Source organism: Mesorhizobium sp. SEMIA396, from assembly GCF_024518615.1.
GTDB lineage: Bacteria > Pseudomonadota > Alphaproteobacteria > Rhizobiales > Rhizobiaceae > Mesorhizobium.
Window position 1 is genome coordinate 1 of record NZ_JANIFC010000015.1, and the last position, 115,343, is coordinate 115,343.

Annotated in this window: 102 protein-coding genes, 1 tRNA gene and 1 pseudogene (1 of these 104 running past the window's edge); 56 read left to right on the plus strand and 48 right to left on the minus strand. The window is 63.0% G+C overall.

From position 1 onward, the window contains the following. Window positions 1-620 (plus strand): NAD(P)(+) transhydrogenase (Re/Si-specific) subunit beta (locus NP503_RS28740; protein ID WP_164767434.1); only part of this gene is annotated, 620 nt, incomplete at its 5' end. A 77-nt stretch (window positions 621-697) separates the two neighbouring features. Here the strand turns inward: NP503_RS28740 and NP503_RS28745 are convergent. The 4 genes from NP503_RS28745 to NP503_RS28760 all read right to left on the minus strand — a co-directional run bounded on the left by NP503_RS28745 (window position 698) and on the right by NP503_RS28760 (window position 7,760). Further along, window positions 698-1,615: a hypothetical protein gene (locus NP503_RS28745; RefSeq protein ID WP_127272751.1), complete on the minus strand. Its 918-nt coding sequence runs from the start codon at window positions 1,613-1,615 to the stop codon at window positions 698-700. A 232-nt stretch (window positions 1,616-1,847) separates the two neighbouring features. Further along, window positions 1,848-4,319, minus strand: a complete 2,472-nt coding sequence (gene gyrB / locus NP503_RS28750) for a DNA topoisomerase (ATP-hydrolyzing) subunit B (protein WP_127273497.1) — start codon at window positions 4,317-4,319, stop codon at window positions 1,848-1,850. A gap of 161 nt (window positions 4,320-4,480) precedes the next feature. After that, complete coding sequence (locus NP503_RS28755; protein ID WP_127328184.1) at window positions 4,481-7,099, minus strand: caspase domain-containing protein; 2,619 nt, start codon at window positions 7,097-7,099, stop codon at window positions 4,481-4,483. Between the two features lie 91 nt (window positions 7,100-7,190). Continuing rightward, on the minus strand, window positions 7,191-7,760 hold the full coding sequence (locus NP503_RS28760) for an NADPH-dependent FMN reductase (RefSeq protein WP_127271840.1): 570 nt from the start codon (window positions 7,758-7,760) through the stop codon (window positions 7,191-7,193). 205 nt (window positions 7,761-7,965) lie between these two features. On the opposite strand from NP503_RS28760, the gene NP503_RS28765 reads away from it, so the two are divergent. Continuing rightward, entirely contained in the window at window positions 7,966-9,339 is a 1,374-nt protein-coding gene (locus NP503_RS28765) for a cytochrome P450 (RefSeq protein ID WP_127270315.1), read from the plus strand. A 27-nt stretch (window positions 9,340-9,366) separates the two neighbouring features. Here NP503_RS28765 and NP503_RS28770 read toward each other — a convergent pair whose 3' ends face one another. The 8 genes from NP503_RS28770 to NP503_RS28805 form a co-directional block, all read right to left on the minus strand. Further along, a complete protein-coding gene (locus tag NP503_RS28770) occupies window positions 9,367-10,344 on the minus strand; it encodes a complex I NDUFA9 subunit family protein (protein ID WP_127270317.1) in 978 nt (325 codons plus the stop codon). Between the two features lie 93 nt (window positions 10,345-10,437). Beyond that, window positions 10,438-10,890: a DoxX family protein gene (locus NP503_RS28775; protein ID WP_127270318.1), complete on the minus strand. Its 453-nt coding sequence runs from the start codon at window positions 10,888-10,890 to the stop codon at window positions 10,438-10,440. A 196-nt stretch (window positions 10,891-11,086) separates the two neighbouring features. After that, window positions 11,087-11,368, minus strand: coding sequence for a hypothetical protein (locus NP503_RS28780; protein ID WP_127270320.1), 282 nt, complete (start codon window positions 11,366-11,368; stop codon window positions 11,087-11,089). A gap of 240 nt (window positions 11,369-11,608) precedes the next feature. Continuing rightward, window positions 11,609-12,610 carry an Ldh family oxidoreductase gene (locus tag NP503_RS28785; protein ID WP_164749058.1) on the minus strand — a complete coding sequence of 334 codons (1,002 nt, stop codon included), beginning with the start codon at window positions 12,608-12,610 and terminating at the stop codon, window positions 11,609-11,611. 148 nt (window positions 12,611-12,758) lie between these two features. Then, the gene (locus NP503_RS28790) at window positions 12,759-13,568 is read right to left on the minus strand and encodes an ABC transporter permease (protein ID WP_027039831.1); all 810 of its coding nucleotides are present in this window, start codon (window positions 13,566-13,568) and stop codon (window positions 12,759-12,761) included. Then, window positions 13,568-14,233: an ABC transporter permease gene (locus NP503_RS28795; protein WP_164749059.1), complete on the minus strand. Its 666-nt coding sequence runs from the start codon at window positions 14,231-14,233 to the stop codon at window positions 13,568-13,570. The genes NP503_RS28790 and NP503_RS28795 overlap by 1 nt, the downstream gene beginning before the upstream one ends. Window positions 14,234-14,437: 204 nt before the next feature. After that, window positions 14,438-15,238: a transporter substrate-binding domain-containing protein gene (locus NP503_RS28800; RefSeq protein ID WP_023811511.1), complete on the minus strand. Its 801-nt coding sequence runs from the start codon at window positions 15,236-15,238 to the stop codon at window positions 14,438-14,440. A gap of 54 nt (window positions 15,239-15,292) precedes the next feature. Beyond that, window positions 15,293-16,108 (minus strand): ABC transporter ATP-binding protein, encoded by an 816-nt coding sequence (locus NP503_RS28805; protein ID WP_127268708.1) that lies wholly within the window; start codon window positions 16,106-16,108, stop codon window positions 15,293-15,295. 213 nt (window positions 16,109-16,321) lie between these two features. Here NP503_RS28805 and NP503_RS28810 point away from each other — a divergent pair, with 213 nt between their 5' ends. From NP503_RS28810 to NP503_RS28825, 4 genes are all read left to right on the plus strand, one after another. After that, on the plus strand, window positions 16,322-17,194 hold the full coding sequence (locus NP503_RS28810; protein WP_127268707.1) for a dimethylarginine dimethylaminohydrolase family protein: 873 nt from the start codon (window positions 16,322-16,324) through the stop codon (window positions 17,192-17,194). After that, window positions 17,191-17,838 (plus strand): TetR family transcriptional regulator C-terminal domain-containing protein, encoded by a 648-nt coding sequence (locus NP503_RS28815; RefSeq protein ID WP_236383290.1) that lies wholly within the window; start codon window positions 17,191-17,193, stop codon window positions 17,836-17,838. Before NP503_RS28810 ends, NP503_RS28815 begins: the two co-directional genes overlap by 4 nt. Beyond that, window positions 17,835-19,412 carry a 5-guanidino-2-oxopentanoate decarboxylase gene (locus NP503_RS28820; RefSeq protein WP_127272414.1) on the plus strand — a complete coding sequence of 526 codons (1,578 nt, stop codon included), beginning with the start codon at window positions 17,835-17,837 and terminating at the stop codon, window positions 19,410-19,412. Before NP503_RS28815 ends, NP503_RS28820 begins: the two co-directional genes overlap by 4 nt. 185 nt (window positions 19,413-19,597) lie before the next feature. Then, entirely contained in the window at window positions 19,598-20,305 is a 708-nt protein-coding gene (locus tag NP503_RS28825; protein WP_236383291.1) for an SDR family NAD(P)-dependent oxidoreductase, read from the plus strand. A 104-nt stretch (window positions 20,306-20,409) separates the two neighbouring features. Here NP503_RS28825 and rpsA read toward each other — a convergent pair whose 3' ends face one another. The 4 genes from rpsA to aroA form a co-directional block, all read right to left on the minus strand. Beyond that, a complete protein-coding gene (rpsA, locus tag NP503_RS28830) occupies window positions 20,410-22,107 on the minus strand; it encodes a 30S ribosomal protein S1 (protein WP_013528183.1) in 1,698 nt (565 codons plus the stop codon). A 208-nt stretch (window positions 22,108-22,315) separates the two neighbouring features. After that, complete coding sequence (gene cmk, locus NP503_RS28835; protein WP_127269104.1) at window positions 22,316-22,957, minus strand: (d)CMP kinase; 642 nt, start codon at window positions 22,955-22,957, stop codon at window positions 22,316-22,318. Between the two features lie 151 nt (window positions 22,958-23,108). Continuing rightward, window positions 23,109-23,915, minus strand: coding sequence for a hypothetical protein (locus NP503_RS28840; protein ID WP_127269105.1), 807 nt, complete (start codon window positions 23,913-23,915; stop codon window positions 23,109-23,111). Window positions 23,916-23,925: 10 nt separating this feature from the next. After that, window positions 23,926-25,287, minus strand: coding sequence for a 3-phosphoshikimate 1-carboxyvinyltransferase (gene aroA, locus NP503_RS28845; protein ID WP_127272415.1), 1,362 nt, complete (start codon window positions 25,285-25,287; stop codon window positions 23,926-23,928). A 206-nt stretch (window positions 25,288-25,493) separates the two neighbouring features. Between aroA and NP503_RS28850 the strand changes: the two genes are divergently transcribed. Continuing rightward, the gene (locus NP503_RS28850; RefSeq protein WP_013528180.1) at window positions 25,494-25,883 is read left to right on the plus strand and encodes a TIGR02300 family protein; all 390 of its coding nucleotides are present in this window, start codon (window positions 25,494-25,496) and stop codon (window positions 25,881-25,883) included. Between the two features lie 172 nt (window positions 25,884-26,055). After that, window positions 26,056-26,131, plus strand: a tRNA-Ala gene (locus NP503_RS28855). A gap of 190 nt (window positions 26,132-26,321) precedes the next feature. Here NP503_RS28855 and dgoD read toward each other — a convergent pair. Then, window positions 26,322-27,470 carry a galactonate dehydratase gene (gene dgoD / locus NP503_RS28860; RefSeq protein WP_127267760.1) on the minus strand — a complete coding sequence of 383 codons (1,149 nt, stop codon included), beginning with the start codon at window positions 27,468-27,470 and terminating at the stop codon, window positions 26,322-26,324. Window positions 27,471-27,478: 8 nt separating this feature from the next. After that, window positions 27,479-28,225, minus strand: a complete 747-nt coding sequence (locus NP503_RS28865; protein WP_127267761.1) for a FadR/GntR family transcriptional regulator — start codon at window positions 28,223-28,225, stop codon at window positions 27,479-27,481. Between the two features lie 200 nt (window positions 28,226-28,425). On the opposite strand from NP503_RS28865, the gene NP503_RS28870 reads away from it, so the two are divergent. From NP503_RS28870 to NP503_RS28900, 7 genes are all read left to right on the plus strand, one after another. Next, a complete protein-coding gene (locus NP503_RS28870; protein WP_027039820.1) occupies window positions 28,426-29,415 on the plus strand; it encodes an arabinose ABC transporter substrate-binding protein in 990 nt (329 codons plus the stop codon). A 68-nt stretch (window positions 29,416-29,483) separates the two neighbouring features. Continuing rightward, window positions 29,484-30,995: an L-arabinose ABC transporter ATP-binding protein AraG gene (araG, locus tag NP503_RS28875; protein WP_127267762.1), complete on the plus strand. Its 1,512-nt coding sequence runs from the start codon at window positions 29,484-29,486 to the stop codon at window positions 30,993-30,995. An 11-nt stretch (window positions 30,996-31,006) separates the two neighbouring features. Continuing rightward, window positions 31,007-31,957: an L-arabinose ABC transporter permease AraH gene (gene araH, locus NP503_RS28880; protein ID WP_127272533.1), complete on the plus strand. Its 951-nt coding sequence runs from the start codon at window positions 31,007-31,009 to the stop codon at window positions 31,955-31,957. A 15-nt stretch (window positions 31,958-31,972) separates the two neighbouring features. Then, complete coding sequence (locus NP503_RS28885) at window positions 31,973-32,749, plus strand: SDR family oxidoreductase (RefSeq protein WP_127267764.1); 777 nt, start codon at window positions 31,973-31,975, stop codon at window positions 32,747-32,749. Between the two features lie 14 nt (window positions 32,750-32,763). Continuing rightward, window positions 32,764-34,476: an IlvD/Edd family dehydratase gene (locus tag NP503_RS28890; protein WP_127267765.1), complete on the plus strand. Its 1,713-nt coding sequence runs from the start codon at window positions 32,764-32,766 to the stop codon at window positions 34,474-34,476. Window positions 34,477-34,483: 7 nt separating this feature from the next. Further along, window positions 34,484-34,654 carry a hypothetical protein gene (locus tag NP503_RS28895; protein ID WP_245456791.1) on the plus strand — a complete coding sequence of 57 codons (171 nt, stop codon included), beginning with the start codon at window positions 34,484-34,486 and terminating at the stop codon, window positions 34,652-34,654. Further along, window positions 34,655-35,389, plus strand: coding sequence for a dihydrodipicolinate synthase family protein (locus NP503_RS28900; RefSeq protein WP_256755018.1), 735 nt, complete (start codon window positions 34,655-34,657; stop codon window positions 35,387-35,389). A gap of 14 nt (window positions 35,390-35,403) precedes the next feature. Here NP503_RS28900 and NP503_RS28905 read toward each other — a convergent pair whose 3' ends face one another. The 4 genes from NP503_RS28905 to NP503_RS28920 form a co-directional block, all read right to left on the minus strand. Beyond that, a complete protein-coding gene (locus NP503_RS28905; RefSeq protein ID WP_127271930.1) occupies window positions 35,404-36,150 on the minus strand; it encodes an SDR family NAD(P)-dependent oxidoreductase in 747 nt (248 codons plus the stop codon). 68 nt (window positions 36,151-36,218) lie between these two features. Further along, complete coding sequence (locus NP503_RS28910) at window positions 36,219-37,730, minus strand: UxaA family hydrolase (protein WP_127269481.1); 1,512 nt, start codon at window positions 37,728-37,730, stop codon at window positions 36,219-36,221. 235 nt (window positions 37,731-37,965) lie between these two features. Continuing rightward, window positions 37,966-38,295 carry an L-rhamnose mutarotase gene (locus tag NP503_RS28915; protein ID WP_127269482.1) on the minus strand — a complete coding sequence of 110 codons (330 nt, stop codon included), beginning with the start codon at window positions 38,293-38,295 and terminating at the stop codon, window positions 37,966-37,968. A gap of 19 nt (window positions 38,296-38,314) precedes the next feature. Then, on the minus strand, window positions 38,315-38,989 hold the full coding sequence (locus NP503_RS28920; protein ID WP_127269483.1) for a GntR family transcriptional regulator: 675 nt from the start codon (window positions 38,987-38,989) through the stop codon (window positions 38,315-38,317). A gap of 339 nt (window positions 38,990-39,328) precedes the next feature. On the opposite strand from NP503_RS28920, the gene NP503_RS28925 reads away from it, so the two are divergent. The 15 genes from NP503_RS28925 to NP503_RS28995 all read left to right on the plus strand — a co-directional run bounded on the left by NP503_RS28925 (window position 39,329) and on the right by NP503_RS28995 (window position 55,703). Beyond that, window positions 39,329-40,831 (plus strand): sugar ABC transporter ATP-binding protein, encoded by a 1,503-nt coding sequence (locus NP503_RS28925; protein WP_127269484.1) that lies wholly within the window; start codon window positions 39,329-39,331, stop codon window positions 40,829-40,831. Continuing rightward, window positions 40,828-41,826, plus strand: a complete 999-nt coding sequence (locus NP503_RS28930) for an ABC transporter permease (RefSeq protein ID WP_236383297.1) — start codon at window positions 40,828-40,830, stop codon at window positions 41,824-41,826. Before NP503_RS28925 ends, NP503_RS28930 begins: the two co-directional genes overlap by 4 nt. Beyond that, window positions 41,826-42,821 (plus strand): ABC transporter permease, encoded by a 996-nt coding sequence (locus NP503_RS28935; protein ID WP_127269515.1) that lies wholly within the window; start codon window positions 41,826-41,828, stop codon window positions 42,819-42,821. The genes NP503_RS28930 and NP503_RS28935 overlap by 1 nt, the downstream gene beginning before the upstream one ends. A gap of 14 nt (window positions 42,822-42,835) precedes the next feature. Continuing rightward, entirely contained in the window at window positions 42,836-43,774 is a 939-nt protein-coding gene (locus tag NP503_RS28940; RefSeq protein ID WP_127269514.1) for a sugar ABC transporter substrate-binding protein, read from the plus strand. Between the two features lie 238 nt (window positions 43,775-44,012). Beyond that, window positions 44,013-45,185: an FMNH2-dependent alkanesulfonate monooxygenase gene (gene ssuD / locus NP503_RS28945; RefSeq protein ID WP_127269513.1), complete on the plus strand. Its 1,173-nt coding sequence runs from the start codon at window positions 44,013-44,015 to the stop codon at window positions 45,183-45,185. Further along, the gene (locus NP503_RS28950) at window positions 45,182-46,642 is read left to right on the plus strand and encodes an FAD/NAD(P)-binding protein (protein ID WP_127271922.1); all 1,461 of its coding nucleotides are present in this window, start codon (window positions 45,182-45,184) and stop codon (window positions 46,640-46,642) included. Before ssuD ends, NP503_RS28950 begins: the two co-directional genes overlap by 4 nt. 166 nt (window positions 46,643-46,808) lie before the next feature. Beyond that, window positions 46,809-47,912, plus strand: a complete 1,104-nt coding sequence (sfnG, locus tag NP503_RS28955; RefSeq protein WP_127270760.1) for a dimethylsulfone monooxygenase SfnG — start codon at window positions 46,809-46,811, stop codon at window positions 47,910-47,912. A 112-nt stretch (window positions 47,913-48,024) separates the two neighbouring features. Beyond that, complete coding sequence (locus tag NP503_RS28960; RefSeq protein WP_127270762.1) at window positions 48,025-48,960, plus strand: ABC transporter ATP-binding protein; 936 nt, start codon at window positions 48,025-48,027, stop codon at window positions 48,958-48,960. After that, complete coding sequence (locus NP503_RS28965; protein WP_127271920.1) at window positions 48,957-49,856, plus strand: branched-chain amino acid ABC transporter permease; 900 nt, start codon at window positions 48,957-48,959, stop codon at window positions 49,854-49,856. Before NP503_RS28960 ends, NP503_RS28965 begins: the two co-directional genes overlap by 4 nt. A 3-nt stretch (window positions 49,857-49,859) precedes the next feature. Next, complete coding sequence (locus tag NP503_RS28970) at window positions 49,860-50,900, plus strand: branched-chain amino acid ABC transporter permease (RefSeq protein WP_127271918.1); 1,041 nt, start codon at window positions 49,860-49,862, stop codon at window positions 50,898-50,900. Between the two features lie 82 nt (window positions 50,901-50,982). After that, window positions 50,983-52,320 (plus strand): ABC transporter substrate-binding protein, encoded by a 1,338-nt coding sequence (locus NP503_RS28975; RefSeq protein ID WP_127269594.1) that lies wholly within the window; start codon window positions 50,983-50,985, stop codon window positions 52,318-52,320. A 79-nt stretch (window positions 52,321-52,399) separates the two neighbouring features. Further along, entirely contained in the window at window positions 52,400-53,206 is an 807-nt protein-coding gene (locus NP503_RS28980) for an ABC transporter ATP-binding protein (RefSeq protein WP_127269595.1), read from the plus strand. A 24-nt stretch (window positions 53,207-53,230) separates the two neighbouring features. Then, entirely contained in the window at window positions 53,231-54,478 is a 1,248-nt protein-coding gene (locus NP503_RS28985) for an SfnB family sulfur acquisition oxidoreductase (RefSeq protein ID WP_127269596.1), read from the plus strand. Between the two features lie 65 nt (window positions 54,479-54,543). Beyond that, window positions 54,544-55,104, plus strand: coding sequence for an FMN reductase (gene msuE, locus NP503_RS28990; protein ID WP_127271915.1), 561 nt, complete (start codon window positions 54,544-54,546; stop codon window positions 55,102-55,104). A gap of 113 nt (window positions 55,105-55,217) precedes the next feature. Next, window positions 55,218-55,703: a hypothetical protein gene (locus NP503_RS28995; protein ID WP_127271656.1), complete on the plus strand. Its 486-nt coding sequence runs from the start codon at window positions 55,218-55,220 to the stop codon at window positions 55,701-55,703. 20 nt (window positions 55,704-55,723) lie between these two features. On the opposite strand, the gene NP503_RS29000 is transcribed toward NP503_RS28995, so the two are convergent. From NP503_RS29000 to NP503_RS29025, 6 genes are all read right to left on the minus strand, one after another. Next, window positions 55,724-56,263: a hypothetical protein gene (locus NP503_RS29000; RefSeq protein WP_127271658.1), complete on the minus strand. Its 540-nt coding sequence runs from the start codon at window positions 56,261-56,263 to the stop codon at window positions 55,724-55,726. Next, window positions 56,256-59,138: a sarcosine oxidase subunit alpha family protein gene (locus tag NP503_RS29005; RefSeq protein ID WP_127272030.1), complete on the minus strand. Its 2,883-nt coding sequence runs from the start codon at window positions 59,136-59,138 to the stop codon at window positions 56,256-56,258. The genes NP503_RS29000 and NP503_RS29005 overlap by 8 nt, the downstream gene beginning before the upstream one ends. After that, window positions 59,135-59,401 (minus strand): sarcosine oxidase subunit delta, encoded by a 267-nt coding sequence (locus NP503_RS29010; RefSeq protein ID WP_127272032.1) that lies wholly within the window; start codon window positions 59,399-59,401, stop codon window positions 59,135-59,137. Before NP503_RS29010 ends, NP503_RS29005 begins: the two co-directional genes overlap by 4 nt. 9 nt (window positions 59,402-59,410) lie before the next feature. Beyond that, window positions 59,411-60,664 (minus strand): sarcosine oxidase subunit beta, encoded by a 1,254-nt coding sequence (locus tag NP503_RS29015; RefSeq protein WP_127266942.1) that lies wholly within the window; start codon window positions 60,662-60,664, stop codon window positions 59,411-59,413. Between the two features lie 82 nt (window positions 60,665-60,746). Beyond that, entirely contained in the window at window positions 60,747-63,158 is a 2,412-nt protein-coding gene (locus NP503_RS29020) for an FAD-dependent oxidoreductase (RefSeq protein WP_127266941.1), read from the minus strand. 212 nt (window positions 63,159-63,370) lie between these two features. After that, window positions 63,371-64,030: a TetR/AcrR family transcriptional regulator gene (locus NP503_RS29025; RefSeq protein ID WP_164748900.1), complete on the minus strand. Its 660-nt coding sequence runs from the start codon at window positions 64,028-64,030 to the stop codon at window positions 63,371-63,373. 269 nt (window positions 64,031-64,299) lie between these two features. Here NP503_RS29025 and NP503_RS29030 point away from each other — a divergent pair, with 269 nt between their 5' ends. The 3 genes from NP503_RS29030 to NP503_RS29040 all read left to right on the plus strand — a co-directional run bounded on the left by NP503_RS29030 (window position 64,300) and on the right by NP503_RS29040 (window position 67,607). Then, complete coding sequence (locus tag NP503_RS29030; RefSeq protein ID WP_127266939.1) at window positions 64,300-65,739, plus strand: aldehyde dehydrogenase family protein; 1,440 nt, start codon at window positions 64,300-64,302, stop codon at window positions 65,737-65,739. Between the two features lie 92 nt (window positions 65,740-65,831). Next, window positions 65,832-66,407: a DUF1349 domain-containing protein gene (locus NP503_RS29035; protein ID WP_127266938.1), complete on the plus strand. Its 576-nt coding sequence runs from the start codon at window positions 65,832-65,834 to the stop codon at window positions 66,405-66,407. Window positions 66,408-66,629: 222 nt separating this feature from the next. Further along, complete coding sequence (locus NP503_RS29040; RefSeq protein WP_127266937.1) at window positions 66,630-67,607, plus strand: hypothetical protein; 978 nt, start codon at window positions 66,630-66,632, stop codon at window positions 67,605-67,607. Between the two features lie 97 nt (window positions 67,608-67,704). On the opposite strand, the gene NP503_RS29045 is transcribed toward NP503_RS29040, so the two are convergent. From NP503_RS29045 to NP503_RS29065, 5 genes are all read right to left on the minus strand, one after another. Beyond that, window positions 67,705-68,871 carry a glycosyltransferase family 4 protein gene (locus tag NP503_RS29045; RefSeq protein ID WP_236383298.1) on the minus strand — a complete coding sequence of 389 codons (1,167 nt, stop codon included), beginning with the start codon at window positions 68,869-68,871 and terminating at the stop codon, window positions 67,705-67,707. Window positions 68,872-69,105: 234 nt separating this feature from the next. Further along, window positions 69,106-70,638 carry a mercuric reductase gene (locus NP503_RS29050; protein WP_127266935.1) on the minus strand — a complete coding sequence of 511 codons (1,533 nt, stop codon included), beginning with the start codon at window positions 70,636-70,638 and terminating at the stop codon, window positions 69,106-69,108. Continuing rightward, window positions 70,628-71,977: a glucoamylase family protein gene (locus NP503_RS29055; protein ID WP_127266934.1), complete on the minus strand. Its 1,350-nt coding sequence runs from the start codon at window positions 71,975-71,977 to the stop codon at window positions 70,628-70,630. The genes NP503_RS29050 and NP503_RS29055 overlap by 11 nt, the downstream gene beginning before the upstream one ends. Window positions 71,978-72,189: 212 nt before the next feature. Continuing rightward, window positions 72,190-72,942, minus strand: a complete 753-nt coding sequence (locus tag NP503_RS29060) for an SDR family NAD(P)-dependent oxidoreductase (RefSeq protein ID WP_127266933.1) — start codon at window positions 72,940-72,942, stop codon at window positions 72,190-72,192. A 132-nt stretch (window positions 72,943-73,074) separates the two neighbouring features. Beyond that, window positions 73,075-73,884, minus strand: a complete 810-nt coding sequence (locus NP503_RS29065) for an IclR family transcriptional regulator (RefSeq protein ID WP_127266932.1) — start codon at window positions 73,882-73,884, stop codon at window positions 73,075-73,077. A 184-nt stretch (window positions 73,885-74,068) separates the two neighbouring features. Here NP503_RS29065 and NP503_RS29070 point away from each other — a divergent pair, with 184 nt between their 5' ends. Genes NP503_RS29070 through NP503_RS29090 form a run of 5 tightly spaced genes read left to right on the plus strand, consistent with a single transcriptional unit; the run spans window position 74,069 to window position 79,339 of the window. Then, window positions 74,069-75,082 carry an ABC transporter permease gene (locus NP503_RS29070; protein ID WP_023811560.1) on the plus strand — a complete coding sequence of 338 codons (1,014 nt, stop codon included), beginning with the start codon at window positions 74,069-74,071 and terminating at the stop codon, window positions 75,080-75,082. Next, window positions 75,082-75,924, plus strand: a complete 843-nt coding sequence (locus NP503_RS29075) for an ABC transporter permease (RefSeq protein ID WP_127276927.1) — start codon at window positions 75,082-75,084, stop codon at window positions 75,922-75,924. The genes NP503_RS29070 and NP503_RS29075 overlap by 1 nt, the downstream gene beginning before the upstream one ends. A gap of 3 nt (window positions 75,925-75,927) precedes the next feature. After that, complete coding sequence (locus tag NP503_RS29080) at window positions 75,928-77,004, plus strand: ABC transporter ATP-binding protein (protein ID WP_127271705.1); 1,077 nt, start codon at window positions 75,928-75,930, stop codon at window positions 77,002-77,004. Then, the gene (locus tag NP503_RS29085; protein WP_127272704.1) at window positions 77,001-78,032 is read left to right on the plus strand and encodes an ABC transporter ATP-binding protein; all 1,032 of its coding nucleotides are present in this window, start codon (window positions 77,001-77,003) and stop codon (window positions 78,030-78,032) included. Before NP503_RS29080 ends, NP503_RS29085 begins: the two co-directional genes overlap by 4 nt. Before the next feature lie 35 nt (window positions 78,033-78,067). Next, the gene (locus NP503_RS29090; protein WP_127272705.1) at window positions 78,068-79,339 is read left to right on the plus strand and encodes a CaiB/BaiF CoA-transferase family protein; all 1,272 of its coding nucleotides are present in this window, start codon (window positions 78,068-78,070) and stop codon (window positions 79,337-79,339) included. A 104-nt stretch (window positions 79,340-79,443) separates the two neighbouring features. On the opposite strand, the gene NP503_RS29095 is transcribed toward NP503_RS29090, so the two are convergent. Next, window positions 79,444-80,082 carry a class II aldolase/adducin family protein gene (locus NP503_RS29095; RefSeq protein WP_127272706.1) on the minus strand — a complete coding sequence of 213 codons (639 nt, stop codon included), beginning with the start codon at window positions 80,080-80,082 and terminating at the stop codon, window positions 79,444-79,446. Continuing rightward, complete coding sequence (gene otnK, locus NP503_RS29100; RefSeq protein WP_127273327.1) at window positions 80,082-81,455, minus strand: 3-oxo-tetronate kinase; 1,374 nt, start codon at window positions 81,453-81,455, stop codon at window positions 80,082-80,084. Before otnK ends, NP503_RS29095 begins: the two co-directional genes overlap by 1 nt. A gap of 146 nt (window positions 81,456-81,601) precedes the next feature. Here otnK and NP503_RS29105 point away from each other — a divergent pair, with 146 nt between their 5' ends. Beyond that, complete coding sequence (locus NP503_RS29105) at window positions 81,602-82,339, plus strand: GntR family transcriptional regulator (RefSeq protein ID WP_127267755.1); 738 nt, start codon at window positions 81,602-81,604, stop codon at window positions 82,337-82,339. A gap of 33 nt (window positions 82,340-82,372) precedes the next feature. Here the strand turns inward: NP503_RS29105 and NP503_RS29110 are convergent, their stop codons facing one another. The 3 genes from NP503_RS29110 to NP503_RS29120 form a co-directional block, all read right to left on the minus strand. Further along, complete coding sequence (locus tag NP503_RS29110) at window positions 82,373-83,602, minus strand: aminotransferase class III-fold pyridoxal phosphate-dependent enzyme (RefSeq protein WP_127267756.1); 1,230 nt, start codon at window positions 83,600-83,602, stop codon at window positions 82,373-82,375. 119 nt (window positions 83,603-83,721) lie between these two features. Beyond that, window positions 83,722-85,284 (minus strand): ABC transporter substrate-binding protein, encoded by a 1,563-nt coding sequence (locus NP503_RS29115; protein ID WP_164749072.1) that lies wholly within the window; start codon window positions 85,282-85,284, stop codon window positions 83,722-83,724. Between the two features lie 84 nt (window positions 85,285-85,368). After that, the gene (locus NP503_RS29120) at window positions 85,369-87,543 is read right to left on the minus strand and encodes a thiamine pyrophosphate-dependent enzyme (protein ID WP_127267758.1); all 2,175 of its coding nucleotides are present in this window, start codon (window positions 87,541-87,543) and stop codon (window positions 85,369-85,371) included. Between the two features lie 278 nt (window positions 87,544-87,821). Between NP503_RS29120 and NP503_RS29125 the strand changes: the two genes are divergently transcribed. The 3 genes and pseudogenes from NP503_RS29125 to NP503_RS33470 all read left to right on the plus strand — a co-directional run bounded on the left by NP503_RS29125 (window position 87,822) and on the right by NP503_RS33470 (window position 88,400). Next, window positions 87,822-88,103, plus strand: a complete 282-nt coding sequence (locus NP503_RS29125) for a type II toxin-antitoxin system ParD family antitoxin (protein WP_023811572.1) — start codon at window positions 87,822-87,824, stop codon at window positions 88,101-88,103. Continuing rightward, window positions 88,100-88,240: pseudogene (locus NP503_RS33465) on the plus strand (type II toxin-antitoxin system RelE/ParE family toxin); the annotation flags it as partial. The gene NP503_RS29125 and the pseudogene NP503_RS33465, both read left to right, overlap by 4 nt. 25 nt (window positions 88,241-88,265) lie before the next feature. Continuing rightward, on the plus strand, window positions 88,266-88,400 hold the full coding sequence (locus NP503_RS33470; protein WP_306663811.1) for a hypothetical protein: 135 nt from the start codon (window positions 88,266-88,268) through the stop codon (window positions 88,398-88,400). 45 nt (window positions 88,401-88,445) lie between these two features. On the opposite strand, the gene NP503_RS29135 is transcribed toward NP503_RS33470, so the two are convergent. Beyond that, window positions 88,446-89,225, minus strand: coding sequence for a LuxR C-terminal-related transcriptional regulator (locus NP503_RS29135; RefSeq protein ID WP_127267759.1), 780 nt, complete (start codon window positions 89,223-89,225; stop codon window positions 88,446-88,448). 112 nt (window positions 89,226-89,337) lie between these two features. On the opposite strand from NP503_RS29135, the gene NP503_RS29140 reads away from it, so the two are divergent. From NP503_RS29140 to NP503_RS29160, 5 genes are all read left to right on the plus strand, one after another. Beyond that, window positions 89,338-91,497 (plus strand): hydantoinase/oxoprolinase family protein, encoded by a 2,160-nt coding sequence (locus NP503_RS29140; protein WP_127270869.1) that lies wholly within the window; start codon window positions 89,338-89,340, stop codon window positions 91,495-91,497. 13 nt (window positions 91,498-91,510) lie between these two features. Further along, window positions 91,511-93,715 carry a hydantoinase B/oxoprolinase family protein gene (locus NP503_RS29145; protein ID WP_127269095.1) on the plus strand — a complete coding sequence of 735 codons (2,205 nt, stop codon included), beginning with the start codon at window positions 91,511-91,513 and terminating at the stop codon, window positions 93,713-93,715. Then, entirely contained in the window at window positions 93,712-94,206 is a 495-nt protein-coding gene (locus NP503_RS29150; protein ID WP_127269096.1) for an acetone carboxylase subunit gamma, read from the plus strand. The genes NP503_RS29145 and NP503_RS29150 overlap by 4 nt, the downstream gene beginning before the upstream one ends. A gap of 88 nt (window positions 94,207-94,294) precedes the next feature. Further along, entirely contained in the window at window positions 94,295-95,122 is an 828-nt protein-coding gene (locus NP503_RS29155; protein ID WP_127269097.1) for an SDR family NAD(P)-dependent oxidoreductase, read from the plus strand. Window positions 95,123-95,306: 184 nt separating this feature from the next. Beyond that, window positions 95,307-96,620 carry an O-antigen ligase gene (locus NP503_RS29160; protein WP_127270875.1) on the plus strand — a complete coding sequence of 438 codons (1,314 nt, stop codon included), beginning with the start codon at window positions 95,307-95,309 and terminating at the stop codon, window positions 96,618-96,620. 189 nt (window positions 96,621-96,809) lie between these two features. Here the strand turns inward: NP503_RS29160 and NP503_RS29165 are convergent, their stop codons facing one another. Next, window positions 96,810-98,075, minus strand: coding sequence for a polysaccharide biosynthesis/export family protein (locus NP503_RS29165; protein ID WP_164748995.1), 1,266 nt, complete (start codon window positions 98,073-98,075; stop codon window positions 96,810-96,812). Window positions 98,076-98,175: 100 nt separating this feature from the next. Next, window positions 98,176-98,853, minus strand: a complete 678-nt coding sequence (locus NP503_RS29170) for a sugar transferase (protein WP_023811581.1) — start codon at window positions 98,851-98,853, stop codon at window positions 98,176-98,178. Between the two features lie 601 nt (window positions 98,854-99,454). On the opposite strand from NP503_RS29170, the gene NP503_RS29175 reads away from it, so the two are divergent. Further along, complete coding sequence (locus NP503_RS29175; RefSeq protein ID WP_023811582.1) at window positions 99,455-99,730, plus strand: hypothetical protein; 276 nt, start codon at window positions 99,455-99,457, stop codon at window positions 99,728-99,730. Window positions 99,731-99,827: 97 nt separating this feature from the next. On the opposite strand, the gene NP503_RS29180 is transcribed toward NP503_RS29175, so the two are convergent. The 6 genes from NP503_RS29180 to NP503_RS29205 form a co-directional block, all read right to left on the minus strand. After that, window positions 99,828-101,672: an ABC transporter ATP-binding protein gene (locus NP503_RS29180; protein WP_127267627.1), complete on the minus strand. Its 1,845-nt coding sequence runs from the start codon at window positions 101,670-101,672 to the stop codon at window positions 99,828-99,830. Between the two features lie 8 nt (window positions 101,673-101,680). Beyond that, entirely contained in the window at window positions 101,681-102,667 is a 987-nt protein-coding gene (locus NP503_RS29185; protein ID WP_127267626.1) for a serine kinase, read from the minus strand. Continuing rightward, window positions 102,664-104,586: a lasso peptide isopeptide bond-forming cyclase gene (locus NP503_RS29190; RefSeq protein ID WP_127267625.1), complete on the minus strand. Its 1,923-nt coding sequence runs from the start codon at window positions 104,584-104,586 to the stop codon at window positions 102,664-102,666. The genes NP503_RS29185 and NP503_RS29190 overlap by 4 nt, the downstream gene beginning before the upstream one ends. After that, window positions 104,583-105,146, minus strand: a complete 564-nt coding sequence (locus NP503_RS29195) for a lasso peptide biosynthesis B2 protein (RefSeq protein WP_127267624.1) — start codon at window positions 105,144-105,146, stop codon at window positions 104,583-104,585. Before NP503_RS29195 ends, NP503_RS29190 begins: the two co-directional genes overlap by 4 nt. Further along, complete coding sequence (locus NP503_RS29200; RefSeq protein ID WP_127267623.1) at window positions 105,130-105,444, minus strand: PqqD family protein; 315 nt, start codon at window positions 105,442-105,444, stop codon at window positions 105,130-105,132. Before NP503_RS29200 ends, NP503_RS29195 begins: the two co-directional genes overlap by 17 nt. A gap of 137 nt (window positions 105,445-105,581) precedes the next feature. Further along, on the minus strand, window positions 105,582-105,734 hold the full coding sequence (locus tag NP503_RS29205; protein WP_013891488.1) for a lasso peptide: 153 nt from the start codon (window positions 105,732-105,734) through the stop codon (window positions 105,582-105,584). A 514-nt stretch (window positions 105,735-106,248) separates the two neighbouring features. On the opposite strand from NP503_RS29205, the gene NP503_RS29210 reads away from it, so the two are divergent. The 8 genes from NP503_RS29210 to NP503_RS29245 all read left to right on the plus strand — a co-directional run bounded on the left by NP503_RS29210 (window position 106,249) and on the right by NP503_RS29245 (window position 114,744). Continuing rightward, entirely contained in the window at window positions 106,249-107,379 is a 1,131-nt protein-coding gene (locus NP503_RS29210) for a nucleotidyltransferase family protein (RefSeq protein WP_127267622.1), read from the plus strand. A gap of 95 nt (window positions 107,380-107,474) precedes the next feature. Further along, window positions 107,475-108,497, plus strand: a complete 1,023-nt coding sequence (locus NP503_RS29215; RefSeq protein WP_127267660.1) for a glycosyltransferase — start codon at window positions 107,475-107,477, stop codon at window positions 108,495-108,497. Window positions 108,498-108,787: 290 nt separating this feature from the next. After that, the gene (locus NP503_RS29220) at window positions 108,788-109,186 is read left to right on the plus strand and encodes a hypothetical protein (protein WP_127267659.1); all 399 of its coding nucleotides are present in this window, start codon (window positions 108,788-108,790) and stop codon (window positions 109,184-109,186) included. Window positions 109,187-109,335: 149 nt separating this feature from the next. After that, window positions 109,336-110,193, plus strand: a complete 858-nt coding sequence (locus NP503_RS29225) for a family 16 glycosylhydrolase (protein WP_127267658.1) — start codon at window positions 109,336-109,338, stop codon at window positions 110,191-110,193. Window positions 110,194-110,260: 67 nt separating this feature from the next. Beyond that, window positions 110,261-111,592: a UDP-glucose/GDP-mannose dehydrogenase family protein gene (locus NP503_RS29230; protein ID WP_127267657.1), complete on the plus strand. Its 1,332-nt coding sequence runs from the start codon at window positions 110,261-110,263 to the stop codon at window positions 111,590-111,592. A 92-nt stretch (window positions 111,593-111,684) separates the two neighbouring features. After that, window positions 111,685-113,127, plus strand: a complete 1,443-nt coding sequence (locus NP503_RS29235) for a GMC oxidoreductase (protein WP_127267656.1) — start codon at window positions 111,685-111,687, stop codon at window positions 113,125-113,127. A 13-nt stretch (window positions 113,128-113,140) separates the two neighbouring features. Further along, window positions 113,141-113,590 carry a hypothetical protein gene (locus NP503_RS29240; RefSeq protein WP_127267655.1) on the plus strand — a complete coding sequence of 150 codons (450 nt, stop codon included), beginning with the start codon at window positions 113,141-113,143 and terminating at the stop codon, window positions 113,588-113,590. Window positions 113,591-113,664: 74 nt separating this feature from the next. Then, window positions 113,665-114,744, plus strand: coding sequence for a glycosyltransferase (locus tag NP503_RS29245; RefSeq protein ID WP_127267654.1), 1,080 nt, complete (start codon window positions 113,665-113,667; stop codon window positions 114,742-114,744). 18 nt (window positions 114,745-114,762) lie between these two features. Here NP503_RS29245 and NP503_RS29250 read toward each other — a convergent pair whose 3' ends face one another. Continuing rightward, window positions 114,763-115,343 carry the 3' portion of a phosphoribosyltransferase family protein gene (locus NP503_RS29250; RefSeq protein ID WP_127267653.1) on the minus strand. The gene runs 442 nt beyond the window's last position, so only the last 581 of its 1,023 coding nucleotides appear in the window; its start codon lies off the right edge, out of view; the stop codon is at window positions 114,763-114,765.

Consider the following 115,343-nt stretch of genomic DNA (forward strand, 5'->3'; position numbering starts at 1 on the left):
TGTGCAAGGGCATGAACCGAAGCTTCATCTCGGTCATTCTCGGCGGCTTCGGCGGCGAGACGGCAGCGGCCGCCGATGACGGCATCGAACGCACGGTCAAGCAGGGTTCCGCCGACGATGCCGCCTACCTGATGATGAACGCCCAGAAAGTCATCATCGTGCCGGGCTACGGCATGGCGGTTGCCCAGGCGCAGCATGCGCTGCGCGAAATGGCCGACAAGCTCAAGGCCAATGGCGTCGACGTCAAATATGCCATCCACCCGGTCGCCGGCCGCATGCCCGGCCACATGAACGTGCTGCTCGCCGAAGCCAATGTGCCCTACGACGAAGTGTTCGAACTCGAGGACATCAACTCCGAATTCGCGCAGGCCGACGTTGCCTATGTCATCGGCGCAAACGACGTCACCAACCCGTCCGCGCGCGACGACAAGTCGTCGCCGATCTACGGCATGCCGATCCTCGATGTCGACAAGGCCCGCACCTGCCTGTTCGTCAAGCGCTCGCTCGGCTCCGGCTATGCCGGCATCGACAACACGCTGTTCTACAAGGACGGCACCATGATGCTGCTCGGCGACGCCAAGAAGATGACCGAGGAAATCGTCAAGGCCATGGATCACTGATTTCGCCACGGCGCGACTGACCCAAACACAAAAGCCCGGCGCAAGGCCGGGCTTTTGCTTTTCAATGCTGAGCCGCTTCAGCGGCTGGTGAGAAAAACCGCTTCCTCATCGTCGCGCTGCCTGCCCCCAAGGGCCGCGGCAGCACTGGCGATGAAGGCGCCGATGGCCAGCGACAGCGCACCAAGGAGCGCAAAGGTAGCGCCAGCCTTCCTGGCGGTGTCGGCAGCCTCCTGCGCCTTGACCTTGGCGTCCTGAGCCCTGGCGATGATCGCATCCACCCGCGCCTTGGCATCTGCTTCCGAAAGACCGGTGCGAGCGGCGACGAGTTGCGACAGATAGGCCTTGTCGTCTGCCGAAACCTCGCCTGCCGCCGCACCGGCGATTAGGATGCGCGAGGCCTGCCCGGTCGCGGCGGTATCGCTGTCCGGATTGGCGGCAGCCAGCCTGCCCGGATCGGCCGGACGGAACAGTGAATCCACAAGGTAGGATGTCGCATTGTCGACCGATGCGCTGCCGGCATTGGCCGAAGCCCCCGCCGATGCACCCATGGCAGCGCCAGATGCGACGGTGGACACCGCTTGCACGCCTGAACCGATCGCTGCGGAAAGGGCGGAGCCAAGCACGCCGACGACGAGCAAAGTGGCCAGCGCCCAGGCAAGAAAGCCGTGTGCGGTGTCCCGGAAATAGACCTCATCGGTGTGGATGCCGACCCATTTGGTGCGCAGCCGCCCGGCAAGATAGCCTCCGACACCAGAGGACAGCCATTGCACGATGACAAGCCAGACGGCGGTGGACGCCGCGAAAGTGGTGACAGATGCGCCGGATCCCGACCATGGCGACACCATGGTCAATCCCAGCCCCGAACCGAGCAGCATGAGGATGAAGGTCAACGTCGAAGCCGCGAAGGCACCGGCGATGATCGGTCCCCAACTGACGGCGGTGGAGGAGGATTCTGTTGAAGTGGAAACGTCGACAGCCGATAGGGTGGACTGCATGGAAGCCCCCTACCGTACGAACAGCATGATCAGAATGATGATCGGGATCGGAATACCGAGCAACCAGAGCAAAATGCCGCGTCCCATGAAGGCCTCCTGTAAGAAATTGTGATCGATGTTGTCACAATGTCCCGCAGGGACTTCCGTTCCGGGGCGTTGTAAAATGATTCTGTTGCCGCCGGTGGAACAATTGGCGCGCCGCAGCGCGCCAATTCAGAATTTAACGTCCGGATCAGATATCCAGATTGGCGACCGACAGCGCGTTGTCCTGGATGAACTCGCGCCTGGGTTCGACCTCGTCGCCCATCAGCCTCGAAAATAGTGAATCCGCGTCGGTCGCGTCATTGACCTTGACCTGCAGCAGCGAGCGCACATTCGGGTCAAGCGTGGTTTCCCACAGCTGTTCGGCGTTCATCTCGCCGAGACCCTTGTAGCGCTGCATTGTCAGGCCCTTGCGGCCGGTCGCAAAGACCGCATTGAGCATCGCCAAGGGCCCCGAAATCGTTTCGGAGACATCCTTGCGGCGCAGCACCGGCGGCGACCCGTAGACCTCGCTGAGGCGCTGTGCGTAGCGGTCGAGCTGGCGTGCGTCGGCCGAATTGATCAGCGCCAGGTCGAGATGCGCGTATTCCTTGACGCTGCGCACCGTGCGCTCGAACACATAGCCGCCGACACCCTCGTTTGAGGTCGACATGCGGCCCGTCCAGCCGCGCTCGGTGTCCTCGGCAATGATGTCGAGGCGTTTTGCAATCCGCTCCGCCATGTCGTTGGCTCGGCCGAGATCGGTGAACACGTCCGGGTTGAGCCCGCCGGCGATCGCCGCCTGCTCGACCACGCCTCTGTTGTAGCGCGTGTGCAGGCCGTTGATCAGCTGGCGCACCGCCAGTGCGTCGTCGATGGCTCCGCGCAGGTCCTGTCCGATGCGAACCTCGCCCGAGCCGAGCGTAAGCGATGCTTCCTCCAGTCCCGAGCCGATCAGGAACTCCTCGAACGCGCTCTCGTCCTTGATGTATTGCGAGCTCTTGCCGCGCGTCACCTTGTAGAGCGGCGGCTGGGCGATGTAGAGATGGCCGCGCTCGATCAGCTCCGGCATCTGCCGGAAGAAGAAGGTCAGCAGCAAGGTTCTGATATGGGCGCCGTCGACGTCGGCGTCGGTCATCAGGATGATCTTGTGGTAGCGCAGCTTGTCGGCGTTGAACTCGTCCTTGCCGATCGAGGTGCCGAGCGCCGTGATCAGCGTGCCGATCATGTCGGAGCCGAGCATGCGGTCGAAGCGCGCCCGCTCGACATTGAGGATCTTGCCGCGCAACGGCAGGATCGCCTGGTTCTGGCGCGAACGCCCACCTTTGGCCGAGCCGCCGGCGGAGTCACCCTCGACGATGAAGATTTCGGACTTCGCCGGGTCGCGTTCCTGGCAGTCGGCCAGTTTGCCGGGCAGGGAAGTGACGCCGAGCGAGCTCTTGCGGGTGATATCGCGCGCCTTGCGCGCCGCTTCACGCGCCGCCGCGGCCTGGATCACCTTGTCGACGACCACCTTGCCTTCGCTCGGATGTTCTTCCAGCCAGGTGCCGAGCGCTTCGTTGACCAGGCCTTCGACGACAGGACGGACTTCCGACGAGACCAGCTTGTCCTTGGTCTGCGAGGAGAATTTCGGATCTGGAACCTTGACCGACAGCACCGCCGTCAGGCCTTCGCGGCAATCGTCGCCGATCAGCGAGACCTTTTCCTTCTTGGTCAGGCCGGAGGATTCGCCATAGCCGGTGATCTGGCGCGTCAGCGCGCCGCGAAAGCCGGCCAGATGCGTGCCGCCATCGCGCTGAGGGATGTTGTTGGTGAAGGCCAGCACGTTCTCGTGGTAGCTGTCGTTCCACCACATCGCCACTTCGACGGTGATCCCATCGCGCTCCGCCCGGATGGCGATCGGCTTGTCGATCAGCGGTTTCTTGACCCGATCGAGATATTTGACGAATTCCTCGAGGCCTCCATCATAGTGCAGTTCATGGCGCACGACGTCGGCGTGACGGGCATCGGTCAAAATGATGCGCACGCCGGAATTGAGGAAGGCAAGCTCGCGCAGCCGGTGTTCCAGCGTGCCAAAGTCGAATTCGACCATGGTGAAGGTCTCGGCCGACGGGAAGAAGGTGATCTGGCTGCCGCTGCGGCCCTCATAGGTGCCCGGCTGCTTGTCCTGCTCATAGCTGCCGGTCGCCTTCAGCGGCGCGTCGGCATTGCCATGCGTGAAACTCATCTCGAAGATCTGGCCGTTGCGGCGGATTTTCAGCTTCAGCCACGCCGACAGCGCGTTGACCACCGAGACGCCGACGCCATGCAGGCCGCCCGAGACCTTGTAGGAATTCTGGTCGAACTTGCCGCCGGCATGCAGCTGCGTCATGATCACTTCGGCCGCCGAAATGCCTTCTCCGGTGTGGATATCGGTCGGAATTCCGCGGCCATTGTCGATCACGGTGACCGAACCATCGGGGTTGAGCGTCACGGTGACGAGATCGGCGTGACCGGCCAGCGCCTCGTCGATGGCGTTGTCGACCACTTCATAGACCATGTGATGCAGGCCCGAACCGTCGTCGGTATCGCCGATATACATTCCGGGGCGTTTGCGGACAGCATCCAACCCCTTCAAAACCTTGATGGAATCGGCGCCGTATTCGGCTTCAGCGCCGTTGTTGTTATCGATCTGATCGCTCATGAAAACCTGTTGTCTGGATGCCGCTTGCACGGCGCGAAAAACCCGCTCCGAATCGCGCCTCTGATATGCACTAGATATAGGCGCAAAAGGCGGTTTTTCCAAGGTTTGCAGGCATTTCACGGGGAATGAGCCGGCTGTCCATGGCAGCCTCCCGTCAGGCCCTATTTCACTTTGGCCAGCCGGTCCCTGAGAAACTTGATCATGAACTTGTATCGCGGCGCCAGCCGCCCGCTGCGGTCGAGCTCCAGCGTCATGTCCAGCGCCTGCGAAAGCACCGTCTTGGGGTTCTTGGCGACCTGAGCGTAGTCGATCATGGCAACCACCAGGTCGCGCTGCCAGGTGGCGTTGTTTGGGTCGGACCGGGCGAGCTTCTGGCGGATGTCGAGACTGTCCTGGAAAGCCTGCCGCGCGCCTTTGACGTCGCGCTGCTTGGCCTTGAGCATGCCGATCTCGGACAGGGTGATCGACAGGTCGCGTTGCCAGTCGGCATTGGCAGGGTCGAGCTTGGCCAGCCGGTCGGCGATAGCGAAACTGTCTGTATAGGCCTTGAGCGCTCCGGCGCGGTCGCCCTGAATCGCCAGAATGCCGGCGACCTTTTCCAGGCTGACCGAAAGGTCACGTTGCCAGTCGGCGTTGGCAGGGTCACTGGCCGCCAGCATGCGGGCTATAGAGAGGGCTTGCCTATAGGCGGCGAGGGCTGCCGGCCAGTCCTCTTGATCGCTCAGCGCATTGCCCATCTTTGCGTTGCCGACAGACAGGTCGCGCTTCAACTCACTGTTGTCGGGGTCGCGGCCCGCTAATTGTTCGACGATCGCATGGCCCGCTTTATAGGACGCGAGTGCGCCCGCCGCATCGCCGCGCTCGCGCTTGAGGTCGCCGATCGTATCATGGCTGACCGACACATCGCGCTGCCGTTCGGCATCCTGCGGCTTCTTTTCGGCCAATGCCAATCGGATATTCAGGCTCTCCTCGTAGGCCATCTGGGCGTTGTCCAACTGGCCGGCGGTACGCGCCAGTGCACCGATCTCGTCATAGCTGATGGTCAGGTCGCGCTGCAGTTCGGCGCGCTCCGGCTCGTTGTCGGCAAGCTGCTTCTTGACCGACAAGCCTTCCTGGTAGATCTGCGAGGCCCCAGCCAGATCGCCTTGCGTCACAAGCACATTGCCGATCTTGTCGTCGGCCATGGCGAAGTCGCTGAACCATGACAGCCGATCGGGTTCGGCAGCGGTCAAATCCCTGAGCATGGTTCTGGCGGTCCGATAGTTTTCCAGCGCTTCCGGCAGGTCTCCTTGCGCCAGCTTGATGTTGCCGAGCTTGATGTGGCTGACGGCAAAATCGCGCTTGACGCTCGGGTCGGTTTCCCGGGCCGAACGCAGCTCGAGATTGGACACCAGCGCTGCAAAGGCGCGGCCTGCCGCATCGGTGTTGCCGACAAGGGTGTAGAGCTTGCCGAGCTCGTCCAGGGTTCGGATCTGGCGGTCGGCCTGGTCCAGGGTCAGATCGGTTTGCCCGGCCTCGCCGTAGAGGACCAGCACCGATTCATAGTCCTTGATGGCCGTGGCGTAGTCGAGGTCGGCGCGCGCCGCACCGCCGGACAGGAAACGCGTCGCCGCCTCGGACAGCGTGCGGTTGACGAAGTTGGCCTTCAAGGCGTTGCGCGAAACATTGTCGATGTCGGCGGCCTTTGCGAGGATGGCGCGAGCCCCATCGAAGGCGCCGAGCGAAAGCTGCTCCTCGGCCTGCCGGCGCAATTCCGTCACCTGCGGATCATCGGAGGCCAGCGTCCTCATTTCGCCGCGCACCTTGACGAAGGCGTCGGCCGCCTCGCGCAACCGGGCATTCAGGCTGTCCGCCGAAAGGTGGCTGGCGTCGGAGCTGATCAGCACGCCGTAGAGAGGCGCCAGCGGCATGTCGGCATCGCTGGCGACCTGCTCGACCTCACCGCGCATTTCCGGCGTCACGTCGGCCATGGCAAGCAACAGGCGCTCGCGCTCCGGCAATTGTTGCTTGGCGGCCGCGGCAAAAAACAGCTTCGGCAGGCCGCTCTCGACGTAAGGCAGCTGTTTGCCCCGCGACAAATCGTAGACCTCCTGCTGCACCAGCGTCAGCACCGAGCGGATCTCGAGCCCGTCGGTGCCGAGATATTTGGTCAGCGCTGTCGTGAAGGGCGAGTTCTGGCCGGTGCCGTCGGCAGCCGTCTCGCCCGGTGCGGCGGAGAAGGCGAACAGGATGTTTTCGGCGCGGCCAATCCGGCCGAGACCCGGCTTCACCTTGTCGGAGACATCCTTTGCCAGCGATGTCGCGCCGCGCCCTTCACCGCTGCTTCCCGAGAAGGGATCGCTGCGGCAGGCGTCGAGCATGATCAGGCCGACCTTGGCCGTGGCGGCCACGCTGTCGCGCACCTCTTCCAGCGGCAGGCTGGTCTTCTCCAGCGCATCGAGCGAGGAGGCGTCGGCATCGATCGGGAGCAGCCGGTTGTCGCCCGAGATTTCCACGCCGTGGCCGGAGAAGTAGACCAGCGCCACGTCGGCGCCTTTGGCATCCAGGCGAAAATCGTCGAGCGCGCGGCGCATTCGCCGCAGGTCGCGATTGGTTTCGAGGATGACCTCGAAGCCGAGCTTCTTCAGCGCCGCTGCCATCGCCTCGCCGTCATGGACCGGATTGGCGAGCGGCCGAACCAGGCGGTAGCCGTCCTCGGCTATGATCAAAGCCACGCGTCGCTCAGCCACCGCGGCGGCGGTGCTCATGAGCATCAGCAGCAAGGCAAAAAGCAAGCGCAAGTCGAACCGCCCCCCGGCTTGTCCATTTGCGCGAACATTCCACCTCTTTATCGCATGAGCAAGCAAGGCTTTTGGTGAAAAGCCGCCACTTTCAAGCGCCCCGCAGCGGCTTCAGCGCCTCGCTCCAGCGCAACAGCTCGTCGAGCATGGTTTTGGCTCCGCCCTGCACCTGTTCGCTGGCGTTGAAAGCGCCGTTCTCATCGAGCAGTTTCTGGTACATCGGCAGCGCGACGCCTTCCGAGATCGGCATGACGCCGACCGATGTCAGCAACGGCTTCAGCGCTTGCGCCGCGCGCAGGCCGCCGGAGACGCCGCCATAGCTGAAAATGGCTGCAGGCTTGTACTTCCATTCACGCGAGAGATAATCGACCGCGTTGACGATCGCCGGCGCCACGAAATAATTGTATTCCGGCGCCACGAAGACGAAGGCGTCGGCGGCATCGATCGCTTTCGACCAGGCCTTGGTATGGTCGTTCTTGTAATTGCCGAGCCTTGGATGGTGCGGTTCGTCCAGCACCGGAAGCTTGAACGTATCGATGTCGGTCAGTACCGGCTCGAATTTTCCATGCTCGCGCGCGAACGTCTCCAGCCACTCGGCAAAAACCGGTCCGGCGCGGCCTGGCCGCGTGCTGCCGATGATGATGTTCAACTGGTGCTTCAAGGCGGGCTCCTAGGTCTGGCGGTATCTGTTGGTGACCTACGGCAGGACACGGCCGCGGACAAGGCGGCACCGCCATGGAGGCGGTCACAATCGGCTGAACGGATCGCCTGCTGTGACGCCTCGGGCTGTATATTTGCGCCTGCCGTTCGGTCACATGGACGCCCGCATTGCCAGCCATTACATTGGGGTATCAGCGGAGCAGCCCATGGACATCCAGCCCGCCCCCTTCATTCCCCCGGCGCCGAAGCCGCGCACCACGCCGCCCTCGACGCTGGAGATGATCCGCATCGTCTACCGCAACCCGCTCGAATTGTGGGGTGAGCACACCTACAACGAGCCGTGGATCTCGGCCAGTGGTGTTGGTGGACATCTGATCGTCGCCAATGATCCCGGCCTGATCCGCCATGTGCTGGTCGACAATGCCAGGAACTACAAGATGGCGACGGTGCGTCAGAAGATCCTGCGGCCGATCCTGCGCGATGGCCTGCTGACCGCCGAGGGCGAGGTCTGGAAGCGGTCGCGCAAGGCGATGGCGCCGGTGTTCACGCCGCGCCACATCTTCGGCTTCGCCCAGCCGATGCTGAGACGCACGCTGGACTTCGTCGCCCGCTACGAAGACGGCGGCACGTCCGACATCGCCCATGACATGACGCTGCTCACCTACGACATCCTGGCCGAGACGCTGTTTTCCGGCGAGATATCGGGCGAGCCTGGCAGTTTCGCCAACGAGATCGACCGCCTGTTCGAGACCATGGGTCGCGTCGATCCGCTCGATCTGTTGCGCGCGCCCGACTGGCTGCCGAGGCTGACCCGTATCCGCGGCCGCAAGACCATGGCCTATTTCCGCAAGATCGTCACCGACACTGTCAAGATGCGCGAAGCGAAATTCAAGCGCGACCCCGATGCCGTGCCGCAGGATTTCCTGACGCTGCTGCTCAAGGCCGAGGGACCCGATGGACTGACGCGGGCCGAGGTAGAGGACAACATCATCACCTTCATCGGCGCCGGCCATGAGACGACCGCGCGGGCTCTGGGCTGGACACTGTATTGCCTGGCTGAATCGCCGTGGGAGCGCGACCGGGTCGAGCAGGAGATCGACCAGGTGTTGGCGCGCGAGCCCGATCCGACGAAATGGCTCGATGCCATGCCGTTCACGCGTGCGGCTTTCGACGAAGCGCTCAGGCTGTATCCGCCGGCGCCGTCGATCAACCGCGAGCCGATCGAACCGGAAATGTGGAAGGATCTTCATATCCCCAAGCACGCCGCGGTGCTGGTGATGCCCTGGGTCGTGCATCGCCACAGGAAACTGTGGGACCGGCCGGATGCCTTCCTGCCGGAGCGCTTCCATCCGGGAAATCGCGAAAAGATCGACCGCTTCCAGTATCTGCCGTTTGGCGCGGGTCCGCGCGTCTGCATCGGCGCCAGCTTCGCCATGCAGGAGGCGATCATCGCGCTGGCGATCATGCTGTCGCGCTTCCGCTTCGACACGACAGCCGAAACCAAACCCTGGCCTGTACAGAAACTGACCACGCAGCCGCAAGGCGGTCTGCCGATGCGGGTCACGCCGCGACAGGCATGAGACACAGCTTCAGACGGTTGTGATAAATTAAGCAGCAGGCTTGCGTTGCTGGAACTGGCCGGCGGCGCGGTAGCGCCAGAGATAGCTGGGCAGGATCGTCGCGATCGATTGCGGCTGGATGCCGAGCCCTGCAAGCGTCCTGTTGGTCTTGTTGGCGGCGTCCGAAACGATGTTGTGCTCGCGCAACTGCGTCACCTGGTCCTTGGTCAGCAGCGGATTGGGCAACAGACCGAGGATCGAGGCCTGGATGTTGGCCACCCACCACGGCACCGGCACCAGCAGCCGCTTGCGCTCGATCACGTCGAGCAGCTCTTCCATGCACTGCTTGAAGGTGAGCACCTTCGGTCCACCAAGTTCATAGATCTGGCCGCCATCCACCTTGCCGTCGACCGAGCGCGCCACCGCTTCGGCCACGTCGCCGACATAGACCGGCTGGAACTTGGTCTGGCCGCCGCCGATCAGCGGCAGCACCGGCGAATAGCGCGCCATGTTGGCGAAGCGGTTGAAGAAGCCGTCTTCGGGTCCGAAATTGATCGACGGCCGGAAGATCACGGCGTCCTTGATCGTCTCCAGCACAGCCTTTTCGCCAAGCGCCTTGGTGCGCGCGTAGTCTGATTCGGAGTCCAGATCGGCGCCAAGCGCAGAAATGTGGGTCAGGCCGGCGCCGACCGAGCGTGCGGCCTCGGCCACTGCGCGGGCGCCGAACTCGTGCACGGCGGAGAATTTCTGCCGGCCGCTCTCATGCAGGATGGCGACCAGATTGACGACGTGGTCGGCGCCCTGCACGGCGCGGTCTACCGACCAGCGCACGCGCACATTGGCCTGCACCGGCTGGATCTGGCCGACATTGCCAAGCGGCTGCAAATGGCCGGCAAGATCGGGCCGCCGGCAGGCGACCCGGATGCGATAGCCGCGCTTGGCCAACGCGCGCACGACATGGCGGCCGACAAAGCCTGACCCGCCAAAGACGACGACGAGCTTTGGGGTCTGCAGGATTTCGGTCATGGCTGGCTCCGGCGCTCGCAAGCTTGGCTGAAGCCGTTTCATAATCCGTTTCGTGCCAAAGGCAAAGGGCGACGCGTCGTCGCTATCAGCCTGTCAGAACGCTTTGCCCATACGGGCGTCGACCGAATGGCGGTTGCCGCCGCGAATGACGAAGAAGAGCAGGATCGCCGCCCAAAGCAGCGACTTTTCCGCGCCCGAATAGCCTTGGTCCATCGTGACCCAGTGGAACCAGACCGTGACCAGCAGCACGAACAGGCCGGCAAAGGCGGCCGGCCGCGTCAAAAACCCGATGGCAATGAAGATGCCGCCGAAGAATTCAGTGCAGGCCAGAAGCAACGACCACAACGCGCCCGGATAGAAACCGAGACCCTCGACCATCTCGGCAGCGCCGAAAGGATTGGTGATCTTCTGCGAACCATGGATGGCGAAAAACCCGCCGGCGACGACGCGAAGAACGGTTTCGGCACCATCGTGCAGAGCCGCGTAAAACCTGCCAAGGACCGGGATGACAAGGGCGTTGCGGGGGTTGTCCGTGCTTGCCGACATTATAGCTCCTCTGTTTTGCTCAATCAGCGCAAACGGCCGGTCGGGTCGGCCGAAGTCAAATAAACAAAAGTTGACCAAAACAAGAATGTTTTATTCATTGTGCGTCAAAACGCAGAAAACCCCGCCGAAGCGGGGTTTTCCGGGTGACATCCATGCGAAGTCAGGGGCCGACGGAGCGGCCTGACCTGAGACGGTATCAGGAGGGCGTGAAGCAAGTACGCCCACCCCAGCCCTGAACATCCGACATGGTGCCACCAACCTTCTTGCAGGCGGCGACGAAATCGGCGCTGCAATTGGCGAATTTTGCATGGCCGTTCTTGCAGTAATGGTCTTCGGTGGCGCCGCCGCTCGGGGCGGCGATGACACCCGGGCTGGTCGGCTTGGCCGGCGCGGCCTTCAGGGTGGCTGCCTGTGTGGCACCCATGAACGAGCCGAGCAGAAGGACGGCGGTCAGCATGGTGATCTTGGTGTTGGTCATGACAATTTCCTTTGATTTGGGTTGAGGTTTCCGAGGCGCGAAGGACCGGCCTTCGCGTGATGCAGGCTTTCGATTTCGGTTTGCTGCTTCCCCCGGTGTGGATCGGGCAAGCTCGCCTTGCCCTGGACAAAGCTGGGTCGCAGCAAGGCGCGGAAAGGTTCAGCAGCGCGCAAAGAAAATCGCACCGCGCCGCGCCTGCGGCGGGCAGATTTCAGATAACTATTTGATATAAAAAACTATTCAGGAAGAATAGCGTGCGGCGAATTCGGAAATGCGCTGCACCACCGCCTTGGATGCCGTGATGCCCCGCGCTTGCGCCTTCTCGGCGGCCTCTGCGCGGGCACGACCGGGCACATGCACACCGAAGCGCCGCCGCAGCCGGTCGAGCTGGTCCTTCATCCGCTGCTCGAAATCCGGATCGAGCAGCTTGGGTTCGATAGCAAGCACGAATAGTCCCGTGCCGGGGCTGTCCGGCCCGCCGCTGAACCATGGCGCGTCGAGCGACCAGTTGGCGCCCGACAGGCCCGCCGCCAGCACCTCGACCATCAGCGCGATGTTGGCGCCGCGCTGGCCGCCGAAGGCGAGCATTGCGCCCTTCATGGCGGCGGCGGGATCGGTGGTCGGGTTGCCGCTGGCGTCCAGCGCCCAGCCTTCAGGGATCGTCTTGCCCTCCTCGGCCGCTTTGCGGATGTTGACGAAAGCGGTGGCGCTCGACGACTGGTCGATGACCAGCGGCGCCCCGTCGGCGGCGGGGGCGGCAAACGACATCGGGTTGGTGCAGTAGACTGGCTTGACCGAGCCCGAGCCGGCAAGTACGGCCGGGCCGTTGGTGGCGGCGAACGACACCAGCCCGAGTGTTGCCAGCCTTCCGGTGAAATAGCCGAGCGCGCCGCATGTATAGGCGTTCTTCTGCGAGAAGATGGCGACGCCGAACAGCTTTGCCGCCTTGGCGAGGTCGTCGATAGTGCGGTCGAAGCCGGTATGCGCCAGCCCCCGGCGTGCATCGGAGAGATAGACCGCAAGCGCCGGCCGGGTGATCACCGGGTCGGCATTGCCGTCGATGCGTCCGGCTTCCAGCGCCTCGAGATAGTCGATGAAATGCGACAGACCGACCGAGGAAAGCCCTTCGGCCTCGGCTGATATGATCGAAGCAGTGAGCGATTGTGCCGCTTCCTCATTGGCGCCAGCGCCAAGTGCCGCCATCCGGCACAGTCCTTTTGCCTGGTCGAGACTGAGTTGCATGATGGCAATCCTAGGGGAGTAAGGGAATAGGGGAATAGGGGAATGGTGAGCAGTGAATAGCGAATGGGGATGGAATTGTGAACGTGAATAGTGGCTGGCTACTCCCCTACTCCCCTACTCCCCTACTCCCCTACTCCCCTACTCCCCTCTAGCCAATCTTGTTGGGGATCCTGGCCTCTATCCTGCTGAAGGCGAAGACCAGAATACCGGTGATCGTCATGTAAATCAGCGCCAGCAGCAGCAGGGGCTCATAGGTGAGGTAGGTGTCCTGCCGCACCTTGGACGAAACGGCGAAGATGTCGATGACACTGATCGTTGCCACCAGCGGCGTCGATTTCAACTGCAGCACGGTCTCGCCGGTCAGCGTCGGCAGCGCCCGGTAGATGGCCTGCGGCAGCCAGATCCGCCGGAATGCCTTCCAGCGGCTCATGCCGAAGGCACGCGCCGCCTCCAGTTGTCCCTTGGGCACACCGGCAAAGGCGCCACGCATCACCTCGCCCTCATAGCCGGCGAAAGACAGGGTCAACGCCAGCACGCCATAGGGCCAGGCTTGCCTGAGATATGGCCACATCCAGGATTCGCGGATCCACGGATATTGCGGGAACAGCGAACCCAGGCCGTAATAGAGCAGCCAGAGCTGGATCAGCAGCGGCGTGCCCCGGATCACCGTGCAGAACACCTTGGCAGGCGCGGCGAACCAGAATGAGCCGGCGGCTTGCGCCAGCCCGAGCGGCACGGCGAGCAGAAAGCCCAGCACGCAGGTGACGGCCAGGATCCACAGCGACCGCCAGATGCCGATCAAGCCCATTTCATAATATTGCGGCAGCCAGTCCCAGCGCATGAAAAAGGCAGCCGACAAAACAAGGCCCAGTGCGATCAGGATCAGCACGATGCGGTGCGGCTGCAGCCACAGCGATGTTCGCGCGACGACGTTGATGATGGCAGCCTCGTTGGCCATCAGCGCGCCTCCTTGAGCGAAGGCATGCCGCGCCGCGACCAGGTCTCGACCCGGCCGATGACGAGGTTGGAGAACAGCGACAAAAGCAGATAGAGCACGCCCGCCGCGAAAAAGAAGGTGAAATAGGCTTTGGTGACACCCGCCGCCTGCCGCGTCGCCAGCGCCAGTTCGTAGAAGCCGACGACCGCCAATAGCGCGGTATCCTTGGTGGCGATCAGCCAGAGATTGGCGAGGCCCGGTATGGCGAAGGGCAGCATTGACGGCAAGGTGATGCGCCGCAACAGCAGGCCCGGAGACATTCCATAGGCGCGGGCGGCCTCGATCTGGCCCTGCGGAATGGCCAGGATCGCGCCGCGTATCACCTCTGTCGAATAGGCGCCCTGGACGAAGCCGAGCACGGCGATGCCGGCGGCAAGGCCGCTCACGTCGACGCGCTGATAGCCCATGGCCGTCAGCGCCTGATTGATCAGGTCGGTTCCGGCGTAATAGAGCAGCAGGATCAGCACCAGTTCGGGCACAGCCCGCACGATGGTGGTGTAGACCGCCAGGAGATCGCGCACCACCGGCCCGCCATAAAGCTTGCCATAGGCGCCGCCGGTGCCGATCAGAAGGCCGAGGCACGTGGCGCCCAGCGCGATCTCGATGGAGTGCAGCAGCCCGACCAGAAGCGTCCCGCCCCAGCCTGGCGGGTAGGGCGAGAGAAGCTCGGTGATGCCGGCCGCGGAGGCCGAAAGAAGTGCGTCGATCAGCGTCGCCCCCGAAGTGCTGGCCAACCGCCGACGGCTGCGTCGGCGGCAAACATGCCTGGGAAAGATCGGGCAGGTGGGGCACGGCGCTGACGCCATACCCCACCGCTCATACGAGGATCGTCAGTTCGACTGCGCGCCGCCGCCGCCGTAAATGTCGAAATCGAAGTATTTCTTCGAGATCTCGTCATACTTCCCGTTGGCGCGGATCGCCTTGATGCCGGCGTTGATTTTGCCCTTCAGTTCGGTGTCTTCCTTGCGCACGCCGGCGCCGACGCCCGGTCCGAGCACTTCGTCATCGGGAGCGACCATGCCCTTCAGGTCGCAGCAGGCCTTGCCCTGGTCGGATTTCAGGAACTCGCCAAGCGCGATGGAATCGGCCTGAACCGCATCGAGGCGGCCGGCGGCAAGATCGTTGTTGGCTTCGTCCTGGGTCTGGTATTCCTTGATCTCGGAGGCTGTGCTGCCAAAATGTTTCTTGGCGTAGACAGCGTGCACCGTCGAAACCTGCACGCCGACGATCTTGCCCTTGAGGTCGTCCGGGGCGGAGCCGAATTTCTGGTCCTTCGGGCCGATGATCGCGGTCGGCGTGTTATAGTACTTGTCCGAGAAATCGATCGTCTTCGCGCGCTCGGCGGTGATCGACATCGAGGAGACGATGAGGTCGATCTTCTTGGTCGTCAGTGCCGGGATGATGCCGTCCCAGGCGACCGGGGTAATGACGCAATCGAGCTTCTCCTCGGCGCAGACGGCATCGATGAAGTCGATCTCCCAGCCAACCCACTTGCCCGAAGCATCGGGCGAGGTGAAGGGCGGATAAGGCTCGGCGGCGACGCCGATCTTGACGGGATCGGCCTTGGCCACGCCCATGGCTGCGACGCCGAGCAGCAGCGCTGCGGCAAATGTCTTCAGAACGGTCTTCATTTCATAACTCCCAGTTTGTTGTTGGTTCCCGGTTTTCTTCCGTCCCGGCCTGTTCTAGCCGATGTTGCGGATGAACTGCTTCAGCCTTTCGGATTTGGGCGCGCCGAAGATCTGCTCGGGCGGGCCTTCTTCCTCGACCAATCCATTGTAGAGATAGACGACATGCGTCGCGACCTCGCGGGCGAACTTCATCTCGTGGGTGACCAGCACCATGGTGCGGCCTTCGCGCGCCAGGTCGCCGATCACCTTCAGCACTTCACCGACCAGCTCGGGATCGAGTGCGGAGGTGGGCTCGTCGAACAGCATGACGCGCGGATTGATGGCCAGCGCACGGGCGATCGCCGCGCGCTGCTGCTGGCCGCCCGACAGATAGGCCGGATAGACGTCGCGCTTTTCGGCCAGACCGACACGGGCGAGCAGTTTCTCGGCCTCGCCGATCGCCACATCGCGCTTGACGCCAAGCACATGTACGGGAACTTCGATGACGTTTTCGATCAGCGTCATGTGGCTCCACAGGTTGAAGTTCTGGAACACCATGCCGAGCTTGGAGCGGATGCGCTCGATCTGCTTGCGGTCGGCCGGAATGGTGTGGCCGTGGCTGTCGGCCTTGAGCTTGATCTCCTCGCCATTGACGCGAATGATGCCGCTGGTCGGGTTTTCCAGGCAGTTGATGCAGCGCAGCAGGGTGGATTTGCCGGAGCCCGAGCCGCCGATGATGGCGATGACCTCGCCGTCGCGCGCCGACAGCGAGACGCCCTTCAGCACATGCAGCTCACCGAACTTCTTGTGCAGGTTTTCGACGTGGATGGCTTCGGCGGCGCCGTCATGCGCCTTGCCGGATTGGACTGTGGCAGCTTCCACCACGCTCACTGGGTGACCTCTACAGGGTCGGTGGCGGTTCGTCGAACGTCTATCCGGCTAATCAACATATACGCTGTACTGCCCCGCTCCAGACTTCAGCATGGACCCAACGGCGCGAGCCCGTCAATCCTGCTTATTACGGCACTTGCGAGCTTGTTGTGCAAGTGTATAAATAGCCTTCCATGAAATTTTCTCGATTTTTTTCAGCGAAAAAGGACTTCGATGAGCGCTTTCGGATCACAGTCCATGGCGGCGCCGCTGCGCCGCGTGCTGATGCGGTCGGCGGCCAACGCCATGCGCAATGCCGACAGGGCTGCTTGGCACTATGGCCCGGGTTTCAATCCGGCGAAAGCGGCATCGCAGCACGCGCTCCTTGCTGAACTGGTGGCGGCTTCCGGTGCCGAAATCGAATGGATCGAGGACACGGCGGATGGACTTTCGGATTCGGTGTTCACGCACGACCCGTCGCTGATGACCGATCGCGGCGCGCTGATCCTGTCCATGGGCAAGCCGTTGCGCGCCAGGGAGCCCTCGCTGCATGAGGAAACCTACCGAAGGCTGGGTATTCCAATCCTGGGCCGCGTCGAGGTTCCTGGCCAGGTCGAAGGCGGTGATTGTGTATGGCTCGATGCCCGCACGCTGGTGATCGGGCGCGGTGTCCGCTCCAACCAGGAAGGCATCCAGCAGGTTTCCAACCTGCTGACGCCGCTGGGCGTTTCCGTCTACGGCTTTGATCTGCCGCTGTGGCAAGGCGAAGAGGCGTGCCTGCATCTGATGTCGGTGATCAGCCCGCTGGCCGACGACCTCGCACTGGTCTATTCACCGCTTTTGCCGGCCCCGTTCTATCAGATGCTGAAGGCGCGCAACGTCCGGCTGGTCGAAGGCGACGCCGAAGAGTTCGCGGCTTCCAACGGCCTTAGCCTGAACGTGCTGCCGACCAGCCCACACAAGGTCATTGCCGTCGCAGGCTTTCCAAAGACCAAAGCCGCGATGGAAGCCGCCGGCTGCACGGTCGAAATCTTCGAGGCGGATGCGCTCTGCATCGCCTGCGAGGGCGGGCCGACATGCCTGACGCGACCGATCCTGCGCCAATGAATATGCCATCCCGCCGCAGGTTCCGTCGCGAGGGCGAGGAGCGGCGGCGGCAGGATCTGATCGAGGCCACTCTGGACAGCGTGGCGGAACATGGCCTGCAGGGCGCCACCTTGCGCACCATCGCATTGCGTGCCGGCGTCACCGCTGGGCTGATCCGGCACTATTTTCCCGGCAAGGAAGAATTGCTGCAGGAAGCCTATGCAGCGCTGATGGGCCGCATGACCGAGCAGGCGAAAGCGGCTTTGGTCATGGAGAATGCCTCGCCTCGCCAGCGCCTTGCGGCTTTCGTCACCGCCAACCTCAATGCGCCGATCATCGATGCGCGGGTGTTTTCGCTCTGGGCAACCTTCATCGGCCGCGCCAGAGCGGATCCGACCTTGGCCCACGCCCACCGCGAAGGCTACCTTGGTTTTCGCAATGAGGTGGAGGCGGTTGTGGCTGAGGTGCTCGCCGCCGAACGGCGCAATCCGGACGCAAGCCAATTGCGCCACCATGCCATCGCGATTAATGCGATCATCGACGGACTCTGGATCGAAGGCTGCCTGGCCGGCGAGATGTTCTCGGCCGGCGAATTGGCGGCGATCGGCATCAAGACTGTCGAGGCCGAACTAGGCCTCGCGCCGGACGGGGAGGAAAACCAATGACGACACTCGGCGAAGCCCTCATCTCGCTGCTTGAAGCGCATGGCGTCGACACGGTGTTCGGGATTCCGGGCGTCCACACGGTCGAGCTCTACCGCGGGCTGGCGCGCTCGAATATCCGCCACGTCACGCCGCGTCACGAACAGGGCGCCGGCTTCATGGCCGATGGCTATGCGCGCGCCAGCGGCAAGCCGGGCGTCGCCTTTGTCATCACCGGACCGGGGCTCACCAACACCATCACCGCCATGGGGCAGGCACGCGCCGATTCGGTACCGATGCTGGTCATATCAGGCGTCAACGCCACGCCGACGCTGGGCAAGGGGCTGGGCCATCTGCATGAATTGCCGGACCAGCGCGGCATGATGGAGAAGGTGGCGCTGTTTTCGCAGCGCGTTACCGAGGCCGGCGAATTGCCCGGTGCCCTGGCGCAGGCCTTTGCCCTGTTTTCATCGGCGCGGCCCGGCCCGGTGCATATCGAGATCCCGACCGACGTCATGGTCAAGTCGGCGGATGGCATCGCTGCCATGCTGAGCAATGTGACCCCACCCGCGCCGGAAGGTGCCGCAATTGCCAGCGCGGCCAAACTCATCGGTGCCGCGCGCCGCCCGCTGATCCTGGTCGGCGGCGGCGCCAAACGCGCCGAAGCGCCACTGCGGCGTCTGGCCGAGCGGCTGGGAGCGCCGGTCGTCCAGACCACCAATGCGCGCGGCCTGCTGCATGGTCATCCGCTTTGCGTGCCGGCCAGTCCCAGCCTGAAGGCGGTACGGGCGCTGATGGCCGACGCCGACCTGGTCATTGCCGCCGGCACCGAATTCGGCCCGACCGACTATGACGGCTACAGCGATGGCGGCTTTGTCCTGCCCGCCAATCTGATCCGCATCGATATCGGCGCCGACCAGCTTGCCCGCCGCCCGGCGACGGTTTCGATCCAGGCCGATTGCGCTGAGGCGCTCGAAGCGCTGCTTCTGGAAACGGGCCATGTCCGGGCAAGCGAGGGCGGTTCGTCGCGCGCCGCTGCTATACGAAAAACAGCCTTTGCCGAGCTCAATCCGACACTGCAGGCACAGGTGCGCGCCGTCGAGATGATCCGCGACACCTTGCCGGGCGCGCTCATCGTCGGCGATTCGACGCAGCCGATCTATGCCGCCAACCTCTATTACGACCACGACCGCCCAGGCGGCTGGTTCAATGCCGCCACCGGCTTCGGCGCGCTCGGCTATGGCCCGCCGGCGGCGATTGGCGCGGCCCTTGCGATACCCGATGCGCCGGTTGTCTGCCTGACCGGCGACGGCGGCTTCCAGTTCACGTTGCCGGAATTGGGCGCCGCACTCGACGCGCAGGCGCCGGTCATCTTCGTCGTCTGGAATAACAGAGGCTACCGCGAGATCGAAACCTCGATGCTCGATGTCGGTGTCGAGCCGGTCGGCGTATCGCCGGCGCCGCCGGATTTCTGCAAGCTGGCCGAGGCCTATGGCATCGGCGCCGAACGGCTTGCCGACATCGACGCTCTCGCGGACGCGTTGAAGCGCGCCCGGGCCACCGGACTGCCGCGCGTCATCGAAATCACGGTTGACTGAAGGACGGTGCTACGTATTTCCCGTCTCGCCGCCCTGAACCACGGCCGGCCGGTGGGCGGACGCATGCAAAGACGCGACAACTGCCATGTCGAGATGTCAATTGAGTGACGGGGCAAAAGGCGCGACGCTTCGCGTCGGCGGCACAGAAACGACCTAACGATAAAAAAATGACAGGAGCGTCCAAGATGACGGAAACACTTGAAGGCAAGCATATCGTCGTGACCGGTGGAACCGGTGCGCTCGGCGGTGCGGTTGTCGGCAAACTGCTGAGTGACGGCGCGATCTGCCATGTGCCCAACGCCCATGCCGCCGCACCAGCGCATTTTCCCTTCGCCGCGCATGACCGTGTCCAGTTGGTGCACAATGTCGATCTCTCGGACCCTGCCAAGGTCGAAGCGTTCTACAGTCAGGTTCCAGGCCTGTGGGGCTCAATCCACCTGGCCGGCGGCTTCACCGCCGCACCGGTGGAAAAGATCGAGTCGGCGTCCTTTGCCGAGATGATGGACACCAATGCACGCACCGCCTTCCTGTGCTGCCGCGCCGCGATCCGCTCAATGCTGTCGTCGGACACGGCGGGCCGCATCGTCAACGTCACGGCGCGCGCCGGGCTCGATCCGCGGCGCGGCGCTGGCATGGTCGCTTACGCCGCCAGCAAGGCGGCGGTTGCCGCGATGACGGTGGCGATGGCCGAAGAGCTGAAGCACAGGGGCATCCTGGTCAATGCCGTGGCGCCGTCGACACTCGATACGCCGGCAAACCGCGCCGACATGCCGGATGCCGATGTCACCAGATGGGTCAGCCTCGAAGCCGCCGCCGAGGCCATCGCCTACCTTGCCTCGCCGGCCAATCAGGCGATGAGCGGCACGCTGGTGCCGCTTTACGGCAGGGCGTAACCTTCCAACCCTTCACGTCGGTCAAGTCAAAGAAAAACCCCGCCGGATCGCTCCGGCGGGGTTTTTGTTGAGGCCGCGCGCGAGGCGCGGCAGACAGCCGAAGCTTAGCTGCCCTGCTTCTTCAGCGCGGCACCCAGGATGTCGCCCAGCGAAGCGCCGGAGTCGGTCGAGCCGTACTGAGCGACCGCTTCCTTCTCTTCGGCGATTTCCAGCGCCTTGATCGAGACCTGCAGCTTGCGGGTCTTCTTGTCGAAGGCGATGACGCGGGCATCGACCTTCTGGCCAACGGTGAAGCGCTCGGGGCGCTGCTCGTCGCGGTCACGGCTCAGATCGGAGCGCTTGATGAAGGTCTCGATGCCGCTGTCGACCAGCCGCACTTCCAGACCGCCATCCTTGACGCCGATGACTTCGCAGGTGACGACCGCGTTCTTGCGCAGTTCGCCTGAAGTCGCCGCTTCGCCGACCGTATCCTTGGCCAACTGCTTGATGCCGAGCGAGATACGCTCCTTGTCGATGTCGACATCGAGCACCTGCGCCTTGACCATGTCGCCGCGATTGTACTCTTCGATGACCTGCTCGCCCGGACGGGTCCAGTCGAGGTCGGAAAGGTGCACCATGCCGTCCACGTCGCCTTCGAGGCCGATGAACAGGCCGAACTCGGTCTTGTTCTTGACCTCGCCCTCGACCTGGCTGCCGACCGGATGGCTAGAGGCGAAAGCCTGCCACGGATTCTCGAGCGTCTGCTTGAGGCCGAGCGAGATGCGGCGCTTGGCCGGATCGACCTCGAGCACCACCACGTCGACTTCCTGGGTCGTCGACAGGATCTTGCCGGGATGCACGTTCTTCTTCGTCCACGACATTTCCGAAACGTGGATGAGACCCTCGATGCCCGGCTCCAGCTCGACGAACGCGCCGTAGTCGGTGATGTTGGTGACGGTACCCTTGATCTTCTTGCCGATCGGGAACTTGGTGCCGATCTCGGACCACGGATCACTCTCGAGCTGCTTCATGCCGAGCGAGATGCGGTGGGTTTCCTGGTTGATGCGGATGATCTGCACCTTGACCGTCTGACCGATGTTGAGGATTTCGGTCGGATGGTTGACGCGGCGCCATGCCATGTCGGTGACATGCAGCAGGCCGTCGATGCCGCCGAGGTCGACGAACGCACCATAGTCGGTGATGTTCTTGACGACGCCTTCGACAACCTGGCCTTCTTCGAGGTTCTGCACGATTTCCGAACGCTGTTCGGCGCGGCTCTCTTCGAGCACGGTACGGCGCGACACCACGATGTTGCCGCGGCGACGATCCATCTTGAGGATCTCGAAGGGCTGCGGGTTGTGCATCAGCGGGGAGACGTCGCGGATCGGGCGGATATCGACCTGGCTGCGCGGCAGGAAGGCCACGGCGCCGTCGAGGTCGACAGTGAAGCCGCCCTTGACCTGGTTGAAGATGACGCCTTCGACGCGCTCACCCTTGGTGAACTTCTCTTCGAGACGAACCCAGCTCTCTTCGCGGCGGGCCTTCTCGCGGGAAAGCATCGCTTCGCCAAGCGCGTTTTCGATGCGCTCGACATAGACTTCGACGGTGTCACCGACCTTGAGGGTGGTGTCCTTGCCCTTGACGCCGAATTCCTTCAGCGGCACGCGGCCTTCGACCTTGAGGCCGACGTCGATGATGGCCATGTCCTTTTCGATCGCGGTGATCGTACCCTTGACGACCTGACCTTCGCCGGAATGGCCTGTGGTAAATGATTCTTCGAGCAGGCTCGCGAAATCATCGCGAGTGGGATTTGCAGCTGACATTGTTTCTCCTGGAGTGCCCCGCATCTAGAAGCGGGACGGGCGCCGTAGGTTAGCGTTGCGTTGGCCTGCCGGCGTTCCGGGCTACAAAAACCCTGGGCCGCTTTTTAAGCGGCAATTCCGGCGCATGAAGAATGCTGGCAGGCTGGTTCGTGCCCGATATGGGTATTTTCTTCGCCTCCGACAACGGAAATACGAGGGAAAACCCGGATCAGGCCTTGTCTCTCTTGGCTAGCACGTCGTCTATGATCGCCATGGCTGCAAGAAACGCGGCTTCTATAGCCATTTCGCTGGTATCAAGCAAGTGCGCGTCGACCGCCGGCTTCAACGGTGAGTCCGCTCGACCCATGTCGCGCTCGTCGCGGCGCACGATATCGGCGAGGATCTCGGTGAAATCAGCGGTCCCGCCGATGCTCTCGATCTCGGCCAACCGGCGCTGTGCCCGCACCTCGGCGCTGGCCGTCACATAGAGTTTGATGTCGGCGTCGGGGCAGACGACGGTGCCGATGTCGCGGCCGTCGAGCACGGCCCCGGGCGGCGTCTTGGCGAAGTCGCGTTGTTTCTCGACGAGGATGCGCCGCACCGTCGGGTACACGGCGACCTTCGAGGCTGCCTCGCCGACCGCATGCGCTGACAGCACCGCCCGGTCGAGCTTTGCCAGGTCGACCTGACGGGCAGCGGTTTCCGCCGCCGAGACATTGTCGAGCGGCAGGCCCAGCCGCAGCAGCGCATGGGCGACGGCGCGATAAGTGAGGCCGGTGTCGAGCAGGTTGAGGTGGTAATGGTCGGACAGCCGTCGCGCCAGCGTGCCTTTGCCGGCACCGGCGGGGCCGTCGATGGCGACTATCGTCATAGTTTTCCCGATTTATCGAAGTTCATCGTCTTTCTTTCCGGAATTGTCCATGAATTCTCTAATATTATGTGAGCACATTTTTAAGAAGTAATAGCCAAATGAGGAAATCCGATACAGCTCAACAGAGCATACTATGGTGCTATCTCTCATTTCAAACGAAATATCCTTTTTTTTCAATTAGAGACAAATTCCTAAGTACGGCGATATCAACTTTTATACCTTCATTATAAACGTCTTGCATATAGTTTAACGCGCCAAATTCTTTGCTCGATACAGAGGCGCTCATGTAGAAGGAGCCGGGTCCGGGCAAAATGCATTGTGCAAAATAAAAAAATGACTCGTAAGGATCATCAATCGAAATGAGTCTACGAATAGCCCCCGCAAGAATTAACGTTCTACGGGGATGATGAATAATCGGCGCCTCTGATACGATCGAATTTACTCGATCTCTGTACTGCCGATCTTCCTGGTCGGTTTTGTATTCTTTCTCATCTGTCGCGTTCCCTATCCAGAATATTCTCTCCAAGAGGCCAGCCTGATTTGAAGAGAGCTCAGATAGTACGTTTACGAGATGGGGGGATATCCCGCTGCCTGTCGCTGCGCTGGCAATAAGCTCCGCCCATCTTTCCATCATTTCAGCATCATCAGGGCTCTCGAGAGAGGCTTTCTCGAGAGCGGGAATCAATACCTTGTTAGGAATTGGACTAAATTGGCCGCTTTCTATGTCTAGGCGCTTTCGGGCAATCTTGGCTATCTCGACTAGAACGTCCTCCCGTTGAAGCCGAATCTGATCTGCGCGCAAACCACGAGCCTCTGATATCGGTCGGATGATATCCGTCAAGGCATCTAGCAAGCGACCGGAAGATTGGGGCGGAATTTCCGCCTTTATCTCAGCTTTGGCTCCTATGCCAACGTCGATATTTATCCCTACCTTCTTACCAGACTCGCTCTCGCCCATTTTATCGCCCTCAAGCTCCAATCTCCGCGCCCAGCCCCGTCATCAGCCCCATGAATTCCGGAAAGCTGGTCGCGATCATCGCCTGATCGTCGATGGTCACCGGCTTTTCGGTCGCCAGCCCCATCACCAGAAAGCTCATTGCAATGCGGTGGTCGAGATGGGTCTGCACCGTCGTGTCCTGGCCGTTGGGATGGCCGCCAAGCCCCTTGCCGCCCGGTTTGCCGCGCACGGCAAGCGAAGCCTCGCCCTCGGTGCAGTCGACACCGTTGAGCTTCAGACCATTGGCGACGGCAGACAGCCGGTCGGACTCCTTCACCCGCAGCTCCTCCAGCCCCTGCATCAGCGTTTCGCCCTCGGCGAAGCTGGCGGCGACCGCGAGCACTGGGTACTCGTCGATCATCGACGGCGCCCGCTCGGGCGGCACGATGACGCCCTTCAGCTCGGAGTAACGCACGCGCAGATCGGCGACATCCTCGCCGCCGGCATTACGCGGGTTGAGGATGTCGATCTTGCCGCCCATGTCCTGCAGCGTCAAAAGCAGGCCGGTGCGGGTCGGGTTCATCAGCACGTTCTCGATTGTGATGTCCGAACCCGGCACGATCAGTGCGGCCACCAGCGGGAAGCCGGCCGAGGACGGGTCGCCCGGCACGGCGATGGTCTGGCCGGTCAGCTTGCCCTGGCCTTCGATGAAGATGTGGCGCACGCCGCGTTCGTCGGTCTCGACCGACAGATTGGCGCCAAACCCCTTCAGCATCTTTTCGGTGTGGTCGCGCGTCATGACGGGTTCAATGACTGTGGTGATACCGGGCGTGTTGAGGCCGGCGAGCAGCACTGCGGACTTCACCTGCGCCGAGGCCATCGGCACGCGATAGGTGATCGGCGCGGCATGCTTCGGTCCATGCAGTGTGATCGGCATGCGGTCGCCCGGTGTCGCCTTCAGCACCTGCACGCCCATCTGGCGCAAGGGTTCGAGCACGCGGCCCATCGGCCGGCCCGACAGCGAGGCATCGCCGATGAAGGTCGTCTCCATGTCATAAGTGCCGACAAGGCCCATGGTCAGCCGCGAGCCGGTGCCGGCATTGCCGAAATCGAGCGGGCCTTCCGGCTGCAGCAGCGCCCCATTGCCGGTGCCGCGGATCACCCACTCGTCGCCGTTCTTCTCGATATGCGCGCCCATTGCCTTCATGGCCGCACCCGTGCGCATCACGTCCTCGCCTTCGAGCAGGCCGGTGATGCGGGTCTCCCCGGAGGCGAGGCCGCCGAACATGAAGGAACGGTGCGAGATCGACTTGTCGCCCGGCACGCGCGCGATGCCGGAAAGGGCTGGGGATTGGCGGGCGGTGGCCGGCTTGGGGGCGGCGGCGTGAGACATGGAATTTCCCTGGACGGAATGCCGGCAGGCCGGCGCTTTTCATTTGTTGCGGCGGTCTCGTATCACGGTGGGGCGAAATGGTCATCCCCATGGTCGTCACTTGATGCGAGGCCTTTCAATGCATGGTTTTGTGACGCCGGCTTTTCGCTTTGACAGCGCTGCAAACTGTGGTTAAGGGGACCACTCTTTTATTGACGAGGCTTGCCGTGGCAAAAACCGAACTTGGCACAAAACGTATCGACCCGGAGACGGGCCGAAAATTCTACGACCTGAACAAGGACCCGATCGTCTCGCCCTACACCGGCAAGACCTATCCGCGTTCCTATTTCGAGGAAGGCAAGATTGCCGCTCTCGAGGAGGAAGAGGAAGTGGCCGAGAAGGAAGTGGACGCCGAGGAAGAAGAAGGCGTTGAGGTCGTCTCGCTCGAAGAGGCTGATGAGGACGTCAAGGGCGACGACCTGCCGGATCTTGGCGACGATGAGGACGACGTCGATCTCGGCGACGACGAAGATGACACTTTCCTTGCCGACGAAGAGGAAGAAGACGACGACGTCGCCGACATGATCGGCGTCGGAGACGACGACGACGAGGTCTGATCGGCCTTGAAAGCGGGCGTTTGCGGGCTTTCGTGGCCTGTGAAGAAAAAGCGGCTATCGAAGGCTTGATATCTGAGAAGGGCGGGGTTAGAAGCCGCCTGCACTAACGGCGTGGTCTCCAACCCGCGCCGGATCTCTTCGCCGGAAACGGCGCCGGTTGACTGCCGGAAGTGGGGCCATAGCTCAGTTGGGAGAGCGCTTGAATGGCATTCAAGAGGTCGTCGGTTCGATCCCGATTGGCTCCACCAAACAGTTCCTCTGCAATTCGCAGCCGATGAATGTGCCGCACTGCGGCCGTTGCGCTTGGTGGCCAGTTCAGGCAACGCCGCTGAAAGCGCCTCCATCAACGGAACGAACGAGCCATTTCTTGAGAGCGATGGCTCGCCGGACAAAGTCCTCACTGTTCATGGAGCGCTTAGAGACTGAAAGGCAGCCCGATCACCACTCGGCGAAGGAGCCGTCCTTGTGGCGCCAGACCGGATTGCGCCAGCGATGGCCTTCCTTGGCGCGTTCCTTGACATAGTCCTCGTCGATCTCGACACCCAGTCCCGGTCCGTCGGGAATGGCGACATAACCATCCTCGTAGCGGAAGACATCCTTGTTGGCGGCATAGTCGAGCAGGTCGTTGGCGGCATTGTAGTGGATGCCGAGGCTCTGCTCCTGGATGAAGCAGTTGTAGCTGACCGCGTCGAGCTGCAGGCACGCAGCAAGCGCGATCGGCCCGAGCGGGCAGTGCGGCGCCACGGCCACATCATAGGCTTCCGCCATCGCCGCGATCTTGCGGCATTCGGTGATGCCGCCGGCATGCGACAGGTCTGGCTGGATGATATCGACGACACCTTCCTCGAACACCGACTTGAAGTCCCAGCGGCTGTAGAGCCGCTCACCGAGCGCAATCGGCGTCGAGCCAAGCGCGGCGATCTCCTTCAGCGCCTCGCGGTTTTCGCTGAGCACCGGCTCCTCGATGAACATCAGCCTGTAGGGCTCCAGCTCCTTGACCAGGGCGCGCGCCATCGGCCGGTGCACGCGGCCGTGAAAATCGACGGCGATGCCGATGTTGGGCCCCACGGCCTCGCGCACCATGGCGACGCGTTCGACAGCGGCATCGATCTTGTCGTGGCTGTCGACGATCTGCAACTCCTCGGTACCGTTCATCTTCAACGCCAGGAAACCGCGCGCAACCATTTCCCGGGCACCCGCCGCGACTTCCGCCGGCCGGTCCCCGCCGATCCAGGAATAGACCTTGATCGTGTCGCGCAGCTTGCCGCCGAGCAATTCATGCACAGGCACGCCGAGCGCCTTGCCCTTGATATCCCACAGTGCCTGGTCGATGCCCGCAATGGCGCTCATCAGGATCGGCCCGCCACGGTAGAAGCCGCCGCGGTGCATCACCGTCCAGTGGTCCTCGATCAGGCGGGGATCCTTGCCGATGAGGTAATCGCCAAGCTCCTTGACCGCTGCCTCGACGGTCAGTGCCCGGCCCTCGACGACCGGCTCGCCCCAGCCGGTGACGCCGGCATCGGTCTCGATTTTCAGGAACAGCCAGCGCGGCGGAACGATGTAGGTGGTGAGCGAGATGATTTTCATGCGCAGTCTCAGTTGCTCTTGAGTTTCTTGGCGCTGCCGAGGTCGCGCGCCGCGAGGTCGAGGATCTTGTTTGCCGCCCCGCGTGCCGCCTCGGCATTGCGCATGCGCAGCGCCTCGACCACCTCGCGGTGCGCCGCCACGGCCTCCATGCGCCGGTCGAGCGAAATCACCGCCGTCGCCTCGAGCGAGAATTTCAGCCCGGTGTCGATGAGATTACCGATCTGGCGAAAGATCGGGTTGTGGCTCGCGGCATAGACGATCTGGTGGAAAGCGATGTCGCTGCGCGAGAAGGCGGCGAGGTCCTCGCCAGCGCCGGCCATGCCTCGCCATGCCGCTTCGAGATCGGCGATTTCCTGCAGCGTCGCGCGGGTGGCGGCGAGTTCTGCGACCAGCGGTTCGATGGCGCGGCGCGTTTCGAGGATGGCGTCGAAGAGCTTGTCGTCCAGCGCGTGCGGCGCGTGCCAGGCGAGCACCTGCGGGTCGATGATGTTCCAGTCGTCCTCGTTGCAGACGATCGTGCCGATGCGTGGCCGCGACAGCACCAGCCCTTTGGCGGCCAGCACCTTCAGGGCTTCGCGGATCACGGTGCGGCTGACGCCATACTCGACGCCGAGCTCGTTTTCGGTCGGCAAGGAGGAGCCGGCCGGATAGCGCCCGGAGAAGATGTCAGAGGCTATCGCCTTGGTCACATCCGGCATCACGCGCGGGCGGCGAGTGGTCGTATCTCCCGGGGCTTTTTTCAGAATCTCGGTCACCTCAGCCCTCCTCCAAGGCGGCGAACCGCTGGTTTCGCACAGCCGGTCCGCCCTTAACGGATGCGGATCAATTGCGCCAGCGATCGCTGGTCAGAGCATGTACATTAATTATCATACCAGATCAATTGACGAGTATGATAAAAGCGATTAGAGACTCCGGCATCCGGGCTGAGCGCCCGGTCTATCGCTGGGAGGTAATCATGCGACTTTTGAAGACCGCGCTCGTCGCGGGCGCGCTTGCCGTGCTGTCCGTCACGACCATCGCTGCATATGCTCAGGACACCAAGATCGGTTTCATCGTCAAACAGCCCGAGGAGCCGTGGTTCCAGGACGAATGGAAGTTCGCCGACCAGGCCGCCAAGGAGAAGGGCTTTACCCTGGTCAAGATCGGCGCCGAGGACGGTGAGAAGCTGATGTCGGCCATCGACAATCTCGGCGCCCAGGGCGCCCAGGGCTTCATCGTCTGCACACCGGACGTGAAGCTTGGCCCCGGCATCGTCGCCAAGGCCGCCGCCAACAATCTCAAGCTGATGACTGTCGACGACCGTCTGGTCGGCGCCGACGGCAAGGCGCTGGAAGACGTGCCGCATATGGGCATTTCGGCCACCAAGATCGGCGAAGCCGTCGGCCAGGCGATCGTCGACGAAATGAAGGCACGCGGCTGGAAGGCCGACGAGGTCGGCGCCATCCGCGTCTCCTACGACCAACTGCCGACCGCGGTCGACCGCGTCGAAGGTGCCATCTCGGTGCTGAAGGCAAACGGCTTCAAGGCCGAGAACATCTTCGACGCGCCACAGGCCAAGACCGACACCGAAGCCGCCCTCAACGCCGCAACGGTCGTGCTCAACGCCCATGCCGACATCAAGAAATGGGTCTCCTTCGGCCTCAACGATGAGGCGGTGCTCGGCGCAGTGCGTGCTTCCGAAAGCGTCGGCATCCCCGCTGACAGCGTGATCGGCGTTGGCATTGGCGGCGCGGATTCCGCAATCAACGAGTTCAAGAAGCCGACCGCCACTGGCTTCGTCGGCACCGTGATCATCTCGCCGAAGCGTCATGGCTACGAGACGGCGCTCAACATGTATGACTGGGTTGCCAACAACAAGGAACCGGAGAAGCTGATCCTGACTTCCGGTGCACTCGCCAAGCGTGACGACTACCAGAAGGTCCGCCAGGGCCTCGGCATCGAATAATCCTCCCTGTACAAACAGGCGGCGGCTCATCCCGCCGCCTGTTTGTCATGGCTCAAAAGGATCGGCTCGTGTCCTTTCTCGACTTCTCGCACATCACCAAGACCTATCCGGGCGTCAAGGCGCTGTCGGACGTCTCGTTCGGCGTCGACAAAGGCGCCGTGCATGGCCTGATGGGCGAGAACGGCGCCGGCAAATCCACCCTGATCAAGATCCTCTCCGGCGACCAGCATGCCGATCAGGGCGAGATCCGCATTGACGGCAGGGTTCAAGCCTATACCTCGACCCGGGATGCCTTCGACAATGGCGTCATTGTCATTCATCAGGAACTGCAACTCGTTCCTGAACTCACCGTTGCCGAAAACCTCAGCCTCGGTCGTTTCCCCGCCAACGCCGGCATCATCGCCGGTCGCCGGATGCTGGACGACGTCGGCGCCAAGCTGAAATCGGCCGGTATCGACATCGACATGCGCCGCAAGGTCAAGACGCTGTCGATCGGCGAACGCCAGATGGTCGAGATCGCCAAGGCGGTCATGCTCGACGCACGCGTTATCGCGCTGGACGAACCGACCTCGTCGCTGTCCTCGCGCGAAAGCGAAATCCTGTTTGCCCTGATCAATCGCCTGCGCAGCGAGGGCAAGGTCATCATCTACGTCTCGCACAGGCTCGACGAGGTGTTCCGGCTCTGCGACAGCCTGACCGTGCTGCGCGACGGCAAGCTCGCGGCGCACCACGCGTCGCTGAAAGGCGTCACCCGCGATCAGGTCGTCGCCGAGATGGTCGGCCGCGAGATTTCGGATATCTGGGGTTTTCGCGCACGAAAAACAGGCGATGTCCGCCTGAAGGTCGACGCTCTCAGCGGCCCCAAACTGCAGACACCGGCCAGTTTCGAGGCAAGGGCAGGCGAGATCGTCGGCTTCTTCGGCCTGATCGGCGCCGGGCGCTCGGAGCTGATGCGGTTGGTCTATGGCGCCGATCCGCGCTCGGGCGGCACCATCACCGTCGACGGCAAGCTGGTTCGCGCCACCGATCCGCGTGGCACGATCCGGGCCGGCATCGTGCTGTGCTCGGAGGATCGCAAGCATGACGGCATCATCCAGGGGCGCTCGGTCGAGGAGAACATCAACATCTCGTCGCGGCGCCATCACACACGCTTCGGCGTGCTCAACCGCGCCAGCGAGATCGCCACGGCCGAGACCTTTATCAAGAAGCTGAAGGTGCGCACGCCGTCGCGCAAGCAGGACATCATCAACCTCTCCGGCGGCAACCAGCAGAAGGTCATCCTCGGCCGCTGGCTGTCCGAACAGGGCGTGCGGGTTCTCATTGTCGACGAACCGACGCGCGGCATCGATGTCGGTGCCAAATCCGAGATCTATGAGCTACTGTACCAGCTTGCCGAGGATGGCATGGCGATCGTCGTCGTCTCTTCCGAACTGCCGGAGGTGATGGGCATCTGCGACCGCATCCTGGTGATGTGCGGCGGCCGCGTCAGCGCCGAGCTCACCCGCGACCAGTTCGCCGAAAGGGCGATCCTGGCTGCCGCTCTCCCCGATCAGAAAACCCCCGACGCGATCGCATCCTGAGGACTTTTGGCATGACCGACCAGTTGAAAAAAATCCTGCTCGGCGAACAGGGGCTCGTCGTCATCTTTGTCGTCGCCTTCGCGTTGGTGTCGGCTCTGGTGCCGAACTTCCTTACGGACCGCAACATGCTCGGCCTGCTGCAGTCGGTGGTCACCGTCGGCATCGTCGCCTGCACCATGATGTTCTGCCTCGCCACGCGCGACTTCGACTTGTCGGTCGGTTCGATCGTCGCCTTTGCCGGCATGGTCGCTGTGATGGCCTCGAATTACACCGGCTCGATCCTGCTTGGCCTGCTGGCGGCAATCGCCTGCGGCGCTTTCGTCGGCTTCATCAACGGCGTTGTCATCGCCAAATTTCGCATCAACGCGCTGATCACGACGCTGGCCACCATGCAGATCGTGCGCGGCTTTGCGCTGATCGCGTCCGACGGCCGCGCCGTCGGCATCAACAGCCCGGATTTCTATCAGCTGGCGCTCTCGAAACTGCTCGGCATACCGACGCCGGTCTGGGTGCTTGCCATCCTGTTTTGCATCTTCGGCTTCGTCCTCAACCGGACCGTTTTCGGCAAGAACACGCTGGCCATCGGCGGCAATCCGGAGGCCTCGCGGCTTGCCGGCGTCAATGTCGACCGGACGCGCATCTGGATTTTTGCGCTGCAAGGCGTCGTCTGTGGTATCGCCGGCATCCTGCTGGCGTCGCGCATCACCTCGGGCCAGCCCAACGCGGCGGTCGGGCTCGAGCTTTCGGTTATCTCGGCCTGCGTGCTCGGCGGAGTCTCGCTTGCCGGCGGCCGCGCCACCATGTCGGGCGTCATCGTCGGCGTGCTGATTATGGGCATCGCCGAGAACGCCATGAACCTGCTCAACATCCCGGCCTTCTACCAGTACATCGTGCGCGGCGTCATTTTGCTGCTGGCCGTGCTGCTCGACAATCTGCGCTCGTCGGCTTTGGGCCGGCGATAGGCTGGAGGGACAAAAATGGTTGAGCGCCTTTCCGGCAAACGCATTTTCCTGACGGGTGCAGCGCAAGGCATCGGGCTTGCCATCGCCAAAGCCTGTTTGGCCGAAGGCGCAAAACTGTTCCTGGTCGACCGCGACGGCGCGTTGCTGGACAAGGCAGTCGCCGGCCTTGCCGCACCGCAAGGCCATGTCGGACATGTTGCGGCCGACATAAGCGACAGCGCCGGGATTGCGGCTGCCGTCAGCCAAGCGGCCGCCGAGATCGGCCCGATCAACGCGCTGATCAACAATGCCGGGGTCAATGTGTTCTCGACGCCGCTCGAGGCGACCGAGGAAGAGTGGAACCGCAACTTCGACGTCAACGTCAAGGGAGCCTGGAACTGCAGCAAGGCGGTGCTGCCGGGCATGATCGCGAGCGGCGGCGCCATCCTCAACATCGCCTCGACGCACAGCTTCACCATCATCCCGCACACCTTCCCCTATCCGGTCGCCAAGCACGCGCTGCTCGGCCTGACCAAATCGCTGGCACTCGAATATGCGGCGCAAGGCGTGCGCGTGAACGCGCTGGCGCCGGGCTATGTCGAGACGCAGAAGGCGATCGATTACTGGAACAGCTTTGCCGATCCAGCCACAGCACGCGCCAACACCATGGCGCTGCACCCCGGCGGCCGCATCGCCACGGCGCACGAGATCGCGCTTGCCGCGGTGTTCATGATTTCCGACGAGTGCCCGTTCATGAACGCGGCCACGCTCGTCGTCGACGGTGGACTGAGCCAGCTCCAGCATCCCGCCTGAACGCCGGAAAGACCATGACCAAGAGACGATCGCAGCACTGGTTCGGCGGGCTGGGCAAGGATGCCTTCATCCACCGCAGCTGGATGAAGAACAACGGCCTGCCCGATGATGCCTTCGACGGCCGTCCGGTGATCGGCATCTGCAACACATTCTCCGAATTCACGCCTTGCCACGTGCATTTCCGTGCTCTGATCGAGCACATCAAGGCCGGCGTGCTGGAAGCCGGCGGCCTGCCGCTCGAATTCCCGGTCTTCTCTTGCGGCGAGTCCAATCTGCGGCCGACGGCGATGCTGTTTCGCAACCTCGCCTCGATGGATGTCGAGGAGGCGATCCGCGGCAACCCGATGGACGGCGTCGTGCTGATGGCCGGCTGCGACAAGACCACGCCATCGCTGGTCATGGGCGCGGCCTCTTGCGATCTGCCGTCGATCGTTATTTCCGGCGGGCCGATGCTCAATGGCCGCTTCCAAGGCCGCGAAATCGGTTCCGGCACCGATGTGTGGAAGTTTTCGGAAGACGTTCGCGCCGGCGTGATGAGCGAGCAGGATTTCGCCAATGCCGAGAGCGCCATGTCGCGCTCACCCGGTCACTGCATGACCATGGGCACGGCCTCGACCATGGCCTCGATGGTCGAGGCGCTCGGCCTGGCGCTGCCGGGCAACGCCGCCTATCCGGCAGTCGATGCACGCCGCAGCCGCATCGCCCGCATGACCGGACGGCGCATCGTCGAGATGGTCAATGAGGATCTGCGCCTGTCGGCTATCCTCACCAGACAAGCCTTCGCCAACGCGATCCGCATCAATGGCGCGATCGGCGGCTCGACCAATGCGGTCGTGCATCTGCTGGCAATCGCCGGCCGCGTCGGCACCGAGCTGACGCTGGACGATTGGGACAGATATGGCCGCGATGTGCCGACCATCCTCGACCTGATGCCGTCCGGCCGTTTCCTGATGGAGGATTTCTGCTACGCCGGTGGCATTCCGGCCGTCATGAAGGAGATGGCCGATCTGCTTGATCTCGACGCGCTGACCGTCACCGGCAAGAGCGTGTGCGAGAACATCAGTGACGCCCAAAACTACAATCCGGAGGTGATCCGCCCGCGCGACAAGGCGCTGACATCGCACGGCGGCATCGCGGTGCTGCGCGGCAATCTGGCGCCCGACGGCGCCATTATCAAGCCGTCCGCCGCCTCGCCAGCGCTGATGAAGCATCGCGGCCGCGCCGTCGTCTTCGAGGACATCGACGACTACAAGGCGCGCGTCGACGATCCCTTGCTGGACATCGACGATGCGTCGATCATGGTGCTGAAGAATTGCGGGCCGAAAGGCTATCCTGGCATGGCCGAAGTCGGCAACATGGCGCTGCCTCGGAAGCTGCTGAAGCAAGGCGTCCGCGATATGATCCGCATCTCCGACGCCCGCATGTCCGGTACCGCCTTCGGCACTGTCGTTCTGCATGCCGCACCCGAAGCCGCTATCGGCGGCCCGCTGGCGCTGGTCAGGAGCGGCGACTTCATCGAGCTCGATGTCGAAGCGAGGAAGCTGCATCTCGACGTGTCGGAACAGGAGTTGGCGCGGCGTCGTGAATCCTGGCTACCGCCCGTCCCGGCGATGCGCGGCGGCTATCAAGGCCTCTACGTCGACCATGTCCTGCAGGCGGATCGTGGCGCCGACCTCGACTTTCTCGTCGGAAGCCGTGGCCATGCCATTCCACGCGAAAGCCATTGAGGTACGCGTGACAAAATTCAAACCAGATGATTTCCACGGTATTCACGCCATTCTCTACGCGCTCTTTGACGTGAACGAACAGCTGGACCGCGCGGCGATGCGTCGGCAGGTCGAGATCTGCCTCGCGACCGGCGTGCACGGCATGGCGGCGCTCGGCCTGGCAACGGAAGTCGCCTAGCTGACCGAGGCCGAGCGTCGGACGATCATGGACTGGACGGCGGAAGACACCGCAGGAAAAGTGCCGCTCGCCTTCACCATCTTCGGTTCTTCTGTGGCTGAGCAGGTGGCGCAGGTTCGCCATGCCGAAAGCGTCGGAGCGGATTGGGTGATCCTGCAGCCGCCGCCAGCCGGATCCTATGGTGCGCCGGAATACATCAAGTTCTTCGGCCGCGTCGCCGAGGCGACCGACCTGCCGGTGGCGATCCAGAACGCGCCGGCCTTTTTCGGGCGCGGCCTGTCATCGGACGAAATCCGCGAACTCGTCACGCTGCATCCCAACATAAGGCTGATCAAGGGCGAAGGTCCGGTCACCGACATCGCCGGGCTGATCGAGCGCACCGAAGGCCGGATACCGGTTTTCAACGGACGCGGCGGCCTGGAACTGATCGACAATTTCCGCATCGGTTGCCGCGGCATGATCCTGGCGCCGGATTGCGCCGACTATGCCGTGCGCGCCTATCATGCGTTCCGCGCCGGAGACGAAGTCACGGCCGAGGCTGAATATGCAAGAATATTGCCGGCTGCCGTCTTCGTCATGCAAGGCATCGAGAGCCTGGTCTGTTACGGCAAGCGGCTGTTCGGCGCCCGCGCCGGCATCCCGGTACATGACCGGGCTCCGGCGATGCGGCCAGGCGAGCCTGGCCTCGCAATGGTGGAGCGCTTTGCGATTGGTCTGGGTCGGTTGCCTGGCTGAACGGCAACTGCCTTTCAGTAGGTCGTCCGTCCACCCGACAGGTCGAACGTGGAGGCGGTTGTAAAGCTGTTCTCCTTGGAGACGAGCCAGGCGACCATCGCCGCGGCTTCGTCAACCTCCAGCAGGCGGCCGCGCGGAATGCGCGAGCGCATATATTCGATGTGCTCCGGCGTCAGTTGTTCGAGGATGCGCGTCTGTGCCGTGGCCGGCGAGATGCAGTTCACGGCGATGTCGTACTGCGCCAGTTCCTTGCCGAGCGACTTGGTCAAGCCGATGACCGCCGCCTTCGAGGCTGAATAGGCGGAGGCGTTGGGGTTGCCTTCCTTGCCGGCCACCGAAGCGATGTTGACGATCCGTCCGTAATTGCGCTCCTTCATTCCGGGAACCACGGCGCGATTGACGTAGAACGTACCGTTTACGTTGACGTCGATGACCTTCTTCCACGTCTCGATGTCGTAGACGTCGAGCGGGGCGGCCGGGCCGGCAATTCCGGCGGAATTGACCAGAATGGAAATCTTGCCGGCCAGCTCTTCGGTCCTGGCGCGCGCCGCGTCCACCGACGCCCAATCGGCGACGTCCACGGTCTCCGTCGTGGCGGCGCTGCCGAGTTCCTTCTTGGCGGTTTCGAGGCGGGCCTCATCGAGGTCCCACAAGGTTACCGTCGCGCCGGAGGCGACGAAACGTCTGGCCATCGCAAAGCCGAGGCCCTGGGCGCCGCCGGTGACCACAGCGTGCTGGCCGTCAAGATCGATCCTGTTCATGTCGAGCGGTTCTTTCCGTTTGAGCTACTTCCGGGATAAAGGCCGGCCTGCGCAGGCGGGCGATATCGCTACATGGTTGCGCCAAGGCTCCATGGCACGAACTCGTTGTCGCCATAGCCGAGCGCTTCCGACCTGGTGCGCCCGCCGGATGCGACGCGCAGGATCTCGGCGAAGATTTCCTCGCCCTTCTCGGCCAGCGAGACGCCGTCCAGTATGTCTCCGCAATTGATGTCCATGTCCTCGCGCATCTGCTCGAAGATAAAGGTGTTGGAGGCAAGCTTGATCGAGGGCGTCGGCTTGCAGCCGAAGGCCGAACCGCGGCCGGTGGTGAAGCACAATATGTTGGCGCCGCCGGCGACCTGCCCGGTGGCCGAGACCGGATCGTAGCCAGGCGTATCCATGAAGACGAGGCCGCGCTCGTTGATCGGCTCGGCATATTCCAGCACTGCGCGCAGATTGGTGGTGCCGCCCTTGGCGGAGGCGCCGAGCGATTTCTCCAGGATGGTCGTCAGCCCACCCAGCTTGTTGCCGGGCGAAGGGTTGTTGTTCATCTCCATGTCGTGCCTGGCGGTATAATCCTCCCACCAGCGGATGCGCTCGATCAGCTTTTCACCCACCGCGCGGCTCTCGGCGCGCAAGGCGAGAAGATGTTCGGCGCCATAGATTTCGGGCGTCTCCGAGAGCACGGCCGTGCCGCCTTGCCCGACAAGCAGGTCCACCGCAGCACCCAGTGCCGGATTGGCGCTGATGCCGGAGTAACCGTCCGATCCGCCGCATTGCAGTGCTAGCACCAGTTCGGAGGCTGGTTGCGGCGTCCTTTCGGCGGCGTTCACCGTAGGCAGCATGTCGACGATCGCCTTAACGCCGGCCTCGACTGTCTTTCGCGTGCCGCCGGTTTCCTGGATCGTCATCGTGCGGAAAATCGTGCTCTCCTCGATGTTGTACGACTGCATCCAGCGCGGAATCTGGAACGCTTCGCAGCCGAGCCCGACCATCAGCACGCCGCCGACATTGGGGTTCGTGGCAAAGCCCCATTGCGTGCGCTTCAGCAGGTCGTAAGCGGGACCCTTGGTGTCGATGCCGCAGCCAGTGCCGTGGACGAGTGCGATGATGCCGTCGATATTGGGATAGTCGCGCAGGATGCCAGACCGGTTGACCTCGTCGGTGATGAACCGGGCGACGCTGGCAGAGCAATTCACTGACGTCAGGACGGCGATGAAGTTGCGCGTGCCGACCTTGCCGCTCGGCCGACGGTAACCCATGAAGGTGGCCCGCTCGGCCTCGGCAACGATCTCGGTTTGCCTGGTATTGGTGCCGAAGACGTAGTCGCGTTCGAAATTGCGCAGATACACATTGTGCTCGTGAACCCAGTCGCCGGCGACGATGGGTTCCCGCGCAAAGCCAATGGTCTGGCCGTATTTCACGATCGGGTCGTCCGAGCCGATGTCGCGCAGGGCCATCTTATGCCCGCGCGGTATGCGCGCCTTCGCTGCCACGTCCCCGGCTTTGTCGCCGATCTTCAACGGATCGACCGCCAGAAGAATGTTGTCTGTATCCGACAGCTTGATGAACCGTGCCATGACCCAAACTCTGAAAAGGCTCTCCCCGACAAGGAGCGTCGAGAGGCAAAAGTGATTTGGAATACTAATATAATAGAATGTCAGTGGTCAAGGTGCGGTTGCGAAAGGCCTGGACTGCAGGGCGTTGCGGCGGATCGGTCAGGTGAGTGGCGTGCGATGAGAGCGCCTTGCGGCGCAGTTTGAGGGCGGCAAACGGCTGGATGAAACAACGGATCGCCGCCCGGCCGGGACACGGTCAGTCGAGATGGAAGACCTCTTCCATCGCCGCCCACCATTCGCCGTCGGCGCGCGTCGGCAGTGGCGTCTGCATGGGGTCGCACAGCTCCCACCATTTGCGCATCGCCGGCGACTCGCCCATTCGCGCCGCATCCTTGGCGAAGTCGCTGCCGTGATACTCCCAGCAGGCGAACAGAAGGTTCTCCGGTTCGCGCAGGAAGATCGAATAGTTGCGGATGTTGGCGCCGCTGATGACCTCGAGGACGTCGGGCCAGACAGCGGCGTGGACGCGCCTGTAGTCCGCGATCGCCTCTGCTTTCACGCCGATACAAAGTCCCATTCTTTGCATGCCGGTGGCTCGCAGGGCTTCAGTCGAGAAGGTCGGCGGCGACTTCGAGCGTGTTGCGGAACGACGTCTCGAGATGGTGTTCCATCGCTTGCGCCGCACCCTCGGCGTCGTGGCGCTTCAGCGCGTCGAAAATGGCCTCGTGCTGCTCGATCGTCTGTTCGCCATAGCCCGGCTTGGGGATGGCGAGATAGCGGCCGCGATCCATCTGTGCCTTTGAGATGTCGACGGCTCTCCAGATCATCGGCAGGCCGCAGATCTCGGCGATGGTGCGGTGAAAGACATCGTCGAGCTGTATCGCGGTGGCATATCTGCCTCGCGATATGGCGAGCCGGTGCGCCGCCATGTTGTCTTCCAGCAATTCGCTGGCGGCCGGTGTGAACTTGGCGGCCGCGCGTCGGGCGCTCTCCATCTCCAGTGCCCGCCGAATGACATAGGCTTCTTCCAGGTCGGCCCGGCTGATCGGAGCGACATAGGTGCCGGTCTGTGCCAAGATCTTGACCAGGCCCTCGTCGCTGATGCGCTTGACCGCTTCGCGCACCGGGGTGCGCGACACCCCCAGGGCCTCCGCGATGGCGACTTCGTTGATGACCTCTCCCGGCTTCAGCTGCCCGACGACGATCAGGTTGCGGATCTTGTGGTAGATCTGATCGCGGAGCGGAAGAGCCCGATTGAGCGTCGAAGGATCCAGGTCCATTGCAAATCCGTATCTTCGTTCACCAGAAATGGCCAGATAATACTAGAATGTCAATCGGAACGCATCCAATGGAAGCGGTCGGGTGTCGGTGGACACGATGTTCATAACGACCGCCGGAAATCCACCTTGCCAGAACTATTATATTAGTGCAATAGTCATCATCCGCGGTGAGAAATTCAACCGCAACCGAGAGCCTGGACTGAGTCGCGTGTTCAAAAGCCCGGACGTTCAAGCCAGTTCGAAGAGGGGTCGAGCTGTGTTGAAGCAGCTATTATACTAAAATATCGATGGCCGATACCGAGGACGATCGGCCGGCCGCCAGGAGGAACCTAGCCAGATATGACTGTCGCCGCCGATTGCGCCTTGGACATGCGAGGCATCAGCAAGACGTTCCCGGGCGTGAAGGCTCTGTCCAACGTCAATTTCGCCGTGAAATTCGGCACCGTTCATGCGGTCGTGGGTGAGAACGGCGCCGGCAAATCGACGCTCATGAAAGTGCTCAACGGGTCCTACGCACCCACCAGCGGCGCAATCAGGGTCGGCGGCGCCGAAGTGCGCATGCGCCGGCCCGCCGATGCCCAGGCGCTGGGCATCCGCATGGTGCATCAGGAAATCAATCTGGTCCCCGACCTGAGCGTCGCCGAAAACGTCTATCTCGGCCGCATGCCGGGCAAGTGGACCTTTCTGCGCAAGGGCGAGATGATCCGGGCTGCAGCCGCCGTCCTCGATGAGCTCGGAGCGGCCATCAACCCGCGTGAACGGCTCGGCAACCTGTCGATCAGCCAGCAGCAGCTCGTCGAGATCGCCAAGGCCTACGCGGCGCAGCCCAGGATCATCGTCCTGGACGAACCGACATCCAGCCTCAGCGAGCATGAGACGGCGGCGTTGTTCCGGATCTTGCGCAAGATGCGCGATGACGGAATCGCCATCATCTATATCAGCCACCGACTGAAGGAGGTGCTCGAAATTGCCGACGAGGTGACTGTGCTGCGCGACGGATCAATGATCGAGACGCGGCCGATCGAAGGCATAAATGCCGCTCACATGATCAGGCTGATGGTCGGTCGCGAAGTCAGCAATGTCTTCCCGAAAAGCCCGGCCGAGATCGGCAAGTCGGTGCTGCGCGTCGAACGCATCAGCGACGGCGCGCGCTTCCGCGATGTCAGCTTCGATGTACGCGCCGGCGAGATACTGGGCTTGACCGGGCTGGTGGGCGCTGGCCGCACCGAGGTCGCCCGCGCGATCTTCGGCCTGTCGCGGCTTGTCGAAGGCACAGTCAGCGTCAACGGACGCGAGGTCTCGATCAACTCGCCATCCCAGGCGGTCAGGGCAGGCATTGCCTATGTTCCGGAAGATCGCAAGGGCGACGGCGTCGTGCCTGGAATGTCGATCCGGGAAAACATCAGCCTGCCCATACTGCGCCGCCTGAGCCGTTTCGGGCGCATCAGCCGCAGCGCCGATCACGCGCTTGCCGCGGACTCGGTCAAGCAGTTTTCGATTTCACCGCCCGACGGCGAACGGCGCATCAGCCTTCTGTCGGGCGGTAACCAGCAGAAGACGGTCATCGCCAAATGGCTTGCCGCCAAGCCCCTGGTCTTGATCCTCGACGAGCCGACGCGGGGCGTCGACGTCGGCGCCAAGGCCGAGATCCACCACATCATTGGCCAGCTCGTCGCAGGCGGCATGGCGGTGGTGATGATCTCCTCGGAACTGCCCGAAATCCTTGGCGTCTGCGACCGCGTGGTGGTGATGCGCGATGGACACGCCTCCGAGCCTCTCCTGCGCAGCGAATTGAGCGAGGAACGCATCATGGCGCTGGCCACGGGGGAGGAGATGGCGTGACCGAAGCGGCCATGGAGATCGGCGGTGTGAACCGCAACGACCGCTTCACGCGTGGCAGCAGGCTTATCGGTGTCCTGTCGAAGGCGGGGCTGGCCTTCGCCATCCTCGCCGTGATGCTCTACGGCTCCTTCGTCAGCCCCGCCTTCTTCACATCAGGCAATTTGCTCAACGTCCTGACCTCGATGTCCATCGTCGGCATCGTCGTCGTCGGCATGACCTTCGTGCTCGTGGTCGGCGGCCTGGCCGACCTCTCGGTGCCGGCCACCATCGCCTGCGGCGCCATCCTGTCGCTCGGGCTGCAGCCGATGATCGGGCCGCTGCCCGCCTTCGTCCTGGCCGTCGGCCTTGCCGGCCTCATAGGCCTGCTCAACGGCGTCCTGGTCGGCTATGTCGGCATCAACCCCATCATTGCCACGCTCGGCATTGGCACGATCGGACTGGGCATCGTCCAGGCGGCTGTCGGCGGGGTCATCGTCTATGGCAGCAATCCCGCCTCCGCCGAGTTCGCCAAGGGCCGGCTGTTCGGCATTCCAGTCGTGGTGCTGATCTTCCTGGTCATTGCTCTTGTCGGCCATTTCGTGCTGTCCCGCTCCTTCTGGGGCAGATGGACGCTTGCCACCGGCGGCAATTACAGCGCCGCCGAGGCAAGTGCGGTTCCGGTGCAGGCCGTGAAGGCTGGCGCCTTCGTGATCACAGCACTCGCTTCCGGCATCAGCGGCGGCCTGCTCGGGCTGACGCTGCAGAGCGCGCGGCCGCTCATCGGCGGCGGCTACGAATTCAGTGCCATCACGGCGGTGGTGGTCGGCGGCGTGTCGATCGTCGGCGGCTTCGGATCGGTGCCACGGGCCATCGCCGGCCTCATCTTCGTGCAACTGTTGACCAACGTCATGGTGCTCGACGGTGTGCGCACGCCGATACAGGGTTTCGTGCTCGGCATCCTGATCGTCGGTGCCGTTGGCATGGATGCGGCGCTGCGCAAGCGGGGCGTGTCGTGATGCGTTTTCTTTCGCTTGTCTCGCAGTATCGCGTCGTCGTCATTCTCGGCCTGACGCTTGTCATTTCCGCGCTGGTGGTCCCCGGCTACCTCTCGGCATCGACCCTCGGCCTCGGCCTCGACCGGGCGGCGACAATCGGCCTGATCGCGATCGGCCTGACGGTGCTTTTGATATCGGGCCAGATCGACCTCTCCGGTGGCGCGGTGTTTGCCCTGGCCGGCATCGTATCGGTCATCCTGCAGCGAGAGATCGGCATTCTCCCTGCGGCGATCGTCGGCATCCTGGTCGGTACCTTGGCAGGCGCCGTCAACGGCATGCTGGTCGTCGGCCTGAAGGTGAATTCGCTCGTGCTGACGCTCGCGACGATGTTGATTTTCCGCTCGCTCTCCCACTGGATCACCAACAGCCAGCCGGTGACCGGAACCGACATCATGCTCTCCCTGGCGCTGGCCAAGATCTATCTCGATGTCTTCACCCTCCGCAGCGCGCTGTTCATCGCCCTGATCGTGCTGCTGCATTTCTGGCTGACGCGCACCATACCCGGGCGCAACGTCTTTGCGGTGGGGTCCAACCCGGCGGCTGCCAAGGAAAGCGGTATCGCCTCGGACCGTATCGTCTTTCTCGGCTTTGTCTTTGCCGGCACGCTTGCCGGCCTGGCGGGGGTTCTCCAGAGCCTCGTCACCAACACCGGCTCGCCTGTCTTCGGCTCGGAACTGACGGTCGCCGTCATTGCCGCGGTCGTTGTCGGCGGGACTCGTCTCGAAGGCGGCAGGGGATCCGCGCTCGGCACGCTCGGCGGCGTGCTGACAATCGGCTCGCTGACCATCGCGATGGAGTTCCAGTCCGTTCCCGCATACGTCCAGCAGGTCGTGTCCGGGCTTATCCTGATCCTGCTCGTCGTGCTCGATCGGGCCGTTACCACCAAGGGGAGGGCTCCGGGCACGCGCCCGGCGCTCGTTCGCGACAATCCAATCACTCAAGGAGGAACCACATGATCGGGAGGAAACACATGATTGGCAAGAAAAGCATGCTTCACGTCGCCGCCGTGGCGGCTGTGCTGGCATCGACGGGCTGGGCCAGTGCCAAGACGGTTTGCTACGTGACGGCAGCGGATTCGCATGCCTACGCGACGCCGGCCAACAAGGCGCTTCAGGCGCGCGCCGCGGAACTCGGCATCGAGATCCTGAGCCTCAGCCAGGATTTTGATGTCCAGAAAGGCACCGAGCAGCTCAACACCTGCGTTGCGCGCAAGGTCGACGGCATCATCCTGTGGCCGCTCGACCCGCAGGCATACATACCGGGGCTGGCGCGCGCGCAGCAGGCGAACATTCCGGCGATCCTCATCAATTCGCCGATGAGCGACGATGCCAAGCCGTTCATCAAGTCGTTCACCGGGCCTGACGTCTACGAGGAAGGCAAGCTGGCGGCGGACTCGCTGAGCAAGGCGCTCGGCGGCAAGGGCTCCGTCGTCATCATCGCCGGCCAGGCCGGCAACGGCACCACGATCGGACGCGTCAGCGGCTTCACCGACCGTCTCAAGGAAACCAATGCAGACATCAAGGTGCTCGACACGGTCAACGCCGACTTCGACCAGCAAAAGGCGCTGGTGGTCAGCCGCGATCTGATCACACGCTTCGGCGACCAGATCAGCGGCGTCTACGCCAATGACGACACGATGGCCCGCGGCTTCATCGATGCCTGGAAGGAGGCCAACCCCTCCAAGGCCGCACCGCCGATCGTCGGCATCAATGGCCAGAAGGATGCGTTCGAATCGATCCGCACCAATGAAATGTACTCGACCATCGTCCAGTCGCCCGTCGAGGATGGCCGCCTGGCGATCAACACGATGGCCGAGATCATCGACGGCAAGCAGGTCAAGGACCGGCTGCCCATCCCGCTGACCGTCGTCACCAAGGACAACGTCAACGCGGTCGAACCAGCGTTCTGATACAAGGAGGCCGGCCCGGTGTATTCGGGCCGGCCTCCTTTTCTTGCCAGAGAGAGAAATTCTAATAGCGGCGGCAGAATTGGAATAAACTAACTCTACAGAGTTTGTGGAATAAGCAATCTGCACTGGCGATCTGGTTTCCACCCGGACAGGACCACGCCATGCCCACTCTTTCGCATCAGCTACTCACCAAAGCAGGCATATCCGGCCGCCTTCGTCAGGCAGCGGGAGAGAGGCCATGAGCCGGGTCGTGCCGGACCGCATCAAGGTGCTCTGGTTTCTGCCGACGCATGGCGACAGTCGTTATCTTGGCACGGCCGAGGGCGGCAGATCGGTCGATCTGCCGTATCTGACGCAAGTGGCGAAGGCGGCCGACACGCTCGGCTACTATGGCGTGCTGTTGCCGACCGGCCGCTCGTGCGAGGATTCCTGGGTGATCGCATCGGCTCTCGTGCCGATGACCGAACGCTTGCGTTTCCTTGTCGCCGTGCGCCCCGGTTTGCAGTCGCCGACGCTCGCCGCGCGCATGACTGCGACGCTGGATCGCATCTCCAATGGCCGCCTGCTGATCAACGTCGTCACCGGCGGCGATCCGCTGGAGAACAAGGGCGACGGCATTTTCCTGTCGCATGCCGAGCGCTACGAGGTGACGCAGGAATTCCTTCGGATCTACAAGCGGGTGCTGAGCGGCGAGACGGTCGAGCATGAGGGCAAGCATTTCCGCATCGAGGATGGAAGGCTGCTGTTTCCGCCGGTGCAGACACCCTATCCCCCGCTCTACTTCGGCGGCTCGTCCGATGCCGGGTCGACTGTGGCAGCGCAGGAGATCGACAAATATTTGACCTGGGGCGAGCCGCCAGCCGATGTCGAGCGCAAGCTGGACGGCATGCGTGAACTGGCGCAGAAGGCTGGCCGCAAGCTCTCCTTCGGCATTAGGCTGCATGTCATCGTCCGCGAAACCACCGAGGAGGCTTGGGCCGCGGCCGACAGGCTGATCAGCCGGCTCGACGATGCGACGATCGCCTCGGCGCAGAAGGTCTTTGCCCGCATGGATTCGGTCGGCCAGGCGCGGATGAGCGCATTGCATGGCGGCAATCGCGCCAAGCTCGAGATCGCGCCCAATCTGTGGGCCGGCGTCGGCCTGGTGCGCGGCGGCGCAGGGACCGCACTTGTCGGCGATCCCGACACGATCGCCGAGCGCATCGACGAGTACCGGCGCCTCGGTATCGATACCTTCATCCTTTCCGGCTATCCGCATCTCGAAGAAGCCTATCGCTTCGGCGAGCTGGTGCTGCCGAAACTGCCGACCGACCATCTGGTCAAGGCAGCCGGCTCTTCCGTAAACACCGGTCCGTTCGGCGAAACCATCGCCGGCGACCACCGGCCGAAGTCGCTCGCCAGCGCCTCGTGAACTTGCTTCCTGCGTCCTCGCGGTTGCGCGTCGCCATTATCGGCGGCGGCTTTTCCGGCGCCGCGGTGGCGTGGCACCTGGCGCAAATGCCTCGACCGGAGCGCATTTCCATTTCCGTGATCGAGCCACGACCGGTTCTTGGCGGTGGCCTTGCCTATTCCAGCGAGGAACCGTCTCATCGGGTTAATGTTCCCGCGATCAGGATGAGCATGGCTCCCGACGACCCGCAGCATTTTGCACGCTGGTTGACTGGCAGCGGAGAACTCGAACACGACCCGGACGCCATCTGGAAGAACGGCGACGCTTTTCCGCGCCGGCGTGTGTTCGGTCGCTACGTCGCCGAGCATCTGGCGCCGTATCTCGGTTCCGGCCTTGTCCGTCATGCCGAAGGTCTCGCCATACGCGTGACGCGCGATGCCAGTGGCGCGGGCTGGACCGTGCATACGTCCAGTGGGTTGGTCGCTGCCGATATCGTCGTCCTGGCAGCGACGCACCCACAGCCCGCGATTCCAGCCGCGCTGATCCATCTGACGGAAGCACCGGGTTTCATCGCCGACCCGTACGCACCAGCGGCGCTTGCCGGGATTGGTCCGGAGGCGTCGGTGCTGATCGTCGGCTCCGGGCTGACCTCTGCCGACATGGTCGCCGAACTCGACCGTCGTGGCCATCGCGGCCGCATCCTCGCGCTGTCGCGCCGCGGCTTACGCTCGCGCGGACACCCCGATGTCAGGGGCGAGCCTTTTGGCGATTTTGCATCCGCGCCGGCCACGACGGCGCTCGGCCTGCTCAGGGCCATTCGCGCGACGCTGACAGCTGCGAGAGCGGCCAATGTCAACTGGCAGTCGGTCTTCGACCAACTGCGCCTGCAGGGGCCGGTGCTGTGGGCCGCACTTGCCCCGCCGGAGCGGGCAAGGCTGGTCCGCCGGCTGCGCGTGTTCTGGGACGTGCATCGCTTCAGGATCGCTCCGCAGGTGGCGGCGGTGCTCGACCGGCGTCATGCGGCCGGAACATTCGACACCATTGCCGCCAGGCTTGTCGCGTCGAACGATGAGGACGGCAGCCTGGCTGTCAGCTTTCAACGACGCGGGCAGACACGGATCGAGACGACGCGCTTCGATGCCGTCATCAACACTACGGGTCCGGCTCATGGGCAGGCATTACAGCTGAACCCGGCGCTGAGCTCGCTGGCGGAAGCCGGCTTGATCAGGACGGACCAATATGGACTTGGCATCGAGACAAGTCTCGACAGCCGCGCAATCGGCTCGGACGGTGAGGCGGTTGCGACACTCCTGGTCGCCGGCCCGCTGGCAAGAGGCACTTTCGGCGAGCTCATGGGTCTGCCGGAAGTCGCCCGCCATGCCCAGGCGGTCGCGGGGGAAATTGCCAAGCTGCTGGTTACGCTGCCGTCAGCGCAGGCGATCGGCGCCCATGCCGCGCATGGACCTCTTGCGGGCTGACATCTGCAGGCCGGGTTCGGCAGCGAAAATTGGTATTTCCGCCCCAAGAGTGCCCCAAAAACGGAAAATCCTTCTTTGTATATTTATTCTATAAACATAATAAATATCGGCGAAGTCCGGCTGCGGCCGGATCGATCAATGACACGGCCTGAATGGGAGACATTTCATGGCACACGCAGAGACCGACGCGATCAAGTTTGCCTACTGGGTGCCGAATGTTTCGGGCGGCCTGGTGATCTCCAACATCGAGCAGCGCACCAACCATTCGGCCGAGTATAACCGCAAGCTGGCGCAGATCGCCGAGAGGTCCGGCTTCGACTACGCGCTCAGCCAGATCCGTTTCACCGCTGGCTACGGCGCCGACGAACAGCATGAATCGGTGGCGTTCAGCCATGATCTGCTGGCGGCGACCACCACGCTCAAGGTCATCGCCGCGATCCTGCCCGGGCCATGGAACCCGGCGCTGGCGGCCAAGCAGATCGCCACCATCAGCTACCTGACCAACGGCCGCGTCGCGATCAATCTTGTCTCCGGCTGGTTCCGCGGCGAGTTCCACGCCATTGGCGAGCATTGGCTCGACCATGACGAGCGCTACCGCCGCTCGGAAGAATTCATTCGTGCGCTGCGCGGAATATGGACTGAAGACAGCTTCACCTTCCGTGGTGATTTCTACCGCTTCAACGAATATTCGCTGAAGCCGAAGCCGCCGCAGCCGCTGCCCGAAATCTTCCAGGGTGGCTCGTCGCGCGCCGCACGCGACATGGCATCACGGGTTTCGGACTGGTACTTCACCAACGGCAACACGCCGGCTGAAATCGCCAAGCAGGTCGACGACCTCAGGGCCAAGGCGAAGGCCAACAACCATTCCGTCAAGGTCGGCGTCAACGCTTTCGCTGTCGTTCGCGAGACCGAGGAGGAGGCCAAGACGGTGCTCGCCGAAATCATCGCCAAGGCCAATCCCGAAGCGGTCAATGCTTTCGGCCATGAGGTCAAGAACGCCGGTAAGGCCTCGCCGGAAGGTGAGGGCAATTGGGCGAAATCGTCCTTCGACGACCTGGTCCAGTACAATGACGGCTTCCGCTCCAACCTGATCGGCACCCCCAGGCAGGTCGCTCAACGCGTCGTCGACCTGAAGCGCGCGGGTGCGGATCTCATCCTGCTCGGTTTCCTGCACTTCCAGGAAGAGGTCGAGTATTTCGGCAAGCATGTCATCCCACTCGTTCGCGAACTGGAAGATGCCGAGGCGGCGGCGTCGCTGGCGGCGGAGTAGTCACCCCATAGGCACGCCGGGCAGGCGCCGGCCTGCACACATGAAGCTTGCCCGGCGCGCTGATCCGTCGGGCGGCAATAGGATTTTGCGCGCCTAATCGAGGACGATTGGAATGCCGTTGCCCAGTTATACGCTCGGAGTGATGGACGCTTCGGTCTATGCGCCGGAAGTCTTTGCACGCGGCTTGCCGTCAGGCCTGCGGTTGGAGCAGTCGTTCGAAGATGCCGCCTGGCCGGCAGGGTCCGTTGCCGACGCCGCCTCTCCCTTGCTCGCGCTTCAGGGCATAAGCCTGTCGTTTGGCGGCGTCGTCGCACTTGCCGATATCGACCTGTCGGTTCTACCAGGCGAGATCCGTGCCATCATCGGCCCTAACGGGGCCGGCAAGAGCTCGCTGATCAACGTCATCAGCGGCGTCTACAGGCCGGATCGTGGCCATGTCCAGCTCGACGGTACCTTCTATGCCCAGGTCCCGACGCAGCGGCTGGCCCATCTCGGCGTCGCCAGAACCTTCCAGAACCTTGCACTGTTCAAGGGCCTCAGCGTCCTCGACAATATCGCCTCTGGCCTTGCCTACAAGGTTCGCTCCAACTTTGCCGGCCAGGTGCTCGGCATCGGCCGCTCGCGTGGCGAGCAGCGCGATTCACGCAGCCGTGCCGAACAGGTCCTCGAATTCCTCCATCTCACCGCCATTCGCGACCGTCTTGTCGGCACCTTGCCTTATGGGCTGCAGAAGCGTGTCGAATTGGCCCGCGCTCTGGTGGCCGAGCCGCGCCTGCTTTTGCTCGACGAGCCGATGGCCGGCATGACAGCGAGCGAAAAGAGCGAGATGGCGGCTTTCGTCCGTGCCGCGCGCGATCGTTTCGCCACCACCGTGGTGTTGATCGAGCACGATGTCGGCGTCGTCATGGGTCTGTCCGATCGAATCGCCGTCCTCGACTACGGCCGCAAGATCGCCGACGCCACGCCCGATGAAGTCAGGAACGACCAGCGCGTCATCGATGCTTATCTCGGCGTCGCCTCGGACAATGAAGACGGGGCAGGCATATGATCGCCGGTTTCGACTACCAGTTCTTCATCGAAGTGCTCGTCGGAGGCCTGCTCTCAGGCGTCATGTATTCGCTTGTCGCGATCGGCTTCGTGCTCATCTACAAGACCTCGGGCGTGCTCAATTTCGCGCAAGGCGCGATGCTGCTGTTTGCGGCACTCACCTTCGTCAGCCTTGTCGAGCGCGGCATTCCCTTCGCGCTGGCGCTGGTGGTCACCTTCGCCATCATGGTGGCGATCGGCATCGCCATCGAGCGCACGGTGCTCAGGCCACTGACCAACAAGCCGCCGATCACCCTGTTCATGGCGACGCTTGGCCTGTCCTACATCATCGAAGGCGCTGCCCAGCTGATCTGGGGCACGCAGGTCCACGGCCTCGATCTCGGCATCGAGGATGTGCCGCTGGAAATCGGCGGCGTGCTGATCAGCCAGTTCGATATTTTCGCGGCCGTGGTTGCTTCCGGCATGGTCCTCTTGCTGTCGCTGTTCTTCCGCTACACCCGCATCGGCCTCTCCTTCCGCGCAGTCGCCGACGATCAGTTCGCGGCACTCGCGGTCGGCCTCAGGCTACCCCTGATCTGGGCCACTGTATGGGCCGCCGCCGGCCTCGTCGCGCTGGTGGCCGGACTGCTGTGGGGCGCACGCCTCGGCGTGCAGTTCTCGCTGTCGCTGGTGGTGCTCAAGGCGCTGCCGGTGCTGGTGCTCGGCGGTTTCGATTCCATCCTCGGCGCCATCGTCGGCGGCCTCTTGATCGGCGCCAGCGAGAAGCTCGCCGAAGTCTATATCGGCGACTATTTCGGCGGCGGCATAGAGAGCTGGTTTGCCTATGTCGTCGCGCTCGTCTTCCTGCTGATCCGCCCTTCCGGCCTGTTCGGCCAGAAGCTCGTCGAGAGGATCTGAACGATGACCGCGATAACAAGCGATTTCGCCGCTGCGCCGGTGCTGCCGAAATGGGTCGTGCCCGTGCTTTTGCTCGCTTTCGCTTACGGCGTCGTGCCGCTGATCGGCTCAAGCTATCTGTTCGAGGCCATCCTGCTGCCTTTCCTGGCGCTCAGCCTTGCCGGCGTGGGCTTGAACATCCTGACCGGCTATGCCGGCCAGGTGTCGCTTGGCAGTGCTGCTTTCATGGCGGCCGGCGCCTTTGCCGCCTATAATTTCAACCTGCGTGTCGAAGGCCTGCCGCTGGCCGGCAGCATCTTCCTGGCCGGCATAGTGGCGGCCGCGATAGGCGTCGTTTTCGGCCTGCCGAGCCTGCGCCTGAAGGGTTTTTATCTCGCGGTTTCGACCCTTGCCGCGCAGTTCTTCGTGCAATGGGCGTTGACCAAGTTCAGCTGGTTTTCCAACAACTCGGCGTCCGGCGTCATCGACGCGCCGAGACTGTCGATTTCAGGTTTCGCGCTCGACGGCGCCATCGGCCGCTATTTGTTCGCGCTGACCATCGTCACGGTGCTGACCTTCCTTGCCTATAGGCTGGCCTCGTCGCAGACCGGGCGCAACTTCATCGCCATCCGCGACAATGAAACCGCCGCCCGCATCATCGGCATTCCGGTGCTGAAGACCAAGCTTCTGGCCTTCGCCATCTCGTCCTTCATCATTGGCGTTGCCGGCGTCATCTGGGCCTTCGCCTATCTCAGAACCGTCGAGCCGGACGGCTTCGATCTCGACCGGTCGTTCCAGATCCTGTTCATCATCATCATCGGTGGTCTGGCTTCGATCCGCGGCGCCTTCTTCGGCGCCGCCCTCATCGTGGTCTTTCCACTCGCTCTGTCGCGCCTCGGCGGCTTCCTGCTTGGCGATCTCTTCGACTCGGGCGTGCTCGACATGAGCCAGCGCATCGTGCTGGGCGCGCTCATCATCCTGTTTCTGATCCTTGAACCCGACGGGCTGGCGGCGCTGTGGGACAGGGTCCGAAGACGGCTCCTGTTCGCCTGGCAGTCGACTTGAGCTGATGCATTGAAAATGAATCCAATCCGAAAATGAACAAGGGGCCGAACCCAAGACGGCCCATACCGGGAGTATCTCGACCATGACTTTCCTCAGCACAATCAAGGCGGCGGCGCTGTCCGCGGCGATGATCGTGTCGGTGGCCTTACCGGCCGCGCACGCCGACGAACAGTATTTTCCGCTGCAGAGCTATCGCGTCGGGCCTTATGCGGCCGGCGGCACCGGCTTCTTCGGCGGTTTCATCGACTATCTCAACCTCATCAACATCCGTGACGGCGGCGTCAACGGCGTCAAACTGACTTGGGACGAATGCGAGACCCAGTATGAGGTCGAGCGTGGTGTCGAATGCTATGAGCGGCAGAAGAGCCATGCCGGTGCCGCCGCCTGGAACCCGCTCTCGGTCGGCATCGCCTATGCCATGATCGATCGCATCACCGCCGACAAGGTGCCGCTGATCACCGTCAATCACGGCCGAACCGATTCTACAGATGGGCGCGTTTTCCCCTACGTCTTCCCTCTGCTGCTCAATCCCTACAGTGAGACATCAGGCATCGTGAACTACATCGCCTCCAAGGAAGGCGGCATCGACAGACTGAAGGGCAAGAAGATCGTCGTGCTCTATCACGGGTCGCCCTACGGCAAGGAAACCATCCCGATCTATGAATTGCTGGCGCAGAAATACGGCTTCACCGTGCAGCAGATCGAGGTGCCGCATCCCGGCAACGAGCAGCAGTCGCAGTGGCTGACCATCCGTCGCGCCAAGCCGGATTTCGTCGTCCTGCGCGGCTGGGGCGTGATGAACCCGGTGGCGCTGAAGACGGCGGTCAAGGTCGGCTTCCCCGTCGACCATATCGTCGGCAATGTCTGGTCGAATTCCGAAGAGGACGTGATCCCCGCCGGCGACGCCGCCAAGGGCTACACCGCCATCACCACGCAGGCTTCCGGCAACTCCTACCCGGTGGTGCAGGAGATCGTGAAGACGGTCTATGGCGCCGGCAAGGGTAACCTTGAAGACAAGGCGCGCATCGGCTCGGTCTACCACAATCTCGGCATCGTCAACGGCATCCTCAATGTCGAGGCGATCCGGGTCGCGCAGGAGAAGTTCGGCCATCGCGCGCTGACCGGCGACGAGGTCCGCTGGGGCTTCGAGCATCTCAAGCTCGATCCGGCCAAGGTCGAGGCGCTCGGCGCCAAGGACCTGTTCCACTCGATCAATGTCAGCTGGGACAATCACGAAGGCGAAGGCTACGTGACCTTCCAGCAGTGGGACGGCAGGAAGTGGAACGTCGTCTCCGACTGGATCGCGCCGGACTGGGCGCTGCTGCGGCCGATCATCGAGAAGTCCGCCGAGGCCTACGCCGCCGAGAAGGGCATCAAGCTGCGTACCGCCGACGATGCCAATGCTGTGACCACCAACTGATCAGTCAGTGCCGGGCGTCGCGGACCAAGTTTCCGTGGCGCCCGACCTGTTCGGTTTTTGAACCGCGAAAGAACAGCCTATGCCGAACGATGACGTCATTCTTGCCGTGGACGCGGTCCATGCCACCTACAACCACGCCATCACGGCGCTGCACGGCGTCAGCTTTGAGCTCAGGCGCGGTCAGATCCTGGCGTTGCTCGGAGCCAATGGCGCCGGGAAGACCACGACGCTGAAGGCCGTCTCCAACCTGCTGCCGGCGGAACGTGGCCAGGTCAATGCCGGCACCATCCGCTATGAAGGGTCCGATGTCTCGCGCCGCAAACCGGGTGATCTGGTGCGCGCCGGGCTGGTCCAGGTGCTGGAAGGCCGCCACTGCTTCAAAAGCCTCACCGTCGAGGAGAATCTGATCGCCGGCGGCATCGGCCGCAGCGGGAGCCGCGCCGAGATCAATCAAGACCTCGAGCGGATCTACGGCTATTTCCCGCGCCTCAGGGAGAAGCGCCGGACATTGTCCGGCCTGACCTCCGGCGGTGAACAGCAGATGACCGCCATCGGCCGGGCGCTGATGTCGCGACCGCGTTTGCTGGTTCTCGACGAACCGTCGATGGGACTCGCCCCGCTCATCGTCCAGGACATCTTCCAGAGCTTGAAAAAACTCAACCGTGAGACCGGCCTGTCGATCCTGGTTGCCGAGCAGAACTCGGCAGTCGCGCTCAGATACGCCGACCACGCCACCGTGCTCGAAAACGGCGTTTCCGTGCTCGCTGGCGCTGCCGCCGAACTTCGCCAGCGCGAGGACATCAGAGCCTTCTATCTCGGTCAATCAACCCCCGGGCAACAGGTGTCACCCGCCACCAAGCCCGCCCATCTCCACGCCGTTGCCTGAGCCAAAATCCCAAGGAGCAGTGAAATGACCGTTTCGACCGTCAAAACCGACAAGGCTTCCGCCGCCGTGCCGCCAGTCGCAAGACCGACCGCGCCAGCGCACATCATCAAGGACGATGCGGAGGCGATTGCGATTGCCCACGCGCTCGCCGCCGAATTCGTCAAGGATTCCTCCCGACGCGATCGCGAGCGGATCTGGCCGGTCGCCGAACTCGATGCCTTTTCGCAAAGCGGCCTTTGGTCGATCAATGTACCAAAGGCATTCGGTGGGCCGGAGGTGTCATATGCGACGCTGGCGAAGGTGATCGAGATCATCTCGGCGGCGGATTCCTCGATCGGCCAGGTTGCCCAGAACCATCTCGGCGTTGTAGCCGCCATCCGCACCGTGGCCGACGCGGACCAGCAGAAGCTGCTGTTTGCCGAAGCGTTGAAAGGCACGCGGTTCGGCAACGCCTTTTCCGAGTTCGGCTCCAAGCGCGCCGCCGATTTTGAGACCCGCTTCACCGATGCCGGCGATCATGTGGTTGTCAGCGGCCGCAAATTCTATTCGTCCGGCGCGCTGCTTGCCCACCTGGTGCCGATCGTGGCGCTCGATGACGAGGGCCGCGCCTGGTATGCGATCGCCGACCGCGGCGCACCCGGACTGACCGTCATCGACGACTGGTCGAGCTTTGGCCAGCGCACGACGCTGTCCGGCACCGTCATCATCGACAACGTCAAGTTGCCGAAGACGCATCTGGTACCCGGCTACAAGGGCTACGACAGGCCGACCGCCGACGGCGCCATCTTCCAGATCATCCAGGTGGCGGTCGACACCGGCATCGCCCAGGCGGCGATCGACGAGACCGTCAGCTTCGTCAGGACCAAAAGCCGCGCCTGGATCGACAGCGGCGTCGACAACGCCTGGGACGATCCCTACACCATTCAGGCCATCGGCGACCTGACGCTGCGCCTGCACGCGGCGCAGGCGCTGCTGGAGAAGGCCGGCCTGGCGATCGACCGGGCAGTGGCCGAGCCGACCGCCGACACGGTCGCGCATGCGCAGATCGTCACCGCCGAGGCAAAAATCCTGTCGACCGAGATCGCCATCGCCGCGACCAACAAGCTGTTCGAACTGGCAGGCACACGCTCGACCCTGGCCGAACACAATCTCGACCGGCATTGGCGCAATGCCCGCACGCACACGCTGCACGATCCGGTGCGCTGGAAATATTCGATCCTCGGCAAATATTTCCTCAACGGCGAAAATCCGCCGCTGCACGCCTGGAGCTGATCTCCCACCGGCGGGCGGGACGGCCCGCCACGTCAAACCTTCGACCATCCAAGAGGCTCACTGCCATGTCAAATCCAACAGTCGTCGGCTTTTCCGGCAACATCACCCGGCCGTCAAAGACGCGCGCCTTCGTCGACCTGGTCACCAGGGACATCGCCGCCAGCCACGGCCTGTCTGCGAGCACCTATGATATCGAGGATCTCGGTCCGTCGCTGGGAACGGCGAAATGGGCCCGCGATCTCGACGGCCAGGCGCGCGCGATCCTGGAACAAATCCTCGCCGCCGACGTGCTTGTCGTGGGCTCGCCGACCTACAAGGGCAGCTATACCGGTCTGTTCAAGCATTTCTTCGATCTGATCGATCCGGCAGCGCTGCGGGGGAAGCCCATCGTGTTGACGGCGACCGGCGGTGGCGAGCGCCATGCGCTGATCGTCGAACATCAACTGCGGCCGCTGTTCGGCTTCTTCGAGGCCTTTGCGCTGCCGACCGCCGTCTACGCCACCGACAAGGATTTCACCGACGGCGTACTGCGCTCCGAGGCGATCCTGAAGCGTGTGGCGCAGGCGGTTGACGAGGTCGGCTTCGTGCTGGCCAACCGCTCGGCCGGCAGGATCGCCGCCGAATAGGCTTTGTCACCAGATTGCGATCGAAACAGGCGAGGGCAGCGCCCTCGCTTACCCGCAATTTACGACCGCCCGCTAAAAACGTTCCTGTCTGATTCGTCTGGGACAGGAACGTCATGAGCAAAGCCCTCACATCCTTCGCACTGGTCGCCGTGCTGACCGCCTTGCTCATGGCGTTGAGCCTGGCTGTGGCCAGGCACGGCTATCCCTATGGCGCGATCGGCGTCAGGCGCCTTGACGGCATTGCCGACGCCGGCGTGTTCATCCCGATTGCCGCTGTCTATTTCTTCAGCGCGATGCTGATGATGATCCTGCCGATCAGGGCGGCCGGCATCGTCCTGACCCATGCCGCCGACGCCCTTTTCTGGACCGTGATCGCGCTGTTTGCGACCATCGTCGGCTGTCTGGTCGCCAGATGGGCGTTTGGGCAGGGCAGCGCCGTGTGGGCGCTGCTGAACTGGCGGTTCCTGTTTGCCGCGGCGGTCGTCGGTTGTCACTTCGTCATGAACGAGCTGCGCCGCAACGTGCTGCTGCGCAGCCTGTTCTTCGTGGTCTTTGCCGCCGCAACGCTGGCCTGCCTGTTCGGGTCGTTCACGCTCTGACCGGATCGCACTGCCGTCGGCTAGTCGGTTGATCCGGTCGCGATGTTGCTGGCGGCCGTTTCCATCCATGTCCAGAGATAAGTGGCAAGACCGCGGTCGACATGGATGCGCAGCTTGCCGTCAAGACGATAGACGACGGCGCTGATGCCGGCGAAGGAAAGTGCTGCACTGGCACTTGGCTTCGCGGGATCGAGCGTCGTTCCACGCGCGATGAAAGCGTCGAGCGCCATGCCCTCGGCCTCGAATATTTGCAACCCAGCGCTGATCGCCGTCACCGCGAACCCGTCTGCATGCCAGCCCGTGGCGATGGCGAGCGGGCTCTTCGATACGACGAGCAACCGGTCGCGCGCCAGCCGCGCCGCGTAGCGGTCGCCCTGTGCGATACCAAAGGCACCCACGCCAGTCCCGCCGATGCTGGAAGCCCGTGTCCACGCGTCGAGGTCGCCGCTGACCATCAACTGGTTGAGGTCGAGGACGGCTCGTATCGCAAGATCCGGCGTGGCGATGACTGCGCTCTGCCAGTCCGGAGTAATGGACCATTTTTCCGCGAGATCACGCATGCAGCCGGTCTCCTGCCGGGTCGAAGGCGCAAGGGGCGGTAATCGTCGCCTTGCTGATCTTGCCGAGATGCTGGATGTCTATCGTCTCGCCATGCCGCGTCGCACCGCGCTCGATCAGGCCAAGCGCAACCGGGCGGCCGAGCGTCGGGCTGTGGTAGCTCGAGGTGACAAAGCCTTGGCTGCGCAATCTGCCGTCGCTCCGTTTGATGCCATGCGCTCCGGTCGGCAGCGGCGCTTCGCCTTGCGGCACCGCCAATCCGACAAGCTGCATGCGGTTGTCACGCGAGGCCTCTTCGGTGAACAGCGAGCGGCGGCCGACGAACTCGGTCTGGCGCTTGACGCGCGGGCCGTCGACGCCGAGATCGTGCGGCAGGGTGGTGCCGTCAGTGTCCTTGCCAATGACGATAAAGCCTTTCTCGGCGCGCAGGATCATCAGCGCCTCCAGGCCGATGACGACGGCGTCGAACGCCTGGCCCGCCTTGCGCAGATGCGCCCATAACGGCTCGGCGCGATCGGCCCGGATCGAAATCTCGTAGCTCCTGTCGCCGGTGAAGCTGACGCGGGCAATGCGGACTTCGTTGCCGGCGTAGGTGCCATGACCGATGGCCATATGCGGAAGATCGGCGTCGCCGAGCGAGAGACCGAGATCCAGCGCTTCGAGCAGTTTTCGGGCGTTCGGTCCTGAAACTGTCAACGTTGCCATGTCCGATGTGGCGTTGTGAATATAGATCGCGCCGCGTCCGAAGCGGTCCTGTCGCCATTCCTCCAGCCGGGCGTGAACGGCAGCGACATGCGAGGACGAGCACGAGACGACAAAGCGATGCTCGCCCAGCCGCACCAGAACGCCGTCATCAAAGACCACGCCGTTCTCCGACAGCATGAAGCCGTAGCGGCAGCGGCCCGGCTTCAGCGTCGACATGGTGTTGTAGTACAGAAAATCCACGAATGCGGCCGCCTGCGGCCCGATCACCTCGATCTTGCCGAGTGTCGAACCGTCGAACAGCGCGACCGACTGGCGCGCGCGCCGTGCTTCGTCCGCGATCGAACGCTCCGCGTCAGCGCTGCCGCCATAATGGGCAGGGCGCAGCCAGCCGCCATATTCCTGGAAGACAGCGCCATTGGCGCGATGGACGTTTTCGAGCGGCAGCCGGCGCACCGGCGCCATCAACTCGCCGCCGCGCGCGCCGGCAAAGCTTGCCAGCGGCACCGGGGTGAATGGCGGACGATAGGTGGTGGTGCCGACCTCCGGCACCGTACGCCCGGTGATACCGGCCATCAGCGCCAGGCCGGGCAGGTTGGAGGTCTTGCCCTGGTCGGTTGCCATGCCGAGCGTGGTGTAGCGCTTCAGATGTTCGACCGAGACGAAGTTTTCGCGCGCTGCCAGTTCGACGTCCTTCACCGTCACGTCGTTCTGGTAATCGATCCAGATACGGCCTTTCGAGCCCGGAATCGGCCATGCCGGGAGAATGCCTCCCGTCGCCTCCGGTCCGGTGCTGCGCGGTAGGGGAGCCTTCGTCTGGCCGAGGGGTGCAAAGGCGGGGCCGGCGCCAGCAAACACCTCCGACAAGGAGACCGCGCCGGCTGCGGCGCCGATCACGGCGATGCCGTCGACCGGATCGCTTGGCAGGAAGGCGGCGCGCGCATCGCTCCAGGCGAGCTTGCCCTTGGCCTGGCCGAAGAGATGGATGGTCGGCGTCCACCCGCCGGAGACCAGGACGCAATCGGCATCGAACCTCGTGCCGTCGTCGAGCGTCACGCCGTCGACGCGCAGCTTGCCGCTGGCGGATGCGAGAGAACGCCCTTTGATCAACCGGGCATTGGCCGGCGCGGCAGGCGTGCCGTTGCGCCGGATGTCGACAAGCCTGACTTCGGCGCCGGCCTCGGCAAGCGCCCCCGCCACCTCATAGGCGCTGTCATTGTTGGTGGCGACGACGATGCGGCGGCCGACCAGCACAGCGTGGCGCCGGAGATAGGCGAACGCCGCATCCGCCGACATGATGCCCGGCAGATCGTTGTTGGCGAAAGGCAGCGGCCGCTCGATGGCGCCGGTCGCCAGCACGATCTGGCGCGGCCTGACCCGCCACAGCGTATCCGGCCGGCCGTCGAAATGGCGCTGATTCAGACCGACCAGATTGTGGTCGTAGATGCCGAAGGCGGTGGTCGAAGGCAGGATGAGGTGACCGCCAGCGACAAGCTCGGCAATCGTCTCCTTGACCCATACGGCCGCCGGCTTGCCGTCGATCTCCGCGGCACGATGGCCAAGCGATCCGCCGGGGCTCTGCTGGTCGTCTATCAATGTGACAGTCAGGCCAGCACCAGACGCCAGCCTTGCCGCTGCCAGCCCGGCCGGTCCCGCGCCTACAACCAGCACATCGCAATGATGGTTGATCTGGTCGGCCATGCCGGGCGAGGTCCAGTCGGCATCGACCGTGCCCAGCCCCGCCATGGCGCGGATGCGCGGCTCGAACCTGTGCCAGTCCGGCCACATGAAGGTCTTGTAGTAGAACGCGGCCGGGATGAAGCGCGCAAAACGGTCCAGGAAGGCGTGGCGGTCGGCCAGTGCGCTGGGCGTGGCATTGACGCTTTTCGCCACCAGTCCGTCGCGCGCCGGCTCGGTCGTGGCGCGCGTGTTGGGCGTCGCCCACAAGCCGCCGATATCGACCAGCGCGTTGGGCTCCTCGACGCCGGCGCCCCATATGCCGCGCGGCCGGTGGTATTTGAAGCTGCGGCCGACGACCGCGACGTCACCCGCCAGCAGCGCCGAGGCGATGGTGTCGCCGGCAAAGCCCTGCACGATGGTTCCGTCGAAGCTGAAGCGGATCGGGCGCGAGCGGTCGATGGCGCTGCCGCCGGTGGCAAGACGTGAGGCGGTCACGCGGCATGCTCCCCGTCGAGAGCGGCCGAAGACAGCACCTTGTGGGTGACGGTGTCCCGCTCCATGACGAAGAACTCGCCGCAAATCATGTGGACCCAGATCTCGCGCGCCGTGCCTTTCGGGTTGCCGCGCAGATAGAGGTAGCCAGCCCAGCGATCGGTCGGCACGTCGATGCCATCCGGCCTGACATTGCCGGCATCGCCGCCATAGTGGAATTCGGTTTCGTCGCGCGGGCCGCAGAATGGGCAAGGAAAGAGCTGCATGGCAAACCTCTAATGCGCGATGCCGGAGCCGGCCGCTTCGTCGATCAGCCGGCCGGTGGCGAAGCGATCGAGATCGAAGGGGCGGCTGATGTCGTTGTGTTTGCCTGACGCTAGCAATTGCGCCAGCAGCGTGCCGCCGGCGGGAATGGCCTTGAAGCCGCCCGTGCCCCAGCCGCAATTGAGGAACAGGCCGGGCAGCGGCGAGGGGCCGATGATCGGCGAGGAATCCGGCACCACGTCGACGATACCTGCCCATTGCCGCATCAGCTTGAGCTGGCCAAAGATCGGGAACATCTCCAGCACGCCGGCAATCACCGCCTCCAGCGTCGGCAAATTGCCGCGCTGCGCATAGGAAGGAATGCGGTCGAGGCCGCCGCCGATGACGATCTCGCCCTTGTCCGACTGGCTGACATAGACGCCGCAGCCGGGCGACAGCACCACCGTGTCGAGGATCGGCTTGACCGGTTCGGACACGCAGGCTTGCAGCGCATAGGAATTGATCGGAAGCCGGAAGCCGGCCTTGGCCGCCAGCACCGAGGAATGCCCGGCCACCGCCATTCCGATACGCTCGGCACGGATCGCGCCCCGCGAAGTCTGGACGCCGCGGCAGCGGCCGCCCTCGACGATGAAATCGGTGATCTCGCAGTTCTGGATGATATCGACGCCGAGCCGGCTCGCCGCCCGCGCGTAGCCCCAGGCGACGGCGTCATGGCGCGCCGTACCGGCCCTGCCTTGCCAGATGCCGCCGAACACCGGGAAGCGCGCATCGGCTGAGAAATTATAGATCGGCGCCACCCGGCGCACATCGTCAGGTGAAAACAGCTCGGCATCGATGCCGTTGATCTGCATGGCGTTGACGGTGCGCGCCCCGATCTCCATCTCGGCAGTCGAGTGGCACAGATTGACCATGCCGCGCTGCGACAGCATGACGTTGTAGTTCAGGTCTTTCGACAATCCCTCATAGAGCTGGTGCGCCAGCCCGTAGAGTTCGACACTTTCGGGATAATAGTAGTTGGAGCGTACCACAGTGGTGTTGCGCCCTGTGTTGCCGCCGCCGATCCAGCCTTTTTCCAGCACGGCCACCCTGGTGATATTGTGATTCTTTGCCAGGTAATAGGCCGTCGCCAGCCCATGGCCGCCGCCGCCGATGACGATGGCGTCGTAGGACGGCTTCGGCTCGGGCGATCGCCAGGCCGGTTGCCAGCCGGTCTGGCCAGCCAGGCCCTCCTTGAACAGCGACAGGGCGGAATAGCGTGTGGTCATGACGTGCCGGACAGGCCTGATGTTCGGAAAGAAATGTGGATCATCGAATGGTCTTTCGCACCGACGTCATCGGTTCGATCGGTCATGCCCGCATCGCCTTGCCCAGTGGATCATATGGCGACGAAGCGATGACGCGCGCATCTCTTTCGACGCCGACGATGTGGGTTGTCAACGGCGTATCGATATCGGCCGCTTCGCGCTCGACCAGCGCCATGGCGAGGCTCTTGCCGACCGTATGGCCATAGCCGCCGGAGGTGACGAAGCCGGCCAGCCTGCCTCTGTTCCAGACCGGCTCGTAGCCGCTGGCATCGGCATCCGCCGCGTCGATTTCGAGCGTCACCAGCGTGCGCCTCGATGGAGCCTTCTGCTCTTTCAGGGCCGCCTCGCGGCCGATGAAATCGCCCTTGTCGAAGGCGACCCAGCGGTCCATGCCGGTCTCATCAGGCGTATAGTCCTGCGTGAATTCGCGCGACCAGATGCCAAAGCTCTTTTCGAGCCGCAGCGAATTGACCGCGCTGAAGCCGTATTCGGTGACTCCCAGATCGCTGCCTGCGGCAAGTAGCGCGCGGCGCAGGCCCATGTGCTCATTGGCCCGGCAATGAATCTCGTAGCCGAGTTCGCCGATGACCGACAGTCGTCCGACCTTCGCCCGCACCAGTCCGACATCGAACGTCCTGCAGGCGAGAAAGCCGAACGCCTGGTGCGAAACGTCCTGATGTGTGAGGCGCTCAAGTAGCATTCGCGCATTGGGACCGGCGAGCGAGAAACCAACGACGGCGTCCGAAATGTCGCGAACGGTGACGCCATCGCTCATATGTTGCTCGAACCAGCGCATATGCCACTGGCGCAGATAGTAGGATCCCATGATCCACCAGGAGCCATCACCCCAATTGAAGACGGTGAGGTCGCCCTTGAGCTTGCCGTTTTCACCCAGCATCGGCGCGAGTTTTGCGCGACCCGGCCTGGGCAGCGCACAGGCGAGCAGCCGGTCGAGCCAGGCTTCGGCCTGCGGCCCGATGATCTCGTAGCGCGAGAAGGCTGATATATCGAGCAGGCCGACACCTTCGCGCACTTTGCGGCATTCCTGTGCGACAATGTCGAAGGCGTTGGAGCGCTTCAGCGTCGGTGTCTCGACGAAGCCTTGCGGCGCGAAATAGAGCGGCACTTCCATGCCCCATGAATTGCCCCAGCGCGCGCCCGCGGCCTCCATCGCGTCATGCGCCCCGGCCGTCTTCAAGGGCCGTCCCGCCGGCAACTGCTCGTTGGGATAGCTCATGACAAAGCGGCGCGAATAGAACTGCCCGGTGGTCTGCCTGATGTATTCGCGGTTGGAGGCGAAGTCGCCATAGCGGGCGATGTCCATGCCGTAGACATCGGCTTCCGGCTCGCCATGGATCATCCATTCGGCCAGCGACTTGCCGACGCCGCCGCCTTGCAGGAAACCGGCCATGACGCCGCACGCCACCCAGTAATTGGGCACGCCGCGCACCGGGCCGACCAGCGGATTGCCATCCGGCGAGAAGGTGAAGGCCCCGTTCACCCAGCGTTTGATGCCGGCTGTCTCCAGGCAGGGGTAACGGCTGAAGCCGAGCGCCAGTTCGTCGGCTATGCGGTCGGTGTCTTCCTGGATCAATTCGATGCCGTAGTCCCACGGCGCCCCATCCATGTTCCAGTGCTTGTGGTTGATCTCGTATATGCCGAGCAATAGACCCTTCTGCTCCTGGCGCATGTAGGTGAAACCTTCGAGATCGACGATCAGCGGCAATTCCTTGTCCAGCGCCTGGATTTCGGGCAATGCCTCGGTGACGAGATAATGGTGCTCCATTGGCGATACCGGCAGGTCGATGCCGGCCATCCTGCCGACCTGCTTGGCCCACAGTCCGCCGGCATTGACGACGTGCTCGGCAATCACCGTGCCCTTCTCGGTGACCACGTCCCAACCGCCATCGGCGCGGCGGTTGAGATCCAGCACCCGGTTGTGCTCGATGATGTCGGCGCCGCGCAGCCTGGCTGCCTTGGCATAGGCGTGCACGACGCCCGAGGGATCGATATGGCCCTCGCGCGCGGCATAGAGGCCTCCCAGCATGCCGTCGGTGTTGAGGATCGGGCAGCGCTGCTTGATCTCATCGACACCGACCAGGTGGACATCGTCGATGCCCATGGTCTGGAAGATGCGGTAGGAGGCCTTGAGCCATTCCCAGCGCTCCGGCGCCGAGGCGACCGAGATGCCGCCGGTCATGTGCATGCCGATGCTCTGGCCCGATTCCTTCTCGACTTCGGAGAGCAGGTCGATCGTGTAGGCCTGCAGGGCGGCGATGTTGGGATCGGCGTTCAGCGCATGGAACCCGCCGGCCGCATGCCAGCTCGATCCCGCTGTCAGTACCTCGCGTTCGATCAGCGCGACGTCGTTCCAGCCGAACTTCGCCAAGTGATAGAGCACCGAGGCTCCAACCACGCCGCCGCCGATGACGATCGCCCTGTATTGGGATTTCATCCTGTCGCACTCCACCCATTCAGTGGGGCGAACCCTATCGGTATTGTACATATGTGTCTAGAGCTTGGAAAGGCGATGGAATGAGCGGCCCATGACTCCGCTCTGCGCCGATGCAGCAGAAGGGCTCCTCTGCTGCTGTCGGCAGCAAACGTGCTTGCTATTGGGATGCGCTAAGCGAAATCGTCAGGCCGCGGCGGCCGAGCGGGCCTTACTTATCGGTTGCGCGAAAGCGTCTTCTCGACATAGCGCGAGAAGTCTTCGACATCCTCCGCCGGAGGCTCCTGGCCGGTGAAGCTGCGCAGATAGCCGGCGACGTGAGGCAGGCGGCTGCTCATCGGCTCGTTGAGCTCAAGCGAGTAATAGCCGATCTGCATGAAGTACAGCACGCGGGCTCGCACGAACGCGTCTTCTTCCTCATAGCCGTGGCGCATGAACATGTCGCGGATGGCGTTGACACGCTCCTCGTCGGCCTCGTCGAGGGCGCGCCGGATGGCGGGCGAGCGGCGGGCCCAGGCCCTGATCGCGAAATCCAGCTGTGGATCGAACAGCCTTTCGTCCACCCAGCATTCGAAAATGCTCATCACCCCGCGAATGACGGTGGCGGATGGCCGCCTGGCGCGTTCGACGATGAATTTGGTGTTGGTCTGCCGCCAGTAATCCAGCAGCTGGTCGAGCAGATCCTGCCGGCTCTTGAAATACCAGTAGAAGCTGGAGCGCGACACATCGAGCTTCTGTCCAAGTGTCAGCACGCGGACGCGTTCGACACCGTCAGAGATCAATGTTTCGAGCGCAAGTTTCAGCCAGTCTTCGCGAGTGGCCTTGATGTTGCCGGTGGCGCCGGCGCGCTGAATCGTCGTTTCGAGAGCTGCCATCGGCACGACGCATGACATGCTGCCTCAGGCAAATCAAGGCTATGGACAGAAGTGTATAGAGGAAATCGGCCCAAGCCGGACGACGCACCATGGATGTTGGCCGCATCGAAGCTCGATGAGGCAATGTCGTCACCCGCCATCCGCGCGGCGCAAGCGGGGGGATTTTTGTCGCGGCTGCTGGTTCACTGTTTGCTTTCCCGCGAGGCAATTGTCTGGCAAATACCAGTTCAGACAGATGCCCGCGCGGCCAACAAGCAGGAACACACGATATGACGCTGTTTCGAAAGAACCTCATCGATGGCGAATGGGTCGGCGAGGCCGGTTCGCGCAACATCAACCCCTCGGATACCGGTGACATCGTCGGCGATTATGCCTCGGCGGGTGTCGAACAGGCCAAGCAGGCGATCGCCGCGGCCAAGGCAGCGTTCCCGGCTTGGTCCCGTTCCGGTCCGCTGGCGCGTCACGCGGTGCTGAAAAAGGCCTCCGACGAGATTCTGGCGCGCAAGGACGAGATTGGCCGCAATCTCGCGCGTGAGGAAGGCAAGACGCTGGCCGAAGGCATCGGCGAGACCATTCGCGCCGCCCAGATATTCGATTTCTTTGCCGGCGAAACGTTGCGTTTGACCGGAGAGGTCGTGCCGAGCGTGCGACCGGGCGTCGGCGTCGAGATGACGCGCGAGGCGGTCGGCGTGGTCGGCATCATCACGCCGTGGAATTTTCCGATCGCCATTCCGGCCTGGAAGATCGCCCCGGCGTTAACCCACGGCAACACTGTCGTCTTCAAGCCGGCGGAGCTGGTTCCCGAGAGCGCCTGGACCATCGTCGATATCCTGCATCGCGCCGGCCTGCCAAAGGGCGTGCTCAATCTGGTCATGGGCAAGGGCTCGGTCGTCGGCCAGGCGATGCTCGACAGTCCCGACGTCAACGCCATCAGCTTCACCGGCTCGGTCGGTACCGGCAAGCGCGTTGCCGCGGCAAGCATCGAACACATGCGCAAGTTCCAGCTTGAAATGGGCGGCAAGAACCCTCTGGTCGTGCTCGACGATGCCGATCTTGCGATCGCCGTCGATTGCGCGCTCAATGGCGCCTTCTTCTCGACCGGCCAGCGCTGCACTGCGTCATCCAGGCTGATTGTGGCTGACGGCATTCACGACCGTTTCGTCGATGCCCTCAAGGACCGCATGAGCAAACTGGTCATCGGCGATGCGCTCGACGCGCAGACCCAGATCGGTCCTGTCGTCGACGCGACGCAGCTGAAGCAGGACGAGGACTATATCGCCATCGGCGTCAGGGAAGGTGCCACGCTCGCCTTCGGCGGCGAGCGGCTCGACCGCAAGACGCCAGGCTTCTATCTGCAGCCGGCATTGCTCACCGAGGCCACCAATGCCATGCGCAGTTCGCGCGAGGAGATTTTCGGACCTGTCGCCAGCGTCATTCGCGTCAAGGACTATGACGAGGCGCTTTCCGTCGCCAACGACACGCCCTTCGGCTTGACCTCCGGCATCTGCACCTCGAGCCTCAAGCATGCCACGCACTTCAAGCGCAATTCGGAGGCCGGAATGGTGATGGTCAACCTGCCGACGGCGGGTGTCGATTTCCATGTTCCCTTCGGCGGCCGCAAGGGCTCGAGCTATGGGCCGCGCGAGCAGGGCCACTATGCGGCGGAGTTCTACACCACGGTGAAGACGGCCTATACGTTCGCAGGCTGATCGGCCGTCGACTGATCAGCCTGACTGATCGGTCACTGCCGACCATGCCGGCAACACCGCCATGCACATCTGGATTGGAGCGGCGCGAAAGGATGACAGCGCAAGATCTGACATGGCTTAACCCGCCGCCGCACCACGCCATCGAGGGCGATAGCGTTCGTGTGCGCACCGGCAAGGAGACCGATTTCTGGCGCGAGACCTTCTACGGTTTCTGGCGCGACAACGGCCACTTCCTGCACCGGCCTGTCGAGGGCGATTTCAGCGCCGAAGTCACGGTCAAGGGCGACTACGAGGTCCTCTATGATCAGGCCGGGCTGATGGTCCGGCTCAGCGAAACGCACTGGATCAAGGCCGGTATCGAGTACACCGACGGCCTTGCCTATTTCTCCGTCGTCGTCACCAACGACACGTCAGACTGGTCGCTGGTCGCCATTCATGCCGATCCGAACGGCGTCAGGATCCGGTTGACCCGTCACGCCGAGGCGATCCGCGTCCAGTACCTCGACGCTTCCGACAGCCACTGGAAGCCTGTGCGGCTTGCCTATTTCCCGACCTCGAAGACGGTCGACATCGGCATGATGTGCTGTTCGCCGCAACGCGAAGGCTTTGAGGTAACGTTCTCGGATTTCTCCCTCGGTCCGCCGATATCGCGGGAATTGCACGATTGAGACGTGCGGTCTTGCGCTGAACCGCAAGCACTTCGACCTTTGCCACAATCCGCCGTGTGCCTCCGGCCGAGCCGGGGGGTTGGCCGCGGCACTGCAGCCGGCGAGATCGTCAGCCAGTTGCGATGCCGCCAGACGGTTCGAAATTTTTGGCCCCTGGTTCGGCTCAAGGCGGTGCAAGGCAGGACGTTGCAACGCTATTGGCATCCGCGCTAGGAGTTGCCGATGGGCAGGTTTCGAAGGGCTGTCAAAAGAGCCGTCTACTCCAGGGCGCTAAGGTTTCTTGGCGTTCCGCCCGTGCTGTGGTCGCAGGGCATCGGGCATTTCTGCGATTTCGCCGGGCCGCGCTGGTATCGCAACGCGCCAACTGCATCTACGCAGAGCGAGGCATTTTTCCGCCAACATTACAGCGGCGCGCATGGCATCGTCTGGCTGCGCCTGAGCACCTTGTCCAGGGATGCGCAAACCTGCGACCTCGACACGTTTGTCAGGATCGTGCTGCCGACGATTACGGCACCATTCACGCTGCTGACGACCGATGGGGATGCTTCGGTGCCGTCGGATTTGGCGAAGGACACCGTCGACCAGCTTCTCGCCAACCCTTTCCTGGTCTCCTGGTACAGCCAGAATTGTGATGGCACTCACCCCAGGGTGAAGCCTTTCCCGATCGGGCTCGATCTTCACACGCCTAGGTCTCTTGCCACGCCGGCAGGGCTTGTGAAGCAACTGGAAATCATACGCGCCCGGCAGGATCATGTGGACCGCCGTCCGCCCAGGCTGTTCTCGGATTTCAGCATCAGCAATGGCTCGAGGCAGCGCCGGGAACTGCTTGATGCCCTGGGCGGATGTCCGCACGTCGATTTCCTGACGAAACGCGTCTCGCAGCGCTCGATCTGGCAACTGTACTCGCAATACCCGCTCGTGCTGTCCACCGAAGGCAACGGCCTGGACTGCCATAGGACATGGGAGCTGTTTTATCTCGGCTGCATCGTCGTCACCAGGACCTCGCCGCTCGACCCGCTCTACCAGGGCCTGCCTGTCATTATCGTCGACGACTGGCATGAGGTGAGGGACCCCGATGCGCCGAGACGCTGGATAGAGCAGGTCGCGCATCTGACCGACCGGGACCATGTTTGGCGACGCTTGCATCCGCAAACCTATCTCGGCCCCATTCGGCAAGAGCTTCAGCACGCATCCCGATAGGGCAGGCCACGAAATTCCGGTTGGACGCGGTGCGAAGCGGAGCTCCTGCAAGCGATGTGGAGCGACGTCGCTCCTCCATATCTGGTGGAGGGAGGGATCATGTGCCAGCCTCGTCCAGCCCCAGCCCGCCGCGGACGGCATTGCGGATGGCTTCTGGGCCGAACCTTGCCCAAACCGCTTGATGCGCGCGGATGCGCTGCCGTGCCCTGCGGTCCGCGTCCAGGCAAAGTCCGACAGCCGTCTCGGCAAGTCCTTCATCGGTATCCGACAGCAGCAGTTCCTCCCCGTCGACCAGGTCCAGGCCCTCGGCCGCCAGAGGCGTGGCGATCACCGGCACGCCCCACGCCATCGCCTCCAGAATCTTGATGCGGGTGCCGCCGCCTGCCGCAAGCGGGATGATGGTGAGATGCGCTCTCGACAGAAGCGGCGCCATGTCTCCGGGGTCTTCGACGATCTCCACGCCAGGCAATCCTGCCAGCGCTTGCACGGCCGTTGTCGGGTTGCGCCCGGCGAGAATCAGTGTCGCGGTCGGCAAGGCCAGTCGGATGCGCGGAAGTATGGAGCCGGCTAACCTCTGGACGGCATCGACGTTTGGCGGATAGCCGAGATGGCCGACGAACAGGATCACCGGAAAGCTTTCGTCGGATACGGGCTCGGCGGGCAGCGTTTCGGGGCTGTGCCCGGCGTGCGGAATTCCGTTTGGAACGACATCGATCGGCAACTTGTGCCGGGAAAGCGCCATCAACCGCTCTCGATCCTGGCTCGAGCAGACCCAGACCCTGTCGACAAGGGCAAGCGCCTTTCTCTCGAGACGCCTGATGCCAAGGCCCTCGCTGATCGTCGCCACCGCAGCCCGCTTCGCATCGACGTGCCGCAGCTGACCCGCCAGGTCGGACTCAACATTGTGCATGTCGAGGATGAGCTGTTTCGTCAGTGCCCGCAAAGGCCGCAGCAGCTTGAACAGGCCGATGCCCTCGATCAGCACCGTGTCCGGGCGGAAGTCCCGAACCAGTGTCTCCAGCCGCGTCAAGGCGACGCGCGAGATGCGACGCTCCGCCCTTATACGCCACCACCCGATCGAACTGGAGCGGGCCTCTCCCTTGATCGACAAGGCTTCGGTGCGGATCGACGGATCGGTTGTTTCCGTCGCCTGCGGCAGCACAGATACCAGGCAGACCGGGCCGAATTGCGCAGCAGACTCAGCATTGCGATAGTTCCGCAGATCCGCGCCTGAGATCGGCGGAAAGGCTGGATCGTGGGACACAACCAGCACACGTCGCCCGGCTTTCGCCGCGGAGACAGCGTCGAGCGGTTGTGCGCCCGCGGGTTTCAAAGTGGACGCTCTGGGCTTTGCGCCTGAGACTTCATTCCAGACGGCATGCGTGACGGCCCCAAACCATAACAATCGGCTTCGACTTGTTCAGCCGACGAGCCTTTCGTCAAGCGCCGCATCGTCGCTGATTGTCAGATGCACCAGTTGCGGCAGGCTGCCGGAATATCACCATCGCCTGGACCACGCCAACCAGCGGCCCGCCAGACGCTTCCACGATGAGGTGAGCCTTGTCCGCCGATAGGCGTCGCCGGCCATCTTGATGCCTTGCGCCTGCGTCGGGAATGGATGGATGACGTCGGCCAGCGCACGCAATCCCATGCCCGATTTGATCGCCAGCGACACCGCATTGATCATCTCGCCGGCATGGCTGGCAACGACCGTGGCGCCCAGGATGCGGTCGGACCCCTCCCTGACGTGGATTTTGACAAAACCCTCCTCCTCGCCGTCCATAACCGCACGGGCGACATCGTGCATCAGCACTGTATAGGTCTTGACCGGGATGCCGTTCTGGCGCGCCTCCGCCGGATAGAGGCCGACATGGGCGATCTCCGGATCGGTATAGGTGCACCACGGAATGACCAGTTCGCTCAGCTTCCTGCGTCCGAGAAACAGGGCATTGCGCACGACCATGCGGGCTGTCGCCTCGGCGGTGTGGGTGAATTTATAGGCGAGGCAGACATCGCCCGCCGCATAGATGCGCGGATTTGTGGTGCGGAGACAGTCGTCCACCTTGATACCGTCGGCATCGTATGCCACCCCGGCGTTTTCCAGGTCGAGGCCGTCGACATTGGGCGATCGGCCGATGCCAGTGATGATCTCATCGACGGAAATCGTCGTCGTGATGTCGTCGCACACCAGGTCGGCGAGCTTCTTGCCGCCTTCCGTCCGCACCGCCACCACCTCGGTGTTGAGGCGAACCTCGACACCCTCGCGCGCCAGCGCGTCCGAAAGGATTTGGGCGGCATCGCGTTCCTCACCGGGCAGGAACATCGGTTCGCGCTGCGCCTGGATGACCTTCGCGCCCAGCAGGCAGAAGGCCTGCGCCGCCTCGCAACCGAGCGGGCCGCCGCCGATGACCAGAAGCCGCTTCGGGCACTCCGTGAGATCGAACATGGTCTCGTTGCTGAGATAGCCGGCCTCGACCAGCCCCGGGATGGTCGGCAGCCTCGGGCGCGCGCCTGTCGCGATCAGCGCCTTCCTGAAACGCAAGGTTTGTCCGGCGACCGTGACAGCGTCCCTTCCGGAAAACCGCGCTTCGCCGAAATAAAGGTCGATGCCTTCGGAAATCAGGCTATCGGCGGCATCGGCGCGGCTGATCCGCTGCCGGATCTGCCGCATCCGCGTCATGGCGCGCTGAAAGTTGACGTGAAGACGGTCCGGCATGTCGCCGCCAAAATTCTCGGCATCGCGCATGTCGGCATAAAGCCTTGCGGTGCGGATGATCGACTTCGACGGGATGCAACCGACATTGACGCAAGTTCCGCCGATCAGGTTGCGCTCGATGAGCGCGACCTTTGCGCCGAGGCCGGCCGCTTCGTAGGCGGCGGTCAGCCCAGCCGGCCCGGCACCGATGACCACGATATTGTAGGGATCGTCCGGCTGCGGGTTCTTCCAGTGCGGCGGATGGGCGCCCTTGATCAGCTCAATGTCGTTGTGATCGACAGGAAAGGCGGTAGCCCTGGTCCGGTCACGCGACATCGCCGCCACCCGACGCCGGGCTTGCTGGCTGAGACAGCCAGCCGCCATTGAACCCGGCCTTGCGCAGGCCGTTGCGGATGTGTTGATTTGACCGCATCAGTCTCCAGATCAACCCTGACCGATGGTTCTCGATCATCATCACCACGATGCCTTGATCCAGCCCATAGTGGCCTTCCGACACCCAGCCGTGCCTCCCGAACTTACGCCGGTTCGCCAATGTCGGGTTGAAACCGCTCGGCAGTCGGAAATTACCGATCACCTCGGGGTAGCGATCACCGAGATGGCGCAACGCCGCCAAGCAGATCTCCGGGGCGAAAGGCAGTGATGCCGGATAGGACCAAGGCGCGATCGTCCCGTCATCGGGCCCGAACGGCGCGCCGCGCGCGGCATAGCCGGAAAACCGCCGGCGCTGTCGCTCCACGCTGGTGCGAAAACCGCCTGGCCCGTCGCCCGCCGAAAGACCCCAAAGGTTCTCGTCGTAGCCGCCATAGCCGTAAGGGTTGTGGCGTGCATAGTCGCGGTGCAGATAGGTCGAGCGGCGGCTGTTTTCGAAATAGTCCGAGTTCTTCTCGCGCATGAAGGCGTCGCGGATGCCGGCGAAATCGATCCAGGCATGCGAGAACTGGTGCATGAACAGCGGACCGCCATACAGCACGTCGTAGCCGTAGATGTTTTCCCACTGATAGGTCGCCGTCCAGCCCTCGTAGCTGTTGTCCGAGGTCGGGCTGTCGGGCGAAGCCATCGACAGGATGTAGAGGATCGTGGCTTCGTTGTAGCCCTCCCAGCCATAGTGGAGAAAGCCGCTCTTCGGCTTCCAGCCTTGTCGCAAGGTCGGGCTTGAGCCTTGTGCCCACCGCCAGTCGACGCGCCGGTAGAGCGCCTCGGCCAGTTGGCGGATTTCGGCTTCCTCGTCATCGTCACCGGAGAAATAGGCGCCCGCCACCAGCATGCCCGATATCAGCAATGCCGTATCCACCATCGACAGTTCGCAGCGCCAGACGCGCAGGCCGGTCCGCATATCGAGGAAATGGTAGTAGAAACCCTTGTGGCCGGTGACGTCGTCGCTATGGCCTTGCGGGCTGGCCGAGAAGAAGCGCAGCGCGGCCAGCGTCAGCTTCGCGGCGGCATCGCGCGCCATCCAGCCGCGCTCGACGCCGATCGGATAACTGGACAGCGCGAAGCCGACGACAGCGATGCTGGCCGGCGAATTCGGCCGCGACGTGTCGGCGACCAATCCGTTTTCGGGGTTCACGTTCTCGAGGAAATAGTCGAAGGCGGCGCGCTGATAGCGGTCCAGAAGCTCGTCGTCGGACAGCGCGGCAGGCTCGGCTCTAAGCAAAGGAAACAAGCTCCCGCCGGATGGTTGCAGCGTCCGTCAACCGCCAACCAGTTGCCCCGCATCGGCAGATCATCACGCATGCTGAACTGTCATGCCGCGTCATAGCTTTCCCGTATAGCTTTGTTGCGTCAACGTCGATTCGACGCCTGGGACTATACGCCCCTACGCTCCCGTTCGTTGCGTCGTCACGCGGAATTGAAACGCGTCCTGCCTCAGTAGGTGGCGCGGCCGCCGGAAACGTCGAACACGGCGGCGGTCGTGAACGAACACTCTTCCGAGGCAATCCAGCAGATCAGCGCCGCCACCTCTTCGACCTCGCCGAAGCGCGCCATCGGTATCTTGGACAGCATGAAGTCGATGTGCTCCTGGCTCATCTGCTTGAAGATAGCGGTGCGCACGGCCGCCGGTGTGACGCAATTGACCGTCACCTTGGTCTTGGCCAGTTCCTTGCCGAGCGACTTGGTCAGGCCGATCACCGCGGCCTTCGAGGTGCTGTAGGCCGAAGCGTTGGGATTGCCTTCCTTGCCGGCGATCGAGGCGATGTTGACGATGCGGCCATAGTTGCGCTCGAGCATGTGCGGCACGAGCGCCTTGTTGCAGTAGAAGACGCCGTTGATGTTGATGTCGATGACCTTCTGCCAATCCTCGGTCGAATAGTTCCAGGTCGTCATGTTCGGCCCGGTGATCGCCGCACTGGTGACCAGGATGTCGACACCGCCAAGCGCTTCGATCGCCGACTGCTTGGCGCGTTCCACGCCGGCCGCATCGGCGACGTCGATGGCAACACCGTGGAGGCCGGGAAGGGTGGCTTTGGCCTGTTCGATCTGAGCCGGATCGCGATCCCAGACTGAAACCCGTCCGCCCTCTTCGACAATCCTCTGAGCCACTGCCAGACCGATGCCTGAAGCGCCGCCGGTGATCACCGCCGCTCGACCGCTGAACCGCCCTGTAAAATTCATCGGCATCCTATTTTCCCGATCATCCCAACCCGATGGACGATGACGGCACGCGACCGCCATACCATCGACTGCGACTGTGCGGTCCCCATCAGGCGAGTTCAAGCCGGCATGCGAGGCCGATCGTCTGGGCCAATCCCGTTACCCGGGATTTCCCTCGAGCTCTCTGCCCAGCGCCTTCACCATCGCCACCAGCGCCGGTCCGATCTCGGCATGCGCGCGCTCTTCCGTGATGATCTCGCCGATGCCGCCGCAGGTGATGGCAACCAGCGGCGAGCCGTCACTCGGACGGAACGGCACGCCGACCGCATGAATATAGCTGTGCCAGGCGCCGAACGACGTCACATAGCCCTTGTCTGCATACTGGGCGATCGCATCGTCGATCGCCGCCCCGATCATCGCCGCCCTGTCCGGCTCGGCCTCCTGCAAAGCCTCCACAAGGCGAGCGCGCTCCTCAGGTGAAAGGGCCGCCGCATAGGCCAGCCCCATCGATGTCTTCCAGATCGGCAGGTAGGAGCCTGGATTGAGGCGCAGCGTGACAAGGCTCTCCGACCGGCAATTGGCCAGATAGACCATGTTGAGGCTGTCGCGCGTGCCGAGCGCCACCGCCGCACCGGTCAGGTCGGCCAGCGGCTGCATCAGCGGCCGGGCGACGTGAACGACGGCGCTGGAACTGAGCGCCGAATAGCCCAGCGCCACGGTGGCGGGTCCCAGGCTGTAGCGGCCAAGGTCCTTGTCGTAGAGGAGATAGCCGAGCGCGCTTAGCGTATAGGTGATGCGTGAAACCGTGGCCTTGGGCAGGCCGGTGCGGGCAATGATGTCCTGGTTGCCGAGTGAGGCATCGCCCGGGCGGAAGGCGCGCAGGATGCCGAGCCCGCGCACCAGCGACGACGAAAGCTGCGCGCCTTCGCCTTCAAGCTCCGTCTCGTCCCTGGTGGCTCGCTTGCGCACGCTGAGGTCTTTCTGGCGTCGTCGTCCGCCTGTCGGGCCAGCGTCGCCGGCGTTGTCTAAAAAATGAAATTAAATTCCATTTATATTGACAGGCGCTTTCCCCCACTGTCAATATGCTTCCCTCGATGGCATCTCCAAGCGCCCTGTGCCATCTTACGAAGCCCCTCCTTGTGAAGGTAGCCACGTGTCTCGCTATATTTTGCGCCGGCTTATCGCCATGCCGTTTCTGGTGCTCGGCATCGTCACCATCGCCTTCCTGATCACTACGGTGACCAAGGGCGATCCGCTGACCGCGATTGTCGCCGAACAGCAGATGAGCAACCCCGAAGTGGTGGCCGCCGCCAAGGCGCGCTGGGGTCTCGATCGTCCTTTGCCGGAACGCTATATGATATATCTTGGGAATCTGCTGAGCGGCGATCTTGGCACCTCGTTCATCACCAAGCGCAATGTCGGCACCGACATTCTCTACCGCTTGCCGGCAACGCTCGAACTGGTTTTCGCTGCGATGATCTTCGGCACCACGCTCGGCATTGTGCTTGGTGTGCTGGCCGCCTATTTCCGCAACAGCCTGATCGATCATGGCGCGCGGCTGTTCGCCTTGTTCGGCTCTTCGCTGCCGGTGTTCTGGTCGGGGCTCGGCCTGTTGTTCATCTTCTCCGTCATGCTGAACTGGCTGCCGGGGCCGGGCAGGGTCGATGCCCGCCTGGCATTGCCGCCCGGCATCACCGGCTTCCTGACCATCGATTCGCTTCTGGCTGGCGACTGGACCGTCTTCAAGGACGCGCTCTGGCACCTGCTTCTGCCGGCCTTCGTCCTCGGCTGGACGGTTTCCGGCACCATATCGCGGCTGGTGCGCGCCAACATGCTTGATGTGATGAGCCGCGAGTTCGTCCTCACCGCGCGCGCCAAGGGGGCGAGCGAATTCCGCGTCGTCATCGTCCATGCGTTGCGCAACACCATGGTACCGACCCTGACCGTCATCGGCTATTCCTTCGCCTATCTGATCACCGGCGCGGTGCTGACAGAAACCATCTTTTCCTGGCCCGGCATGGGCTCCTATGCCGTCGAGGCGGCGCGCGCGCTCGACTTCCCGGCGATCATCGGCGTCACCATCGTCGGCGGCCTCGCCTTCCTGGTCACCAACCTCATCACGGACATCCTCTACGTGGTGGCCAATCCGCGCGTGAGGTTGAGCTGATGTCGGCGGTCACAACCAAATCCCATTCCGCCGCTGTTCCCGAATGGCTGACCGCGCCGTTGGTCATCGGCACGGTCGTCATCCTGTTCTGGCTGTTCATGACCGTCTTCGCCGCCTTAATCGTGCAGTTCGATCCGCTCGAAATGGTCGCGCGCCGCTTGCAGCCGCCGAGCTGGGCGCACTGGCTGGGCACCGATGCTCTCGGCCGCGATGTTCTCGCCCGCACCTTGCACGGGGCGGCGCATTCGCTGCCGATCGCGGTTCTGGTCGTCGTCTCGGCTGTGGTGATCGGCTCGCTGCTCGGTGCCATTTCCGGGTTCGTCGGCGGGCTGACCGGTGCGGCGATCATGCGGCTTGTCGACGTCACTCTGTCCTTCCCGCCGATGCTGCTGGCTATGGCCGTCGCGGCGTCGCTTGGGCCGGGCCTCGGCAATGCCGCCATCGCCATGGTTCTGGTCTGGTGGCCGGTCTATGCCCGGCTGATGCGGGCGCAGGTGCTGGAGGTGAAGGAGCGTGAGCATGTCGAGGCGGCGATCGCCGCCGGCGCCAGGCCGCGCCGCGTGCTGTTCACGCACATATTGCCGCTTTGCTGGACCCCGGTGCTGATCAGCGCGACGATGGATCTCGGCCAGGTCGTGCTGCTTGCCGCGTCGCTCAGCTTCATCGGTCTCGGCGCCACGCCGCCGACGCCCGAATGGGGGTCGATGATCTCCGATGGCGCCGTCCATTTCTACCAATGGTGGATCGCCTTCGGTCCGGGCGTCGCCATCCTCACCATCGTGCTCGGCTTCAACTTCATCGGCGACGGCTTGCGCGACATTCTCGATCCAAGGTCGGATTAAGCGATGAGCGCACAGATATCTTCAGCGCAGTCCGGCGCAGCCGACAAGGCAGGCGAGCGCGAGCCGCTGCTGTCCATACGCGGCCTGCGGGTAGGCTTCCGGCGGGCAGGCGATCAGTTCGAAGCGGTGCGCGGCATCGACCTCGAAGTCGCCAAGGGCGAAGTGGTCGGCATTGTCGGGGAATCCGGCTCGGGCAAGTCCGTCGGCATGCTCGCCGCGCTCGGCCTGACGTCGAAGAACGCGGTCGTCACCGGTTCGGTCCGCTTCAACGGCGACGAACTGGTCGGCAAATCGTCACGCGAAATGCGCAAGATCAGGGGCGCGCGCATCGCCATGATTTTTCAGGACCCGCTGTCCTCGCTAAACCCGGTGATGACCGTCGGCGCCCAGATCGCCGAGGCGGTCAGGCTGCATCAGCGCGTCACCCGCAAGCAGGCCATGGCGCGGGCGGTGGAATTGCTCAATCTGGTGGCGATCCCGCAGCCGGAGCGCCGGGTGAACCAGTATCCGCATGAATTCTCCGGCGGCATGCGCCAGCGCGCGGTCATCGCCATGGCCGTCGCCAACGATCCCGATTTGCTGATCGCCGACGAACCGACCACGGCGCTCGATGTGACGGTGCAGGCGCAGATACTGGCAGTGCTGCGTTCGTTGCAGGAGCGGCTCGGCCTTGGCCTGGTGCTGATTACCCATGATCTCGGCGTCGTCGCCGGTCATGCCGACCGCGTCGCGGTCGTCTATTCCGGCCGTGTCGTCGAACAGGCTGGCGTATCCGAGCTGTTCGCCGACCCGCGCCATCCCTATACGCGCGGCCTCATTGCCTCGATCCCCAATCTCGAGGAAAGCCGCGAGCGGCTGTTTTCGATCGATGGCTCGCCACCCGCACTTGGGCGCTTGCCGGGCGGCTGCGCCTTCCATCCGCGCTGCATCTATGCCGAGGCACGCTGCAGGACCGAGGATCCGCCTTTGCACGACATAGGCGGCCGCTTCTCGGCCTGCCATTTCGCGACGACCTTGCCGCCCTTCCATAGCGCCTCGCTGGCGGCGGCAGAACTGGACAGTGGAAGCATGGCCCCATGAGCGCAGTGGAGCAAACTCAAGTCGAAACCAAGCCGGCGGCAGCGCTTTCCGTGCGCCATCTTGTCAAGGATTTTCCGGTTCGCGGTGGCCTCGTCTTCGATCGCGCGGTTGCCCATGTGCGTGCGGTGGCCGATGTGTCCTTTGACTTGGCGCCGGGCGAAACGCTGGGCCTCGTCGGCGAATCCGGTTGCGGCAAGTCGACTCTCGGACGCTGCCTGATGCGGCTGATCGAGCCCACCAGCGGCGAAAGCTGGTTCCGGGGCCAGAACCTGCTCGCCCTCAACCACGAAGACATGCGCCTGATGCGGCGCTACATCCAGCTGGTCTTCCAGGACCCGTACGGGTCGCTGCATCCGCGCATGCGCATTGCCGACAACGTCGCCGAGCCGCTGCGCATGAGCGACATGTCGGCGGCCGACCGCCGCGCCCGCGTCGCCGAACTGCTCGAACTGGTGCGGCTCAATCCCGAGCATGGCAAGCGCTATCCGCACGAACTGTCAGGCGGCCAGCGCCAGCGTGTCGTCATCGCCCGGGCGCTTGCGCTGAACCCGCAAGTGGTGATCCTCGACGAACCGGTTTCGGCGCTCGATGTTTCGGTGCAGGCTGGCGTGCTCAATTTGCTCAGGGATATCCAGCAGTCTTTCGGCACATCCTATCTGTTCATCGCACATGATCTTTCGGTCGTGCGCCACATCTCGCACCAGGTCGCGGTGATGTATCTCGGCAAGATCGTAGAGATCGCACCCGCGGCCGAACTCTATTCGAGGGCGCTGCATCCCTACACGCAGGCGCTGCTGTCGGCGGTGCCGCTCGCCAATCCCGAGAAGGAGCGCAAGCGCGAGCGCATCGTACTGACCGGTGACGTGCCGAGCCCGCTCAACCCACCATCCGGCTGCCGCTTCCGCACGCGCTGCTTCAAGGCGCAGGCGATCTGCGCTGCCGTCGAACCGCCGCTCGATCCGGCTGGCGGTTCGCATCGCGTCGCCTGTCATTTTCCGGAGCCGGTCAACACGTTCAAGACTGTGTGATTGGCCTGCCGAATTCACCCGAAGGAATCTTGATCGTGACTGAGGACCATTCCGAGAATGCCGGTACGGCAGGATCCGCGCGCCTGCCGCTCGAAGGCATCAAGGTTCTCGATCTTTCCCGCGTGCTCGCCGGTCCTTGGGCAACGATGAGCCTTGCCGATCTCGGCGCCGAGGTCTGGAAGATCGAGAACATAGATGGCGGCGACGACACCAGGGCGTGGTCGGTGCCGAGCTACAAGGGTGTCTCGACCTACTATCTCTGCGCCAATCGCGGCAAGCAGAGCATCGCGCTCGACATGAAAAGCCCGCAGGGGCTGGCCATCGTGCGCGAACTGGCGGCGAAGGCCGACATCGTCGTCGAGAATTTCCGCTCCGGCACCGCCGACCGCCTCGGCGTCGGTTTCAAGGAACTCAGCGCGCCAAACCCGCGGCTGATCTACTGCTCGATCTCCGGCTATGGTCAGACCGGGCCCGATGCCGGACGGCCCGGCTATGATTTCGTCATGCAGGCCGAAAGCGGCCTGATGGCCATCACTGGCGAGAGCAATGGCGAGCCGATGCGCGTCGGCGTCGCCATCACCGACATCGTCTGCGGCATGGTCTCGACGCAGTCGATCCTGGCAGCGCTTTACGAGCGCGCGACGACCGGCAAGGGCCAGTTCCTCGACCTGTCGCTGATCGACTGCGCGCTCAGCCTGCTGATCAATATCGGCAGCGGTTACCTCAACACCGGCCGCGAGGTCGCCCGCTACGGCAATGCGCATCCGACGGTTGTCCCCTATCAGATATTCGAGGCCTCCGATGGCGGCTTCGCGCTGGCCGTCGGCAATGACCGCCAGTTCGCGGCGCTGTGCGAGAAGGTCCTTGATCTGCCACATCTGGCTGGGGATGCGCGCTTCATCAAGGCAGGCGCGCGTGCCACCAACCGCGAGGCTTTGATCCCCGAATTGGCGGCTGCCTTCAAGACGCGGACGCGCGACCACTGGATGGCAACCTGCGCCGCCGCCAGCGTGCCGGCCGGCACCGTAAAATCGATACCGGAAGTCTTCGACAGTCCCAATGTGCGTGAGCGTGGCCTCGTCCAGACCTTGCCGCATCCGCATCTCGGCTCCGTCGCCATGGTGCGCCCGGCACAGGGACTTGCCGCGCAGCTGACCGCCGACTTTACCGCGCCGCCGATGCTGGGCCAGGACACAGCTGCCGTGCTGGCCGACGTGCTCGGCTACAGCGCCGAGACCATCGACCAACTGATCGGCTCCGGGGCTGTCAGCGTCTATGCGCCTGCCGCCGAACCGATCCCCGCCTGATCTTCCACGGAACGTGGCAGCCCTCGTCTCGCATTTGCGGTTCGACGACTGGTGGTTCTTAACTTCAAGAGCGCGAAGAGCCGCTCCCGGAATTGCTCGGCCGGCTACTTCTGCTGGCCGTAATTCTTGTACCGCCCCCGAATGGCGGCGATCTCGCTGCCCTCGATGAGCACCGGTGTACCGGCGCTGCGCGCCAAAAGGTATTGCCGCGCCAAGGTCTCGAGCTTGATGGTGCGGACGAGCGCCGTGTCGAGATCGCCGCCGAAAGCGATCATGCCATGATTGGCGAGCAGGCAGGCCGACCTGTCCTTGAGCGCGACGACGGCAACCTTGGCCAGTTCGCTTGACGCGAACAGCGCATAGTCCGAACAGCGCACATCATCGCCACCGAAACCCGCGACCATGTAATGGAACAGCGGCAGTCCCTCGCGCAGGCACGATAGCGCCACGCAATGGTCGGGATGGGCATGCACGACGGCACCGGCCTCGGGGAAAGCCTTGTAGATCTCGGCGTGCATTTCCCATTCGCTCGACGGCCGGAACGCCCCCTCCCAGCTGCCATCGAGTTGCATCGGCACCATCTGCTCCGGCCGAAGCGCGCTTGTAGCTATTCCCGTCGGCGTGATCATCATGCCGCTTGTCGTCCGCACACTGATGTTGCCGGTGGTGCCGACATTCATTCCGCTGGCGTCCAGCGTCTGCGTCGCGGTGATCAGGCTGGCGCGTGCAGTCTCGGTGTCCATCACGATGCTTTTCCTGTGGTTGGCCGCATGACAGGTTTTGCCGGTGGCCATATATCGATCGCCGGCGCGACGGTGGTCGCCCGTGTCATGTCTTGCAGGACGTCGGCGAAAATATCCGGGCCGCCGAGCTTCCCCGATTTCAACATCAGCGCCAGCGGCTCGGATGGCAGGCCGGGGAGGTGGGCAGTGGCACGCGACAGTCCCGGCCCCTCATAGGCACCCATGGCGATGCGGTCGATGCCGAGCGCCTTGACCACCGAACCGGCGGTCTCGCCGCCGGCGACGACCAGCCGCCGCACACCGAGTTCGAGCACAAGAATGTGTGCAATCCCGGCCAGCATCTCTTCCGCCTTTGCCGCCACCGCGTTGCGGCCATGCGCCTGCTGCAGCGCTTCGACCGTCGCTTGCGGCGCCGTCGTGGCAATGGCGATCATCGTGCCGGGCAAATGCCGCTGGGCGAAGGCACGCGCTTCGGCCACGACATCGGCGCCGGCGAAGGCGCTGGCCAGATCGATCGTCAGCAGTGGATTGTTTTGCGCAAAGCGTTCGAGCTGTTCGATGGTGCGGTCGGCAACGCTGCCGGCCAGCACCGCCGCTGGGCCGTTTATGGCCGGCAGGCTGGCGGTAACGAGATCGACTGAATTCAGCAGCCCATGCGTGAGCCAGGCCGGTGGCAGATGCGCGGCGACCGAGGAATTGCCGGTCATCAGCGGCAGGTCGAAGGTCGCTTCCGCGATCGCAACCAGGTCGCGCTCGCGGATCGTGTCGGTGACCAGCAGCGTCTCGCCGCCCGCGCTGTGCTCTCGTATGGCGTTGCGGATGGCCTCCGCCCCGGCATCGACGACGAGATAGGGCACCAGCCCGACCTTGCCTTTGCTCTGCGCCTGCAGCACGCGAACCAGATTGGAATCGGTCATCGGCGTCAGCGGATCGAAGCGCTTGGGCGATTCACCCAGCAATTGGGCGCCGCCGAACATGTGTCCCTGATAGACGGTGCGGCCGGTCTCACACAGCGCCGGAGTGAACAGCGTGACGCCGCCGCCGAGGCGCTCGAGCAGCGCCTCGGCGCAAGGACCGATGTTGCCGGCAGGTGTCGAATCGAAAGTGGCGCAATATTTGAAGAAGATCTGCCGGGCACCAGCTTCAAGCAGCCGGTCCGCCGCCTCCAGAACCTGGCGCACCGCATCGCTGGCCGCGATGACGCGGGTCTTCAGCAGGATCACATGGGCAAGATTGCCTGGTGGGATCGGCGCACTCAGTCCGACCGTGCATCCCGTTGGAATGCCGCGCGCCACCAGCATCGACGCCAGCTCGGTGCCGCCGGTCAGATCGTCGGCTATGGCGCCGAACAGGAGTGAAGGCGTCGCGGTCATGCGCCCCGTCTCATGTCCGTCTGCACCATGGCTGCCCGTCTCGCAGTTGCCTGTCTCATGTCGGTGGTCAGGCCATTCGTGGTATCATATACACAGCCCACGCGACGCAGGCGACGCCGGCGCCGCTGCAAGAACGGAGAGCGGATGTGACTGCTTCTATCGCGCCGATCGCGCGCGACAATCTGACGACGCGCGTCTACGAGGAGCTTCGCCGCGCCATGATGGAGGGCCGCTTCTGGCCGGGCCATCGCTTCAAGATCCGCGACCTTGCCGCCAGCCTTCAGGTGTCTGAGACGCCAGTGCGCGAGGCGCTGATGCAGCTGGTCCGCGAAAAGGGTCTGGAGATGGAGGCCGGTCGTTCGATCACCGTCGCCCAGCTGTCGCTGGCCCAATATCTGGAGTTGCGCAGCATCCGGCTGCATCTCGAAGGCATGGCGGGGGCGGCGGCAACAACGCGCATCGAGCCACGGGAGATCGACCGTCTGGCCGAGGTGCATGACAGACTGATTGCCAACGAGGACAATGGCCATTGGTTCGAAGCCGTCCGCGACAATTGGGAATTCCACCATTCCATCTACCAGGCGGCGCAAATGCCGGAGCTGCTGGCGATCATCGAGGGCATCTGGCTGCGCAACGGTCCGCTGGTGAACTATCAATACCCGCACGCCAGGCCGACCTACGACGGCCGCCACCGGCACCTCGACATTCTCGACGCGCTGCGGGCGCGTGACGAGAACGGCGTGCGCAAGGGCATTCAGCAGGACATGATCGAAGGCGGACGCCTGTTGGTCAAGGTTCTCGAACGGCTGAACGACGGTGCGGTCACGCCCGAGGAACTGCGCCGCGCGGCGCAGAACGGCCGCCTGGTGTCGGCCGTCGGCTGAGCGATTTGTTCCTTCCCACCGCATCGGCGCTGGTCACGCCACCTGCGCCGCTGCGGCCATGCCGGCATCGGCAGCCTGCAGGGCGAGATCTATGTCTTTTGCGGTATGCGCGGCACTCAGGAACATGTTGTGCCGGGGGTGGAAATAGGCGCCCTCGCGCAAGGCGGCCGAGCAGAAGGCGTCGGCCTTTTTGAATTCGGCATCGCCGTCGAAGAGCACCATCGGCATCGACACCGGGCCGGTCTGGCGAAGCGACAGGCCATGCTTCTTCGCTGCCGCATCGAGGCCTGAGCGCAGCCTGTCGCCGGCTTCAGTCATCCTGGAGATGGCGTCGGTGTCGCGCAGCGTGTTGATGGTGGCGATCGCGGCGGCCATGGCGACGGCGCCATACCAGAACGACCCCGTCACATAGACCTTGGTCGCGGCTTCGCGAAACCGGTCGGTGCCGGTGATCGCGGCAAGCGGATAGCCATTGGCGATCGCCTTCGAGAAAGCGGACAGGTCCGGCCGTACGCCGAGCGGTTCCCAGCTGCCGGCGAGATCGATGCGGAAGCCGGCCCTGACATCATCGACGATCAGCGCCGCGTCGGCGGCGGTGGTGAGCTCGCGCGCCCGTCTGGCGAAGGCGGCGGTCGGCAGTTCCTGGTCGCGGGCGATATCGTGGCGGAAAGCGGTGACGACGACGGCGGCAAGATCGCTGCCGGCCTGCTCGACGGCTGCCTCGAGGCTGGCAACATCATTGTAGTCGAAATGGACGATATGGGCGCGGTCCTCGGCGGTGACGCCGGCGAGCGAAGGCGTGCACCACGGCACGGCGCCGTGATAGGAGCCGCGCGCGACCAGCACCTTGCGCCGGCCGGTGCCGGCGCGTGCGATCGTCACGCAGGCCGTGGTGGCGTCGGTGCCGTTCTTCTGCAGCATCGCCCAGTCGGCATGCGCGACGGTCTTGACCAGCAGTTCGGCCAGCTCGACCAACACCTCGCCAGGGCCGTTCATCGCATCGCCCAGGCGACGCTGCCGCTCGGCCGCTGCCTCGACCGCCTGGTGATGGTGGCCGAGGATATTGGGGCCCCAACTGCACATCAGGTCGATGTACTCGCGGCCATCGACATCCCAGACCCGGCAGCCGTCGGCGCGCTCGAAGAATTGCGGATAGGCGGAGCCGAGATAGCGCGTCGCCATGTGCCCCCACATGCCGCCCGGAATGACCGAGGCCGCGCGCTCGCGCAGCAACTGGTCTTTGGAGTTGATCAGGGAAGTCATAGCGAGTTCTCCGCGTATTGATATATCATATATTGATCTTAATGCTGGAAGAACAGGATTTGCTGACCGTCCAGGATGAGGAAGCGGGAGGCGGCTGGCCGCCTCCCGCATCTTTTCGCTCAGTGGCTGAGTTCCGCCAGCGGGAGGTTGCAGCAGGCGCTGTAACGCACGCCCTTGACGTCCGATTTGTAGGCCAGGATCAGGTTCGGGCTGATCAACGGCAGGATGATCCTGTCCTTGATCATCTCCTCGCCGGCCTGATGCCACAGCTTGGCGGCCTCGTCGCCGCTTGCCGCAAGGGCTGCCTTGTAGATATCCGCTTCCTTCGGATTGAGCACCGACGGGTCGCGCACCGCGCCGGCGCGGCGCGCCCACGGGCTGCCCTTGGTCATGGCGAAATAATCGACGTATTGCGACGTGCCGTAATAGTCCGGCGCGTAGAACACCGCCGTCATCGGGATGCCGTCGCCATTGACGCGTTCGCGCCAGTTGGCGAAGGGGATCGGCTGCAGGTCGAGCTTGATGTTGATCTTGGCCAAATCCTGCTGAACCTTCTGCATCAACAGCGACAGATCGACGCCATAGACGTTCATGCCGGGAAACGCCGCTTCCATCTCGAAGCCGTCGGCATGGCCGGCCTTGGCCAGAAGTTCCTTTGCCTTGGCGACGTCATAGGGTTGCGCCTCGAAGCCCGAACCGCCGGGGAAGCCGAGCGGGATCGGTGCGCTGATCAACTGGCCCTCGGAGCCGATGGTGAAGTCCAGGATGCTCGGACGGTCGAGACCGAGCGAAATGGCCTCGCGCACTTCGGGCGTCAGCGGAACCTTGTTGGCCTTGGCGCCGGGCGACAGCGCCACATAGATGAAATTGTAGGACGGCACGGTCTCGATTTTCACGTCGCTGCCGGTCATCGTCTTGGCCGTGTCCGGGTCGATCTGCATGGCGATGTCGGCGGTGCCGCTCTGCAGCATCTGTGCCTGCGCCACCGCATCCTTGGTCTGGCGGATGACGACTTCGCTCAGCGCCGGCGCGGTGCGCCAGTACTTGTCGTTGCGCGCCAGCCGCAGTTCCGAATTGGGCTCATAGGATTTCAGCACGAACGGCGCGCTGCCGGCCGAATGCGCCAGGAACCAGGCCTCGGCATTGTCTGTCGTCGAAGCGTCCGCATCGGCCTTGGCGCCGGCTTCGGAAGCAACCTTGCTGTTGACGACCGCTGCGTAGGGCGCCGCCGCGATGTTGAGGAATTCGGAGCTCGGCGCGACCATCTTGACGACCACCGTATGCGCGTCCGGGGTCTCGATCGAGGCGACATTGTCCATCAGGAACGAGGCGCTGCCCTTGAGGTTCTTTAGCCTCTCCCAGGACCATTTCACGTCCTTGGCTTCGACCGGCGAACCGTCCGAGAATTTGGCGGCCGGGTCGAGCGTGAAGGTGAAGCTGCTCTGGTCGGCATTGCCTTCCCATTTGGAAGCGAGCAGCGGGATCAGCTTGTTGTCCTTGTCCAGCGTCAGCAGCGATTCATAGACGCTGGAATTGTAGATCTGGCAGGTGTCGCAGAAGGCGCGGTGCGGATCGAGCGAGTTGAGGTCGATGTTGCGCGCAATGACCAGCGGCTTGCTGTCCTGCGCGAACGTGGCCGGCGCCCAGAAGGCGCTGGTGGCCAGCAGCACGGCTGCCAGCATCTTCGCCCTGGTCTTGTTTCTCTGTAGGATGCTCATGTCAGTTCTCCCATTTTCTTGTCGGATCTTTGTGGCAATGCGTTCGCTCTATCCACCCACGGCAGTGAGGGATTGAAGCGCGGCCTTGAGCTTTTCAGCGCCGCCCAGTGCGGCGCGGTTGAGCGGGGCCGATACGACGGGAGCCGAGAGGCTTCCCGTCACATGCAGGATCTCGTGATCGAGATAATCGAACACGCGATCCTGAATCTCCTGTGTCAGTCGTCCGCCAAGCGATAGCCCACGCTGCACCTGTTCGATGACGGCTACCCGGTTGGTCTTGCGGATCGAGGCCTCCACCAGCGGCCAGTCGAGCCCGGTCGGGTCGAGGCTGCGCAGGTCGATGATCTCGGCATCGACGCCGGTCTCCTCGACCACCTGGCTGGCGACGGCAACCATGCTGGCGCTGGTGAGCAGTGTACAGGCGCTGCCCGGCCTGACGATCTTCGCCTTGCCGAGCCGCACGCAATAGTCGCGGTCGTCCGCAGGCACAGGGCCTTCGCTCGGGAACAGCTCGACATGCTCGATGACGACGACCGGATCGTCGCATTTCAGCGCTGAATTCATCAGGCCGATATAGTCGAAGGGCGTCGTCGGCGCGACGATGCGCCAGCCGGGAAACAGGGCGAACAGGCCGGACGGATCGCCCGAATGCTGCGAGCCGTAGCCGGTGTGCGGCGAGACGCGCACCCTGACCACGATTGGCACCGGAAAGCCGCCGCCGAACATGTGGCGCACCTTGCTGACCGCGTTGAACAGCTGGTCGGCGGCAACCAGGCAGAAGTCGCCGAACATGATCTCGACGATCGGCCGCAAGCCGCAAAGCGCTGCACCCAGCGCCACGCCGACAAAGCCATTCTCGGCGATCGGCATCGCCAGCACACGCTCCGGCCAGCGCTCCAGCGCGCCCTTTGTGGCGCCCGAAACGCCGCCGCGCAGCCGGTGCACATCCTCGCCCATGATGATGATGCGCGGGTCCTGCTCCATGGCGCGAGCGATGACCTCGGACGCGGCAACCATGAACTTGACCGGCCTGGTGTCGGCCGGCGGCACGTCCTCGATCTCGAGGAAGCGCTCGCCCTTCAGTTCGGAAAGATCGCCGCGGATCTGGTTGTCGACGTCGCTTGGGTCCGGCCACAGATGATCAGGAATGCGCAGCGCGTTGCCGCTCATCTCGGTCAGGGAATCGGCAGCGGTGTTGACCGCCTCCATGACGCGCTGGTCGAGTGTCCCGAGGTCCGAAGCGTTCAGGATGCCCATCGTCTTCAGGCGAGCCGCCATCGTCGCAAGCGGGTCGCGCGCTTTCCAGACGTCTTCCTCGGCGCGCGTGCGGTAGCCGAATTCGCTGCCCGGGCGGGCGCCGCTCTGGTGTAGAAACCGATAGCAGAGCGCCTCGACCAGCACCGGGCCGCCGTCTTCCTCAATCGTCCGGCGCGCCTCGCGCATGGCATGGTGGACTGCCACCACATCCATGCCGTCGCATTCGATGCCACGAAAGCCGAGCATAGGTCCGCGCGAGGCCAGCCGCGTCTCGCGCGTCTGCTCGTTGATGTGCGTGGAGACGGCATAGAGATTGTTTTCGGCGAAAAAGATCACCGGCAGCCGGTAGAGCGCGGCGATGTTCATCGCCTCGTAGGCCGGTCCCGCCATCATCGTGCCGTCGCCGAAGAAGGCGACCGAGATGTTGCCGGTGCCGAGCAGTTTGTTGGCGAGCGCATAGCCCGCCGCGTGCGGCAGGTTGCCGCCGATAATGGCGCTGGTGCCTGGGATGCCGGAGGCATCGTCGCGCATATGCATCGAGCCGCCACGGCCGCCGCAATAGCCTGACTTGAGGCCCATGATCTCGGCCATCAGGCCGCGAACCGATCCCTGCATGCCTGGGTTGAAAGCATCATGCAGCGGGTCGAATCCGCCGGGCGTCTGCGCGTTGACAAGCTTGGCCAGCACCTGGTGATGGGCACGGTGGGTGCCGTTGATGCGGTCGCCGGTGCCGAGCACGGACATGGCGCCGACCGCCGTGGCCTCTTGTCCGATGCTGGCGTGGGCCGGACCATGCACCAGCCCGGCATGGGCCAGATCGAGCACCTTTTCCTCGAAACGGCGGATGAGCAGCATCTGGTGATACCAGCGCACCAGGCTCGACACCTCGGCGTCGGTCCAGTCCGAATCATCGACATCTAGCCGCAACCAGGGCGCCGATGGCTGGATCGATGTCTGCTGGACCATGTCAGCTATTTCCGTTCTGGTAGATGATATATCAAATATTTTCTTAGTCGATTGGGCCGTTCATTTTTCCTGGGGCACGATGCTGGCTAGAAGGTTGCAGGCAAATGGAATTAAATTTCATTTTTGCGAGAAGGCAAAGACTAAGCCGGGACGGCGCGGTTCCGCAAGAGGAATTTTGAGACTGCTAGCAGTGCCGATGTCGGTTTCTTGGGCCGACAGGTTTTCTAACGTATTGGATGTTGGTATGATATAATCACACCGACATTATAGGAGAAATCATGGCTGCCACCGAAAAGCGCACCTTCAGCCTGCCAACAGAGCAGGCTGCTTTCATCGACCGTCTCGTTGAATCAGGAACCTACGCGACCAGCAGTGAAGTGATCCGCGCCGGCCTTCGCGCCCTGCAAGAGCGCGACGCGGCCGTAGAGCGCTGGCTCCGCGAGGAGGTTGTGCCGACCTATGACAGGTGGAAGGCGGATCCTTCCCGAGTTATCCCAGCCAACCAGGCTTTTGACGACATCCGCGCTCACCACGCCGCCCGCTTTAAGAGGGATGTGTGAAGCGCCGGCATATTGTTCTGTTGCCGGAAGCCTTAGCGGACTTAAGATGGATATACGACACCATCGAGATCGCCGCCGGCAACGTCACGGCCATACGCTATATCGAGCGTATCGAAGCCTACTGCCAGGGTCTCGACTACGCCTCGGAGCGCGGAACACGCCGTGACGATCTGCGGCCAGGGCCTTCGGGTTGTCGGTTTCGAGCGCCGTGTAACGGTGACCTTTACAGTCGAATCCGACCAAGTGGTGATCTTCCGTGTGCTCTATGGCGGCGCCAATTGGGAGGATGAGCTCTAACCTGCAACGGGAAAAGCGTAACCCGCTTAGCTGTCCGAACCCGGGCTATCGGTCGACCCGATGCTGGAAGAACTGCAAAAACAATTCCCGCTCCGTGGTGATGTCGAGCTTCTCATAGATGCGCCGGCGATGGTTCTTGACCGTGCCGACGGTGATGCCGAGGCGTTCGGCGATGTTGGCCGTCGGGTGACCGGCGAGGATCAGTTGGACCAACTCCCGCTCGCGCAGTGACAGCTCCGGCCACAGGCTGGCTGGAATGGTCGGTTCCTGGCGGGGCGAGGCGCCGAGGCCTGTCGGCGCTGACGTGCGGGAGAATTCCGTTCCGCGCGCCTTGATGTCGAGCGCATGCAGCGCCTCGAACACCGGCAGCCGTTCATCCAGCAGGGCGATCTCGCTGTCTTTGAATAGCGTGGTCGAGCGGTCGAGGAAGATGCCGAGGCACCAGTCGCCGCCGTCCGCCAGCATGATGCCGACCTCGTCGCAGATCTCCGACTGCGCCAGGAAGCCGGCTATGTACTGGCCGCGCTTGGCCTCATCGTTGGCAAGCCGTTTCAGCGGCATGATGCCCAGCCTTCGCTCGCGTCGCCACGACGCATAGAACGGGTCGAAGACATAGTAATTGTCGAGATAGCGCCGGACCATTTCGTCCGAGAAGCGTCGGTGTTTGATGAATTCGGGTGTCTGCGTCGTCGAATAGCGCGTCACCGTGACGAGGTCGTGCTCGATATCCGCGCCGATCAGGTCGATCAGGCAGTCGACATGCCTGTCCGTGCCGGTGGCGGCGATCGCTTTGGCGAGCGGCGCCCAGATGGTCCCCATGCGCATGCCCTTTTTTCGGCGATGTCAGCTCAGCCGTCATTATGTCTTTAGGCATATGGCGCGAAGCCGCCCATCGAATCTAGCCTTGCGTCAACCTAGACCAGATCCCGAGGCGACCGTGACCCAACCCAATCTCACCGGCCCCATCGTCGGCAATCCAATCGTCATCGGTATCGACGCCGGCGGCACCATGACCGACACGATTCTTGTCGATCAGGACGGCCACTTCAAGATCGGCAAGTCGGCGACCACGCCGAAGAACGAAGCCGAAGGTTTTCTCGCGTCTGCCGAGGACGCGGCGGATGCCTGGGGCATCTCGCTGGAATCATTGTTTTCCGGCGTCAACGTCGTGCTCTATTCCGGCACCGGCATGCTCAACACACTGTTGTCGCGCACCGGCCGCCGGCTCGGCCTGATCACCACCAAGGGCCTTGAGGACATGATCCTGATGGGCCGCGGGCTGCAGGCCTGGGCCGATTATTCCTACGCCGACCGGCTGCACGCGGTCACGCATCATCATCCCGATCCGCTGGTGCCGCGCCGCCGCACGCATGGCGTCACCGAGCGCATCGACCAGTTCGGCGACGTCGTGCTGCCGCTCTACGAACACGAGGTCTCCATCGCCGCGAAAAAATTGATCGCCGACAAGGTCGAGGCGATCTGCATCATGACCATCTTCTCGCATGTCAATCCGGTGCACGAGAAGCGCATCGCCGAGATCTGCCGCGCGGAGGTCGACAGGGCCGGCGCCGACATCATCGTCTACACCAGCCATGAGGTCCGCCCGGTCATCCGCGAGCAGTCGCGGCTGAATTCGGTGCTGATCGAGGCCTACGCCACCTCGCGCGGCCGCAAGCAGCTTAGGGGTATCGAGGACGTCTCGAAGAAATACGGCTTCAAATATGGCGTGCAGACGCTGCTCTCCTTCGGCGGCCTGACCTCGATCAACCATCCGCGCCTGCACGAAACCATGATCTCCGGCCCGATCGGCGGCATCCTCGGTGCTGCCTATGTCGGCAAGCTGATCGGCAATGATTCGCTGATCTGCTCGGATATGGGCGGCACCTCTTTCGACATGGGCGTCATCACACGCGGCCAGACGCGAATCGAGAACGAGCCGCTGATGGACCGTTTCAAGCTCAACGTGCCGACGCTGCATCTCGACACGATCGGCGCCGGCGCCGGCATGATCCTCAAGGTCGATCCCCTGACCAAGAAGGTCTCGCTTGGGCCGGAAAGCGCCGGCTCGGATCCCGGTCCGATCTGCTTCGATCGCGGTGGCACCGAGCCGACCATCGCCGATTGCGACGCCATCCTCGGCCGCCTCAACCCACACTATTTCCTGGGCGGCAAGGTCGTGCTGCAGGTCGAAAAGGCGCGCCGCGCCTTCGAGGAAAAGTGCTCCAGCGTGCTCGGCGTTGGTGTCGAGGAAGCCGCGGAAGGCATGATCGACATGCTGGAGTCCGATGCCAACAACGCGCTGCGCCGGGTCATTTCCGGGCAAGGCATCCATCCCTCCGAATTCACGCTGCTGTCCTATGGCGGCTCGGGACCTTTGCATCTGGCCGGCTGCTCCAGGGGCATCGGCTTCAAGGACATCATCACCTTCCAGTTCGCGGCCGCCTTCTCCGCCTTCGGCTGCACCACGGCCGATTTCATGCGGCGTCATTCCGTCTCCACCCAGCACGACATCCCGTCACGCGCCGACGAGGCTACGCTGGCCGCCTTCGGCGCCAAGGTCACCACGGTCTGGAACGACCTGACCAAGGCAGCGGTCGACGAGATGATCGCCGACGGCCATACCAGGGAGAAGATCAGGACCGTGCCGTTCCTGATGATGCGCTACACCGGCCAGCTCGAGGACGTCGAAGTCATGGCGCCGCTTGCCAAGGTCGGTTCGGCCGACGACATGCGCAGGGTTATCGACGAGTTCGAGGCGGTCTATGCCAAGGTCAACCATCGCGTGTCGCGTTATGGCGAAGCCGGCTTCACCATCACCGAACTCGGGCTGATCGCCACCGCCGACAAGGTCAAGCCGGTGCTGCTCAAGCGGCCGCTCGGCGCCTCCAACCCGGCAGCCGCCCACAAGGGCGTGCGCGAGGCCTATATCGGTGGGCGCTGGCACAAGGCCAATCTCTACGAGATGGATCTGCTTCAGCCAGGCCACGAAGTCATCGGCCCGGCCATCATCGAACATCCCGCCACCACGCTCGTCGTTCATCCGCAGGACCGTGTCCATGTCGATGAATGGACGCTGCTGCACTACACCCACGCTTGAGAGGGCGACCGCCATGTTGGACAAACCTGCCTCGGCCCTGCGCCTTCGCGAAAGACTGCTCGATTCCGAGCGGCTGATGGAAGAGACCGGTTGCTATGACGGCATTACGGAACTCACGCTGCGCAACCAGGATCCGCTGAAATTCGAGACGCTGCACACCAAGCTACGCGCCTATTGCGTCTCGGCGCGCGAAATGGCGCGCCGCATCTCGGCCTCGCCCGGCGTGCGCGAGGTCGGCGAAATGGTGGTCGCCATCTACACGCCCGAGGGCGACGCCATCGCTCTCTCCAACGGCATCATGGTGCACGTCCATACGATGAGCCGCTTCATCAAATGGATGATCAAAAACGGCTACGAGGACAACCCGCGCATCCGCGAAGGCGACATTTTCGCCAACAACGACGCCTTCATAGGCACTGTGCAGGTGCCCGACGTGATGGACGTGGTGCCTATCTTTCATGAAGGCACGCTTGTCGGCTGGGCCGGCGCCGTCTGCCACGAGCTGGAGGCTGGCGGCATTACCCCAGGCGGTGATGTGTGTCTCGCGCAGGAGCGCTTCACCGAGGGTCTGTTCGTCTGCGCCGAGAAGATCGGCGAGAACGACGAGATCCGCCGCGACTACGTCATCCGCTGCGAGCGCAATCTGCGAATGCCGATCTACTGGGTGCTCGACGAGAAGGCCAAAGTCGCATCCTGCATCGACATGCGCGAAAGCGTCAAGCAGCTGATCTCCGAGATCGGCCTCGACTACTGGATGAAGGTGTCGAAGGAGTTCATCGAGGAAGGCCGCCGTGCCCAGCTCGCCCGCACCCGCCAGCTCACCGTCCCCGGAATCTATCGCGGCCACACTTTTTACGGCCACGTCACCGCAGGCAAACCCGGCTTCCAGCTGCTCGGCGATCCGGACTGGCTCTACAACATCCCGATCGAGATGGAGATCACCACCGACGGCAAGATCACCATGGACTTCGAGGGCACGCAGCCCTGGGGCTACCATTCGATGAACTGCACGCCGGCCGGCATGGATGGCGGCATGTTCGTCACCTTGACCCAGCACATGAATTTCGAAGGGCTGGTCAATGACGGCGCGTGGATGGCGACCGAACTGAAACTGCCGCACGGCACCTGGACCAACCCCGACAACGAGATGGTGGCGACCGCCACCTCATGGGCTTTGCTGCTGCCGGCCTATGGCGTCTTCCAGCGGCTTTTGTCGCGCAGTTTTGTCGCCCGCGGCTTCGTCGAGGAGGCCTTCGTCGGCCAGGTCAACAGCCCGATGATCGAGATGGGCGGCGAGAGCCAGTACGGCACGCCGTTCGGCATGGCCCATTTTGAATGCGCCGCCGCCGGCTCCGGCGCGCTCGCCATCAAGGATGGTCTCGACACCGCCTATGTCGGCTGGAACCCGGAATCCGACATGGGCAACATCGAGGTCTGGGAACAGTCGATGCCGATGGTCTATATCGGCCGCTCGATCGTGCCCAACTCCGGCGGTGCCGGCAAATATCGCGGCGGCTGTTCCTTCGTCTCGACCTGGCTGATCAACAAGACGTCGCATCTGCGGCTCCACACCTCCGAACATTCTTCGCGCGTGTTCGACAATGGCGGCATGTGCGGCGGTTATCCGGCGCCGACCTGCCAGAAGCATCGCGCCGTGCGCAACTCAGACATTCACGAACTCGCGGCAAAAGGCGAACCGCTGGCGCATGCGCCCGGCATCGATCCGCATGTCTCCGACTACGAGCGGAACATCGGTGGCGACCATGTCGTGGTCGAGGGCCCCTACATCACCTCGCCGCACAAATCCGGCGACATCTTCAGCCATTCCTACAATGGCGGCGGTGGTTACGGCGACGTACTGGAGCGCGATCCGATCAAGACCGCCTGGGATGTCGAGAACGGCTTTCTCACCCGGCAAGCGGCGGACCAGGTTTTCGGCATTGTGCTGAAGGACGATGAAGACGGCTATCCCATCGCCGATATCGACGCCACGGTCGAGCGCCGCGCCGCCATGCGCAAAGAGCGTCTGGCCAAGGCGGTCCCTGTGGTGGATTGGATCGCCAAGGAGCGTGGTCGTGTCGAAAGGGCCGATTTCGCCCCCGAGGTGAAGAAAATGTACGCCAGCGCGATCAAGCTGTCGCCGCGCTTCACCAGCGAATTCAGCGAGTTCTGGAACGTCGATGCCAGATCGATCTTCATGCCGGGAGCAAAGCCATGACCTCGTATAGCAAGGAAGTCCTGGGCGATCTGGTCGCAGGCAAGCTGCCCTGGCCACAGACAAGGCGGATCATGAGTGCCTACAAGGACGATGACCGTTTCTTCAAGATGGTTGCCGTCTATCAGGATCGTGTCGCCTGGAAAGATCCGATCCTGCTGCCGGTCTCGGACCATCTGTTCATCTGCCAGAGCGGCGATGAGCGCATTACCCGCTGCGAATGCGGCCACTCCTTCGGCGACTATCGCAAGAACTGGAAGCTGAAGGCTGCGATCAACGTCCGCAACACCGAGGGGGCTTTGCGCGAAATCTATCCCAACAGCGATCTCCCCGATCCCGAATGGATGGAGATCCGCGAATTCATCTGTCCGCAATGCGGCACGCTGCACGAAGTGGAAGCGGCGGCACCTGGCTATCCCATCGTCCACGATTTCGAGCCCGACCTCGAAGGCTTCTATCGCGAATGGCTAGGCAAACCGCTCCAGCAAACATGAAACGCTGGCGATGGAGGCTGCGCCGGTGTGATTGCCAAATACGGTCAGGCCTGATTGCCTGCCCGGAACGAAGTGGAGACCGTGCGCCATGAACAACCTTTCCGGCCGTAGCGCCATCGTTACCGGTGGGTTCTCGGGCATGGGCTTTGCCATTGCCACGGCTTTGGCTGAAGCCGGCGCCAATGTCGCCGTCGGCTCCTACATCGCGCCGGCCAGCGCCGACAAGTCCGATGCCGCCTATTATCCCGGCGCGGACGAGATCGAGCGCGTGCGTGCGGCCCTTACCGTCCACGGAACGAGGGTTCACGCCGCACACCTTGACGTTCGCGACAGCGACGTCGCCAATCGGTTCGCAGCTGACGCCGAGGCGGCCATCGGCCCCGCCGATATCCTGGTCAATGCCGCTGGGACGACCGCGGAGCAGCCGGTCTGCGGCCATTCCGACGCGCTATGGGACAAGATCGTCGATACCAACCTGACGGGCGCCTTCCGCGTCACGCGTGCGGTACTGCCGGGCATGATCGAACGCGGCTGGGGCCGCATCGTCAACATCGGCTCAACCGCCGCCTCGGTCGGCTGGAAGGACAACCCAGCCTACTGCGCGTCCAAGGCCGGCCTTCTCGGCCTCACGCGCTGCGTGGCGCTGGAGGGGGCAGCGCATGGCGTCACCTGCGTCATGATCAGCCCGACCTGGGTCGAGACCGAACTGATGCGCCGCAATGTGGCGCAGGTCGTCGAGCGCGAAGGCAAGGGGCGCACCGCTGAGGAAGCGATGGCCGAGATCGCCAAAGGCAACCCGCAGCAGCGCATGCTGCAGCCGCAGGAGATTGCCGCACTGGCGGTCTTCCTGTGCTCGGATCTGGCCAAGGGCATTACCATGGAGAACATCCAGATCACCGGCGGAGCGCTTTGGTAGCGGCTGATCTCTCCGCAGATGCCTCGCTGTAAGACAAGGTGACCGGATTTGCCATTGAGCGCCGGGCGCAATAGGTTATATTGCACTGCACAATGGAGACGCCGTTTATTGCACGCCCATATTTGCGAAGATTCCGGCCGGCTCATGGCTTGCCGGCCCTAGGTCGTGTCGGCGGAACCCTGAGATGAAGATTCCAAAGTCACTGCTGATCGATCCCGAGAAGAACTCGGTCTATGGCGCCTTTGCCGTAGCCGTTTCGATCTGGGCGTTTTCCTATTCGGTCATCTTCGGCCAGATCTTGATCCTGGCCTATTATGCGGTCTGGCTTCCGCTCATCCTGGTCGACTACCGGCGGTTTCTGCGGCATCTGTCCAGCGCCTGGCTGCCGCTGCTGTTTGCGGCCTATATCTGCTTCTCGGTTTTCTGGTCGCAGGCCCCCGGCGTCACCGCAAGGACGTCGGTCCAGTATTTTTCCCATATCGCCTGCGCCTACGTAGCTGCGCGCACCGTCAGCGTGCGCACGCTGACCATAGGGGCGCTGATCGGAATATTCGTCGTCCTCATCTATTCGCTGAAGGTCGGGAACTATTCCGAGGATGTCCTCGACGGCACCGTGAACTTCGTCGGCGCCTTCGCCTCCAAGAATCAGATCGGCTTTGTCGGCTCGCTCGGCATCTATTTCTGCGTTGTCTTCCTTGCCTTCTACAGGCGCGGCCGGCTCAGCTTCATCCTGGCGGTGCCCGTCGTGCTGCTGTCGGCCTATGTCCTGGTCGCTTCGCATTCCGCCACCTCGATGGCGTCGATACCCGCGGTGCTGGCGCTGGTGGCGCTTCTTGCGATGAGCAAACTTCTGTCACGCCGCTATCGCCGGGTCATCTTCCTGATCGGCGCCGGCCTGCTGGTCGTGACGGCCTTCGTCGCCTTGAATCTCGGGCTGATGGACTTCGTCCTCGGCCTCTTCGGCAAGGATTCGACGCTCACCGGGCGAACCTATCTGTGGGAGCAAGGCTGGAACACGGTCCAGAAATCGCCGATTCTCGGCGTCGGCTATGCCGCCTATTGGGTGCAGGGCTTCGCTGAAGCCGAGCGGCTGTGGAACGAATTCTACATCACCACCCGCACCGGCTTCCACTTCCACAACACCTATATCGAGGCCCTCGTCGAACTCGGCTTCGTCGGAGCGACGCTGGTGTCGCTGATCATGCTGCGCACGCTCTACGGCCACGTCTCGGCGGTTATCTTCAAGGCATGGCAGGCGGACTCGGTGATCCTTTTCGGCGTGATGGTCCTGCTGCTGATCCGCTCCTTCGTCGAGGTCGAGATACTCAACCCCTACATCATGGGTTCTTTCCTGATGTATTTCAGCTTCTTCAAGCTGGCGCGGCTGCCCGTTACCCGCAGGCGGCGGTCACCGGCTCTGGAGCCGGCTGACGCGGCCGGGGGCGAGACTGACTGGCCTCGGTATGCCGGCCATCCGGCGGGCGCCGGTCCCTCATAAATTATCATCTCGCGGGCTGAAGGGAGCGGCCTTCCTTTTTGAGCAAGCATGTGCTCGGACGGGAAGCCTCGATCCCGAGACCGCTATTATGGTTTCCGTAGGGAGATGTTCAAACAACTGAGCCAGAGCCTCATCCCGATTGTCGGGTGAGGCTCTGGCTCGAAACACTGGATCGTGTTGGAAGTCGGTCTATTGGCTGGCCAGCGGCGCCAGCTTGATCTTGATCACATCGCCGGGCAGCACCGGGGTTTCTTCCTTGGCGGCTATTTCGGTGGTCTTGCCGTCGACATTGCGCACCAGTGAATAGAGCAGGGTCGGCTGCTGATCATTTGTCATAGCGGCCGCCATCGCGGGATCGCTGGCCTGGGCTATCAGGCCTTTCTGCATGTTCACCTTCAACGCGGCCTCGTTCAGGTCGGCCTCGGTCTGCTGCCGGTCAGTGGCGAGACTTGAACTCAAGGTGTTCTGGGCATCGATAGCATCCTGCTTCGCCTTGCTGATCGCCTGCTTGGCGGTGAGGATGGCGGTTTCGTAGTCCAGGATCTTGCCCTGCAGGTCGGCCACGGACTGGCGCGAATCCAGCAGTCGGGCATTGGCGATCAGGCCTTTTTGCGCCAGCGGACCGATGCTGGCGAGTTGCTGCTGCGCCAAGTCGACCTGCTGCTGCTGATTGACGATCTTCTTCTGCAGCGACTCGATTTCAGATTCCAAAACCCCCTTCAGGTCGTCGAGCGCCTCGAGTTTCAGCTTCAGCGCCTTTTGGTCGGCCGTCAGAATCGTCATCTCGTCCGCCACGATGGCTGGCAGTCTCGGATCGCCCTCGACCTCCTTCGGCACGTCGAAACTCGCCTTGCCGGCCATATCCGCATCGATGCGGGCGCGCCTGACGATCAGTCGAATGCGCTGGTCGTCGGAGATGTCGAACATGCCCTTGGCGGTGACCAGGTCCTTGCCGAGCTGGGGGCCGTAGTCGGCGTTGCGCCTGATGCCGCCGGCGACGCTGATTGCCTTCAACACCGTCAGGTCCGGGACATAGGGAAATTGGCCTGGGTTCTGGACTTCGCCCGAAATGTAGAATGGCCGGAACTGCGCCATCTCGACCGAGGCTTCCGGTCGGTCCGACAAAGCGAGCTTTTTCTGCAGCGCCTCGCCGATCGCCGCCGCGATTTCGGACGTGGTCTTGCCGGATGCCGGCAACTCGCCGGCGAACGGCACCGACAGCGTACCGGATGGACCGACCGTGTACTCGCCATTCACCGCCGACCAATCACGAAATGTGCCTTCGACTGTCTGCCATTCGGCGACGCGGATGGTAAGCTTGTCTTGCGAGCCGAGGCGATAGTCGCCGGCGGCGGCGATGTGCGGGACGACGAGCGCCAAGGCAAGGCATGTGGCCAGCAAACGCGCCCGCCGCAGCCGGCCGGAATCCGGGCCGCTGCGAAAGGCTTCGAACAAATCTGTTTTCAACTCAACGTTCCGATCCGCTATAGCCCCATCGCCCGATGAGCTTGCGTCGAATGGCCGATGCCAATGTCTGGCATTGGCCACCGGCCGGTCAGTAAGAACCACGCGACATCCAGACGGCCGGGACGGTCTTGATGATGATGCGAACGTCCTCGAACAGCGACCAGTTCTCGACATAGTGGCGATCGAAGGCGACGCGGCTGTCATAGGACACATCGTTGCGGCCGCTGACTTGCCACAGGCCAGTCAGGCCCGGGCGGGATTTCAGGTAATAGACGGCGGACGTGCCATAGATCTCCAGCTCGTCGCGCACGACCGGACGAGGGCCGACAAGGCTCATGTCGCCCTGCAGGATGTTGATGATCTGCGGCAGCTCGTCGAGGCTGAGTTTCCTCAGCACAGCTCCGACACGGGTAACGCGCGGATCGTTCTTCAGCTTGCGGGTGGCGATCCATTCCGCGTTGGCATCCGGGTTGGTGGCGAGATAGGTTGCCAATACCCTGTCGCCGTCCGGAACCATGGTGCGGAACTTCAGGCAAGGAAAAATCCGCCCGCCGCGTCCAATTCGCCTGTGACCGTAGAAAATCGAGCCGCCGTCGGAAAACTTGACCAGCAGCGCTATCATGACAAACAGCGGGCTGAGTGCGATCAGTCCAATCAGTGAACCGGCGATATCGAAGCTGCGTTTGAGCAAGCCGCCGATCGGTGGCGGAAAATCGATGTCAGCCTGCGAAAAGCTCGCCGTGGCCGACTTGGCAACGTCCCTCATGCCGTAAACTCCATGCGTTGAACGAATGGTTCAGCGCACGATACCAAAAAAATGTTGCAGCGCAACACACAATTTACCACCCCATTGAAATAGTCACGTCATGAATTGACTAAATAATAAGCTTGTCATGCACAAATTTCGGCGTATTTAGCACATTTGTGACAATAAATGGGCACGGCCGAAAAAATAGAGGCCTTTGTGGGGCGGTTTTTAGGCGGACCTACCTATTTGCCAAGGCAAGCTGCAAATTAGTGCTTTATCATGCCCTGATGCTTGGTGAAAACCGTATAAAATACTACTTAATATTGTCTATCTTACTGAAAAATGCCGAGGAGAGGAGATCGGCTTAGCTCCCGTTGCGTGCATTGCAGCATGGCAGAGTCGATCGCAAAAGCTCGATCAAAAATATCCGAAGTTGCCCTTGCCGCCTATTGCTCGCCTTAATAGAATTGCAAATTATACCTGTCACGGTGGCGACAGGTGGAAAAGGCCGGAAGCAACCGGTCGAGAGTGGGCGACCTTAACAAGCCCACATGACAAGGGACGGCGCTCGGGTGGGGCAATCGTGATAATACCCGAGCCGGTTTATGGGCTGTTGGGTATGGCACTTCCAAAATTCATCCTCGGGATGATTTTCGCTCTGGCGATCGTCGTCGGCTGGTCCTGGCTGGGCGGAGCGTCGATAGGCACGATATTGGTGCGCGTCATCATCTGCGCCGTGATCATTCAGGCCGGCTATTTCGTGCTCATCTACACCATGATCGCCAGGAGCGCGCCGACGCCTGCCGACATAGCCCGTGACGCCGAGCGCAAACTGAACGCACCAGAGGTCGCCGAAAGCGAGAAGCTGGGCGGTGCCAGGCGCGGCCTGCATTGATGCAGATTGCTCAAACCTGCCCCCGGTTTGTAGGCATGCTTCGAAACAAGAGACTAGGCGCCGCGTGAATCGGTTTCGGCGCGTCTTGGTCGCCGGCTCACGCGACATCGGCGGGTTCGCCCTCTGACTGTTCCCCCGACAGCATCCTCGACAACCGGCTGCCGGTTTTTTCCTTCAGCCGCTGATATTGGCCGACCTCGACGATACGGCCGTTTTCCATCGCCACCACCCAGTCGGCGAAGGCAATCATCGACGGCCGGTGCGCGATGGTCAGGATCGTCATCGTGCCGCGCAATCCGTCGATCGACCTGGCGATCAGCGACTGGTTCTGCCAGTCGAGCGCGCTGGTCGCCTCGTCCAGGATGAGCAGTGACGGCTTGCGCAGCAGCGCGCGCGCGAGCGCGATGCGCTGGCGTTCGCCGCCCGAGAGCCGCACGCCGCGATCGCCGACCACCGTCTCGAGCCTGAGGTCGAGCCGTTCGACAAACTCGCCGGCGTGCGCCTGATGCAGCGCGGCCCACAGGTCGCCATCGCTGGCCCGTGGCGCGGCAAGGCGCAGGTTCGCCGCGATCGTGTCGTGCAGGAGGAACACGTCCTGCGGCACATAGGCCACCTGGTCGCGCCAGCGACGGCGATTGCTGGCATCAATCTCGACGCCGTCGACAAGCATCATGCCGGTGGTGGGCTCCAGCAGGCCAAGCAGCATATCGGCGATCGTGCTCTTGCCCGATCCGGACGGGCCGATCAGGGCGGTGACCTTGCCGGCCGGCAGGCCGAAGGTGATGCCGCTCACCACCACCTTGTCGCCAGCATCTCCATAGGCGAAGGAGACACCGCGAATATTCAATCCCGTATTGAGGGAGAGTGTCCCGGCGTCGGCGAACTCGGTATGGCCTGGTTCGCGTTCGGCATCGAAACGTGCCTGCAGGCTGCGCATTGCCGTAAAGGCGGGCAGGTTGATCAGCACTTGCTGGGCTTGCGTCTGCATGTCCATGAAGCGCGGCGCGATGCGCATGAAGACCAGGAGCAGGACGACGATCTCGGCCAGCGACAGGTTGAAGCGAACCAAAGCCACATAGATGAACAGGCTCAGGCCCACCACGCTCGCCACTTGGAATACCGCGGTGCCGATGGTGCTGTTGCGCACATAGTCGATGTTGTCGGCCTTCATCTTCTCAAGCGTCGACCGCAGCTGCGCGAAATAGCTGTCCTCGACGTTCAGGCTCTTGGCCACCTTGATGCCGCCGAGAAATTCCGAGACCGTCCGGTACTGATCCTGTCGATTGGCGGTCAGCACACGGCCGAAGGCAGTGGCCCGTGTCCGGAAGGGCTGCAGCGCCACGAACATCAGCATGCCGATGACGACGGCAAACAGCGTCATGACCGGCGAGATGAACATGGAAACCAGGAGATAGCCAGCCAGAAGAACGGCGATCTGCACCAGCATCAGCAGTGAGAACGCCGCGCCCTGGACGCGGTCGATGTCGCCGGTCAGGGCATGATCGAGGTCGGAACTGCGCATGCGGGTAAAAACGCCCCAGCGCGCCTTGCCGATGCTTTCGAACAGGTTCATGCGAACGCGGTTGACGAAATCGAACAGCAATTTGGCCATGTAGACCGACTTGAAGCGATTGAACGCCGCCTGCGCTGCAACAAGCCCGACCAGCATGCAAAGCACGGTCGTCAGTTGCAGCGTGCCGTCAGGCACCAGCCAGCGCACGAAATCATTGTTGGGCAGCCGAACAGCGAAATCCTGGTCGGCGCGTCCGACCAGATGCAGCAGCGGGATGAGCAGCAGGATGGAGATGCCCTCGGTCAGGCTGCCGAGGATGAGGAAGAAAAGCGCCGTCCATGTTCGCCGGCCGCCGATCCGGGCAATGGCGGCGCCGAATGCGGCAATTTCTCGAAACAGCGACAGGCGAAGGGTTGGGGGCTTCGACATGGTTGCGCTTACGACCGCCGGCTGCCAGCCGACAGATCCTTTTCGATCAGTTCCACGGCTTCACCGATCCTGTCCAGGCCCGTCGGGACTTCCAGCCGCCGCACGCCGATATGGTTGGCAATCCATGAACATTGCCGAAGATGCGCCGCCGCGAAGTCGTCGGGGAGGGCCGCGCGGCCGAAGCGCGTCACATAGGAGAATTTGATGATGGCCGGCAGGGCGGCAATGGCGGGCAAGGGCGTGATGCCAGCCCTTTCGCCGCGCTTGAGGATATAGATCCTGGTCGCCGGCACCTTGTCGCCCGAAAAGTCACCGTTCAGGCGATGCTGCATCTTGTCGATCGCCGGATGCACTTGCGGCCGCACTTCCGCTTCCCCGAGCGAGATCGCCGCCGCGGCGTCGGCCGCCAGCTTGATCTGCGGAAAGCCCGGAACGGTCATTGGCTCACTCGGATTGGCGAGGTCCAGCGCCACCACGTCATCGGTAAGCAGTCGATGCCCGGCCCGGATCATCGCACTTGCGGTCGTCGACTTGCCGGCACCCTTGTCACCCATGAAGATGGCGCTCGTGCCGGCGGCGGCGATGGCGCTGGCATGCAGGACAAGCAGGCCGCGCCGGTGCAAGAGCAGCGCCATGACCGGGCCGAGCAGCGGAAACGCCAGCAGCGCGTCGTCGACGCCGGGCGCCGGTTCAATGTCGATACGGTTGGAATCGGTGATCAGGAACGCGCCCACGGCATGCCAGGCCAGATATTGCCGGTCCGCCTCGAAGCGAAAGTCGGTCGCGGCTTCGGGCGCCGGCTTTGGCAGGTCGATCGCGCCGACGGCGATCACGACATCCGCCGCCCCGGGCGGCGCCGGCTGCAGTTCGGGTAACATCACCTCCGACGCGATGGTCAGACCATAGGCGCGGTAGAAGCGGCGTTCTCGCATTGCCCGGCCATGCGGACGGGGATTATCACTGTATGCGGCCATCGGCTCGTTGCGCGGCATCACGTGGGGCTCCCGCCGTGCGGGAGTTGCCGCAGCCAGAGCGACAGCGAGGCCGAGCGCCAGACATACTGGACATCCAGGGGGGCTGCCTGATCGGGCTGGCGCAGCAGTCGCGCATAGGCAGCACTCACTTGCGGCAGATTGACATAAGGCGCGATGCGGCCTGCATCCGAGACCAGCAGCTGTTCCAGGAGGTCGCGATGATTGCGCAGCATGCCGTTGACGAGATTGGCGGTGAAGTCGATCTTGTCGCGTCGCCACTGCACCGCCTCCGGCAATACGCCTTGCATGGCGCGACGCAGCACATAGCGACCAAAGCCGTGGCTCAGCTTCTCCTCGCCCGGCAATGCCAGGCAGAACTCGACCAGCGGCTTGTCCCAGAATGGGTATCGCGGCTCGACGCCGAAATTGGCGGCGGCCTTGTCGAGAACCTCGAAAGCATGCGGGACATAGCCGTTCGACAGGATCCAGCGATGGCTCAAGGCGTCGCTGGCCTGAACGCCGGGCGGCATATAGCCGGCCCGGTGAAACCGGTCGACAAGCTCGGTGCGCTTGGCAAGGTCCGGATTGATCAGGTCGCGCCAGCTTCGTGCGCGCTGCACGTGCGCGGGCTTGCGGATCCTGTTCAGGGCACGGTTGGCCAGATGCCTCAGCTTGGCGATGCGCCAGGCCGGCCCGTAGAGGGTCAGGAACTGGAGATAAAGGCCAAGCGTGCTGTCGCCATAGGTATTGGAGGCGCTGCGGACCTCGCGCCACAGATCCATCCATCGGCCGCCATTCGCAAGCTCGTGCAGGTGACCATGGCCTTGGGAAACGACCTCGTCGCCGCCATGGCCGTCCAGCAGCACCTTGATGCCCTTGGCGCCGGCAGTCCGGTAGACACCGCGGGTGAGCGTCAGGCCCGGCGCCAGGAACGTTCCTTCCTGTTCTTCCAGCACGCGTTCGAATTCGGCGAATGGGGCATAGTTGCCGACCGGGATCAGTGTCGCGTCGACCTTCTGCTGGTCGAGAACGGCATCGATGAAGGGCCGCTCGTCCATCGGCGAGCCCTTCTCGAAAACCAGCGAGAAGGTCGGCAGCTTCGGCTTGCGCGCAGCGGCATTCTGCAGGCCGGCGACACAGGCGATAGATGAGGAATCGAGGCCGCCGCTCAGCATTGCGCCGACTGCCGAGGTCCCTCGCATGCGGTTGCGCACCGATTGCGAGAACAGATGGGCGAATTCCTCCGATGCATCCGACCGCAAGGGCCGCGCCGACGGCTCGATCTGCCAGTATCGACGCAACATCACCTGTTGCGCGGTGACGGTCAGGCTGTGGCGGGCCGGCAGGCTGAATATATCGCTGTAGGGGGTCGACTGCGGGTCGTCGGGAAGCCCGGCCAGGAAGCCGGAGATCTGGCGCTCGCTGACACGTGCGCGGATACCTTCGACGCCCAGGATCGGCCCGATCTCGGACGCGAAGGCAAAACGCCGGTCCGCCGCGTGGTAGTAGAACGGCTTGACGCCAAAATGATCGCGCGCGCAAAACAGCGATTGCCGCTCGTCATCCCAGATGGCGAACGCGAAATCGCCTTGCAGATGCTCCGGACAGGCTTCGCCCCAACGCAGATAGGCCCGCATCAGCACCATCGCGTCGGCCACCGACTGGTCGCGGATACCGAGCCTGGCCAGCAACTCGTCACGGTTGTCCAGCCGGCAATCGGCGGTGATGGCGAGCCGGCCGCCAGCCATCGTCAAAGGGCCTGGGCCGACCTCATCCGATGTGTTGAGCCAGGCGTGGCCAAGGGCGATGCTGGTGTCCAGCCACCAAGAACTGCCGTCAGGACCGCGATGGCGCATGCGCGCCAGCATTTGCTGAATGTCTGCCGCCGCGACCGCCGGTGCGTGTGCTCCGCGCAGCAGGATTCCAGCGACGCCGCTCATCGGCTGCCGTGGTCGACGAGATGGGCGAAGCCGTCGATCGATCCGCCAAGCACGATATGGTTGTCGCTGACCAGCCAGGCATGTGCTTTCAACTGCTCGCCCGTACCACGTTCGATGCCGATGCGTATCGTCGATTCATTGCCTTGGCGGGCGAGAATATACTGGCCGGAGAGCGCCTGGGTCAGGCACGTAGCGTAAGGGACGAAACGGGCCGCGGCGGCAACGCCCCAGGCGACACGCCGCAGTTCGCCCATTGAAGCGCACTGCCGCGCGTCTAGGCGCGTCACCAGGCTGCGTACACGATTGTAGGACAGCAGCGTCAGCCCCAGCCGAACTGTCGCCACCACCAGCAGGCAATGGCCAAGGAAGATCATTTCCGAGCCGCTCAGGGAGAAAATCCTGACCAGCCCGTGCCGGCTTTCGCCGCGCTTCGACTGCTTGAGGCCTGTTTCCCTCGCGGGTTCCTGCCGTAAAGCCGTGGCCCGCGAAACCAGGGCCCGCGAAACTATGGCCTGCGAAACCAGCGTCTTGTGCTGGGCCGGTTTAGACAAGTGCCTCATGATGCCGTCTCGCAAGCCCATTATCAGTCAGGCCCTTCAGCAATGCGTCGACATCGGCCTGGCAGCGCACCGGGTCGACATTATAGCGCGCAAGCACGGCGCTGCGGATGTCGCCGATCGACCGGGGCTCCTGGATCAAATCCCAGATGAAGGCGCCGACGCCATTCAGGCTGTAGTAGACATTGGATTTGAGATTGAGCAGCGCCAAGCCATCGCCGAACTCGCAGGCCACGGCATCCTTGGTCGCACTCACGCTATCGTGGTCGGCCAGATCATGGTCGGATTGCTTCCCGTTCATCCCCGCACCTCACTGACAAAACGCTTCGACATCTCCGGTTGGCGCAGGAGAAGTCGGGAGGCTGGCCCCCCGACCCCTCTTACGTCTGCTTTTGAATCCAGAGTCCCAAAATGTCACTCTGGAAACGGCTATAAGTCTCAGGAGAACGTCAGGTCGCCGATCGGCGTGTGCGCGGGGAACGACGCGTCGATCGCCGTGTTGCCGCCGCCACCCTGGGTGATGGTCTCAATCGAACCATGAACCGTCAGGCTTGGTGTCTCGTATTCATGCTTTTCAACATTCTGTTCCATTTTACTCTCCGATTTAGGACTGGAAACGGCCTGTCGAGTGCCGTCAGCACTTTTATGCTGCAATGCAATAGCTGCACGGCAGCATTTATGAGTCAAGACTGTTTTACCTTCCGTTAATCAATTACGTTGCTGGCGTCAGGACATGAGCGGCCATGCCTAAAACTTGTCACTTTTTAGCCGATTCCTTGGGCATGATGGCAGCGCCTGTGCTGATTCTTTAAGCATATGATTTTGCTTGCATAAATCGTTTGTTTTGTGCTTATTTTTAGGCTTCGCTAATGGAAAGAATTTTCGGTTTGGAAAATTCGGCCGCGGATCGGCTAAAAGACCTGGCAAGGATATTTCAGCCGCGGTTCTCACTTCTTTCCGACGCGATCTCGATAGACGCTTCGGTTGCAAAAATTCGCACTGCAAAAGGAAAGGCTTTACGGCATCGAGGTTTTTGGTGATGTTTGCTTCGCACGTGCAGCATAAGTGTTCGCGCAAACCGCTTTCTTGGGAGATTGTGCGCTAAATGGCCTTGCCTGACGGCTCATACGAACGATTGCGCGCCGCCGGCTGTGCCGACGAGGTGGCCTACGTACAGGCCTGCCTGCGATTGTATTTTGCCGGGCCGCACGCCGGCGCGGGCGACATTTCGATGCGTGATCTGGACGGTGCCAAAATTGCCGACATCGCCAGGCTGAACAAGGTCGCCACCTTTGTCCTCAAGGCCCTTTCGCGCGCACCCGCGCTTGAGAGGCCGCCTGAGCTTTTCCGATGGCTCGACACCTACCGCAGGAGGACGGTTTCGATGAACGCGTCCTGCATCATGGATTCCATGGCGGTCCATGATGTGCTGCGCGCCAGCGAGATCGATTTTGTTTTTCTGAAGGGTCCGTTCCAGCAGCAGCTTCTCTACGACGACCACTTCATGAAGCCGTCCGGCGATGTCGACATCCTTGTTTCGCCGCTCGGATTTTTCAGGGCGCGTGATGCGCTTCGCCAGATCGGTTATGAGGTATCAGGCAAGTCGAACTCCGTCTGGTGGGTCCGCTTCCTCGGCGAACAGCACATGACCCGGGACGACGGGCCGAGGTCGTCCACGGTAGATCTCCATTACCGCCTCCAGCAGCCCGGCTCGCCAAGCCCGCGCGACGCGGACGGGTTTCTGCGGCGCAAGCGACAGGTCGAAATCGCCGGTGCGACGGTGCCGTTCACCTCGGTGGCCGATACTTTGCTTTTGTCCTGCATCAGCGTCGCCAAGGCACTTTTCAACCGGGAACCCTGCGCGGGCTACGTCTGTGATATCGGTGCCAGCGCCGCCCGCCTCGACGAGGGGGATCAGCAGCGTTTGCTCGATGCCGCAACCGTACAAGGTTTGGACGACACGCTGCTGCTTGGCCTGCGCGCCGCCGATGTGCTACTCGGCGGCGCTGGCACGCTGCTGTCGCAGCGCGCGACCAGGATCCTGTCGCGCATCGGCAATGAGGATCTGCTCAGCATGGTCATCGCGCCATGGCTGCCGTCGCTGCGGTGGCCACAGCGGCGAACGGTGCTGTGGGAACTGTGCGGCCGCGCGCCGGTCCGCTATCTGGCCGAAGCCGGCTGGGCGGCGTCCGCCGATATCAGCCGCCGCATCTTCGAGCGGCCGGGAAGTCGCTGAATGAAGGCAAATTGGGTGCTGATGGCAATTCTGTAGGGCATCGAAGGAGTACGGGGCGAGGGCAAATCGATATTACCTGTACGAGAGGCAAATCCATGTCGATGACGAAATTCGAGGTCTGCGTGATCATCGCGGCAAAAAACGCCGCAGCGACAATCGCCGTCGCCATCGCATCCGCGTTGCGCGAACCGGAAGTGGCGGAGGTCGTCGTTGTCGATGATGCCTCTACCGACGACACCGCCGATGTCGCACGATCCGCCGATGATGGCAGCGGGCGGCTCTCCGTGATGCGCCTCGATGTCAATCGCGGCCCCTCCTTTGCCCGCAACGCAGCCATCGCCGGCTCGAAATCGCCGTTCATCAGCATTCTTGATGCCGACGATTTTTTCCTCGAAGGCCGGTTTCGCAACCTGTTTGCCGGGGCCGATTGGGATTTCGCAGCCGACAACATCATGCTGATCAGGGATGATGCGACGGGCGACGCGACGAAAATCGTCGCGCCGCAATTTGCCGCCGATCCGGAATTCCTCGATTTCGAGCGCTTCGTCGAAGGCAACATCTCCAGGCGCCGCGTGCAGAGGGGCGAACTGGGCTTCTTGAAGCCGGTGATAAGCCGTGCCTTCCTCCACCGCCACGGGTTGAGCTACGACGAGAGCCTGCGGCTGGGCGAGGACTATGAACTCTACGCCCGCGCAGTCGCATGCGGGGCGCGGTTCAAGGTCATTCGCTCCTGCGGCTACGGCGCCGTCGTCCGCGCCGATTCTTTGAGCGGCCGCCACAAGACTCAGGACCTGAAGCGTTTGGCCGATGCGGATCTGGCGCTGCTGGCGATCGACAGTCTGCCGGAAGGCTCGAAGGCGGTGCTGCGGCGGCATGAACGGCACGTGCGCGACAAATATCGGCTGCGCAATTTCCTTGACGTCAAGGCTGAGCGGGGGCTGGCATCGGCCGCGGCTTACGCTTTCGCCAGCCTGTCCAACCTCGTCCCCATCGTCCAGGGCGTGGCTTCCGACAAGCTCGAGGCGCTGTTTCGTCGCGTCGGCCTTATGTCCAGCCAAAAGCCTGTGCCGCCGCGGCGCTTTCTGATGGCTGGAACCAGCATGGGCAAGGAACGCTGAGAGCGAGGCCCGAGGCCTGCGGTTTGTCCGCTCGCGACACGTCATCACGCAAACCATTTCGGCTGGATTTATGAGTTTACGAATTGGGTGGTTGCCTCGCGGCTCCGACGATGGCAGTCTATGTTGCGGTGCAGCATATTGGACGACCAGCCGAACTGGCCCCCGATCGGATTGGTCCGATGTCTCTCCTTCAGAGGAGCAGGACAATGCAAGGCGAGTTTTTGAGCCCCGGCTGCGGGGATCGGCCAGAAGCCCGGCCCACAAGCCGGCGATGACAGGAACCTGAGCCCATGGCCTCGATATTCGGTTTCAGATCAAGGGATCCGGCCCGCGACCGGCAGGCCGATGTTTCACGTCTTGATCGTCTGGCAAAGCTGTTCGAACAAATTGCGGCCGAGATCGAGGCCGAAAGAACCGGGCTTGAGAATCGCTACCGGACAACGTCGACCAACGCCGCCTTCCTGGTCGAAGCCATGGAGAACGGCTCAGCTTCCGACAAGCGGTCTTCGGAAGTCAGCGCACTGACACAGTCAATCCTGAATTGCGAACGCCGCATTGCAGCGCTGTCGCGCCAGGACGGCATGATGAAAGAGCTCCGTCATTCGCTGGATATGGTCTTCGACGAGGACGCCGATTCGGCCGCCGCCTCGGCGGAATTCGCCTGGCCGGCAGGCGCCGGCAGAGGTTGAAACGTGAAGGCTCGGAACTGTTGCAACAGATTTGATGCAAGGCGGGAAGCAATCGAGAGGGTCACAGGGAAGGTCAAGGTTGGCCCGTTCAGGAGCGGTTCGCACGTCGACTTTGGGTTGGGGACACACAGCGCAAAGGTGAGTTTGATATGAAGTCGAATCCGAAACCTACGACGGCAATTGACGCGCCGCCTCTCGCATATCGGACCGGACAAGCCGCCTGGCGACGGCTGGGGTCGCTCGGTGCGTTGCTGCTGGCTGCTCTCGGCGGTTTCCCGGCAACCCCTTCCTACGCCCAGGACATTCCGACATCGCCGTCCTTCGTCGATGATTTCAAAAGCTTCGATCGTGCGCGCTGGTATGTTTCCGACGGCTGGAACAACGGCAGCCATCAGAATTGCACCTGGTCGAAAGGCATGGTCGAACTGTCGAATAATGTGCTTTCGCTCGGCTTCGAAAAGCAGACGCTGAAGGATCGCGACTACGTCTGCGGCGAGATCCAGACCAAGCAGCGCTTCGGCTACGGCACCTATGAGGCACGGCTGAAGACCGATACCGGCTCCGGCCTTAACGCGGCGTTCTTCACCTATATCGGTCCCAGCGACAAGCAGCCCTGGGACGAGATCGACTTCGAGGTGCTGACCAAGGACACCTCCAAGGTGCAGGTCAATGCCTATATCGCGGGCAAGGGCAAGAACGAGAAGCTGGTCGACGTGCCGGGCGGCACGGAGAACGCCTTCAACGACTACGCCTTCGTCTGGCAGAAGGACAGCTTGCGATGGTACGTCAACGGCCAGCTGGTGAACACGATTACCGACCCGGCGAAGCTGCCCAGCCATGCACAGAAGATATTCTTCAGCTTTTGGGGCAGCGATACGATGAAGGGTTGGATGGGAGCGTTCGCGGATCCGGGCCGCAAGCTTTCCCTGCAGATCGAGCGGGTTGCCTTCACGGCGCTCGGCGAACCCTGTCAATTTCCGGAATCGCTGGCATGCAGTGTAAAGTAGTTGGGAAAGTCGATTTGAACCGGCGGGACCGAAAACGGTCCGCTGCCTTGCATGGGAATGAAACCGAATGAATTTGACGGTGTTTGGAATTGGCTATGTCGGCCTCGTGCAGGCTGCGGTCCTTGCCGAAGTCGGGCATCAGGTGGTGTGCGTCGACATCGACGCCGCCAAGGTCGAGCGGCTCAACCAGGGCCTGGTTCCCATTTTCGAACCCGGTTTGGAAAACCTCGTTAAGGAAAACCATGCTGCCGGCCGCATCAAGTTCACCACCGATGCCGCCGCCGCTGTCAGGCATGGCGAGATCCAGATGATCGCGGTCGGCACGCCGCCGGGCGAGGACGGCTCGGCCGATCTCAAATATGTGCTGGCCGTCGCCGAGACCATCGGCCGCGAAATGGACAAACCCAAGATCGTCGTCGGCAAGTCTACGGTGCCGGTCGGCACCTGCGAAAAGGTGAAGGCCAGGATTGCCGACACGTTGAAGAAAAGAGGCCGCGAGGACCTGGCTTTCGATGTCGCTTCGAATCCCGAGTTCCTCAAGGAGGGGTCCGCGGTCGCCGATTGCATGAAGCCGGACCGCATCATCGTCGGCACCGACAGCGAGGACACCGAGGCTGTGATGCGCGAACTCTACGCGCCGTTCAACCGCAACCACGAGAAGATGATCGTGATGGACGTGCGCAGCGCCGAATTCACCAAATATGCCGCCAACTGTATGCTGGCGACCAAGATCAGCTTCATGAACGAGATGGCCAATTTGGCCGAACAGCTCGGCGCCGACATCGAGGAGGTCCGCAAGGGCATCGGCAGCGATCCCCGAATCGGCTACCATTTCATCTATCCGGGTCTGGGTTATGGCGGTTCGTGCTTCCCCAAGGACGTGCGGGCGCTGATCAAGACCGCCGAAGGCGTCAAATTCGACGCCAAGCTGCTGCGTGCCGTCGAGGAGCGCAACAACGCACAGAAATCGGTTCTCTTCGACAAGGTGGACCGCTATTTCAAGGGCAACCTCAAAGGCAAGACCTTTGCGCTCTGGGGCCTGGCCTTCAAGCCCAACACCGACGACATGCGTGAGGCGCCGGCGCGCGTCCTGATGGAAGCGCTCTGGAAGGCCGGCGCCAATGTGCAGGCCTATGATCCCGAGGCGATGCAGGAATGCCAGGCCATCTACGGGCTGCGCGACGACCTGCTTCTGTGCGGCACCAAGGAGGCGGCGCTGCGCGGTGCCGATGCGCTGCTGATCGCCACGGAATGGAAGAGCTTTCGCGCGCCGTCTTTCGACGCTGTGAAGGATGCGCTGATTACGCCGGTCATCTTCGACGGCCGCAACCTCTATGACCCCAAGGTCATCGCCCGCCACGGCATCGAATATCACTCGATCGGCAGAATGGCGGCATGAGACCAGGCCCTGGCAGACGGATGCAAGACCGGTCCGCACATGGCCTGCGGGCGCTGGGACTGAGCGCGTATTTCTGTGTGGAGTTGTAGCCGATGGTGCTGGACGTAAAGCCGGAGCAAATCACCAAGGATCATTTCGATCTCGTAGCGATCGGTTCCGGCTTCGGTTCGGCCTTCTTCCTGCACGAGTTCGCCAAGCGCCGAAAGGCACGCATTCTGGTGCTGGAGTGGGGGCGCCACAACACCCATGAATGGCAGCTCGAGCAGAACGTCAACACCGACATCGAAGACGAAACGACCTATAAGACCAATTCCAACAAGCCGTGGAACTACACGATCGGACTGGGTGGCGGGACGAACTGCTGGTTCGCGCAGACGCCAAGATTTCATCCCAATGATTTCCGGCTGAAAAGCACCTACGGTATCGGCAATGACTGGCCGATCAGCTATGACGACGTCGAGCCGTTCTATTGCGACGCGGAAGACATCATGTCGATCTCCGGCGATCCCGACATGGCGGCGATGCTGCCCCGCTCGAAGCCGTTTCCGCAACCGCCGCATCGCATGTCGACACCGGACAGGATGATGAAGGCGGCGCAGCCCGGCCAGCACTTTGTCATGCCAACCGCGCGGGCGCGGCTGCCGACATCACAACGCACCTCGTGCTGTGCCAATCTGCGTTGCTGGCTGTGCCCGGTCGACGCCAAATTCACCGTCAACAACGGGTTGATGCACGTCTTCGAGCATCCCGACGTCTCGGTCTGCCTCGGTGCGGAAGTCCGCCGGCTCGATCACGTCGGCGGCGCTGTCCGTTCGGTCACGTTCCGCCATGACGGCAAGGAATACCAGGTCAGCGGCGATCTCTTCATTCTCGGCGCCAATGCCATCCAGAGCGCGGCGATCATGCTGCGATCCGGCCTGGGCGGCGAATTCGTCGGCAGCGGCCTGCATGAATCCTACGGCTGGAATTTCGAGGTCTATCTAGACGGCGTCGACAATTTCGACGGCAGCACCATCACCACCGGCCTGAATTTCGGCCTCTATGATGGTCCTCACCGATCGGAGCATGCGGCGGCACTGGTCTATTTCGAGAACCGCTGGCAGCACGGACTGCGTGCCGAAAAAGGGCGGCTACGCCAGGCGCTGCCGCTTGTCGTGGTCACCGAGGACTTGCTCGATCCCGAGAACTTCGTCACGCTTGACGAGGATGAGAATGCCTTCGTCAGCTTCAAGGCGCCATCGGACTATGCGGTGAAGGGCATGACGCGCGCTCTGGAGAAATTGCCTGGCCTTCTGGCGCCGCTGCCGATCGAAAAGCTCTTCGACCGCGGCATTCGGCCGAGCGAATCGCACGTCCAGGGCACGCTGAGGATGGGTACGGGCCCAGCCGATTCGGTCATCGACAGCGGCATGATCCACCACCAGCTCAGAAATCTGGTCGTCGTCGGCACAAGCACCTATCCGAGCTGCTCCTGCGCCAACCCGAGCCTGACCGCGGCAGCGCTGTCCTTGCGGGCGGCGAGCCGGATCGCGTGAAAGGAGGTATCGCATGATCGAGATTTCCAGACGCTCGGCCCTGGCCGTCATGGCTGGCGGAGTGGTTTCGACAGGGGTCGCCTACGCCGCCGTTTCCTCGTTCTCGGACGAGGATCTGGTGCGCGTCACGCTGGAAAAATACCTTGGCAAGTTGAACATCCGCATCGAGCATCTGCAGCAGTTCGTGCTGGCGTTCCGCAACAGGAATCCGTGGAACTTTCCAAGCGAAAAACTAAGCGACGCCGTCACGCTGGTGGAGGAACTCAAATTGGGCGCAGCACGCCGCCTGCTGCCCGAGCGAAAGCGGGAAGATCTGGTGCATTTCGACCGCTGGGTGGTCGCCGAATTCCATATGCTGACGGACTACGCCTGGCGCAGTTCGCCCAACGACCCGATCCGATTTACCGGCTGGCAATCCTGTACCAATCCCTTCGCCAATCTGGAGCCGCCGAAACTTGCCTGACGTCGAAAGCGAGGCGGCGGACTTTGCCTGTTGTCTCCGAGCAAGGAATACGAGATGCGACAAGGAGCCCGATCATGAAAGTTCTCTTTGCAGGCGGCAACGGCTACCCGCCCGAGTTCAGCGGCGGCGTTCAGTCGAGCACGCATCATCTGGCCGAACAGCTGATCGAGCACGGTCATGAAGCCGCTGTGCTCGCCGCCCTGTTCGGTGATGGTGTCTTCGGCTTCAAGGCGCGCGCCAAGATGAAGCTGCTGCGGCAGCCGGCGGTTGTCGACAGCTATCCCGGCTATCCGGTGGTGCGGGCCTGGTTTCCCTGGGAAGCAGCGGGCTATGCCGTCGACAGGCTGAAGCCCGATGTCGCCGTGGTCCAGTGTCACAAATCGGTTCCGATCGGCAAGGCGCTGCAGGCGGAGGGCGTGCCTCTGGTCGTCTATCTCCGCAATGTCGAGTTCCATGAACTGGGCGGCGATCTGCGCGAATTGCATTCCGCGCTTTACATCGCCAATTCTGACTTCACCGCACGTACTTACAGACAGGAGTTCGGCATCGAGGCGGTGGTGATCCCGCCAACCATCAACCCGGCGCACTACTCGACGCCGACGACGGGCCAGTTCGTCACGCTGATCAACCCTTATGAGGAAAAGGGGTTCGAGCTCGCGGTGCGGATTGCCGGCGCCTGCCGCGAAATTCCATTCCTGTTCGTCGAAAGCTGGAAGCTCGACGACGATCACCGGGCGCGGATCGAACAGACGATCGCTCCCTTGGGCAATGTCGTCCTGGAGAGCCGCACCAGCGACATGAAGACGGTCTACGGCCGCACGAAGATCCTGCTTGCTCCCAGCAAGTGGGAAGAGGCCTGGGGCCGCGTCGCGTCGGAGGCCCATTGCAGCGGAATCCCCGTTGTCGGCTCGCGGCGCGGCGGTCTGCCCGAAGCGATCGGCTCCGGTGGCGTGGTGCTGGATTATGATGCACCGCTGGCCGACTGGGTCGCGGCCGTCAGGCGGCTGTGGAACGACAATCAGGAATATGACCGGCTTTCCAGCCTCGCCCGCAGCTTCGCCGGGCGCCCGGAACTCGATCCCGATCGCCAGTTCATCACCTTCTTCTCGATACTGGACAGGGCCATGCAGCAGCGCGCGCGACAGGCGGCCTGACGGCGCCGCCTGAGCAGGTCAGGCCGGGCGCTTGACCCGGCTTTTCAGCGTCTCGTAGCCGCGGGCGCCAAGCAGCGCGCGGGCAATGGTCTTGGCGGCGCTTTTGCGGCCCTCTTGCGACTTGATCTGCCGCAGCCTTGCCGGCAGGTTCCTGGCCGCCTGACCAAGTGCCGGCAGCGACAGCGTGTTGGGAAAGCTGACCATATGCGTTTCGACGCACAGCACCGGCTTGCCTGACAGTTCGGTGATCCTCAGCGCCTGTTCGTGCTCGCTCTCGATGAACAGGATGGCATCGGACTTGCGGTAGAAATCCGCCTTGAAACTGCCATGCGCGCCGAGCCGTTGCCGTTCCGCCTTGCTCGGCAGGTCGAGCATGATCAACTGGTCGTATTTGATCTCATGCTTGGCGAGCCATGCCTCGGTGAGCGCGCGGTATTTCTCCAGTCGGCTGGTGACCAGCCAGCCGATCCTGTGGGTCGCGACATGGAGCGGCCGCGCTTCGCTGAGGAATTTTTCATAGGCCGGGCCGTCGTCGTTTTCCGCCTCTGTCGGATCGAGGCACAGCACGCCGTCAATGTCGACGCAGCATTGCGCCAGGA

Coding starts and splice junctions, on each gene's coding strand:
- NP503_RS29030 (WP_127266939.1), top strand. CDS start 64,300: ATGACGCTGTTTCGAAAGAACCTCATCGATGGCGAATGGGTCGGCGAG.
- NP503_RS29230 (WP_127267657.1), top strand. CDS start 110,261: ATGAATTTGACGGTGTTTGGAATTGGCTATGTCGGCCTCGTGCAGGCT.
- NP503_RS28905 (WP_127271930.1), bottom strand. CDS start 36,150: ATGAACAGGATCGATCTTGACGGCCAGCACGCTGTGGTCACCGGCGGC.
- gyrB (WP_127273497.1), bottom strand. CDS start 4,319: ATGAGCGATCAGATCGATAACAACAACGGCGCTGAAGCCGAATACGGC.
- NP503_RS28790 (WP_027039831.1), bottom strand. CDS start 13,568: ATGGCCAACGAGGCTGCCATCATCAACGTCGTCGCGCGAACATCGCTG.
- NP503_RS29150 (WP_127269096.1), top strand. CDS start 93,712: ATGACCTCGTATAGCAAGGAAGTCCTGGGCGATCTGGTCGCAGGCAAG.
- NP503_RS29175 (WP_023811582.1), top strand. CDS start 99,455: ATGGCACTTCCAAAATTCATCCTCGGGATGATTTTCGCTCTGGCGATC.
- NP503_RS29035 (WP_127266938.1), top strand. CDS start 65,832: ATGACAGCGCAAGATCTGACATGGCTTAACCCGCCGCCGCACCACGCC.
- ssuD (WP_127269513.1), top strand. CDS start 44,013: ATGAGCCGGGTCGTGCCGGACCGCATCAAGGTGCTCTGGTTTCTGCCG.
- NP503_RS28775 (WP_127270318.1), bottom strand. CDS start 10,890: ATGTCGGCAAGCACGGACAACCCCCGCAACGCCCTTGTCATCCCGGTC.
- NP503_RS29110 (WP_127267756.1), bottom strand. CDS start 83,602: ATGACTTCCCTGATCAACTCCAAAGACCAGTTGCTGCGCGAGCGCGCG.
- NP503_RS28890 (WP_127267765.1), top strand. CDS start 32,764: ATGACCAAGAGACGATCGCAGCACTGGTTCGGCGGGCTGGGCAAGGAT.
- NP503_RS28920 (WP_127269483.1), bottom strand. CDS start 38,989: ATGGACCTGGATCCTTCGACGCTCAATCGGGCTCTTCCGCTCCGCGAT.
- NP503_RS28785 (WP_164749058.1), bottom strand. CDS start 12,610: ATGCAACTCAGTCTCGACCAGGCAAAAGGACTGTGCCGGATGGCGGCA.
- NP503_RS29080 (WP_127271705.1), top strand. CDS start 75,928: ATGAGCGCACAGATATCTTCAGCGCAGTCCGGCGCAGCCGACAAGGCA.
- NP503_RS29010 (WP_127272032.1), bottom strand. CDS start 59,401: ATGCAGCTCTTTCCTTGCCCATTCTGCGGCCCGCGCGACGAAACCGAA.
- msuE (WP_127271915.1), top strand. CDS start 54,544: ATGTCAAATCCAACAGTCGTCGGCTTTTCCGGCAACATCACCCGGCCG.
- NP503_RS28820 (WP_127272414.1), top strand. CDS start 17,835: ATGACGACACTCGGCGAAGCCCTCATCTCGCTGCTTGAAGCGCATGGC.
- NP503_RS29200 (WP_127267623.1), bottom strand. CDS start 105,444: ATGAACGGGAAGCAATCCGACCATGATCTGGCCGACCACGATAGCGTG.
- NP503_RS28970 (WP_127271918.1), top strand. CDS start 49,860: ATGACCGCGATAACAAGCGATTTCGCCGCTGCGCCGGTGCTGCCGAAA.
- NP503_RS29020 (WP_127266941.1), bottom strand. CDS start 63,158: ATGAAATCCCAATACAGGGCGATCGTCATCGGCGGCGGCGTGGTTGGA.
- NP503_RS29170 (WP_023811581.1), bottom strand. CDS start 98,853: ATGAGGGACGTTGCCAAGTCGGCCACGGCGAGCTTTTCGCAGGCTGAC.
- NP503_RS28980 (WP_127269595.1), top strand. CDS start 52,400: ATGCCGAACGATGACGTCATTCTTGCCGTGGACGCGGTCCATGCCACC.
- NP503_RS28825 (WP_236383291.1), top strand. CDS start 19,598: ATGACGGAAACACTTGAAGGCAAGCATATCGTCGTGACCGGTGGAACC.
- NP503_RS28925 (WP_127269484.1), top strand. CDS start 39,329: ATGACTGTCGCCGCCGATTGCGCCTTGGACATGCGAGGCATCAGCAAG.
- aroA (WP_127272415.1), bottom strand. CDS start 25,287: ATGTCTCACGCCGCCGCCCCCAAGCCGGCCACCGCCCGCCAATCCCCA.
- NP503_RS28810 (WP_127268707.1), top strand. CDS start 16,322: ATGAGCGCTTTCGGATCACAGTCCATGGCGGCGCCGCTGCGCCGCGTG.
- sfnG (WP_127270760.1), top strand. CDS start 46,809: ATGGCACACGCAGAGACCGACGCGATCAAGTTTGCCTACTGGGTGCCG.
- NP503_RS28840 (WP_127269105.1), bottom strand. CDS start 23,915: ATGGGCGAGAGCGAGTCTGGTAAGAAGGTAGGGATAAATATCGACGTT.
- araH (WP_127272533.1), top strand. CDS start 31,007: ATGACCGACCAGTTGAAAAAAATCCTGCTCGGCGAACAGGGGCTCGTC.
- NP503_RS28800 (WP_023811511.1), bottom strand. CDS start 15,238: ATGAAGACCGTTCTGAAGACATTTGCCGCAGCGCTGCTGCTCGGCGTC.
- dgoD (WP_127267760.1), bottom strand. CDS start 27,470: ATGAAAATCATCTCGCTCACCACCTACATCGTTCCGCCGCGCTGGCTG.
- NP503_RS28975 (WP_127269594.1), top strand. CDS start 50,983: ATGACTTTCCTCAGCACAATCAAGGCGGCGGCGCTGTCCGCGGCGATG.
- NP503_RS28885 (WP_127267764.1), top strand. CDS start 31,973: ATGGTTGAGCGCCTTTCCGGCAAACGCATTTTCCTGACGGGTGCAGCG.
- NP503_RS29145 (WP_127269095.1), top strand. CDS start 91,511: ATGTTGGACAAACCTGCCTCGGCCCTGCGCCTTCGCGAAAGACTGCTC.
- NP503_RS29160 (WP_127270875.1), top strand. CDS start 95,307: ATGAAGATTCCAAAGTCACTGCTGATCGATCCCGAGAAGAACTCGGTC.
- NP503_RS29190 (WP_127267625.1), bottom strand. CDS start 104,586: ATGAGCGGCGTCGCTGGAATCCTGCTGCGCGGAGCACACGCACCGGCG.
- NP503_RS28935 (WP_127269515.1), top strand. CDS start 41,826: ATGCGTTTTCTTTCGCTTGTCTCGCAGTATCGCGTCGTCGTCATTCTC.
- NP503_RS29125 (WP_023811572.1), top strand. CDS start 87,822: ATGGCTGCCACCGAAAAGCGCACCTTCAGCCTGCCAACAGAGCAGGCT.
- NP503_RS28965 (WP_127271920.1), top strand. CDS start 48,957: ATGATCGCCGGTTTCGACTACCAGTTCTTCATCGAAGTGCTCGTCGGA.
- NP503_RS28910 (WP_127269481.1), bottom strand. CDS start 37,730: ATGGCACGGTTCATCAAGCTGTCGGATACAGACAACATTCTTCTGGCG.
- NP503_RS28870 (WP_027039820.1), top strand. CDS start 28,426: ATGCGACTTTTGAAGACCGCGCTCGTCGCGGGCGCGCTTGCCGTGCTG.
- NP503_RS29180 (WP_127267627.1), bottom strand. CDS start 101,672: ATGTCGAAGCCCCCAACCCTTCGCCTGTCGCTGTTTCGAGAAATTGCC.
- otnK (WP_127273327.1), bottom strand. CDS start 81,455: ATGACCGCGACGCCTTCACTCCTGTTCGGCGCCATAGCCGACGATCTG.
- NP503_RS28770 (WP_127270317.1), bottom strand. CDS start 10,344: ATGACCGAAATCCTGCAGACCCCAAAGCTCGTCGTCGTCTTTGGCGGG.
- NP503_RS28995 (WP_127271656.1), top strand. CDS start 55,218: ATGAGCAAAGCCCTCACATCCTTCGCACTGGTCGCCGTGCTGACCGCC.
- NP503_RS29210 (WP_127267622.1), top strand. CDS start 106,249: ATGGCCTTGCCTGACGGCTCATACGAACGATTGCGCGCCGCCGGCTGT.
- NP503_RS28765 (WP_127270315.1), top strand. CDS start 7,966: ATGGACATCCAGCCCGCCCCCTTCATTCCCCCGGCGCCGAAGCCGCGC.
- NP503_RS29195 (WP_127267624.1), bottom strand. CDS start 105,146: ATGAGGCACTTGTCTAAACCGGCCCAGCACAAGACGCTGGTTTCGCAG.
- NP503_RS28815 (WP_236383290.1), top strand. CDS start 17,191: ATGAATATGCCATCCCGCCGCAGGTTCCGTCGCGAGGGCGAGGAGCGG.
- NP503_RS29060 (WP_127266933.1), bottom strand. CDS start 72,942: ATGCCGATGAATTTTACAGGGCGGTTCAGCGGTCGAGCGGCGGTGATC.
- NP503_RS29135 (WP_127267759.1), bottom strand. CDS start 89,225: ATGCGCATGGGGACCATCTGGGCGCCGCTCGCCAAAGCGATCGCCGCC.
- NP503_RS28745 (WP_127272751.1), bottom strand. CDS start 1,615: ATGCAGTCCACCCTATCGGCTGTCGACGTTTCCACTTCAACAGAATCC.
- NP503_RS29085 (WP_127272704.1), top strand. CDS start 77,001: ATGAGCGCAGTGGAGCAAACTCAAGTCGAAACCAAGCCGGCGGCAGCG.
- NP503_RS28780 (WP_127270320.1), bottom strand. CDS start 11,368: ATGACCAACACCAAGATCACCATGCTGACCGCCGTCCTTCTGCTCGGC.
- cmk (WP_127269104.1), bottom strand. CDS start 22,957: ATGACGATAGTCGCCATCGACGGCCCCGCCGGTGCCGGCAAAGGCACG.
- NP503_RS29025 (WP_164748900.1), bottom strand. CDS start 64,030: ATGGCAGCTCTCGAAACGACGATTCAGCGCGCCGGCGCCACCGGCAAC.
- NP503_RS29155 (WP_127269097.1), top strand. CDS start 94,295: ATGAACAACCTTTCCGGCCGTAGCGCCATCGTTACCGGTGGGTTCTCG.
- NP503_RS29050 (WP_127266935.1), bottom strand. CDS start 70,638: ATGTCGCGTGACCGGACCAGGGCTACCGCCTTTCCTGTCGATCACAAC.
- NP503_RS29040 (WP_127266937.1), top strand. CDS start 66,630: ATGGGCAGGTTTCGAAGGGCTGTCAAAAGAGCCGTCTACTCCAGGGCG.
- NP503_RS28915 (WP_127269482.1), bottom strand. CDS start 38,295: ATGCAAAGAATGGGACTTTGTATCGGCGTGAAAGCAGAGGCGATCGCG.
- NP503_RS28985 (WP_127269596.1), top strand. CDS start 53,231: ATGACCGTTTCGACCGTCAAAACCGACAAGGCTTCCGCCGCCGTGCCG.
- NP503_RS29205 (WP_013891488.1), bottom strand. CDS start 105,734: ATGGAACAGAATGTTGAAAAGCATGAATACGAGACACCAAGCCTGACG.
- NP503_RS29115 (WP_164749072.1), bottom strand. CDS start 85,284: ATGCTGGCAGCCGTGCTGCTGGCCACCAGCGCCTTCTGGGCGCCGGCC.
- NP503_RS28940 (WP_127269514.1), top strand. CDS start 42,836: ATGATTGGCAAGAAAAGCATGCTTCACGTCGCCGCCGTGGCGGCTGTG.
- NP503_RS29235 (WP_127267656.1), top strand. CDS start 111,685: ATGGTGCTGGACGTAAAGCCGGAGCAAATCACCAAGGATCATTTCGAT.
- NP503_RS29015 (WP_127266942.1), bottom strand. CDS start 60,664: ATGACCACACGCTATTCCGCCCTGTCGCTGTTCAAGGAGGGCCTGGCT.
- rpsA (WP_013528183.1), bottom strand. CDS start 22,107: ATGTCAGCTGCAAATCCCACTCGCGATGATTTCGCGAGCCTGCTCGAA.
- NP503_RS29240 (WP_127267655.1), top strand. CDS start 113,141: ATGATCGAGATTTCCAGACGCTCGGCCCTGGCCGTCATGGCTGGCGGA.
- NP503_RS29215 (WP_127267660.1), top strand. CDS start 107,475: ATGTCGATGACGAAATTCGAGGTCTGCGTGATCATCGCGGCAAAAAAC.
- NP503_RS29120 (WP_127267758.1), bottom strand. CDS start 87,543: ATGGTCCAGCAGACATCGATCCAGCCATCGGCGCCCTGGTTGCGGCTA.
- NP503_RS29095 (WP_127272706.1), bottom strand. CDS start 80,082: ATGGACACCGAGACTGCACGCGCCAGCCTGATCACCGCGACGCAGACG.
- NP503_RS29220 (WP_127267659.1), top strand. CDS start 108,788: ATGGCCTCGATATTCGGTTTCAGATCAAGGGATCCGGCCCGCGACCGG.
- NP503_RS29075 (WP_127276927.1), top strand. CDS start 75,082: ATGTCGGCGGTCACAACCAAATCCCATTCCGCCGCTGTTCCCGAATGG.
- NP503_RS28960 (WP_127270762.1), top strand. CDS start 48,025: ATGCCGTTGCCCAGTTATACGCTCGGAGTGATGGACGCTTCGGTCTAT.
- NP503_RS29225 (WP_127267658.1), top strand. CDS start 109,336: ATGAAGTCGAATCCGAAACCTACGACGGCAATTGACGCGCCGCCTCTC.
- NP503_RS29245 (WP_127267654.1), top strand. CDS start 113,665: ATGAAAGTTCTCTTTGCAGGCGGCAACGGCTACCCGCCCGAGTTCAGC.
- NP503_RS29000 (WP_127271658.1), bottom strand. CDS start 56,263: ATGCGTGATCTCGCGGAAAAATGGTCCATTACTCCGGACTGGCAGAGC.